The following is an 83,951-nucleotide window of genomic DNA, read 5'->3' as shown; positions in this document are numbered from 1 at the left end:
AAGCCCTCGGCTACCGCGTCACCCTCGACCTCGCCGCCTAACGCACCACCCAACAACACCCATCCCGCGCCGCTTCGCGACGCGGGACGCTACCGCACGTCAAGTCACGGTCGATTTTCGAGTTAGGCCACGTGTGGGCGGTTGACTGCGCCCCAGCTCTCGATACCGCGTTGGGCGATGTTGAGGGCTGCGTTGTGGTCGGCGTGGGCAACGACCCCGCACGACCGACAGGTGAAGGTTTCCTGATCGGGACGGTTGCGTTTGTGACGGTGTCCGCACCGGTTGCAGGTTTGGGAGGTGTACCGCGGGTCGACTTGGACCAGCGGTACACCGGCTCGGCGGGCCTTGTAGGTCAGGAACGCGCCGAGTTGGTGGAACGACCATGAGGAGAGGGTGACCCGTTGGGGCTTTCGGAGCCGGACCCGGTCACGGATCCCCGTCAGGTCTTCGACGGCGATTCCGCGGCCGGTGCGTGCAGCCTCGGTCACGATGGTCTTGGCGATGACATGGTTGATGTTCGCGGCGTGCCGCGCTTCCTTACGCCGCCGTCGAGCCAGCAGCCGTTTCGCCGACTGGGTGCCCTTGGCCTGCAGCCGACGGCGCAGTCGCTGCTGGCGGCGCCGGTAGCCGTTGAGCCGGGTGCCGGCGTACCGGGTGCCGTCGGAGTCGTAGGCGATGTTGACGATGCCCATGTCCACGCCGAGAAACCCGTCCGGGCAGGTCACCTCGGGTTCGGGCACGTCGACGGTGGCGTACAGGAACCACATGCCGTCGCGGTGTACCAGGTCGCACTCGCCGACCGGCCGGGTGGCCACGGCTTTGACCTGGTCGGGTGAGCCGGTGTAGGCGACGGCCTTGACCCTGCCGGCGACCGTCCAGATCGACACGGTCCGGGTGTCGTGTTGCCAGGACAGCATCCGGGCGTCGTACGGCTGCGCGGCGTCCCACCGGAAGCTGATCGGGTTGGCCTCGACCCTACGGCGGCGCGTGCTTCCGGGTTTGCCGTACCGGCCGACCCGCAGGTTCGCCGCGAGGGTCGCGTACGCATCGCACACCTTCTTGATCACGTGCTGGGCGGCCTGCGCCCCGAGCCGATGGTCGGCCTTGACGCCCTGGTAGGTGTACTTGCGCAGGTCATAGTTGCGGTAGCAGCCAATCTGTCGGGCCGTCGCGGCGACCTCACAGGCGGCCGTGTTGCAGGCACGCAGGGTGGACTCCAACGCCGACGCCTGCCGCGGCGTCGGCAGAAGCTTCACCTGCACGACCAGCTTCACGCCGATCACCGTACCGAAGACCCACGACACCCGATGGACCCCCGATCCCACAGACCGGCGCGACGCACTCACCGACCAGATCTCTCCCGATGCGAGGACATCATGCGGGCAGTCTGGGTCGACTTCGACGCACAGTTACGCGAGTTCAACGGCGAGGACGACCACGTCCACCTGCCCGTGCACCACCCACCATCGGTCCCGTTGTCACGTCTGGTCAACAACCTCAAAGGCGTCTCGCCCCCGGCGACTGCGACAAGAACACGACGCACTTCTACACCGCTACCTGCGGGGCGGCCACCTGTGGTCGCCCTCGTACTTCGCCGGATCGTGCGGCGGCGCACCCCCGCCGTCGTCCGCGAGTACATCGAGCACCAGAAACGTCCCGGTTCGTGACGGCGTTCCTCCCGGCCCTAAACGGCCGGGGTTCCCGCCTTATGGACTGCTGACGCCCCACCCACCCGGCTGACCGGCCCGTCCGGTCAGCCGGCGTCGGACCGGCTGCCGGTCAGGTAACGCTGCAGGGTCGGCGCCAGCCAGTCGACCAACTCCTCCTCGGACAGCTGCGCCAGCGGTTGGAGGCGCAGCGCGTACCGGCAGAACGCCAGGCCCAGCGCCTGACTGGCCACCAGCCCGGCCCGGGTGTCCGCCTGTCCGGGCGGGCACACGGAGGCGACCAGCGGACCGATCTGGCTGGCGAAGACCTGTCGCATCCGGTCCCGCGCCGCCTCGTTGCTGACCGCCGCGCGCAGCAGCGCCAGGAACGTGTCGTCGGCCTCCCAGCGGTGCACGAAGTGCCGGGCGAGGGCGCGGCCGTACCCGGTCTCGGACAGGCCGGTCAGGTCGGGCATCCGCAGGTCGAAGTCTGCCGCGGCGGCGAACAGCTTCTCCTTGTTGCCGTAGTAGCGCATCACCATGGCCGGGTCGATCCCGGCGTCGGCGGCGATGGCCCGGATGGTCGCCCGCTCGTACCCGTCCGCGGCGAACCGGGCCCGGGCCGCGTCGAGGATCGCCGCCCGGGTGACGTCGGAACGGCGGGGCGCGGCTGCTGCGGTCATGCCGCCCACTCTATGCCAACAGGCGTTGACATCTTCGTCGCACCGGCCGTACCGTTGTCAACATCTGTAGGCCAACGGTTGTTGACATCGAGGAGGAGCCATGACCGACAACCAGAGCGACGTCGTCGTGGTCGGCGCCGGCCCGACCGGCCTGACCCTGGCCGGAGACCTCGCCGCGGCCGGGCTCGCGGTCACCGTACTGGACCGCCGGGCGACCGAGTCCCCGCTCACCCGCGCCTTCGTGGTGCACGCCCGCACGCTGGAGCAGTTCGACGCGCGCGGGCTCGCCGACGACCTGGTGGCCACCGGTTCCCCGATCGACCGGCTACGGCTGTTCGGTGGCCTGCGGATCGACCTGGGCCGGCTGCCGAGCCGGTTCCCGTACCTGCTGGTCACCCCGCAGTACCAGGTGGAACGCCTGCTGCGGCGCCGGGCCGAGGCGCTGGGCGCGCGCCTGGTCGGCGGCGCCACGGTGACCGGGCTGACGCAGGACGCCGACGGCGTCGAGGTCACCGTCCGCACCGAGGCCGGGACCGGGACCCGCCGGGCGTCGTACGCGGTGGGCGCCGACGGCGTCCACAGCGTCGTCCGGGACGCCCTCGGCCTGCCGTTCCCGGGTCGGGCCGTGGTGATGTCACTGATGCTGGCCGACGTGCGGCTCGCCCGCCCGCCGGAGGCACCGCTGCTCGCCAACGCCGACGGCGACGCGTTCGCCTTCCTCGCCTCCTACGGCGACGGCTGGTACCGGATCTTCGCCTGGAACCGGGACAACCCGCAGCCGGACAGCGCGCCCGTCGACCTCGACGAGGTGCGCGCGGTGACCCGGCGGTCGCTCGGCGACGACTTCGGCATGCACGACCCGCGCTGGCTGTCCCGCTTCCACAGCGACGAACGGCAGGTCCCGACCTACCGGGTGGGCCGGGTGTTCCTGGCCGGGGACGCCGCGCACGTGCACTCGCCGGCCGGTGGCCAGGGCATGAACACCGGCATCCAGGACGCCGTCAACCTCGGTTGGAAGCTGGCCGCCACGGTCCACGGCTGGGCGCCGGCCGGGCTGCTGGACAGCTACCAGAGCGAACGGCACCCGGTAGGCCGGGCGGTGGTACGCGGCAGCGGGGCGATCGTCCGGCTCGCGCTGACCCGCTCCCGGATGCGGATGGCGGTCCGGGACGTCGCCGGTCTGGCGGCCCGGCGTGGACCGATCGCCGACCGGATCGCCGGCATGCTCTCCGGTGTCGGCATCGCCTACCCGGCCGGGCCCGGCAACCACGCCCCGGCCGGTCGGCGGGCCGCCGACCTGCCGCTGGCCGACGGCGGCCGGTTGTACGAGGCGCTGCGCGCCGGGCGGTTCGTCCTGCTCGGCCCGCCCGAGCTGGAGTCCGTCGCCGCCGCCTGGTCGGACCGGGTCACCGTGGCCACGCCGGCCGTGCCGGACCACCCGACGACGCTGGTCCGCCCCGACGGGTACCTCGCCTGGGCCGCCGGCCGGCACGACAGCGCAGACCCGGAGCCGGTCCGGGCGGCGCTGCGGACCTGGTGCGGCGCGCCCGACGACGTCCTCGCGGCATGACGGCGGCGGTCCGGGTGACCGGGACGCCGCCGCACCGACGTCACCGACCGTCGACAGTGGATCGCGGTCGACCGGGCCGCGCACGGTCGATCTAGAGTCGGTGGGATGAGTGTCCGGAGAGCCCGTTGACCCCGGCCGTCGTCGGCGCCGTGCTGCTCGCGGCGGTCCTGCACGCCACCTGGAACGCGCTGGCCAAGGGGGTCGAGGACCGGGTCACGCTGTTCGGCCGCAACGGGGTCCTCAGCGTCGTACTGGCCTTCCCGGTGCTGCTCTGGGTGCCCGCGCCGGCCCGACCGTCCTGGCCCTGGCTGGTCGCCTCGGTGGTGGTGCACCTGTTCTACACGCTCGCGCTGGTCGCGGCGTACCGGGTGGGCGAGTTCAACCAGACGTACCCGATCGCCCGCGGGGTCGGCCCGTTGACCGTCGCCGTGGTCGCGGTCCTCCTGCTGCACGAACGGATGTCCCCCGCCACCACCGCCGGCGTCGCCCTGATCGCCGGGGCGATCGCCCTGCTCGGCCTGACGCCCTGGCGCACGGTGCGGGACAACCGGGCCGCCGTGCTCACCGCCGTCCTGACCGGGCTGGCCATCGCGACCTACACCGTCATCGACGGCATCGGCGTACGGCGCAGCGACAGTCCGGCCGGGTACACGCTGTGGCTCGTCGGCCTGCAGGGGATCGGCCTCGCCGTCGTCGCGTTCGCCGTCCGGCGACGCCGCGGTGCCCCGACCCTCGCCGCCGGACGTACCCGCGGGTCGTCCTGGCCGCCAGCCCTGGCGATCACCGTGCTGTCGGCGCTGGCCTACGGTCTGGTGCTGTGGGCGCAGAATCGGGGCGCGCTGGCCGCCGTCGCGGCCCTGCGGGAGAGCAGTGTGATCGTCGCGGCCGTGATCGGTGCCGTCTTCTTCGGCGAGTCGATGGGCCGGCTGCGGATCGCCTGCGGCGTCGGCGTCGCCGTCGGCGCCGTGCTGCTCAGCCTCCCAGCGTCGTGACGTGGGTGGGATCCGGCCCGGACAGGACGGCCCGCAGCGGGCTCGGCCGGACCGGGCGGCGGCGCCACTCGCGTGGGTAGCCGAGGTTGTCGCGGCGTGCCAGAGTCAGCGTGTGCAGACCACAACCGGGGGCCGGCTCGATCTCCGCCCGCCCCGCAACCGGGTCAGTCGCAAGGCCGTCGCGTACTGGTTCGTGCGCGCTCTGGTCGGTTGGCTGGTGATCACGGCCATCCAGGTGATCTGGCTGATCGGTGAGTCGGACCTGCTCCCGCACCTGATCGGCCTCGCGGTCACCGCCGTGCTGGCGGCCGTCCACCTGGCCGTGATGCCGTGGTGGCGCTACCGGGTACACCTGTGGGAGGCCACCGACGAGGCCATCTACACCCAGTCGGGCTGGTTCAACCAGGAGCGCCGGATCGCGCCGGTCTCCCGGATCCAGACCGTCGACAGCAAGCGCGGCCCGCTGGAGCAGGTGTTCGGCCTGGCGAACGTCACGGTGACCACCGCCTCCGCCGCCGGACCGCTGAAGATCGACGGCCTCGACCGCGGGACGGCCGACCGACTGGTCGACGAGCTGACCGCGAACACCCAGGCGACCACCGGGGATGCCACGTGAGCAGCGACACCACAGCGTCCCAGCCGGTCCGCGCCGCCGGTCCTGCGGACGTACCGGCGACACCGGACGGCGAGCCGGTGCCCGGCGCCGGCATCGACCCGTCCTGGCGCCGGTTGAGCCGGCGGATGCTGCTGGTCCATCCGGTGCAGGAGATTCCCCGCAGCCTGCCGGCGCTGTTCGGCATCTTCGTGGCCGGCAGCACCAGCGGGAACCACTGGTGGGGCCTGACCGGTCTGGTCCTGGTGCTGCTCGCCGGGATGCTGCGCTGGTTCACCACCACGTACCGGATCACCCCGCGGCACGTCCAGGTCCGCCGCGGGCTGCTGCGCCGCCGGGAGCTGTCGGTGCCCCGCGACCGCGTCCGTACGGTCGACGTCACCGCGCACGCCGTGCACCGGCTGGTCGGGCTGACCCGGGTCACCGTTGGCACCGGCCGGTCCGACCGCAAGGACGACGGCGTGAAGCTGGACGGGCTGACCGTGCCGGAGGCGGCCCGGTTGCGGGAGGAACTGCTGCACTACCGGGCGCAACCCGCGCCGACGACCGACCCGGACGAGCCGGCGGAGCCGGGTCCGGACGCACCGGAGACAGAGCTGGCCCGGCTGCGGCCCGGCTGGATCCGGTTCGGGCCGTTCACCCTCTCCGGGTTCGTGACCGTCGGCGTGCTCACCGCGTTCGTGTCCCGCGCGGTCAACGAGGCACACATCGACCTCACCCGGTACGGGCCGCTGCGCGCCCTCGTCGACCAGTTGGTCCGGATGCCGCTGGGACTGGCGGTGGTGCAGGTGGTCGCCGTCTTCGTGGTGGTGATCGCGCTGCTGTCCACGGCCGGTTACGTGTTGGCGTTCTGGGGCTTCCGGTTGACCCGGCACGACGCCGGCACGCTGCACGTGACCCGCGGCCTGGTAACCACCCGGGCGACCTCGATCGACGAGCAACGGCTGCGCGGCGTCGAGCTGAGCGAGCCGCTGTTGCTGCGGGTGGTGTCCGGGGCGCGGTGCATCGCCATCGCCACCGGCCTGCGGGTCGGCCGGGGCGCGGAACGGGGTGGCTCGCTGCTGCTGCCGCCGGCGCCGCGGGCCGAGGCCGAGCGGGTCGCCGCCACGGTGTTGGGCGACCCGGCGCCGGTCGCCGTGCCACTGACCCGGCACCTGCCGCAGGCGCACCGGCGCCGCTACAGCCGCGCCCTGACGGTGGCCGCGCTGCTGGTCGCGGCGGCGGTCACCGGCTGGTGGCTGGCCGACTGGCCGGCCTGGACCTGGCAGGTCACCGCGGTGGTGCTGCCGGTCGCGGCGGCACTGCTGGCGCAGGACCGGGCGCGCAGCCTCGGGCACGCGGCGGTCGGCCGCTGGCTGGTCTCCCGCCAGGGTTCCCTGGTCCGTCGGCGCTACGTGCTGGCCACCGACGGGATCATCGGCTGGAACCTGCGGCGGTCGTTCTTCCAGCGCCGGGTCGGTCTGGCCACGCTGACCGCGACCACCGCTGCCGGCCGGCAGCGGTACGCGGTGCCGGACGTCGACGTGGACACCGCGCTGCGGCTGGCCGACGGCGCCACCCCGGCACTGCTCACACCGTTCCTGGCCGGCCCGACGGACTGACGGCCCGGGTCGTCATCTTCCGGGCCGGCGGATCGATCGGCCCCGGGCGGTCCACTCCGGTCCACTCCGGTCCGGTCCGGTCCACTCCGGTCCGGTCCGGTCCGGTCCGGTCCGGGCCGACTGGCAGCGGTGGTGCCGTTACCATCGTCGGCGTCCGGTTTGCCCGGCGGTGACGGTGTCCACAACGGATGCCGCTCCCGGTGAGAGGAAGCCCATGGGCCTGATCACTCTGCTCGCCATCCTGCTCTGTCTGGTCGCGGTCGTCGGAATAGTGGTCGCCGTGGTGCTGGTGGTGGTGAAGAGTTCGAACAAACCGCCCGCACCGCCGGGGCCGTACCCGCCCGGATACCCGGCCGCGCCGCAGGGCCCGCAGCCGCCACCGGCCGGCGTCGGACCGGGTTATCCGCCCGCGCCCGGTCAGTCCGACTGGGGTGCGGCGGGATATCCCGGCGACCTGGCCGCCCAGCCCCATCCCGGCACGCCGGGCCCCGGCCCGTACCCGGACATACCGGCACCCGGTTCCGCCCCGAGCGCGCCCGGCCCAGCTCCCTACCCGGGTACTCCCGGACCAACCTCCGGACCCGGTTACGGTCAACCACCCAATTTCGGACCCGGCGGCCAGCCGCCCATTTCCGGAGCCGGTTAATCCCGGTCAGCCCTGGGCGAGGTGGAGCGTCGAGCGGTTGCCGAGGCCGAGGGTGGTCGGGTTGGCCCCGATCGCCGACCAGACCTCCAGCCGTACGGTGCCGTTGCGCAGGTCGCCGAGCGGGCCGCTGCTGGCCAGCAGGCCGGCGGCGGTGGTGTAGTGCTCGTAGCCGGGCAGCGGGTCGGTGGCGAAGTACCGGTAGGTCTCCACCCGGTCGAACGTCCCGTCGCCGGTCAGGTCGTACGAGACCCGGGCCTGGACACCGTTGCCCACCGCCGTCGCCGCGTCCAGGAACAGGTCGAACCGGGTCGCGCCACCGGAGTAGGACAGGTTCAGGCCGGTGGCGGTGAAGACCAGCGGGTTGGTCGGCGTACCGTCGTGGTTTCCGTTCGCCGCGACGACCGTCGCCTGCCCGGCGGCGCCCGCGGCGGCGGCGAGGCCGCCACCCGGCAGCAGGTAGCGGTCCGGCGAGGTCGACCCGGTCGGTGAGGGACCCGGCGTCGTCGGCGCCGGGGTGGTCGGGGCCGGGGTGGTCGGGGTGGGGCCCGGACCCGGGGTCGTCGGGCCCGGCGTCGGGTCGGTGCCGCCGCCCGCGTTGCCGCCGCTCCAGGTGTACGCCCCGGTGGTGGCCGTCCTGCCGGCCGGCACGGTCAGTCGGGTGCCGTCGGAGAAGGTCACCGTGATCGGGCTGCCGGAGACGTTGGACGCCACGTACGTGCGCGCCCCGGCCCGGGTGAACACGGTTGCCAGCGGATGGCTGGCGCGGACCGAGGTGTCCACGGCGCCGAGCGCGGCCAGGTTGCGGATCCAGTGGAAGGTGTGCCCGCGGCTCTCCCCCTCCTCCGGGGTGTATCCGCCGTTCGCGCGCAGGTTGGCCAGGGCCGTGTCCGGGTCGCCGAGGGCGAGGAACTCCCAGATGATGTCCTGCCACACGGTCGGCGGCCCGCCGTTGTTGCGGACCAACTCGGCGTAGTTGCGCCGGACGTAGGCCGGGTCGTAGCCGAGGTACAGGTGCCCGCCGGTGACCGGGAGTTGGTTGATGCCCTGGATCATCTCCGGCTCGGCGCTGAACCAGGTGGAGTACGCGCCGCCGTCGCCCCAGACCATGCCGACGGTGGAGTGCTCGAAGCCGGCCGGGAAGTTCTGGTCGGCCGAGTCGAACCAGTACTCCTGGATGGCCGCCGCCTGGGTGGTGTAGAGGAACACCCCGGCGTCGCGGACCGCCGCGTTGCCGGTGGCCTGGCCCCACTGGATCAGGGCGCCCGCGAAGTTCATCCCCTCCGAGGAGGACTCCTGGTTGTTGCCGGCGGCGAACGAGCCGTGCCCGGAGGCCCAGTCGTGCCCGGCGTAGATGTCGAAGTCCCGCAGGTACGGGAACCGGGTGTCGGCGCGGTCGTAGTTGTCCGCGTCCCGGATCAACAGGTCCACCATGCCGCCGTACCGGCCGGTCGAGGCCCACTGGGGGTCGAACTTGGCAAGCGTGGCGGCGGCCGCGATGAAGTAGCCGTAGTGGAAGTGGTGGTCGTTGAGTTCCTGGTCCGAACCGTACGAGGCGGGGTAGCCGATCAGCGTGCCCCAGTTCGCGTCGTAGTAGAACAGGCGGGAGGTCTTGCCGGTGGACGCGGTGAACCAGTCGGTGAGGGTGTTCCGGATGGCGGTCAGCGCGCTGTCCCGGGTGCCGGTGTCGCCGACCTGGTCGGAGATCTCGGCGATCCGGGCCGCCCGGCCCAGGCCCTTGCCGGTCCAGTAGGTGTCGTCGCCGCGCCGGTCCATCGGATTGGCCCGGTCGGCGGCCAGGTAGCCGGTCAGGGTGGCCAGGTCGGCGCCCGCGCCGTCACCCACCGCCGGCAGTTCGGGCAGGACGCCGTGGAAGGTCATCGTGGTGCGGAACCGGTCGACGCCGGTGAGCACCTTCATCCGGCCCCGGGCCGACGGGTAGCTCTGGCTGATCGGGGTCGAGCCGGTCAACGCCTTCCACTGGTGCGGGTAGAGGCTGACCACCGTCTGCGCCACGGCGCCCTCCCGGGGCGTCACGGTGAACGCGTACGTGGTGGTCACCGTGCTGCTCGCCGGGTCGTAGGCGTAGGACAGCCGGGTCCCGGTGACGTGCGCGTGGGCGTACCGGCCGTAGCTCTCGGCCAGCGCGGACCGGTCGGCGGGCGCGGTCGAGCCGGTGGTCGGCAGCAGGGCGACCGAGAAGTAGCCCCGCCCGGCGAGGGTGGAGGTGATCCGGCCGCCGCTCACGGTCCAGCCGGCGCCGGTCGGCGCGTAGCCGACGTAGTCGTGCCCGTTCACCGTGAAGCCGATCATCGAGTTGGCGTTGGCCCACACCTGCGGGGTGCCGGTGACCCGGATCTGCGCGTCCCCGCCGGTGGTCTGGAAGTACGCGAAGGGCAGGCCGTGCCCGATGGTCGCGCGCATGGTCCGGGCGCCGTCGCTCCAGTACGGGGTGACCGTCCAGTCGCTCCAGCCGGCCACCTTGGTCGTCGGCGCGCCCAGCCCGGCCACCCCGACCCGGATGTCCTCGGTGTACGGGTAGTGGTACTCGCCGACCCCGGTCGACGTGCCGGAGATGGCCGGGGTCGAGTTGGCCGAGAAGCCGAGGCCGTCGGTGAACGTGTCGTAGGACAGCGGGTGGGCGTGCAGCGGCTCGCTGAACGCGCAGTCGGTGCGCTTCCACAGCAACGACGACCACCAGTCGTTGGTGGGCACCGCGCCGGCCGGGGCGTCGGCCGTGACGTACTGGCGGGGGTTGGTGGAGATCTGGCCGCAGCCGGACGGCAGCGGGCCGACCGGGGTGGTGGTGTAGCTGCCGGCGCCGACGGTGGCGGCCTCGGCGGGCGGGGCGTGCCCCGCGATCAGGCTCGCGCCGAGCACGAGCAGGGCGGCGCCGCCGGCGGCGGCGACGATCCACCGACGGGGTCGGACGGACGATGTCATCAGGTGCCTCCGAGGTGACGCGGACCGGGCGAGGGAGCCGGGGTCCGCGCACGGGGGTCGGGAAACTGCCGGGGAACGATCGGCGAAGAGAGCGCTCTCTTGCGCCGGACGGTAGACCCACGAGTAGCCGGTCGTCAATGTTTCCGATCGGTTACCCGTCGTTGAACGGCGCCCCGGCACGCTCCCGGCACGCCGGGGGCGCCGGACGGGCGACCGGCTTCGCCGCGGCCGGTCAGCCCGACTACCGGTCAGCCCCGACTGCCGCTCAGCCCGACTGCCGGACGACCAGCTCGGTGTCCAGCACCAGGGCCGGCTCCACGGTCTGGCCGTCGATGATCCGCAGCACCTGGCCGGCCATCCGGCGGCCGATGTCGAGCACCGGCTGGCGCACCGTGGTCAGCGGTGGCTCGGTGAACCGGGCCAGCTCGATGTCGTCGAACCCGATCACGGCGACGTCGTCCGGCACCCGCCGGCCCGCGTCCCGCAGCGTCCGCAGCGCGCCGTGCGCCATCAGGTCGGAGGCGACGAACACGGCATCCAGGTCGGGATCGTCGGCCAGCAGTTGCCGCATCGCCACGACCCCGGAGTCCCGGGTGAAGTCGCCGACGGCCACGATCGACCGGCGGTCGGAGTCGCGCAACGCCGCGCGGTAGGCGGCCAGCCGGTCGATGCCGGCGACCATGTCCTGCGGCCCGGCGATGGTGGCGATCCGCCGCCGGCCGGTGTCCAGCAGGCGCCGGACCGCGGCGCCCACCCCGCCCGCGTGGTCGACGTCCACGTACGGCGAGCGGTTGGCCCGGTCCAGCGACCGGCCGCCGCAGACCACCGGGATCCCCCGGCGTTGCAGGGTCGCGGGCAGCGGTTCGACGCCGTGCATCGAGGCGATCAGCACGCCGTCCACGTGCCCGCCGGTGGCGTACCGCTGGATCCGTTCGTGGCCGGCGGGCGAGTGCGCCATCATCAGCACCAGCTGCCGGTCGGCGGCCTCCAGCTCCTGGCTGACGCCGCGGATGATCCCGGGAAACACCTGGTCGTCGGAGAAGACCCGGTTCGCCTCCTCGCTGAACACCAGGGCGATCGAGCCGGTCCGTTGGGTGACCAGGCTGCGGGCCGCCTGGTTGGGTACGTACCCCAGCTCCTCGACCGCCCGACGGACCCGGCGCTGGATCTCCTCGGCGACCCGGGGCGAGCCGTTGACCACCCGGGACACGGTGGCGCGCGAGACGCCGGCCCGCTGGGCCACCGCCTCCAGGGTCGGCCGGGCGGGCGGCACGATCGTCAACGGATACCTCCGCGGGTCATGGTAACGGGCCGCGTCCCCAAAAATGGGAGAGCGCTCTCTTGACAATACGCCCAGGTTGACGGGAGTCTTCTCTCGACGTGAGAACGCTCTCTCAACCGCGCCGATTCCTACCCGAGAGGGGTACCACCCATGAGAGTCAGTCCGCGCCGCCGCCTGGCGGCGGCCGCCCTCGCCCTGGGCATGCTCACCGGCGTCGCCGCCTGCGGCGGCACCGACAGCGGCGACGGCCAGATCACCCTGACCGTCGACGTGTTCAGCCAGTTCGGCTACGCCGAGCTGTACAAGGAATACATGGCCAGCCACCCCAACATCAAGATCGTGGAGCGGGGCACCGGCACCAACCTCGACGACTACTCCCCCAAGCTGACCCAGTGGCTGGCCGCCGGCAGCGGCGCCGGTGACATCGTCGCGATCGAGGAAGGGCTGCTGGTCGAGTACAAGGCCAACCCGGGCAACTTCGTCAACCTGCTGGACCACGGCGCCGGCGACCTGAAGGCCAACTTCATGGACTGGAAGTGGAACCAGGGCCTCACCCCGGACGGCAAGCGGCTGATCGGACTCGGCACCGACGTGGGCGGCATGGCCATGTGCTACCGCAAGGACCTGTTCGCCAAGGCCAACCTGCCCACCGACCGGGCCGCGGTGTCGAAGCTCTGGCCGACCTGGGACGACTACATCACCACCGGCAGGAAGTTCGCCGCGGCCAACACCGGGGCCAGCTTCCTGGACGCCGCCACCAACACCTTCAACACCATCCTGCTGCAGAACGCCGGTGCCGGCACCGGCTACAGCTACTACGACACCGCCGGCAACCTCGTGGTCGACGCCAACCCCGCGGTACGCCAGGCGTACGACACCACCGTGAAGATCATCGACAACAAGCTGACCGGCAAGTTCGGCTCCTGGTCCGATGAGTGGGTGTCCGCCTTCAAACAGGCCAAGTTCGCCACCATCGCCTGCCCGGCCTGGATGACCGGGGTGATCGAGGGCAACGCCGGCCCGGAGGCCAAGGGCAAGTGGGACATCGCCACGGTGCCCGGCAACGGCGGCAACTGGGGCGGCTCGTTCCTGGCCGTGCCCAAGCAGGGCAAGCACCAGAAGGAGGCCATCGAGCTGGCCAAGTTCCTGACCAGCCCGCAGGGCCAGATCGGCGCGTTCAAGTCCAAGGGTGCCCTGCCGTCCTCGCCGCAGGCGCTCGACGACCCGGCGGTCAAGGACGCGAAGAACGCGTACTTCAGCGACGCCCCGGTCGGTGAGATCTTCGGCTCCGGCGCCCGCAACCTGCGCCCGGTGTACATGGGACCGAAGAACCAGGCGGTCCGTACCGAGGTGGAGAACGCGGTCCGCACGGTGGAACTCGGCCAGCGGTCGCCCGCCGACGGATGGACGGACGCGGTCACCAAGGCCAAGAGCGCGGCGCAGAAGTGAGTGTGCGGGCCGCCACGACCGGGCGCCGCCGGGATGCGCCGTTCTGGTTCGCCCGGTTCGACAACCGGTACGCCCCGTACCTCTACGTCGCACCGTTCTTCGTGCTCTTCGCGATCTTCGGGCTCTACCCGCTCGGCTACACCGCCTGGGTGTCGCTGCACGACTGGGACCTGCTCGCCGAGGACCACCCGTTCGTCGGGCTGGCCAACTACTCGGCGCTGCTCGGCGACGCCGACTTCTGGAACTCCGTCGTCAACACGCTGGGCATCTTCGTGCTGTCCACCGTGCCGCAGCTGCTGCTGGCGCTCTGGCTGGCCAACCTGCTCAACCGCACGCTGCGGGCCCGTACCGGGTTCCGGATGGGGGTGCTGATCCCGAACATCACCTCCACCGCGGCCGTGGCGATCGTCTTCGGCCAGTTGTTCAGCCGGCAGTTCGGGCTGTTCAACTGGCTGCTCGGACTGGTCGGGCTGCCCGGCGTCGACTGGCGGGCCGACCGGCTCGGCGCCTGGGTGGCCGTCTCCACCATGGTCGACTGGCGGTGGACCGGCTACAACGCGTTGATCTTCCTGGCCGCCATGCAGGCCATCCCGCGCGACCTGTACGAGTCGGCCGCGCTGGACGGCGCCCGGCCGGCCCGGCAGTTCTGGTCCATCACCGTGCCGATGCTGCGACCGACAATCGTCTTCTGCACCGTCATCTCCACCATCGGCGGGCTGCAGCTGTTCACCGAACCGCTGCTGTTCAACTCCGGCACCAATCCGATCCGCGGCGGCCCGCTGCGCGAGTCGCAGACCGTGACGATGTACATGTTCGAGAACGCGTTCGCCCCGCACTTCAACTTCGGTTACGGCTCGGCGATCGCCTGGATGCTGTTCCTGCTGATCGTCCTGGTCGCGATCGGGAACGTGGCGCTCATCCGGCGTACCGGCCGGGGCGGGCTGGAAGGAGACTGACCATGGTGCTCGCCCCGACCGTACCCACCGCGCCGCCGGCGCCGAGCCCACCGGCCGGCCGACGCCGACGGCGCCCGCCCGGCGCCGACCTGTGGCGGGCCAGCCCGCTGACGTACGGGACCCTGATCCTGGCCATCGCGATCTCGGTCTTCCCGATCTACTGGATGGTGGTGGTCGCCACCCGGTCCAACGACGCGATGGGTCAGTTGCCACCGCCGCTGCTGCCCGGCGACAACCTGGGTGCGAACCTGTCCCGGCTGCTGGCCAACACCGACGCCAACTTCGTCACCGGGCTGGTCAACTCGGCGATCGTGGCCAGTTGCGTCACCTTCTCCGTGGTGCTGTTCTCCTCGCTGGCCGGTTTCGCCTTCGCCAAGCTGCGCTTCCGCGGCCGCAACAAGCTGCTGGTGCTGATCATCGCGACGATGGCGGTGCCCACCCAGCTCGGGGTGATCCCGCTGTACATGCTGATGAGCCGGCTCGGCTGGACCAACCAGCTGCAGGCGGTGATCGTCCCGGCACTGGTCACCGGGTTCGGCGTGTTCCTGATGCGGCAGTACGCCGGACAGGCGGTCGCCGACGAGTTGATCGAGGCCGCCCGGGTGGACGGCTGCCACTCGCTGCGTATCTACTGGAACGTGGTGCTGCCCGCGCTGCGCCCGGCCGCCGCCGTGCTCGGCCTGCTCACCTTCATGACCACCTGGAACGACTTCATCTGGCCGTACGCGGTCCTGAACGACCCGGAGAACCCGACCGTGCAGCTGTCCCTGCGGGCGCTGTCCCACGGGTACTACCAGGACATGTCACAGATCTTCACCGGCACCGCGATCGCCACGGTCCCGTTGCTGGTGGTCTTCATCGTCTTCGGTCGCCAGATCATCGGCGGCATCATGGAAGGGGCGGTCAAGCAGTGAACCGAACCAGCTTCCCGGAGAACTTCGTCTGGGGATCGGCCACGGCCGCATACCAGATCGAGGGTGCCGTCGACGCGGACGGTCGTACCCCGTCCATCTGGGACACCTTCAGTCGCACCCCGGGCGCGGTCGCCGACGGGCACACCGGGGACGAGGCGTGCGACCACTACCACCGGTGGCGGGAGGACGTCGACCTGATCGCCGGGCTCGGGCTGCGGGCGTACCGGTTCTCGGTCGCCTGGCCCCGGGTCATACCCGGCGGCGACGGCCCGGTCAACGCGGCCGGACTGGACTTCTACGACCGGCTGGTGGACGAACTGTGCCGGCGCGGGATCGCACCGATGGTCACCCTCTACCACTGGGACCTGCCCCAGTCGTTGGAGGATCGGGGCGGCTGGCCGGTCCGGGACACCGCCGAGCACTTCGCCGACTACGCCACCGCCGTGCACGACCGGCTCGGCGACCGGGTCGCCTCGTGGCTGACGCTGAACGAGCCGTGGTGCTCCGCGTACCTCGGTTACGGCAGCGGCCGGCACGCGCCCGGCCGGCGGGACCCCGCCGCGACGTTCGCCGCCGTGCACCACCTGCTGCTCGCCCACGGGCTCGGCACCCAGGCGCTGCGCGCGGCCGGCGCCCGGTCCGTCGGCCTGGCGCTCAACCCCGCCGTGGTACGGCCCGTCGACCCGGACAGCGCCGCCGACGCCGACGCGGTACGCCTGATCGACGGGCTGCACAACCGGGTGTTCCTCGACCCGGTGCTGGGCGACGGCTACCCGGCCGACATGGTGACCCACATGGCCCGGTTCGGCGGCACGCCGTGGCTGGCGGACGGCGACGAGAAGACCATCGCCGCGCCGATCGACCTGCTCGGACTCAACTACTACAGCCCCACCTGGGTCGCGGCCCGTCCCGGCGCCGACGGCGGGGACGGCACCTACCCCGGCAGTGAGGGGATCGAGTTCACCTCCCCCGACCTGCCGCACACCTCGTCGGGCTGGCCGGTCGACCCGTCCGGGCTGACCGAGTTGCTGCGCCGGGTCGCCCGCGACTACCCCGGCGTGCCGCTCTGGATCACCGAGAACGGCGCGGCCTTCGAGGACCGGGTGGTCGGCGACCGGGTGCCGGACCGGGACCGGATCGCCTACCTCGACGGCCACCTGCGCGCCGTCCGGGCCGCCCTGGACAGCGGGGTCGACGTGCGCGGTTACCTGCTCTGGTCGCTGCTGGACAACTTCGAGTGGGCCGAGGGCTACCACAAGCGGTTCGGCATCGTCCGGGTCGACTACCCGACCCAGCGGCGGATCCTCAAGGACAGCGCGCACTGGTACCGCTCGGTGATCCGCGACAACGCCCTGCCCGATCCCGCCTGACAGGGTGCCGGGTTCCCGTTCCGACGCCCGCGGGTGCGGGTCGGGGGCCCGGCCCGCACCGGGGCGGTTCAGTCGGTGCTGCGGCGGAAGATGAGGATCAGCACCCGGAGCACGAGCACGAACGAGACGATGAACAGGCCGTAGCCGAGGACGTCGTACAGCTCGATGCTCCGGGTGACCCGGGGGCCGCCCGGTATGCCGAGCAGCCGCACGGCGATCAGGCCGGCCGCCGTACCGAGCACCGTCAACAGCACCTGGTGGACCAGCCCGGTAACCAGTTGCCGGTCCCGCCGGTCGGCGAGCACCCGGACGTTGACGCCGAGCCGACCGTGTTCGAGGGCGTCCGCGATTCGGTCCACCCGGCGCGGCAGCCGGCGCAGCACCGGCAGCAGCGCCACCACCTCGTCCGTCACCGAGTCACGCAACCGTTGCGGGGTCAACGCCTCGGCGACCCGGCCGACGCCGGCCCGCCGTGCCTCGGCGACCAGGTCGAAGGCCGGATCGATGAGCACGAGGGTGCCCTCCAGCGTGGCGAAGGCCCGGAAGACCGCGGCCACCTGGGGCGGGATGGCCAGCCGGTGGGTGGTGACCAACCGCATCAGGGCACCGAACGCGGCCGCGCCGGTGCCGGCGCCCGGAGCCGCGTACCGGACGATCAACCCGCCCAGGGTCCGCTCCAACTCCCGCTCGTCGATCTCGTCGGGCCGGTCGACCAGTTCCAGCAATGCGTCGGTCGCGGCCGCCGAGTCGGACCGGCCGAGGGCGGCCATCAGCCGGCCCAGCGCGGCCCGGGTGGTGCCGTCCAGCCGGCCCACCGAGCCGAGGTCGAGCAACCCCAGCGTGCCGTCCGCGTCGACCAGCACGTTCCCCGGATGGACATCGACGTGGAACATGCCGGTCTCCAGCACCTGGTCGAGCATCGTGCCGAGCAGGGCGGCGGCGACCTCCCGGCGCCGCTGCCCGGTCATCCCGGCCAGTACGGTGTCCCCGGCACCGAGGGGCGTGCCGGGCAGCCGGTCCATCACCAGCACCCGGGCGGTGCACCACCTCGACCGGGGCGCCGGCACCCGCACCCCCCGGTCCGGCGCGGCGGTGAGCGCGGCGCCGACCGCCCGCAGGTTGTCCCGCTCGACGGTGAAGTCGAGCTCCTCGCGCAGCGCCTCGGCGAAGCCGGCCGCCAGCGTGGTCAGGCCCAGGCTCCGACCCCATTCGGTGCGTACCTCGAGGGTGCGGGCCAGGCGACCGAGAATGTCCAGGTCCCGTTCGACGACCCGGGTGATGCCCGGCCGCTGCACCTTGACGACGACCTCGGTGCCGTCGGTCAGGGTGGCGGCGTGTACCTGGGCGACCGAGGCGGCCGCCAGCGGTAGCCGGTCGACCGAGGCGAAGACCTCCTCGACCGGTCGGCCCAGTTCGGCCCGCAGCACCTCCTCGATCCGCGCCCAGTCGACCGGCGCCGCGTCGTCCTGCAGGTGGGTCAGCTCCTCGACGAACTCCCGGGGCAGCAGGTCCCGCCGGGTGGACAGCTGCTGGCCGAGCTTCACGAAGGTCACCCCGCCGTCGTCGAGCGCCCGGCGCACCGAGCGGGCCAGCTGCCGGCGGGACGGCGAGGAGGCCACCCCGACGTGCCGCCGCCCGCGCAGGAACCGCCCGAGTCCGTGCCGGACGGCGATCCGAACGATCTCGCCGTACCGCCGGGTGCGAGCGAACCGGGACCGCCAGCCGTGCAGCAGCTCGACCGGGCCGGGCAGCGACCCGTCCGGGACGATCGCCTCGGCGATGACCACCACCGCCATGGCGACCAGGCTCGCGCAGCACACCGTCAGGCCCAGCAACAGCGCGATGGTGGCCGGATCGGTGGGCACCGGGTCGGGTGTCAGGGTCTGCATGATCGGGCCGACGACCAGCAGGGCCAGGACAGCGGCGGCCACCGTCCGGACCGGACCCAACCGGACGCCGAGCAGCCGCCGGATGACCGTGCCGAAGAGCAGCACGGTCACCAGCAGCGTCGGCACGATCAGCAGGTTCCCCAGCAGCCTCTGCACGGACGTCCTCCCCGAGTCCGGGGCCCGCCGGGCCGGGCCCGCCGGGTGAGCCTAGAGGAGGCGCCCCGGTCCGGCGGAACGGCGCTGGTCACGCGCCCCGACCGGTCGGTGCGCCCGGTCGGTAGGATCGCGGCCTGATCGGTATCGGCGCGGGGTCGCCGGGCCGGTACGGGCATGCAACCATGGGGCCCGGTCAGACACATGGGACCTTCTGGCGGCCGGGGGCGCGTTGCGGGACGAGAGCACGTCGGGTGCGGTGCCGCTGCGCCCGATGACCACCGGCGAGATCCTCGACGCGGCCACCGCCCTGTTGCGCACCCGGGGCCGGACGCTGCTCGGGCTGGGCTTCCTGCTGGCGCTGCTGGAGCAGGCCGTGCTCTTCCCGCTGCGGCAGCTCGCCGACGTCGCCAACGCGGTCTTCCCGAACCAGCACCACTGGGACTGGTACTGGGTGTTGCTCACCGTGGGCTTCGGCACCGAGATGTGCTGCGTGGCCGTACTGGCCGCGGTGAGCGCCGCCGCGGCGCCGGCCGCGATGCTCGGCCCGGCCGCGCCGGCCCGACCGGTCCGCCCGGTCGCCGTCGGCGTGCTGGCGGTCGTGCTGGCCGTGCTGTACGGCGTGGCCGCCGGCACCGTGCTCGGCTGGCCGGTGGCCTATCTGCTGTTCGGCCTGGCGATGCCGGCCCTGGTGATAGACCGGGTCGGACCGGTCGCCGCCCTGGGCCGCTCGGTGCGACTGTGCACCCGCTCCGGCCTGCGCGCCGGCGGGATCCGCCTGCTCGGCTACCTGGCCTGGCTGTTCATCCGGCTGGCCACCGGGATCGGCGGCTGGGTCGCGCTGCGGCTGTTGATCGACACCGGGGTCGCCTGGCGGGATCACCTCGTCACCGGCCTGGCCTGGCTGATGATCAACGCCATCGCCTACCCGGTGCTCGGTTGCCTGGACACCGTGCTGCACCTGGAGGCCCGGATGCGCAGCGAGGGGTTGGACATCACGCTGCGCCGGGCGGTGCGCCACGGCGTCTCCACCGGCCCGGCCCTGGCGGTGCCGCGGTGAGCCGGTGGTGGAACGAGCTGGTCGCCACCCTGGGCGACCCGGTGCCCGGCGGGGTACCGGCCCTCGGCATCTTACTGTTCCTGTTCACCGCGCTGGTGGCGGTGCTGTGGTATCTGTGGCCGGCCTGGTCGCCGGCCCGCTGGCGGCTGGGCACCCTGCGCGGCTCGGGCCGGTCCCGGCGCGGCCGCCGGTTCCGCTGGCGTGGCCTGGGGGCGCTGCGGTTCCGCTGGCGGTGGCGTCGCCGGCGCCGCCGGGGGCGGGCCGCCGAGGTCGGTGCCGACCTGCCCGACGACCAGGTGCCGGACCTGCCGGCGGCGGTGCTCGCGCTGTCCGCCGACGAGCTGGCCGCGGCCGGGCGCTACGCCGAGGCGGTCCGGGAACGACTGCGGGCCATCATCCGGGAACTCATCGAACGCGGCGTGGTCAGCGCCCGGCCCGGCTGGACGGTGACCGAACTGGCCGGGGCGGCGGGCCGGGCCCACCCCCCGACGGCGGCACCGCTGCGGGCCGCGTCCGACCTCTTCTCGGAGATCTGGTACGGGCTGCGGCCGGCCACCGCCGAGGACGACCTGGCCATGCGAACCCACGGCGACCGGGTCCGGGACGCGCTGACCGGACCCGCACCGGCCCCGACCCCGGTGGCGACCCCGTGACCGCCCGGGTACGCGGATCCCGGCGCTGGCACCGGATCGCCCTGCCGTTCCTCGTCCTGGTGCTGCTCTACCTGGTCACCGGCGTCGCGCACGGTGCGCAGGAGCCGGACCTCGCCGACCCGGGCACCCTCTCCCCCACCGGCACCGGACCGGACGGGTCGAGCCGGCTGGCCGAACTGCTCGCCGGCAACGGCGTGACCGTGCACCGGGTGACCAGTTCGGCCGAGGCGCTGCGGTTGCTCGACTCCGCCGACCTCCGCCCGGACCCCACCGTCTTCGTACCGGCCCCGGACCTGGTCACGCCGGGCTTCTTCGAGGACGTCGCCGACGATCGGACGGGATTCCGGCTGGTGCTCGCGTACCCGGGCAGCCGGGCCGCGCTGTACGCCGGGTTCCTCACCGGCCCACAGCGGTGGGCCGCCCGTACCGCCGAACCCGGCTGCGGCACCGACTTCGCCGTGGCTGCCGGACCGGCGGCGGTGCTGCGGGCCCGCTACCAGGCCCCCGAGCAGACCCGGACCGACTGCTACGGCGGTGGCCTGGTCGGCTGGGGCGACGGCGACTCGGAGATCCTCGCGGTCGGCGCGACCGACCCGTTCCGCAACGGTCGGATCGGTGAGGCCGGCAACGCGTCACTGGCCACCGGGCTGCTCGGCCGGGACCGCGACGTGATCTGGGTCGACGTGCACCGCAGGGAGTCGTCCGAGGCGCTGCCGCCGCCGAAGTTCAAGCTGCCCGGCTACCGGCAGCCGAACCGCGACTCCGGTGGCACCGACCCGCAGTGGCACGCGTTCCCGCCGGTGTTATGGGCCGCCGTCGTGCTGCTGTCCACCGTGGCCGTGCTGGTCGCCCTGGTCCGCGGCCGTCGGCTCGGCCCACCCGTCGCGGAACCGTTGCCGGTGGTGGTGCCGGCGACCGAGACGGTCACCGGACGGGGCCGGCTCTACCAGCGGATCCGTTCCCGGGAGGCGTCACTGGCCACGCTCCGGGCGGCGGCGCTGCGCCGGATGACACCCGTGTTCGATCCGTACCACCTGGCTGGACCGGGCGGTGCCGGCGGGGACGAGGAGCTGATCCGGCACATCGCCGCCCGCACCGGCATCCCGGACGCCGAGGTCCGGACGACACTGCACGGGCCGGAACCGGCGTCCGACGACGAGTTCCAGTCCGCCGTCGACCGGCTGGACGCGCTGGTCGCCGCCGTGCTGCGGGTGGGCCCAGGACCCACCGGAACGACAGGACCGGTCAACCCAGGAGGAGCAGCGTGACAGAGACAGCGGCGCCGGCGGGGCGGAGTGGAGCCGAACCCCGGTGGGACCCGGCTGCGGCCGAGCCGGACGAGACCGCCGCCCGGCAGGCCCTCACCCGGCTGCGCGGCGAGGTCGCCAAGGCCGTGGTGGGGCAGGACGGCACCGTCACCGGGCTGCTCGTCGCGCTGCTGTGCCGGGGGCACGTCCTGCTCGAAGGCGTGCCGGGGGTCGCCAAGACGCTGCTGGTACGCACCCTGGCCGCGGCACTGGAACTGGACACCCGGCGGTTGCAGTTCACCCCGGACCTGATGCCGGGGGACGTCACCGGTTCGCTGATCTTCGACGCGCGGACCGCGTCGTTCGAGTTCCGCGAGGGGCCGGTCTTCACCAACCTGCTGCTCGCCGACGAGATCAACCGGACCCCGCCGAAGACCCAGGCCGCGCTGCTGGAGGTGATGGAGGAACGGCAGGTCTCCGTCGAGGGCAGGCCGCGGCCGCTGCCGGACCCGTTCCTGGTGGTGGCCACCCAGAACCCGATCGAGTACGAGGGCACCTACCCGCTGCCCGAGGCGCAGCTGGACCGGTTCCTGTTCAAGCTGACCGTGCCGCTGCCCAGCCGGGACGAGGAGTTCGGCGTCCTGCGCGCCCACCACAACGGGTTCGACCCGCGGGACCTGGCCGCCGCCGGGGTACGTCCCGCCGCCGGTACGGCCGATCTGGCGGCGGCCCGCCGCGGCGCGCTCAAGGTGCAGGTGGCCGACGTGGTGCTGGCGTACATCGTGGACCTGTGCCGGGCCACCCGGAACACGCCGTCGCTGGAGCTGGGCGCCTCGCCCCGGGGCGCCACCGCCGTCCTGAACGCGGCCAAGGCGAACGCCTGGCTGCTCGGGCGGGGCTTCGTCACGCCGGACGACGTGAAGGCGGTGGCCCGGCCCGCGCTGCGCCACCGGATCCGGGTGCGGCACGAGGCGGAGTTGGAGGGCGCCACCGCCGACGCCGTGCTGGAGGCGTTGCTGGCCACCGTACCGGCGCCCCGGTGACGCCGACGTCATGCTGACCTGGCGGGTACCGGCGCTGACCGGTGTGCTCGGCGCGGCGGCGCTGACGCTCGGCGGCTGGCTGCTGTCGCCGGTTGGCATGTGGTGGGCGCTCGCCGCGGCGGTGGCCGTCGTGGCGGTGCTGACCGGCCTGGACCTGCTGGCCGCCGCGCCGGCCGGCGAGGTGCGGCTGGTCCGCTCCGGGCCGCGGCAGGTGCGGCTCGGGGAGAGCGCCGAGGTCACCCTGACGGTGACCAACGTGTCGCTGCGGATGCTGCGCGCCCTGGTCCGGGACGCCTGGGTGCCGTCCGCGGGTGCCGCGCAACCGTACGCCCACGTGGTGCAGCTCGAACCGGGCGAGTCGGCGGACGTGGTCACCACGCTCACTCCGACCCGGCGTGGCGACCGGCCGGCGGCCCGGGTCACCATCCGCTCGTACGGGCCGCTGGGGCTGGCGTTCCGGCAGACCGGGCGCCGCCGCGCGGCGGCGCTCACCCCGCCGTGGACGCTGACCGCGCTGCCACCGTTCACGTCCCGGCGCTTCCTGCCGGAGAAGCTGTCCCGGCTGCGGGTCATCGACGGGCGGACGGTGGCTCGTGGCCGCGGCCAGGGCACCGAGTTCGACTCGTTGCGCGAGTACGTCATCGGTGACGACGTGCGGTCCATCGACTGGCGTGGCACGGCCCGGCGCGAGCACGTCGTGGTCAAGACCTGGCGGCCGGAACGGGACCGGCGGGTGCTGTGCGTGCTGGACACCGGCCGGACCAGCGCGGGCCGGGTCGGCACGGTGGGTGGGCCGGGGGAACCGGCCCGCCCCGGTGAGCCGCGGCTGGACGCCGCCATCGACGCCGCCCTGCTGCTCGCGGCGCTGGCCGCGCACGCCGACGACCGGGTCGACCTGCTCGCGGTGGACACCCTGGTACGCGCCAACGTCTCCAGCTCAATCCGGCGCAGCCAGCTGCACCGGCTCACCCAGGCGCTGGCCGGGCTCACGCCGGCCCTGGTGGAGACCGACTTCGGGCGGATCGTGGCCGAGGTGCTCCGGGTGGCCCGCAAGCGGTCCCTGGTGGTCCTGTTCACCACACTGGACGCCGGTGCGCTCGGCGAGGGGCTGCTGCCGGTGCTGCCGCAGCTGGTGTCCCGGCACACGGTGCTGGTGGCCGCGGTGCACGATCCGTCGCTGGAGGCGTTGGCCGCCCGCCGGGGCGGCCCGGCCGACCTGCACACCGCGGCCGCCGCCGAGCGGACCCTCGCCGAGCTGCACCGCGTCCGGGCGGCGCTGACCCGCTACAACGTGCAGGTGGTGGACGCCCCGGTGGAGACCTTCGCCGGTGCGGTGGCGGACCGGTACCTGGCGCTGAAGGCCGCCGGCCGGCTGTAGCCGGGACCGGCACGTCCGACGTCAGACCGTGGGGGCGAACGCCTCGCGGTCGAGTTCGTCGACGTCGGCGGTCTCGCCGTTGCGCACGGCACGCGCGCCGAACCCGATCATGTAGGCCAGGAAGGCCAGCCAGACGAACGCCCCGAAGGCCAGCTTCACCGGCGGGGGCAGCGGCGCCGGGGTGACGAAGCCCTCGACGAAGCCGCTCACCAGAAGGACCGGCACCAGACCGATGGCCACCGCCACACCGGACCGGCCGGCCGCCGCGACGGACTGTCCCCGGGTACGCAGCGGACCGGGCGCGATCCACGCCCAGCCGATCCGCAGACCCACCCCGGCGGCGACGAAGATGCAGGTCAACTCCAGCATGCCGTGCACCAGCAGCAGGCCGAGGAAGGTGTCGGTCCGGTGGTGGCCGACCATCAGGCCACCGACGATCCCGAGGTTCAGCGCGTTCTCCCAGAGCAGGTAGAGCACCGGCAGCACGAGCACCCCACCGGCGAGGCAGACGGCACTCACCCAGGCGTTGTTGGTCCACACCGCGAAGGTGAAGTTCTGCGGCGGATGTTCGCTGTAGTACGCCTCGAAGCCGTGGTTGACCAGATCGTCGACGGCGTTCTCGGGCATGAACTCCAGCGCCACCCGCTGGTCGGTGGCGACCAGCCGGATGAGGATCGTGCTCACCGTGACGAACCCGACCGCCACGCCGAGACACCACCAACGGGCCCGGTAGGCGGCCAGCGGGAAGACCACCGTGAGGAACCGGACCATCGACGCCGCCGAGAAGCCGGGTGCCGGGTTCAGCCGGGCCCGGGCCCGCAGCACCAGTTGGGTGAGCACGGAGACGAGATTCGGGTCGGGCGAGCGGCTCTGCACGACGGACAGGTGGGTGGCGGTGCGGCGGTAGAGCGTCACCATCTCGTCCACCTCGGCGGCGGTGAGCTTGCGCCGGGACCGACCGAGCAGGATCCGCAACCGGTGCCACTCCCCGCCGTGTTCGGTGACGAAGGCGTCCAGGTCCACCGCAGCTCCCGTAACGAGGATCCGACGACCGGCTGCCGCCGACGGCCCCGGTCGAGGGCACCGCCGAGCGTACCGGTCAGGGACACTGTGCGGGTGACCACGCACGCGCCCCTCGCACCACTGACCGCCGGCAGCACCAGCCGGTCGGCCGACGCCGACCACGGCACCGGCTCCGCCCGGTTCGTCACCGGCGAGGCGGTGAGCCTCGACCTGCGGGTGGCCCGGACCGGTTCCCGGATGCTGGCCCGCCTGATCGACCTCGTGGTCCAGGTGGCGACGTTCTGGATGCTGATCACCGGCGTGGGCATCCTGGCGGTGCTGGTCGGGCAGACCGGCCTCGTCGAACTCGACTCGGCGTGGTTCGACGGCATCGTCGTCGTGGTCATCGCGACCGTGGTGCTCGGCTACCCGGTGCTGCTGGAATCGGTCAGCGGTGGCCGGACCCTGGGCAAGTACGCGCTGGGCCTGCGGGTGGTCCGCGACGACGGCGGGCCGATCCGGTTCCGCCAGGCGATGACCCGGGGGCTGGTCAGCGCCGCGATCGAGTGGCCGGGCCTGCTCGCCCCGCCACTGACCTGGCTGGCCTGCCTGTGGACCATGACGGTCAGCCCGCAGGGCAAGCGGCTGGGCGACTACGCGGCCGGCACCATCGTGGTGCACGAACGCACGCCGGCGGTGTGGGGCTGGATGCCGCCGACCGCGCCCGGACTCGCCGGCTGGGCCAGCACTCTGGACCTGGCCGGCATGGACGACGACCTGGCGTTGGCGGTGCGGCACTTCCTGTCCCGGCAACGACAACTGCGCGAGCCGGCCCGGGGCCGGCTCGCATACCGGCTCGCCGCCGAGGTGGCGGCGGCGACCCGGCCACCACCGCCGGCGGGTACGCCGCACCTGGCGTACCTGGCCGCCGTGCACGCCGAGCGGCACCGCCGCGCGTTGCGCCGATTGGCCGCCGTCCGGGCCCGGGCCGCCGCGGTCTGGCCGGAACTGGTCGTCGCCCCGCCCCCGCCGGGGCCGTGGTCGTCGCCCCGACCACCGATGCCCGGTCAGGCGTACCCGGGTGCCGGGCAGCCGTGGCCGGCCGTGCGGTCGGCGGTGCCGGGCGCGGCCGACCGGCCGCGGATCCCGTGACCACGCCGGGCAACGCCGGCACCCGACCGGCCACCGGCACCGGACCGGCCACCGAGGGTGGGGCGCGTACCGCCGAGGGTGGGGCGCGTACCGCCGGGTCGGCCGCCGTGCGCGCCGAGGAAGTCGCGCGCCCCGTCGAGCCGGCGGCGCCGCCGCACCGCCTCCGGCGGCGGCTCGCCGCGCTGGTTGGCGCGCTGCTCAGCCTGTGCGCGCTGGCGGGCGTGGTGCGGCTGGTCGTGCCGGCCACCACCGGTACGGCCGGCGAGCCGATCGGCGTACGCCGGCAGCTGGCGTTCCTGCGCGACGCGTTGGCGGACGGTGCCGGCGAACGGGCCCAGCAACTGTTCCCGGAGGGCTACTTCTTCCTGCACGCCCTGTACGGGCTGACCTGGGTCGAGCTGGGTCGGCGTGGCGACGACGCCGACCGGGTCACGGCACTGCGGCAGGCCCGCTGGGCCCTGGCCCGGCTGGACACACCGGCCGGGCGGGCACCGTTCAGCCCCGACCTCACCCCGTCGTACGGGGTCTTCTACACGGGCTGGACGAACTGGCTGCGCGGCGGGATCCTCGGGCTGCAATCCACCGACCGGCGCGATCCCGGCGAGCTGCGCCGGTTCGCCGACGACTCGGCCGCCCTCGGCGCCGCGTTCGACGCCGCCGGCACGCCGTTCCTGTCGGCGTACCCGGGGCAGGCCTGGCCGGTCGACTCCACCGTGGCCGTGGCGTCGCTGCGGTTGCACGACGCGCTGTTGCCGGCCCGGTTCGGCGGCACGGTGACCCGCTGGCTGGCCGGCGTACGACAACGGCTCGACCCGCGGACCGGACTGCTGCCGCACCGGGTCGACCCGGAGACCGGCGCTCCGGCGGAGGTGGCCCGGGCGACCTCGCAGGGCATGCTGCAACGGTTCCTGGTGGAGATCGACCAAGCCTTCGCCCGCGAACAGTACCTCGCCTTCCGGCGCGACTTCGTCGCCTCGCCGCTGGGGCTCGGTCCGGCGGTCCGGGAGTACCCGCGTGGCGTGACCGGCCCGGCGGACGTGGACAGCGGTCCGCTGCCGCTGGGGGTGAGTCTGTCCGCCACCGCCGTGACGATCGGCGCGGCGCAGGTGCAGGGCGACGCGTCGCTGGCCGCCGCCCTGGCCAACTACGGCGAGCTGGCCGGCCTGCCCCTGGACACCCCGTTCGGCAAGCGGTACGCGTTCGGGCTACTGCCGATCGGGGACGCCTTCCTCGCCTGGGCCAAGACCACCCGGCCGTGGCTGGCACCGACGCCCGACCCGCCGCCGGCCGTGGTCACCTGGTGGTGGCGCACGCCGCTGTTGTCGCTGCTGCTCCTGCTGGGCGTCCTGCCGTGGCTGCCGGCCCTGGTTCGGCCGGTGGTCCGCCGCCGCAGACGTGTCAGGACGACGTCCCGGCCGACCGGGACGGTACGTTGAGGGTCCACCCGCCGCTGCCGGGCCGACCGGACCGCCGGCGGTGACCGGAACGCCAGGACGGCGGGCCGACCGGCGCCGAGGAGTCGATCATGCTGTCAGCGAGCCCGGGTCCCGGAGCCGTCCTGGCCGACCCGGCGCACGGCGGTCACCCGCTGCTCACCTACCTCGACGCGGCCACCGGCGAGCGCGCCGAGCTGTCCGCCGCGCAGCTGGGCGGATGGGCCGCCCGCACCGCGCACCTGTTGCTGGACGAGTGCCGGCTGACCGTGGGTGACCGGGTGGCGGTGCTGCTCCCGCCGCACTGGCAGACCGCGGCGGTGCTGTTCGGCGCGTGGTCGGCCGGCCTGTCGGTGGCCTTCCACCCGGCGGCGACCGCCGGGCTGCCGAGGATCGGGCCGGGTGCGAACGGTCCGTTCCAGGTGACGTTCGCGGCGCTGCGCCGGATCGACGACTGGCTGGAGGACGTACCGCCGGCCGAGCACCGGTTCGCGCTGGGTCTGACGCCGGACGCGGCGCCGCTGGCCGAGGTGCCCGACGGTTACCGCGACTACGTCGCGGCGGTGCGCCGGCACGCCGACACCGCCCCGCCGTACGACGCGGTGCGCGGCGGTGACGCGGCCACCGTGGACGGCACCACGTTCGCGCAGTGGCGCAGGCTGGCCGAGGAGATCGCCGCGCGGCACGGCTTCCGGGCCGGCGACCGGGTGCTGGTGGACACCGCGCACGAGCACCCGGTGACCTGGCTGCTGGCGCCGTTGGTGACCGGCGCGTCGATCGTGTTGTGCGCCAACGCCGACGCCGACGCCGATGCCCTCGCCAGGCACGCCCGTCGCGAGGGCGCGACCCGGGTCCTGTCAACTACCCGGCCCTAGAGGGCCAGGCTTGCAGGTCTCCTCCTCGTTGGCTGCGAGGTCGGGCCGCGTGTGGTCGGTTGACTGCGCCCCAGCCTTCGACACCGCGTTGAGCGATGTTGAGGGCCGCGTTGTGATCGGCGTGGGCAACGACCCCGCACGATCGACAGGTGAAGGTTTCCTGGTCGGGGCGGTTGCGTTTGTCGCGGTGTCCGCACCGGTTGCAGGTCTGGGAGGTGTACCGCGGGTCGACTTGGACCAGCGGTACACCGGCCCGGCGGGCTTTGTAGGCCAGGAAGGCGCCGAGCTGGTGGAACGACCACGAGGAGAGCGTGACCCGTTGGGGCTTCCTGAGCCGGACCCTGGCGCGGATTCCCGTCAGGTCTTCGACGGCGATCCCGCGCGAGGTGCGTGCAGCCTCGGTCACGATGGTCTTGGCGATCACGTGGTTCACGTTCGCGGCGTGCCGCGCTTCAGTGCGCCGACGCCGGGCGAGCAGCCGCCGGGCCGACTTGGTGCCCTTGACCTGCAGCCGGCGGCGCAGTCGCTGCTGCCGGCGGCGGTAGCCGTTGAGTCGTCCGCCGGCATATCCCGTGCCGTCGGAGTCGTATGCGATGTTTGCGATGCCCATGTCCACGCCGAGGAACCCGTTCGGGTCGATCAGCTCTGGCTCGTCCACCTCGACGGTGGCGTACAGGAACCACATGCCGTCGCGGTGGACCAGGTCGGATTCGCCGACCGGCAGCGTGGTCACGGCCTTGAGCTGGTCCGCGGAGCCGGTGTAGGCGACGTTCTTGACCCGGCCGTCGACCGTCCAGATCGACACCGTGCGGGCGTCGCGCTGCCACGACAGCATCCGCGCGTCGTACGGCTGCGCGGCCTCCCACCGGAACGTGATCGGGTTGGTCTCGATCGCCTGGCGGCGTTTCGAGCCGGGCTTGCCGTAGTTGCCCGCCCGGACGTTCGCGGCCAGGGCCTTGTAGGCGTCGCAGACCTTTTTGATCACATGCTGCGCGGCCTGGGCGCCGAGCCGGTGATCGGCCTTGATGCCCTGGTAGACGTGTTTACGCAGGTCATAGTTGCGGTAGCAGTCGACCTCCCGGGCCGTGGCGGCGGCCTCGGACGCCGCGGCGTTACAGGCGCGCAGGGTCGCCTCCAACGCCGTCGCCTGCTGCGGCGACGGCAGGAGTTTCACCTGCACGACCAGCTTCACGTGCCCACTGTATCATTTGGTCTGTGTCACCACGATGGACCCCAGACCCCGATGTCCGCCGCGGCCGTTCGGTCGTGCACAACCTCCACGTCCACTTGGTCTTCACCACCAGGTACCGGACAGGAGCACTCACCGACCCGATCCTCACCCGCTGCGAACAGATCATGGCCGACGTGTGCCGAAACTTCGGCGCAGAGCTGCGCGAATTCAACGGCGAAACCGACCACGTCCACCTGCTCGTCCACTACCCGCCGACGGTCACCCTGTCGAAGCTGGTCAACAGCCTCAAGGGCGTCTCAGCCCGCTACCTACGCCAGGAACACAGCCCCCACCTGCGCAAATACCTGTGGAACGGGCACCTGTGGTCCCCGTCGTACTTCGCCGGAACCTGCGGCGGAACACCCCTTACGGTGGTCAAGGAATACATCGAAAACCAGAAACGTCCCGCTCAGTGACGGCTTTCCTCCCGACCCTGAAAGGCCGGCGTTCCAGCCTTACGAGCTGCTGAACGGCCGCGACCCGGGTGCTCGGGCGGGCCGCCGCGGGGTGCTCGGACCGGCGCCGCGACGCCGGTGACCTGCGGAAGGTTTGCCGAGGGCGGCGTTCCGGGCATCCACCGACCGGACATCAGGTCGAAGGGAGCGCCCGACATGCAGGTGACCGACTATCTCAGCGCCATCCTGGTCGGTGTGCTGATCGGGGTGCTCGGGCGGCTGGTGCTGCCCGGTCGGCAGCGCATCGGCGCGTTCCTGACCTTCCTCATCGGGGTGGGCGCGGCGCTGCTCGGGCTGTTCCTCGCCCGCTGGCTCGGCGTGGACGACCGGGCCCCGGTACGGCTGTGGGTGCTGCACTGGGACTGGATCGTGCTCGCCTTCCAGGTCGGGCTCGCGGTGATCGGGATCGGTCTGGCCAATGTGCTGACCCACACCAGGCTCGCCGGCGGGCAGGAGCGTCCCCGCCGGCGTCCGGCCCGGCGCCGGACCACCCGGAGCAGCTCCGCCGACTGACCGCCGGTGCGGCGGTCCGGTACCGGGTGCGGACGGTCCGCCGGGCGGTGCTCAGCCGTCCGTCGGGATCGGATCGTCGTACGCGCCGGGCGGGCCGGCGAAGTCCGCGTCCTTCGGCCGGGGCCAGGCGTTCGGCAGGCAACCGTGCAGGCCCAAGGTCTGCTGCTGCATCACCGGTGCCGGCCCGCCCGCCTTCGGGCACAACTCGTGGCCGTGGCCGAGCCGGTGCCCGACCTCGTGGGTGACCAGATACTGCCGGTAGGTCGTCAGGTCACCACCGAACTGCGGCACGCCGCGCACCCAGCGGGCCACGTTGAGCACCACCTGATCGCCGACCCGGCACGAGGTGTAGAGGTCGGTGGTGTCGCCGCAGAGACGGCTGCGGGTGACCGGGGTGGCCAGTTGGACGGTGAAGTCGGCGGCGACCCGGGGGCCGACCCGCTGCAGCCGCCACCTGCCGCCTCCGGTCCATCCCCGAGGGTCGGCCAGGATGGCCGCGACCTGGCCGGCGAACCGTTCCAGGTCGATGTTGCCGATGCCTCCCTCGACCGCGACCCGGTAGCGCAGCAACTGGCCGGAACGACCGGCGACGGCACCCTGCTCCTTGGCGGTCCGCCAGGTGCCGGTGCCGCGTTGGGCATACGTCACGGTCGGTTCCGCGACGGTCGACGGCCCGGCGGTCGCCTGCCGGGGCGTGCCGACGCGAACCGGCGTGGGGCTGCCGGTCGGGGGTACGGCGGCCGCGTCGCCCTTGCCGGACAGCGCGTCCAGGCTCCAGTCGCCGAGCTTGCCGCCCTTCGCCGCGTACGCGCCACCGGCCGCCAGGCCGAGCCCGGCGAGCACGGCGAGCACGGTGAACACGACCGTTAACGGGCGCCGGCGGCGGGGACGGCGGTGCGACCGGGGCAGTGGCCGGGCCGAGGAGGTGGGACGGTACTGCGCGGCGGACCCGCGGCCGGGCGGCGGCCCGGATCGACGGGCAGAGTCGAGCCGACGGGCCGGTTCGGGCCGACGGGCCGGATCCGGCGGGCGGATCGGCTGGGCCTGGCGGGCCGGCGGCGGACCGGGTCGTTGCTGCCGGGGCGGAGTCGTCCGGGGTGATCGTCGTGGTGGTGCCGACCCGCGTCCCTCGCCGCCACGCACAGTTGATCTTCCTCCCCGCAGTCGATCCCACCCAAGGTTACGGACGGCAGCGGGAAAAGGTTGACTCGCGGTGGGAAAAGTTGCGGCGATCCCCGCGGGGCGGGCCTGCCGTGGCCACTGCCGCCTACCGTGGTCGGATGCGCGTACTGCTGGTCGCGCTGACCCGGTGACCGCAGGTGCGACCATCCGGGTCGATCGGCGTCGCCGCAGCCCGCCGCGGTCCGCCATAGTGCGTAACGCTTCGTAGAGTGGAGTCCTCTGTGTACGCTCCGCGGTCGGGACGCCGATCGGCAGGCGGGTGACCGCCGGCGCCGGGAGGGGACGATGGCTGAGGGAAGGGAGCGGGATGTCGCGCAAGAAGCGTGGAGCAACAGCGCGCCGACCGAATTCGTCCAGGCCGGGCCGCCCCGATGAGAAGATCCAGCCGGTTCGCCCCGAGGAGAAGGATCAGCCTGCGCCCTGGTGGCGAGGGCTCACCAAGTCGGCCGTCGGGTGGATCGCCGGCGTGACGGCCGCCGTGGTGGCCGGCGCGTTCAGCGCGGTGCTGCTCTGGGCCGGGCCCGAGGTGGTCGACGGCCCCGCGGCCAAGGACGCGATCCGCGAAGTCGCGCGGTCGACGGAGGATCTGCGTTACACCGTCGCCCATGAGAATGACGGCTGGGTCATCGCGCTGCCCACGGGGGTTGAACTGACCGCCCGGCAGAAGAGCTTCCTGGGCAAATGGTCACTCGACTACACCGACCCGGACGGGTACAGCCTGGATCGGCTCGCCGCCGAGTTACGGGCTGCCGGAGGCGCCGAGATTCCGAAGCAGACGCTGCGGTTGACCGTCGAGGGTCGGCGCAACCAGCCGATCAGGGTGGACAGCATCAAACCCGTCAACGTCCGGCGCGAGAAGCCGTACGACGGGACCCTGCTTTTCGTCCCGCCGCAGGAGTCCGGCAACACGGTCGAGATGATGTTCGACTTCGACGAGGCCGACCCCCGGGCCCGGGTCGCGGCCCGCCGGGACGACAGTGGGGAGTACAAGCCTGGCGAGTTGTTCTTCCAGAAGAAGACCCTCACGATCAAGGACGCGGTCCAGGACACCCTCGTCGTCCGGTCGGTGGCCAGCCGGTGGGCGGTGTCCTTCGAGATCCGTATCGACTACCACCTCGGCAACGAGGCCAGGCACGTCGTCATAACCGACGAGGGTCATCCGTTCTCCCTCAGCCCGATGAGTTGTGCCGACCGGACCCGGCTGGCTGCCGACGGAACGCCGATCAGTCAGGGGCACGCCAACTATCGGCAGATCTGGGCCATGCGAGGTGATTTCAAGGGCATCGAGGAGGTACCTGACCCGAACCGTTACGAACTCGGCAGCCCGTTCTGTTGACGGTTTTGCCGGGTGACTCGAGCCACCCTTTCCGGACCAACGCTGGTGGCCGGTAAATACCTTGTCGCCTCGCGGGAGCCTGGCTACCGTACCGTCATGATCTTGCCGGTGCTGACGGTGACCTTCGACGCGCAGGACCCGGCGCGTCTGGGGCGGTTCTGGGCCGAGATGCTCGGCCGGGAGGTCGTCGGGAACGACGCCGCTGGTGCGCTGCTGCCCGGCGACGACACCCAACTCGGCCTGCGGTTCGTCCCCGGTCCGGCGGCGAAGGCCGGGACGAGACGGCTGCACCTCCATCTCACCAGCGCCGACGTCGACGAGCAGCGGCAGCACGTGGCGACGGCGCTGCGCCTCGGCGGCGGCCACCTGGACGTCGGGCAACGCCCCGAGGAGGAGCACATCGTCCTGGCCGACCCCGAGGGCAACGCGTTCTGCGTGATCGAGCCGGGCAACGCCTACCTCGCCGGGTGCGGGCCGCTCGGCGAGATCGCCTGCGACGGCACCCGCGAGGTCGGACTCTTCTGGAGCGAGGCGCTGGGCTGGCCGCTGGTGTGGGACCAGGACGAGCAGACCGCGATCCAGTCACCGTACGGCGGAACGAAGGTCGCCTGGGGCGGCCCGCCGGTCACCGCCAAGGGCGGCCGGAATCCGCAGCGCTTCGACCTCGCACCGACCGACGGTGACCAACGGGCGACGGTCGACCGGCTGGTCGCCCTCGGTGCCACCCGGCTCGGTACCGGTACGGACGGCGCCGTCGAGCTGGCCGACCCGGACGGCAACGAGTTCTCCGTCCGCGCGGGCTGACGCCTCCGGATACGCGCGGTCCCGCACGTCACCGTCGGCACGGCGGCGCCCTGAATCGACGAACCGCGCCGGTCCCGGCCCCGACCGGCGGTTAATCGCGTCGTTCCTCGGTTCGGACAGCTCCGCCGCCACGCATCGGCGCCATCGTCGCCGGACCGCGTGGGCCGGGTCCGCCGCCACCGGACCGTCGTTGAGGCGACAGCGTCGGTGCGCCGACACCGCTTGCGACGCGGCCCGGGTTTGATCGCCGGATCTGTGCGAATGTGCTGGCGAGCCGGAACGGGCCGCTGGCCGAGGACCAACACCGTTGGGTGGCCGTGCTCGCCGCCGGGGAGGGCGCGATGCTGGCCGGGTTGGCGGCGGCCAAGGCCGGCGGACTGCGCGGCAGCTGGCGGTACGAGCTGCTCGACGTGCTGGTGCCGCACGGTCGGCGGGTGGCGAGCCTGCTGAACCGGCTGCCGCTCGGCCTGCCCCCGGTGCGGGTGCGACGGACCCGGCAACTGCCCGAATCCGACCGGCAGGCAGGCCGGCCGTCCCGGACCACGATGGCCCGTTCGCTCGTCGACGCGGCGCAGTGGGCCCGTACCGACGACGAGGCGCAGTCCATTCTTGCCGCCGGCTGCCAGCAACGCCGGGTGACCCCGGCCGAGATCGACGCGGTGGTCGAGCGGATGCCGAACGTCAAGCGCCATCGGTTGATCCGCCACACCCTCGCCGACATCGCCGGCGGGGCCGAGGCGCTGTCCGAGATCGACTTCGTCCGGCTCTGTCGCCGGAATCGCCTGCCCGTCCCAGATCTGCAGGAACGTAGGGTGGACGCTGGCGGGCGTACCCGATATCTGGACGCTCGGTGGCGGCGATGGCGGCTGCATGTGGAGATCGACGGCGCCCACCACATGGAGGCGCGGTACTGGGCCGCCGACCTGCGCCGACAGAACGAGATCTGGATCGCCGGTGACCGAATTCTCCGGTTCACCGCTTTTGACGTCCGACATCACCCCGACGACGTCGTCGCCCAGCTCCGCGCCGCGCTTACCGCCGCCGGTTGGCAGGCATGACCGGCGGGGTTGGGGAATCTGAGTGTCGCTGGGACGACACTCAGATTCCCCAGCCCCGGGCGTGACGCCCGGCGAAGCGTCTCCAGCTCGCGAAGCCTGGACCGGCCCTGCGCAGCGGGGCCCGTCCGAGCCGGCAGGTGCCGAGCCGCCAGCCACCCGCCTGGCGTGACGCCCGGCGAAGCGGGGGCAGTCGGGTAACGGATCCGTCGCCGTCGGCGCTGGAGGGTCGACCGCCGCCGACGATGGGGCGCGAGCGGCCGGTCCGGTCCCGTAGCCGAAGGAAAGGGTGATGCCGTCGTGCTCTTCCGTGTTGCCGCCGACCGACCGGGCAGGTCGCCCCTGGTGATCGCGTGTCCGGACTGCGACGGAATGACGTTCACCCTGCGCCCGTGCGGGTGCACCGAGTACGGCGACCGGTTCCTGGTGGAGCAGGTGGACGGCGGGGCAGGCCGGGAGGCGTACCGGGACTGCCGGCTCTGCGGCGGTGCCGGCAGCGTCGCGGCGGGCTGTTCCCACTGCCGGCAGGGTGGCCGGCGTCGCGCGCAGTTGGTCTTCACGATGGTCAATCTGGACACCGGCGCGGTCGCGTCGGCGTCGGTGGCGCCCGGCAGGGTCACGCCGAGCCGGTCCGGCGCCGGCTGGTGGTTGGACCTGGCGCCGCTGTTGGACGACCTGGCCGACACGGTGGGCCTCCCCCACGACACGCATCGGGAGCCGCCCATTCCGCTGCCGGCGCACTGGTGTCCCGACCTGCCGGCGGACCGACGCACCGAGCTGGAGGCCCGCGCGATCGTGGAGCGGGACCGCGGCCCGTGGCGGGTCGTGCTCGGTCGCGTCGAGCGGCCGGCCGCGCCGGATCCGGGCCGGCGGTTGGCCCGGCTGTGCGCGACGGCGGACCTGCTCCTGCTCGATCTGGTGGTGGAGGCCCGCCGCACCGACCTCGGCGAGCTGAACTGGGAGGTCCGCTACGAGTTGCCTGGCGGGGACGTGCCACCGTCGCAACGTGGCCGGGCCGGCGACCTGGCGGTGGCGCTGCGCGCCACCGACGTCGCCGACGCACTGGTCGACCTGCGCACCCGGGGCCGGGCCGCGCCCGCCCACCTGCTGCGGACCGGCCCCCGGCCCACCGCCCGACCCGACCGGACCGGCCCCGCCGGTCCCGACCGGATGGACGCCGGCCGGCTCGAACGTCGGGTCGTCGCCGACTGCGTCGACCGCGCCACCGGCGGCGGGCTGCCGGGTGCGCAGGCCGTCTGGCGGGACGGCCGCTGGTGGCACAGCGGCCTGCGGCCCGGCGGTCGCACCGAGCAGCTCACCGAACGCCGCACCGGCCAGGTGGTCCGTCGGCACACCACCGCCCTGCTGCGGTGTGCCGAACCGCCGGCGCCGTCGGCGTGGGGCGACCCCGTCCGGTACGGGCCGTGCCCCGACTGCGTACCCGGCCAGCGGCTGAGCGTCTGCGACTGTGCCCGCCGGCTCGCCGACCCGGCCGGCACCGAGCGGGGACCCGCCGACCCGACCTGCCCGGACTGCGGCGGCACCGGCGTACAGCCACGACAGCTGGCCTGCCACCGTTGCCGCGACACCCAGAAGATCTACGCGGAGCTGCTGGTCACCGTCACGGATCTGGTCGACCGGTCGGTCCACCTGCACTGGCGGGCCGGCGACGAGACGGGAGCGCCGCAGGTCGCCGCCGGACCGGGCGGCGGACCGGTGGTCCAGCTCTCCGAGCCCTACCGGCTCGCGTCGTGGGCCGCCACCCTCGGCGTACGCCCCGAGCACCTGGTCGACACCGACGACACCATCCCGATCGACCATTTCCTGCTCGACGGCGTCGTCCCCCTGCCCGCCGCCGACGCCGACCCGGTGCGGGAACACATCGCCCAGGCCGGTGACGGCCGCGCCGCCGCCCGGCTGCTGATCGTGGCCACCTCGCCGGACGCGCCACCGATCACCGAGCTGGCCCGGCTCGCCCACGGCCTCGACCTGGCGCTGGTCGTCAGCGCCCGGGACTGTTCGCTGGACGACACCGAGCCGGTCAGCGTGCACGGGCTGCTCTGGAACGTCGACCTCTGCGCCCGGACCGCCCTGCCCGACGACTTCCCGCACCACGGCAGTCCGGAATCCGCCGCCGCCACCTGCTGGGAGTACGTTGACGGGGCGTTCGCCGACGCCGTACCCACGGACCCGGCGGAATCGATCCCCACGCCGCAGCATCCGGGCGCCGCGCCGGGCGAGGACCCGGTGCCGGTGGTCACCCGGTTGGCCCGCCGGTACGCCGGCCGGACCGTCTCGGTACGGCTCGACCGGGCCGGCTGCACCGTCCTGCTGCACCAGAACGACGGCGGTCTGCACGTCCTCGCCGACGCCCCCGACCTGCCCACTGCCGTCGCGACCCTCGGCCTGCCGACGCGGTGACGCCCCGGTCGGGTCGGTCCGGCCCCGGCGACCGGGCGGCGGGACACCGGCCGGTGTGCCGCTCGCCGAACGGGGGTGGCACATCGATCGGTGCCAGGTACCGGCCGGGGCCGACTCCACGGGTGGTGTACTACAGGCCGACGGATCTTCGCCGGGACGGTGTCGCGCCCGCGCCGGCAGCGGATCGGCTACCCGCTCGCGTCGGCCCCCGCCGCGCGCCGACCGCTCCGCACCGCCGTCGAACGGCACCGGATGGAGGAGGCATGAGCGAACGCACCGAGCGGAGCGAGGGCCGTGAGGGCATGCCCGGCCGGCCCGGCATGAGCGAACGCACCGAGCGGAGCGAGGGCCGTGAGGGCATGCCCGGCCGGCCCGGCATGAGCGCAGCGAAGGACCGGGTCGTCGTGGTCACCGGCGGCGCCGCGGGCATCGGCGGCGCCACCGTACGGCGGTTGGCCGCCGAGGCGACCGTGGTGGCGGTCGACCGGGACGGCGACGCGGTAAACCGGTGTGCCGCCGAGGTCGCCGAGGCGGTGGCCTTCCTGCTCGACGCCCGGTCCAGCTTCGTCACCGGCACCGACCTGCGCGTCGACGGCGGCCTGCTGGCCCAACTCGGCGTCACCCTTCCCTGACCCGTACGCCCCCCGAATACCGGACGGGCACCCCACCACCCCTCGATCGGAGCGCTGACATGGCACAGTTCGACCTGCCGCTCGACCAGCTCGAGTCGTACCGCTACCCCGACGCCGAACCGGCCGACCTGGACGCGTTCTGGTCCCGGACGCTGGCCGAGGCGCGCAAGCACCCGCTGGACGTACGGCTGGAACCTGTCGTCACGCCGCTGCGCACCGTCGCCGTACGGGACGTGGAGTTCGCCGGCTTCGCCGGCGACCGGATCCGGGCCTGGCTGGTCACCCCGGCCGACGCCGACCCGGACCGGCCGCTGCCGGTCGTGGTCGAGTTCATCGGGTACGGCGGTGGCCGCGGCCTGGCGCACCAGCACCTGCTGTGGGCCTCGGCCGGCTTCGCGCACCTGGTGGTGGACACCCGCGGTCAGGGCGCCGGGTGGAGCGTCGGCGCCACGCCCGACCCGCACGGCTCGACGAGCAGCACGCCCGGCTTCATGACCCGGGGCGTCGACTCCCCCGACGACCACTACTACCGGCGGGTCTACACCGACGCGGTACGTGCCGTCGAGGCCGCCCGCACCGTGGCCGGCCTCGACCCGGACCGGATCGTGGTGACCGGCGGCAGCCAGGGCGGCGGCATCTCGCTGGCCGTCTCGGCGCTGGTGCCCGACCTGGCCGGGGTGGCCGCCCGGGTGCCGTTCCTGTGCGCGTTCCGGCGTTCGGTGGCGCTCATCGACCGCGACCCGTACGCCGAGGTCCGCCGCTACCTGGCGGTGCACCGGAACAAGCGGGACGTCGTCTTCGGCACGCTGGACTACTTCGACAACGCCCACCTGGCCAGCCGGTCCCGTTGCCCCGCCTGGATCTCGACCGCGCTGATGGACGACGTCTGCCCACCCTCCACGGTGTACGCCGCGTACAACGCCTACGCCGGGCCGAAACGGATCCAGGTGTGGCCGTTCAACGGGCACGAGGGCGGCGGCGCGGACGACGACCTGCTGGTGCTGGACTTCTTCCGCGAACTGCTCGGGACCTGATCGTCGGCACCGGGCCGGTCCGGCCGGGGCACGGGCGCCGGTCCGGCCACGGGTGTCGGCGCGGGTACGGGCGGCATCGACGGACGTGTCCGCTCCGGAGGTCGGGCGGGGCGGTATGGTCACCGCGACGCTCGCTCCGGACCTCCTCGATCCGGCCGCCCGAGACGCGCGGGCCGGCGGTCCGGGCCACCGTTACGACGTCACGGCGAAGGGAGTCCAGGGTTGACCGGCGGAGGAACGACTGACGTGGCCGCGGACCGGCAGACCGGACCGGACGTGCTGGGCACCCTGGCGGGGTCCCGGGTGCTGCCGGTGATCGTGCTCGACGACCCGGCCGCCGCCGACCCGCTGGCCGGCGCGCTGCTGGCCGGCGGCCTGCGCGCGGTCGAGGTGACCTTCCGGACCGCCGCCGCGGCGGAGGCGATCCGGGTCATGGCCGGCCACGACGACCTGCTGGTCGGCGCCGGTACGGTGCTGCGGGCCGACCAGGTCGACGAGGCCCTCGCGGCGGGTGCCCGGTTCGTGGTCAGTCCCGGTTTCGGGCCGGCGGTGGTACGCCGCTGCCAGGAACTCGGTGTCCCGGTCTTCCCGGGGGTGTCCAGCGCGACCGACATCCAGGCCGCCCTGGACGCCGGCATCGAGGTGGTGAAGTTCTTCCCGGCCGAGCAACTCGGCGGGGTGGCGATGATCAAGGCGCTGGCGGCGCCGTTCCGGTCGGTCCGGTTCATCCCGACCGGCGGGGTCAACACCGGCAACCTGGCCGACTATCTCGCCCAGCCGGCGGTGCTGGCGGTCGGCGGTACCTGGATGGTGGCCCCGGACCTGCTGGCCGCCGGCCGGTGGGACGAGGTCACCCGGCTCACCGCCGAGGCCGTGGCCACCGCGTCCTGCACCTCGGGCCGTTGACGGCCGCCGCGTCCCGCACCTCGAACCGCTGAAGGAGGAACCGTGCTGAATCCGCGTCCCGCCGCGCAGTGCCGCTACGACCTGGTCTCGCTCGGCGAGATCATGCTCCGGCTGGACCCCGGCGAGGGTCGGGTGCGCACCGCCCGGCAGTTCCGGGCCTGGGAGGGCGGTGGCGAGTACAACGTGGCCCGCGGCCTGCGCCGCTGTTTCGGGCTGCGGACCGCGGTGGTCACCGCGTTCGCCGACAACGAGGTGGGTCGCCTGCTGGAGGACCTGGTGCTGGCCGGCGGGGTGGACACGTCACTGATCCGCTGGGTGCCGTACGACGGCATCGGCCGGACCGTTCGCAACGGGTTGAACTTCACCGAGCGGGGCTTCGGCGTCCGCGGCGCGGTCGGCACCTCGGACCGGGGGAACACCGCCGCCGGCCAACTGCGCCCCGAGGACGTCGACTGGGAGTACCTGTTCGGCACGCTGGGGGTGCGCTGGCTGCACACCGGCGGGATCTACGCCGCGCTGTCCGAGACCACCCCGGACACCATCGAGGCGGCGATGACCGCCGCCCGCCGGCACGGCACGATCATCTCGTACGACCTGAACTACCGGCCCAGCCTCTGGCAGGCGATCGGCGGGCAGGAGCGGGCGCGGGAGGTGAACCGGCGGCTGGCCCGGCACGTCGACGTCATGATCGGCAACGAGGAGGACTTCACCGCCTCGCTGGGCTTCGAGGTGCCGGACACCGACGAGTCGCTGTCCGAACTGGAGGTGGACAACTTCCGGCGGATGATCGGTGAGGTGACGAAGGCGTACCCGAATTTCGCGGTCGTGGCGACCACCCTGCGGACCGTACGCAGCGCCACCGTCAACGACTGGGGCGCGATCGCCTGGTCGGCGGCGAGCGGCTTCGTCGAGGCCACCCACCGGGCCGGCCTGGAGATCATGGACCGGGTCGGCGGCGGCGACAGCTTCGCCTCCGGCCTGGTCTACGGCCTGCTGGAGACCGGCGACCTGGCCACCGCCGTGGAGTACGGCGCGGCGCACGGCGCGCTGGCGATGACCACCCCCGGCGACACGTCGATGGCCAACCGCACGGAGGTCGAGGCGCTGATGCGCGGCGCCGGCGCCCGGGTGCAGCGCTGACCGGTGCAACGCTGACCGGCGTCCAACGGGCCGGACGGGGAATCCGCCCGGCCCGCCGGTCCGGACCTACAGCGTGTGCGAGAGGCGGTCGGCCAGGACCCGGATGAAGCGGGCCGGCTCGCGCAGCTCGCCGCCCTCGGCGAGCAGCGCCATCCCGTACAGCAGTTCGGCGGTCTCGCCCAGCGCGGGGTCCTCGGGCCGCTCCTCGTACGCGGTCCGCAGCCCGGTGACCAGCGGGTGGGTCGGGTTCAGCTCCAGGATTCGCTTGATCTGCGGCACCTCCTGGCCCATCGCCCGGTACATCTTCTCCAGGGTGGGCGTGACGTCGTGCGCGTCACCGACGATGCAGGCCGGTGAGGTGGTCAGCCGGGACGACAGCCGAACCTCCTTGACGTCCTCGGTGAGCTTGGTGCCGAGGAACGACAGCAGGCCGGCGAAGTCGGCGCGCTGCTGTTCGCGTTCCGCCTCGGTGGCCTTCTTCTCGTCCTCGGTGTCCAGGTCGACCTGCCCCTTGGCGATCGACTGGAACTTCTTGCCGTCGAACTCGGGGACGGACTCCACCCACACCTCGTCGACCGGATCGGTCAGCAGCAGCACCTCGTACCCCTTGGAGCGGAACGCCTCCATGTGCGGTGAATTCTCGATCATCGAGCGGGACTCGCCGGTCATCACATAGATGTGCTCCTGTCCCTCCTTCATCCGCTCCACGTACCCGCGCAGGGTGGTCGGCTTCTCCGCGTCGTGGGTGGAGGCGAACGAGGCGATCTCGAGAATGGTTTCCCGGTTGTCGAAATCGTTGAGCAGGCCCTCCTTGACCGCGCGGCCGAACTCGGTCCAGAAGGTGTGGTAGCGGTCCGGGTCGGCGGTCATCATCTCCTTGACCGTGGACAGCACCTTCTTCACCAGCCGCCGGCGCATCAACTGGATCTGCCGGTCCTGCTGGAGGATCTCCCGGGACACGTTGAGGGACAGGTCCTGGGCGTCCACCACGCCCTTGACGAACCGCAGGTATTCCGGGACGAGGGCCTCGCAGTCGTCCATGATGAACACGCGCTTGACGTACAGCTGGACGCCGCGCCGGGCGTCGCGCATGAACAGGTCCATCGGCGCGTGCGACGGGATGAACAGCAGGGCCTGGTACTCGAAGGTGCCCTCCGCCCGGATGTGGATGGTCTCCAGCGGATCGGTCCAGTCGTGGCTGACGTGCCGGTAGAACTCCTTGTACTCGTCCTCGGCCACCTCGTCGCGCGACCGCGCCCAGAGCGCCTTCATCGAGTTGAGTGTCTCCGGGGCGGCCGGCGTGGCCTCGGCGTCGGTCCCGCCCTCGGCGTCGGTGTCGCCCGCGGCCGGCGCGGCGGGCTGTTCGGCGGCCATCCGGATCGGCCAGGCGATGAAGTCCGAGTACCGCTTGACCAGCTCGCGGATCTTCCACGCGGAGGTGTAGTCGGCGAGCTGGTCCTCCTGGTCGGCCGGCTTGAGGTGCAGGGTGACCGAGGTACCCTGCGGCGCGTCGGCGACCGTCTCGATGGTGTACGTCGCCTCGCCGCCGGACTCCCACCGGGTCGCCTCGTCCTGGCCCGCCCGGCGGGTGAGCAGGACGACCTTGTCGGCCACCATGAAGCTCGAATAGAAACCGACGCCGAACTGCCCGATCAGGTCCCGGGAGGCGGCGGCGTCCTTCGACTCCTTCATCTTGCGCAGGAATTCGGCCGTGCCGGATTTCGCGATCGTGCCGACGAGCTGGATCACCTCGTCGCGGGACATCCCGATGCCGTTGTCCCGGACGGTCAGCGTCCGCTGTTCCCGGTCCACCTCGATGTCGATGTGCAGATCCGAGGTGTCGACCCGCAGGTCCTTGTCGAGGAACGACTCCAGGCGCAGTTTGTCCAGCGCGTCCGAGGCGTTGGAGACGAGTTCCCGCAGGAAGGTGTCCTTGTTCGAATAGATCGAATGGACCATCAACTGCAGCAGTTGGCGCGCCTCGGCCTGGAATTCGAGAGTTTCGATCTGGGTAGTCATGATTCCTTCTCGACGGGCGAATTTCCGGCCGAAATCGTACGACCCGGGCCGCCGCGGCCGCAACGACGGTCGGGCCGGACGGTGCCCCGCCGGCCGACGCACCCCGTCGACCGGCCCGTCCGGCCCGTCCGGCCCTCGTCCGACCGGTCCGACCCGGATCCGGCTCCGGTGGCCTGGTGACGTGCGGTCAACCGCCGACTACGCTGGCCGGGTTGGACTCGGCGTACTCGGGAGGTGCCGGTGAGCGACATGAAGAGTCCGGCGCTCACCGGTCCGGCGGCGCACCGGATCGATCCGACCGTGCCGCATCCGGCCCGCCGGTACGACTACTGGCTCGGCGGCAAGGACAACTTCGCGGCCGACCGGCACTCCGGGGACGCCGTGGCCGCCGCCTACCCCGCCATCCGCACCACCGCGATCGAGAACCGTCGGTTCATGCATCGGGCCACCCGCCAGCTGGCGGCCGGGGCGGGTATCCGACAGTTCCTCGACATCGGCACCGGCATCCCGACCAGGCCCAACCTGCACGAGGTGGCGCAGTCGGTCGCGCCGGACACCCGGGTGGTGTACGTCGACAACGACCCGATAGTGCTGAACCACGCGCGGGCGTTGCTGGCCAGCAACCCGAAGGGCGCCACCGCGTACGTCGACGCGGACCTGCGCCAACCGGACCGGATCCTGACCGACGACGAGTTGCTCGCCACGCTCGACCTGACCCGACCGGTCGGGTTGATGCTGGTGGCCATCCTGCACTTCCTGGTCGACCACGACGAGGCGTACCGGGTGGTCCGGACCCTGGTCGACGCGCTGCCGTCCGGCAGCCACCTGGTGATCTCGCACGCCACCACCGACCTGGTGCCGCCGCGGGTGGCGGCCAGCGCGGCGCCGACCTCGGACGCCAGCCAGATCCGGATGAGCTTCCGCACCCGGGACCAGATCGCCGCCTTCTTCGACGGGCTGGAACTGCTGCCCCCGGGCGTCTCGCCGATCACCGAGTGGCGCCCGGACGCCCGGTCGGCCGGACGCACCCCGGTCGACCAGGCGTCCATGTACGGCGCGGTGGCCCGCAAGCCCTGACCCGCCGTCCCGGCCGGCGCCCTCGGGCGCACGGTGGCCGTGCCCCCGGGCGGCGGGGATGGTTGTTCGACGGTTGCCGCTAATGCCCGTTGGTCGTCTCGACACGGACGATGAGCTCTTTCAGTCGCGCGATCTCGTCGGCGAGCGCGGTGGTGCCGGCGGCGGTGAGGGTGATCCAGGTGCGGCCACGTCGACCCTCGTAGCCCTTCTCGATCTCGATCAGGCCAGCCGTTTCCAGCACGCTGAGGTGCTTGGAGAGGTTGCCGGCCGTGAGTTCGAGGTGGGTGCGCAGGTAGCCGAACTCGACCCGGCGCGCCTCGTGCGCGATGGTCAGGATGCCGAGCCGGGCCCGCTGGTGCACCACCTCGTCCAACCCGGTGACCGGGTGCCCGGCATCCGGGTCCGGGGCGCCGGTCACGGCCGTCACCGCTGCCGCCCGCGGGCCGCTCTGAAGAACCCGGCCGCGCCGAGCAGCAGCACCGCGCCGATGATGACCTGCGGTACCGCGAATCGAGCCTGAACTCCCCAGCCCGCCAGTCCCCAACCCTCGTTCGTCGGCACCACCAGCAGCACCAGGGCCAGGTAGGCGAGGGTGAACAGCAGCAACCCGAGGTTGCGCTCCAGCCGGGCCAGCACCAACAGCGCGATCCCGATCAGGCCCCAGGGCATGAGCAACCGGTCCAGGATCAACCACCAGTACGGCAGCGGCTGGTCCGGCAGCGGGTGGCTCCGGAAATACAGGGGCGCGGCCACCAGTATTGCGGCCAACCCGACGGCCGTCACCGCGCCGGTGATCGCGTACGGCACCACCCGGGCACCGAGCCCGCGCGCCCGGGCAGTCCGCACATAGGAGACGGCGATCGCCGCGTAGGCCAGCAGGAGCGCCACGGGCCAGTAGTACAGCAGGCCCCACCGCGCGAACTCGCAGCTGTTGTCCGGGTGGCAGTGCACGGTCATGCCGAGCCAGTCGAACGGGATCCCGACCAGCGTCGCCACGCCCAGCACCAGCAGGGCCACCCAGGTCATCCGTTGGTCGAGACGCACCTGGTGCGCCAGGGAACGTACGTCGGACAGCAGTCGGCGGGGATCGCCGCCGGCAGATAACGGCTCAGTGGTCATGCCAATAGGTTTCCACAACAAACCTCTCGGCGCTAGTGCGAGACTGGCATTCCCCGTCACGTGTCGAGCAGATCGTCGATGGCGACCGCCGTGTCCGGGTGCCGGGCCAGCAGCGCCGCCGCCGGTCCGGCGGCCGTCGCGACACCGGTCGGACCGCCTCCGCCCGCGCCGGGCACCGCCCAGCCGGGGACGCAGCCGAGCAGCTCGGCGACCGCGTCGCAGGTCGCCGGGTGGCCGGCCAGCAGGTCCACCGCCGGCCCGGACGTCGCGGCCACCGGTGCCGCCGTCGCCGCGGTCGTCGGCGCCGTGGCGGACCACGGCGGAGTCCACCCGTCGAGCGCCGCCAGGCCGGCGGGGAAGGTCCGGCCCGCTTCGCGGATCAGCACCGGCACCAGGTCACCGCCCTGGCCACGCAACGTGGTGATCAGGGTGGGCAGCCACGGCAGCAGCACCGGGTCCGGCAGCCGGGCGAACGCCTTGGACAGCACCTCCACCACGAACGGCGCCAGCCCGGGCACCGGCTCCAACGCCTGCACGAACCCGCTTAGGTACAACGGGAAGGCCGGTACGACCAGCGGGTTGGCCAGCAGCTCGTCGCACCGCTCACGCAACTGCGCCAGGGTCAGCAGGCCGAGCTGCGAGCGGGCCGCCCAGAGCAGGGCCACCTTGGGCGGCGCCTCCGGGTGCGACTGCCGCACGGCCAGTTCGAGCTGGATCCGCTCGCAACCCAGCGACAGGGCCAGGCTCTCCAAGCTGAACAGGAAACCGAGCATCGCGGCCACCTGGCGGGCCGGGGTCTGCTCCTCGGTGAAGGCGGTCGGCAGCAACGTGCAGTACTGCGCGTAGCCGACGGTCACGAAGTCCTCGCACCAGGCCGGCAGCGCCGGCCCGGTGGCCCGGTAGTGGGTCAGCAGCCGGCGGATGCGGCGCAGCACCTCGGGCGCGTCGTCCACCGTCCGCTCGGCGGCCAGCAGCCGCACCGCCCGCTCGCCGAGTTCCTCGACCAGCCGGGGCGAACGCAGGTAGAGCAGGGCGTCCTCGACCGCGGCCAGGGCGGTGGCCGCGGTGGCGTCGGGCGCCCGGACCGCCTGCCGCAGCCGCAGTTCCAGCACCTGCTCGACGGTGACGCCCTGGTAGCCGAGTTCGATGACGTCCCGCTGGTGCCGGCCGATGGCCAGGTCCCAGCTCTCCTGGACCGACCGCTCCCCCAGCCGCCGCTCGCCCATGATCGGCCGGACCGCGCCGGGTGGCAGCAGCCGGCGCAGCGTCCACAGCAGGTCCGAGCAGGGGCGCAGGTGCGGGTCGGCGGTCAGGTCCAGCAGCGCCCGCTGCACCGTACGCTTCTCCAGGTCCAACCCGAGCGGGGCGAGCCGGTCGTACACGTCCCGGGCCAGCGGTGGCAGCGCCGCGTAGCCGACCTGGCCGATCCGGTCGCCGCCGAGCAGGATCTCGCACAACCGGCGCACGTCCCGCCGGCCGGGCACGGTGTCCTTCTCGATGCAGGTCACCGCCGCGTCGGTGAAGTCGTACGGAGTGGGTCGACCACGGTTGCGCAGCCCGGCCAGCAGGATCGACGTCTCGAAGACGGCGATCGCGTCGGCGGTGCTGGCGAGGTAGCCGTTGCCGCGGGCGAGCCGGACGATGTCCACGCACCAGCCGAGCAGCTCCGCCTCGTCGAGGTGGTCCAGCGCCGGTGGGCTGGCCAGGAAGTGCGACAGCCGGTCGGTCACCGGTGCCGGCGCGCCCGCGACCGCCGCCGCCCGCTTGCGGCCGGTCCGTTTGCGGGCACCCTTCGGCCCGGCGAGCTGGAACGGGGTCAGCCCGGACCGGGTGGTCGCCTTGCGCCAGGTCGCCGCGGCGATCGACACCGAACCGGCGGCCAGCCCGAACTGCGCCTCGATGGCCGAGTGGCTGGACGGGATCAGGCCGTACAGCCAGCGGGTCTTCGTCCGGGGGGAGATCTCGTACGTGTGCTCCCCCGCCGAGCCGAACTGCTCGACCCGGCTGGCGGCGTGGAAGGCGCCGCAGACGTACAGGCAGGCCGACCGGTCGACGCCGGAGGTGGCGAGGTGTTCCCGGATCCGGGTCCACATGTAGCGCTCGCGGTCGGCGTCCTCGGTGAGCGGCGCGCCGTCCGCCGGGCGCAGCCGCCGGAACAGGCTGCCGATCAACACCATGACCTGCCGGTACGTGTCGTAGTCGGCGCCGGACAGCGGCTGCTCGACGTACTGGTCCCACCACTCCGACCAGTGCCGCACCTTGCCGTGGTGCAGCAGGTGCTCCTCCAGCTCGGCGAACCGGGGCCGCAGGTCACCGATCTCGACGCCGACCGCGTCACCGTGCAACGCGGCCTCCTCGCCGCCGGTCTCCCCGGCCGCCGGCTCACCCGCGCCGGTACCGGCCGGGGTCCCGGCGTGCGGAGGTCCACCGGCCGGGGTCCCGGCCGGTGGCGTTCCGTCGGGCGGCGGCGCGTCGGCCGGGGTGCCGCCGGGTGCCGGGCGCGGTGCCCACTGGAAGACGTGGTCGGTGGAGCGGTCCACCAGCACCAGCTCGACGCCGGGCGTGTCCAGGGCGTACGCGATGGCCTGGTACTCGGCGGACGCCTCGGTGATCGGCGCGACCACGCTGAGCGGTCCGGACTTCTCCGGAAAGCCGTCCAGGTCGGAGGCGAAGGCCTGCAGGGCCACCGGCAGCCGGCAGTTGCGCAACTCGTCCAGCAGCGGGCGCAGGTCCTCGCACAGCTCCAGGTAGATCACCTTGGGCTGCTTCTCACGCAGCCGGCGGACCATGGCCAGGCCGGAGGCCGGCGAGTGGTGGCAGACCGGAAAGATCTCCACCTCCTCCCGCAGCGCCCGGTCGACGTCGTCGACCAGCCCGGTGAGGATGTCCGGCAACGCCGCCGGCCCGTCGGCGAACGCGACGGCCGCGTCGAGCAACTGCTCCCGCAGCCGCCCGAACGGGCCGGTGCCGGCCGGTCCGAGGCCTGCGCCGGCCGGCGCCTCGTCGGTCTGGTGCGGGACCGGTCCGGCGGTGGCCTCGGCCGGGTCGGCATCCGTGGGGGTCGCCGTCATGACAGGGTGGCGATCGCTTCGCGGCCACCGTCCAGGAAGGCCGGCCACTCGCCACCGTCGGCCTTGCTGCGCGGCTCGACCACCCCGTGCCAGTACTTGTTGAGGATGGCCAGGTCCTCCGGGCTGCGCCGGGCCAACGACCCGACCAGCGAGGCGGCCAGCGTCTGGGCCCGCAGCGTCCGGTCGCCGAAGAACTGGCTGTGCAGCACGGCGTCCTCCAGCACGCCGATCTGCTCGGCGGTGGACAGTGCCGACTCCAGCCTCTCGTCGTCGCTGCCCGCGGCGGCCGAGGCGGCCCGCAGGTCGGCGAAGCTCTGCAGCAGGATGTCCAGCAGCGTGGGCGGCACCTCCAGCTCGATCCGGTGCCGGCGCAGCAACTCGGTGGTACGGAACCGGACGATCTCCGCCTCGCTGCGCTTGTTGGTCACCACCGGGATCCGCACGAAGTTGAACCGCCGCTTCAACGCCGACGACAGGTCGTTCACCCCCCGGTCGCGGCTGTTGGCGGTGGCGATGATCGAGAATCCGGGCTTGGCGAAGACGATGTTGTCGTCGTCCAGCTCCGGGATGGAGATGTACTTCTCGGACAGGATGGAGATCAGCGCGTCCTGCACGTCGCTGGTGGACCGGGTCAGCTCCTCGAACCGGCCGATCACGCCGCTCTCCATGGCCGTCATGATCGGCGACGGGATCATCGACTGGCGGGACTGGCCCTTGGCGATGACCATCGAGACGTTCCAGGAGTACTTGATGTGGTCCTCGGTGGTGCCGGCGGTGCCCTGCACCACCAGCGTCGAGTTGCGGCTGATCGCGGCGGCGAGCAGCTCGGCCAGCCAGCTCTTGCCGGTGCCCGGGTCGCCGATCAGCAGCAGGCCGCGGTCGGAGGCCAGGGTGACGATAGCCCGTTCGACGAAGCTGCGGTCGCCGAACCACTTCTGGTCGATCTGCCGGTCCAGGCCGTCGGCGCGTTCGGAACCGAGCACGAACAACCGGACCATCCGCGGGCTGAGCCGCCAGGAGTACGGCTTCGGGCCGTCGTCCACCGATTCCAGCCAGTCGAGCTCGTCGGCGTACTTGACCTCGGCGGGGGCGCGGAGCGTCTCGTCGGTCATGGTGGATTCTCCTAGGTGAGGAAGTTCTTGAGCTCGAAGACGAGTTTGCGGATGTGGCCGGAGATGACGGGGGTGCCCAGGTCCTTGAACCGCTGGCGGAACCACGGGTTCACGATCTCCCGGTTGGAGCTGTTCACCGAGCCGACGGGGATGAACCGCACCCCCGAGCGGTGCACCGCCTCGATCCCGTCGAACAGCGGCTGGGACCTGTCGAACTCGTAGAAGTCCGAGATCCAGACCATGACGGTGTTGCGCGGGTCGGCGATCTTGGGCCGGGCCAGCGCCATCGCCACCGGCCCGTCGTTGCCGCCGCCGAGGTTGGTCCGCAGCAACACCTCGAACGGGTCGTGCACCCACGGGGTCAGGTCCAGCGCCCGGGTGTCGTACGCGATCAGGTGCACGTCGACCTTGGGCAGCCCGGCGAAGATGGAGGCCAGGATGGTGCAGTTGACCATCGAGTCCACCATCGACCCGGACTGGTCCACCACCACGATCAACCGGGCCGGCGTGGTGCGCCGGGCGGTGTGGCGGTAGTACAGCCGGTCGACGTAGAGCCGCTGGTCCTCGGGGCTGAAGTTGGTGAGGTTCTTCCAGATGGTGCGTTCCAGGTCGAGGTTGCGGAACACCCGCTTCGGCGGCACCGACCGGTCGAGGGTGCCGACGCTGGTCTGTTCCACCTGGGTCCGCAGCACCTCGGCGACCTCGTCGACGAACCGGCGGATCAGCGCCTTGGCGTTGGCCAGCGCCACCCCGGACAGGTTGGACTTGTCCCGCAGCAGTTGCTCGATCAGCGACATGCTCGGGGTCAGTTGACGGGCCAGCGTCGGGTCGGCGAGCACCTCGCGCAGGCGCATCCGGCGGACCAGGTCGCCTTCGATGCCGGCCAGCACCTCACCCATGCCGCCTTCGCTCGGTCGCCCGCGCAGCTGACCCGGCTCGGCGCCGAGCGCCTGTTCGAGCCAGCCGGCGTCGGACTGCCAGCCGGCCAACTGCCCGGCGGTGACGTTGCCCGACCCGGTGGCGAAGACGTTCAGCAGCAGCTTGGCGACCAGCGCGGCGCGGCGCACCTCCGCCGGCCCGGCCCGGTACGACGCCGGGTTGTCCGGTCCGACGGCCGCCGCCGGGCGGTCGCTGTCCTCGGCGGGGTCGGTGCTGGCCATCAGGCCGCGCAGTTCGCCGGCCAGCTCCGGAAAGCGCTGCACGATGGTGTCGACCGAGACCGACGGGTCCAGCAGCGCGGCCGGCAGGCCGAGGTCGTCGACGACGGCCACGCTCGCCGCCTCCAGCGCCGGTTGTTCCTCGTGGTCGAACAGTCGGGCCAGCAGCCGCCAGTAGAGCACCTGGCGCCGGTTCTCGTCGGCGTTGATCTCCGATCCGCTCATCTCCGCAGCAACCGTCCCGCCCGTTCGCGCAGCACCGCCACCGCGTCACCGGCGCGGGCCTCGGCCTTGACCACCTTGGGGTCGGTGGGTCCGGCCGCCCAGTCGCCGGTGTGTACGGCGGTGGTCTGCTTCTTGACGGTGGCCTGTACGCCCAGCGGCTGCAGCAGCCACCGCCCGCCGTCCCAGCGCAACAGGCCCAGGCAGGCCGACGAGGCGCGCAGCAGGGCCGGGGTGAGCGGGCCGCAGCTCGGCAGCCGGTCGAGGTCGACCTCGACCTTCGCGCCGGCCAGGTCGAACTCGACCGCGCCGTCGTCGGTGCGCACGGTGGCCCGGTAACCCTCGACGAGCACCGGTTCGGCGATCCGGACCGGGTGCCGGTCCAGCGGCGGCACGGCCGGGGCGAGCGCGCCGGCGAGCCGCACCCGGGCGGCGGCGAACGGGTCGACCACCTCGTCCGGCCGGGCCCGCTCGTCCCGCCACAGCAGGTCCCCGCCGGGCAGCAGCGGCAGGTCGGTGACCCGCACGGCGCGGCGGTCGGCCAGCGCGCCCAGCAGCACCGGGTAGCGCGCGAACAGCCGCCACACGGCGGGCCCGACGATGGTGTCCACCTTCGCGGCGGTGACCCCGGTGCGGACCAGCCGGGACGGACCGCCGTCGTCGGCTTCGAGCAGCCCGTGCGCCTGGAGCTGGACGGCGGTGCCGTGCTCGTGCACGTCGACGCCGAGGACCAGCAGCCGGCCGGACACCGTGGGACCGGGGCCCGGCGGTGCGCTCCAGCCGCCGCCGTGCGCCAGCAACAGCGCCCGCGCCCACAGGTCGGCCCACCGTCGAACGGGCGGGCGATCCATCGTCGCCACGGGTGCGCAGGCCCGCAGCTCGACCGCGAGGCCGTCGAGCAGGACGGCGAGCCGGCGCAGGCGCGGCTGCGCGTACAGGGTGTCGATGGTCTGGCCGGCGGCGGCGACCAGGTCGTGGTCGACGCCGCGCCAGCCGGCGATGGCCAGCTCGTGCAGCCAGGACCGGGCGCCGCCGAGCACATGGTCGACAGCCGGCCCCGCGTCGGTGTCGGCGGTCGGCGGCTCCCACGGCGCCCGGGAGCGGCCCAGCGCCGCGTCGGCGCCGGCCAGCAGCGCGTCGTGCGCCGCGCCGAGCAGGGCGGTACGCCCACCGGCCAGCGCGGTCAACTGCTCCTGCCCCACCGAACCGGCGGCGACCTTAGCCACCGCCTCCGCCACCGGTACGCCGAGCGGGCTGCCCGCCAGCGCCCCGGCGAGGTCGGTCAACGCGGCCGTCCCGCGCGGGTCGAGGCGACCCAGCCCACCGGTCAGCCCGTCGTCGAACCCGGCCACCAGGTCGAAGGTCTCGTCGAGCCCGGCCGGGCGGCCGGCCAGCAGCTCGGCCAGCTGGGTGCTCAACATCAGCGCACCGCCGGGGTGGACGGGAACCAGTGCAGCTCAGGGATCGGGTCGGCGCTCTCCGGCAGCTCCAGATAGGACAGGTGCCGCAGGAACCGGCTGAACACGGTGGCCGCGGGCGTCCGCTCGGGTCCGCCGCCCAGCTGGGCCAGCAGATCGTCCGGGGTGGCCGAACCGTCCGCGTCGTCGAGACCGAGGTAGCGGGCGACCCGGGCCACGCCGTACTGGCCGACCGCCTCGGCCACCAGCGCCTGCAGGTGCTTGCACAGACCGTTACCGCCACACGGGCGGTTGTTGTTGGTGCTGCACGAGTAGCCGTGGCTGCCGGCGGTGACCGACGAGACGTACACCCGCTGGATGTCCGAGCCGCTGGAGACCACGCCCTGCAACCGGCCGTCGGCCAACTCCACGAACGGGACCTTGGCCAACTTGCGAGGTCGCAGCGGGGGTACCACCCGTACGACGCTGCGCCGCCGCACCGCGGCGCTGTCCTCGTCCTCGACCACTCGACCTCCCCGCCAACCGGCATGCGGACGCCCGGAACCCGGCGGATTTCCCGCCCCGGCCGTCCCTCGACGCCGCTATTTCTACCGCAGGGGTCCGACACCGTAGAGCGCGACGGTCTGGGTGTCCTCCAGCGGATCCGTCGACGGCAGGAGGAAATGGGTCTCGCCTCGCGTCCCGGACCTACACCGTCACCACCCGGCCGGACCGCCTCAGCCCGACGCAACGCCAGGCCCTCGATCCCGGCGGGACGTGACACCGCGACCGGGCCGTCCCGCCGTAGGCTCGGACCGAGTCGCTGTCCCGTCGTCACGCGCGTGCGGTCCGGAGGGTGGAACATGACATTGCTGGCGGCGTTGACCGAGACGCCGGACGAGCGTCCGGACGCGATCAGGGTCGCCGGACGGGCGGTGTCCGGCGACCGGCTGCTGGCCAGCGCGGCGGCCGTCGCCGACGAGGTGCGCGGTCTCGACCGGGTGGCCGTCGAGGCGACCGCCTCGCTGGAGACCGTGGTCGGCGTGGTCGGCGCGCTGCTGGCCGGGGTCACCGTGGTGCCCGTGCCGCCGGACGCCGGGCCGATGGAACGCGACCACATCCTGCGCGACTGCGCGGCGGCGGCGCTGCTCACCCCGGACGGCCGGCCCGCCGACTGGGCCGACCTGCCCGCCGTGCCGACGAGCCTGGACCGGCGTTCGGCGAGCCGGCCACCGGAGCCGGACGCCGGGGACCCGGCGTTGATCCTCTACACCAGCGGCACCACCGGCCTGCCCAAGGGAGCACTGATCAGCCGGCGGGCGATCGCCGCGTGTCTGGACGGGCTCGCCGAGGCGTGGGCGTGGACCCCGGACGACCTGCTCGTGCACGGGTTGCCGCTGCACCACGTACACGGTCTCGTGCTGGGCACGCTCGGACCGTTGCGGGTCGGCGGCCGGATCGACCACGTAGGACGGCCGCGGCCGGCGGCCTACGCCGCCGCCGGCGGCACGCTCTACTTCGGCGTTCCGACCGTGTGGTCCCGGATCGCCGCCGAACCGGCCGCCGCCCGGGCGTTACGCACCGCCCGGCTGCTGGTCTCCGGCAGCGCGGCGCTGCCGGGCGCGGTCTTCGACGGCCTGCGCCGGCTCACGTCGCACCAGGTCGTCGAGCGGTACGGGATGACGGAAACCCTGATCACGGTGAGCGCCCGGGCCGACGGGCCGCGCGCGGCGGGCACCGTCGGCGTGCCGTTGCCCGGCGTCGAGACCCGGCTGGTGGACGAGCACGGCGGGCCGGTGCCCGCCGACGGGGTCGCGATGGGCGAGCTGCTGGTCCGCGGGCCGACCCTGTTCGGCGGCTATCTGAACCGGCCGGACGCGGACGCGGCGAGCCGGTACGACGACGGCTGGTTCCGCACCGGCGACATCGCGACGATCGGGCCGGACGGCCGGCACCGGATCGTGGGCCGCGCCTCCACCGACCTGATCAAGAGCGGCGGGTACCGGATCGGCGCCGGCGAGGTCGAGGAGGCGCTGCTGGCCCACCCGGGCGTCCGGGAGGCCGCGGTGGTCGGCACCCCGCACGACGACCTGGGCCAGCAGGTGACCGCGTACGTGGTGGGCGACGGGGTGACGGCGGCCGAGCTGATCGACTTCGTGGCGCGGATGCTGGCGGCGCACAAGCGGCCCCGACGGGTCCACCTGGTCGACCAGTTACCCCGCAACGCCCTCGGCAAGATTCAGAAGACCCGACTCGGCATCGGCGGGTAGGCCGGAAAGAAGTGACGTCAGGTCGTCATCGCACAGATGTACTGGACGCGGCCCGCGCGATGTCGCGGGCGAGGTGAGAGACACGCAGACCGACCGACCGTAGTCGGCGCAGGTCCGCGAGCGTGTCATGCATGAGCTGGACGTAGAAGTAGTTGACATGCTCCAGGACCGCGAACAGCGCAAAGGCCAGTCCTGGCCAGGAGGTGCGCCCTGGATCCGTCGCCGCGACGTATCCAGTGGCCACGAGGCCAGCGGCCAGGAACAGCGGGTTGACGATGCGGGCCGCGCGAAAGGCAGCCAAAGCCGGAATGTGGCGTCGGCGAACGCTCATCTGATGCCGTTTGGCTACCCAGTACGCGGCGCCCTCGATAAGTAATAGCGCAAACAGGCCGAAGCCGACCAGGTTGGTTGCCGTAGCCGGTAGCCCGACAAGGCCGAACCATACCCCGCCTTGCAGTGGGATGTTCATGAGTTCCAGGGCAGCCAGCGAGCGCAGGCGTCGGCGAACAGTCTGACTGGGTGTGGCGCCGGTGGGGACGGTTTGCACGCTAGCCATTATGGATCATGAGCGGGTGCGCTATACGCCCTGTCATGCCGCGATCCGCGCGCTACTCAGCGTCACGCCGAGCTGACCTGGTTGCCGTCGTGATCGGTCGGGCGGACCGTAGCGAAGTAGAACTGTTGGGAGGGGATGTAACGCTCGCGCCAGCGCCGTTCGAGTTCGGCCCGAGATGACACCCGGCGCTCTCGGATCACGGCACGATCCACGGTCGTCTCGAGCGCGGTCGACACGAAGATGCGCAGGTCCCACCGGTCAATCAGCTCCGGGCGCATGAGGAAGACGCCGTCGAAGACCAGCACGGCGTCGGCGGGGGCAGTCATGACCGGTGGGGACAGCGCGGTGTCCGCTGTGCGGTCGTAGACCGCGTGTTGGAAGCGTCGATCTCCGCCTAAGCCGAGCGGATCGAGCAGAAATTGGTTCAGGGCATCGTAGTCGTGGGTGTCGAAGTAGCAGCCTTCGGCCGAGTACTCGCCGCGCGGGTAGCGCTGTGCCCGGGGAAAGAGGAAATCGTCGATTGTCGCGCGGATGACGTCGCGGCCCTGTGTGCGCAAGACGACGGCCAGCTCGTCGGCGAGGGTGGTTTTTGCCTGCGGCGGGCGGTCCGTCGATGGCAACCCGCGTCGGGTGGGCGACTGTGACGGACCCGACTGCCTCAGCCAAGCGGCCGAGCATCTCGTCGCGGGTGCCTTGGTCCATGTCCTGCCCCGTCCTACCCGCTCGGCCGACACCCGCGGGAACCTCGATGACCGTTTCCTGGACCCGCGTTCCTTCTGGAAGTCTGCGCCGAACCGCGACCAGTTGGCCCTCAGCCATGACCGAGCAATTATCAGCCCTCACGGTCAGTACGGCATCCAGATCGCCCGCCGCGTCATCAGACGAAGATCGTGGATGCAGATCTCGCCGCCAGCACCATGCTCCGTGTGACTCACCGTGATAGCGGACGAGCCATGAACGCGAATACAAGACAGTTGGATTACGCGACCCTGCCAGTCGGGCGTTACCAGCAGTACGTCCCCGTAGGTCTCCGGTGCGATCGACTGTCACTCGCGGTACGCGCCAGGTGGCCATACCACCGAGACTGGAACGCCCTTGTCCCGCGCGTATTCCACAACGTCCGCCGTCCCGCCGTACGCGCGTGCCGGCTCGCCGTTCCACACGGCGATGAGGTGGTCAGCTCGATCCACCATGACGCGGCTGGCGTCCATGTGAGCCTCGGCCGTCGACTCGCGATGGGCGCAGCGATGCACCGCCCGGGCACGGCTGAGCAGTTCGTCATACCGGGGCTTGTCGGCGTCGGGCAGCCCGTCCCGGTACTCCTGCGCGGGCGCGATCACCTCCAGAAGCCCGCCGCGATCGAGGACGGCCGCAGCGAACAACTGATCGGCCCCGTCCGCCAGGCAGGAGAGTCCGACGAGGCCCTCCCCCGACGGGACGAGCCTGCTCAGTTCAGCGTCGATGCCGGCGACGACCAGTGCGGCCACCTCCGGCGGCAGCCCACGATGACCCGTTACCGCTATCGTCGTCAGGACTCCTCCCGGTATCTGGAGTGCAGGCGCTCGTCCAACTCCGCCACCGCACGGGTGGACCGTCGGGACCCGAGGGTGGTGCGGAAGGTGGCCACGGCTCGGATCACCCGTTCCGAGTCGTACGCCCGACCGACGTCGAGGGCCTGCGCAGCGACCCGACACGCCTCGTCGACGTCGCCGGCCTGCGCGAGGACTTCGGCCCGCAGAACGTCCGTAACCGCCCGGGGCTTCGGTGCCTGATTCGGGTCCACCACTCGCAGCGCTCGCCCGGCCACGTCCGCTCGGCCGAGCTTCGCCGCCACCTGCACCCGGACTGCGGCGATCTTCCGCTCGTCGAATCTGAAGATCCACGGCCAGACCGGCTCGTCGTAGGCGGCTCGGCCAAGCCTCGCCTCGGCGTGATCCAGCCTTGCGAGAGCGCTTCGGTCCCTGAGCTGTGCGAGCGCCAGGGACTCGACGGCGTCCATCCAGATCGAGGCGATGGCGGGAGCGGACCGAGGCAGCCGGCGGCGGGCATCCGCGACCAGCCGGACGCTGTCGGTGGCGTCGCCGCAGTTCGCCGCGTGCTGACCCATGCTCGCCTGCATGTACGCGGGCAGGAGCGGATGGCCGGACCGCTCGGCCGCCCGTACGGCGAGCAGGTAGTGACGTCGGGCGTTGGCGCGATCCTCCACGTCGACGTACAGCCACGCGGCCAGGCCCGCCGTCTCACTCAGCACCGCGTACAGCCGTCGGGTGTGCGCGGGCGAGTGTCCGGTGCTCGTGGCGAGTTGTCGGACGAGGGCCAGGTGCGCGCCGACCGGCGCGATGAGGCTGCGGGACGGGAGACGCTGTTCCAGTCGCCGGTAGGTGGCGGACGGAATCGTCAGCAGCCGCTCGTCGTCGTGCGACTCGGTCGGGACGGCACCGTCGACGGTGCCGATCAGGGCGAGCCCCGAGGCGGCGGCGCCGGTCAGGAGTTGGCGGCGGTTCGTGGCGTCCTCCCGGTCGTCGAGCAAGCCCGCGAGCGCGCGGGAAATACCCAGGCCGTCGCAGAGGGCTCGCACTGTTCGGATGCCCGGCTCCCTGCTCCGGCCGTTGACCAGCCGGGAGACGTGCGGCTGGGAGATGCCAACCGCTACCGCGATGTCGGTCTGCGACGCCCCGGTTTCCCGGACGAGGACCTGGAGCACCGTCGACCAGTCACCGGCCTGGAGTGCGCGTCTGATCTCGGGCCGGTCGAGCATCTCCGACGGCGTCTCGATCAATGCGGGTGGTCCTCAACGCGCGGCAGCATCACGACAGGACGCTCAATCTTCGGGCTGGCGGCAACTCGTCGCCGGATAGCACGGTGTCGGGCTCTTACGGTTCCCACTATGCCCCCGCTGTCGGCGGCCGGTATACCCGCAGGTATAGCGATCATCGCCCACACCTCCGGGTGTAGCGATGGCGGACTGTCATCGGCACGCTCCACATTGTCGCCGACGTCAGACCGACGCGGAACACGTGACCGGGGTGTCGACGGCGGCAGCCCGACTTCCCGTATCCACGCCTCGAAGCTGGAGCGAAGACCATGCCGATGAGTTCTGACCGCCGCCCGACCCCGGAGATGACCGATCTTGTGGACGCCGTGCGCCTACTGACCAAGGAGCCGTCACTGGGTCCCGCGCTGATCGTGCGTACCCCCGAGGGCACGTACCTGATCAGCCCGGACGGGTCCGGCGGGAACGCCCGCAACCACTACGTCATCTCGCGCGGACAGCTCGGCCTGCTGATGTGGGAGCACAACGAACTCTCGGACGACCTCGCCGACCCGGAACGGGCGGCCAGGGTCGCCGCCCTCGTGGCCGCGTTCCGCCCACCCGGCTGCCGGGAACCCGGGGACGGCTGAGCGGCCGTCACTCCTGCAGGTGCATCCAGGTGAAGACCAACGGCACGTCGCCGTCGCTGATCAGGTGGTGGTCCTCGCCCGGCTCGATCAGCAGCACGTCCCCGGCGGTGAACCGGTCGGCCGCCGCGCCGTTGATCTCGATGGTGCCGCTGCCCTGGTAGATGCAGAACACCTCGGGCACGGTGTGGGTGTGCGTGCCGGGCTCGTCGTGGGTGCGGAAGCCGGGCTCGTCGTACCGGCGGAAGCCACCCCGGTCGACCAGCCGGCCGGCCGGTATCGCGCCGCCGACCACGTCGGCGAAGGCGAGTTTACGCATCTGAGGACTCCTTCTGTCGCAGGTCGAGGACCGTCCGGTAGGGCGGCACGGCCCAGGGGATGTCCAGTTCGGACGGCAGGGCGCCGGTCTCCACGACCGTACGCAGGGTGGTGTCGACGCCGGCGAGCGCCAGGCCGTCGCCGTCCGGGTGCGGCACCAGGAAGCCGGCCGGGATCGCCGCCGGGGCGGGCGCGGCGGCCAGCACCTCCAGCAGCGCGGTGAGCGGCCGGGTCCGGGCCAGCGGCGCGACCAGCGGCACGCCGGTGGCCCGGTGCGCGATCAGGTTCTCCAGCAGGTCGACCCGGCCGGCGGGCGGCCGGAAGTCGGCGGCGCCGGGCGAACGCAGTCGGTCGGTGGGGTATTCGAGTACCGCGCCGCCGGCGTGGATCTCGCCGCGGACGAACGGCACCGCGCACAGGGTCACCGCCACCAGCACTGTCGTGCCGGCCCGGTCGGTGAGCCGCAGACAGGCGGTGTCCTCGACCTCGATGTCCCGGGTGCGATACCACTCCAGCTCGACGGTGACCGGGCCGGCCGGCCAGCCCAGGCCGGCCTCGGCGACCGCGAGGGACTGCATCACCGCGTGCGCGAACGGGTTGGCCAGCGCGCCGTCGGCGACGAACCGCCCGTCGATCCGGCGCCGCCCGGCCCACGGCGACCGCCGCCAGTAGCTGTCCGGCCGCCACCACGACCCGAACGCCGCGACACCGACGGAGGCCGGAGCGGCGTGGCGTGCCGCCGCCACCAGGTCGGGCAGGGCGGCCGAGCCGAGCGCCTGGAAACCCACCTGCCCGGCCCGCCCGTGTTCATCCAATGCGGCCAGCAGCACGTCGTGCTCAACGAGCGACGACACCGGCGGCTTCTCCAGCAGCAGGTCCGCACCGGCGGCGACCGCGTCGAGGGCGATCTCCAGGTGGGTGTGCGGCGGCGTGCAGACGATCACCACGTCCGGTCGGGTCTCCGCCAGCAGCGCCCGGTGATCGGTGAAGACCGGCACGTCGCCCGGTTCCTCGACCGGTCGTACGTCGCACAGGGCGACCGGTTCGACGACCCCCTGCGCCGCGAGCCGGGTCAGGTTGCGCCGGTGGTGCAGGCCGTGGCCGTTCGCGCCGATCAGCGCCACCCGAGCCGGGCCGTTCACCGGGCCTCCCCCACGCCGAACCGGCGGGAGACGGCGTGCAGCGCGGCCAGCGCGTAGCCGAGCAGGATCGGCACCGCGGCCGGGGTGATCAGCAGGCCGATCAGGACGACCAGGGCGCCGACGCCGGTGGTGGCCGCCCAGCCGGCGGGTCGGGCGGTGCAGTCGGTGGCCGCCGCGCGGGCCGCGGCCCGCCAGCCGCGCCCGTCACTACCGCCGACCCCGACCACGACCAGGCCGAGGTAGCCGACCAGGGCCGCCGCGACCGTCGCGGTGACGACGAGCAGGGGCGGCCCGCCCGGCACCGCGCCGCGGGCCAGCGCGACCAGGTCGGCCACCAGCGCCACCACGCCGGCCAGCACCAGCGGGCCCACCACCGCGCCGGGCAACAGGCCCCGGCGGAACCGCTCGACGGTACGGCGTACCGGTGGCCAGTTTCCGTCGGTGGCCCAGTCGTGCACGGCGGCGCTGGCGGTGCCGAACGCCGCGCCGGCGGTCAGCACCGGCAGCGCGGCGAGGGTGGCCAGGATGCCGAGCAGCGCGAGGTCGGCGGCGTCCCGGGCAAGGTCCCGCCAGTCCCGGCGAACGGTCGGCTGGACTCCAGCGTCGACGGACATCGCGGTCAGCCCTTCAGGCCGCTGGTGTTGATGCCCTCGACGAGCATCCGCTGGAACGCGACGAAGAAGAGGAACACCGGCAGCAGGGACAGCACCGACATGGCGAACATCGGTCCGACGGCGCTCTGGCTGGTCGAGTCGATGAACAGGGTCAGCGCCACCGGCACCGTGTAGTCCGGCAGTTGGGACAGGTAGACCAACTGCCGGAAGAAGTCGTTCCAGGTCCAGATGAACGAGAAGATGGCTGTGGTGACCAGCGCGGGTCGGCTCAGCGGCAGGATGACGTACCGGAAGATGCCGTACGCGCTGGCGCCGTCGATCTTCGCGGCCTCGTCCAGTTCGGCCGGAATGCCGCGCATGAACTGGACCATGAGGAAGACGAAGAACGCCTCGGTGGCCAGGAAGTGCGGCAGCACCAGCGGCAGGTACGGCCAGTCGCCGCCGACCACGCCCAGGGTCCGGAACAGGATGTACTGCGGCACGATGAGTACGTGCCCGGGCAGCAGCAGGGTGCCGATCATGATGGCGAACCAGAACCGGCGCAACCGGAACCGCAGCCGGGCGAAGGCGTACGCGGCCAGCAGGCAGGACAGCGCGTTGCCGACCACCACCAGCAGGCTGACCAGGGCGCTGTTGACGAAGAACCGGCCGAAGCCGACGTCGAAGTTGCGCCACCCGTCGGTGTAGTTCGACGGGGTGAACGCGTCCGGCAGCAGCCCGGTGTTGTTGACGATCTCCTGCGGCGACTTGACCGACGTGCCGAGCATCCAGATCAGCGGGTAGAGCACCACGGCCAGGATGGCCAGCAGGATCACCAGCCGGACGGCCTGCCGGCCGATGCCCCGCCGGTGGCCGGTCGCCACGCTCGCCGCCGTCATCGGTCCGCTCCGTCCGAGTAGTGCACCCAGAACCGGCCGGTGCTGAACAGCACCGCCGTGACCAGGCCGATCGCCAGCAGGAACACCCACGCCATGGCCGAGGCGTAGCCCATCTCCAGGTCGGTGAAGCCCTTGATGTAGAGGTTCAGCGTGTACATCAGGGTCGAGTCGACCGGTCCGCCGGTGCCGTTGCTGAGCACGAACGCGGCGGTGAAGCCCTGGAACCCGTGGATGGTCTCCAGCACCAGGTTGAAGAAGATGACCGGGGAGAGCATCGGCAGGGTGATGTGGAAGAACCGCCGCCACGCGCCGGCGCCGTCCACGGCGGCGGCCTCGTAGAGTTCGGTCGGCACCTGCTTCAGCCCGGCCAGGAAGATCACCATGGGTGCGCCGAACTGCCAGATCGCCAGCACCATCAGGGTCTGCAGGGCCCAGTCGGGGTCGTTCACCCAGGGCTCGCCGGTGATGCCGAAGATCGCGAGCAGCGAGTTCACCGAGCCGTCGCCGCTGAACATGGTGCGCCACACGATGCTCAGCGCCACGCTGCCGCCCAGCAGCGACGGCAGGTAGAACAGCCCACGGAACAATCCGACGCCGCGCCAGGCGCGGTTGAGCAGCAGCGCCACGCCGAGCGCCGCGGCCAGCTTCAACGGTACGGCGACCAGCGCGAACGTCGCGGTGACCCGCACCGAGTGCCAGTACGACGGGTCGGCGGTGAACATCCGGCGGTAGTTCGCCAGCCCGACCCACTCGACCTCGGACAGCGGGGTGAGCACGTCGTAGTTGGTGAAGCTCAGGTAGAGCGAGAGCAGCATCGGGATGGCCGTGATGCCCATCAGGCCGATCAGCCAGGGGGACAGGAAGACGTACCCGGCCGGGCCGTCGCGCCGGCCCGCTCCGGGCCGCCGCCGGGGGGCGGCGGTCCGGGCGGGTGCGGTGGCGCGCGGGACCGGTCCGGACGCCGTGGTCAACGCCACGAACGGTCTCCTCCTTCGGACGTACGGGACACGGCGGTCAGGCGATCGCGGCCGAGCAGGTGGTGATGAACTGCTCGGCGGCCTTGGCCGGCGTGGCGCGGCCGAACTGCACGTTCTCGGCCGCCTTGATCAGTTCCGCCTTGACCTTGCTGTGGCCCTTGAGCGGCACCTGGGGTGCCGGGCCGAACTTGGCGGACAGCTCGTTCTCGACCTGGATGGACAGCTTCATGTTCGGGTCGGAGATGCCGTCGGTGACGGCCTGCCGGACGTCGGTGTTGGACGGCAGGCCCCGGTCGGTGCCGAGCGCCTTGCCCGCCTCGACGTCGTTGGCCAGGAAGTTGATCACGTCGACCGCGACGTCCTTGTGCTTGCTGCCCCGGAACACCGAGTAGTACATCGAGGCGCGGGCCCACTGGGCGCTCGGGTCACCCGGGTACGCCACCACCCCGAGTTCGGACTTGGTGTTCTTGGCCAGTTCCGGTAGCTGGTTGGCCCACACCCAGCTGGTGGCGGCCTTGCCGGTGACCACGAGCTGCTTGGTGATGTCGGTCTGGTTACCGGCGTGGATCTCGTCCGCGGTGGGGGTGGCCTTGCGGTCGCGGGCGCCCTTCCACAGCTCGAACCACTTGGTCACGTCCTCGGCGGTGAAGCCGAGCTTCTTGCCCTCGTAGAGGTCCTTGCCCTGCTGGCGCAGCCACACCCAGAACGCCTTGTAGTCGGCGCTGGGGTCCTGGGTGCCCGGCACCTTGGCCTTCTCGGTGACCTGCTGGGCCCAGGCGATGTGCTGCTCCCAGCTCATCCCGGTGGTCGGCTCGGGTACGCCGGCCTTGCGCAGCAGGGTCTTGTCGTAGACCAGGCCCTGGGTGTTCTCGCCCGAGGCGACGCCGGCGAGCTTGCCGTCGACCACCCCGTACAGCAGCAGGCTCTTGGGGAACTTGTCCACGTTGAGCTTGCCGTTCTCGGTGTACGGCATCATGTCCAGGGTGGTGTTGCGGGTGGCGTACTCGGTCAGGTAGTTGTCGTCGATCTGGAAGATGTCCGGCGGGTTGCCACCGGCGGTGAGGGTGGCGAGCTTGTCGAAGTAGCCCTGGTTGGCCTGCCACGTCTTCTCGAACGTGACGTTCGGGTGCTTCTTCGTGTAGAGGGCCAATGCCTGCTCGGTCAGTTTCGCCCGGGCGTCGCCGCCCCACCAGAAGACCGAGATCTTGACCGGCGCGTTCGGGTCGTCGCTCGCCTTGTCGTTGCCGCAGCCCGCGGCGGCGAACGTCAACGGCACGGCGACCAGGGCGGCCACCAGGCCACCCAGCAGCCGACGGCGGGACGGCACGGTGCGGTACGGCGCCGCCGCCCGCGGTCGCACCGGCTCGGGCATCGGAAGGTGCATGTGCGCTCACTCCTTGAGGGGCTCAGGGGGCGACGACCGCGTTCGCGGTCGGCGTGGTGCGCTGCCGGTCCGGACCGCCGGCTGCGGCCCGGTGGGATTCGACCGCCGGGCCGGGCCCGGTGGAGTCGCGGATGACCAATTCGGTCTGGAGCATGACCTGTGCGGTGGTGCGACGGTCGTCGCCGGGACCGCCCCGGCCCGCGCCGCGGCCGGCCCGGGTGGTGGCGTCCCGTTGCAGCAGCATGTCGACGGCGGTGCGGCCGGCGGCCGCGGCCGGGGTGGCCACCGTCGTCAGTTTGGGCCGGGTCAGCCGGCTCAACGCGATGTCGTCGATGCCGACGACGCTGACGTCCTGCGGCACCCGGATCCCGAGCGCGTCGAGCCCTTCGATCAGGCCGATCGCCATCAGGTCGTTGTAGGCGAGCACGGCGGTGGCGCCGCACCGGTGGACCTGTTCGGCCAGGGCGCTGCCGCCGGACTCGGTGGGCGGGTTGGGGCCGAGCACGGTGAGGTCGGCGCCGCCGGCGCGGGCGGCCGCCACGGCGGAGCGGCGGATCTCGCGGTTGGTCCAGGAGCCGCGCGGTCCGCCGAGCAGGGCGAGGTCCCGGTGGCCCAGGGCGAGCAGGTGGTCGATCGCGGACCGGGCGCCCTGGCCGTTGTCCATCATCACCGCCGGCAGGCCGGCCACCTGCCGGTTGATCAGCACCAGCGGCACCTCGCGGCTGAGTTGCTCGATCAGGCTGTTGCTCATTCGAGGACTGCACAGCAGCACGCCGTCGACCTGCTTGGCCAACGCGTGCACCAGTTCCTCCTCGGCGGCCGGGTCCTCGTTGGTGTCGGCGACGAAGACGTGGTAGTCGCGGTGTCGGGCCTGACTCTCGGCGGCCTTGATCAGCGGCGGGAAGAACGGGTTGGCGATGTCGGCGACGATCAGGCCGACGTTGTGGGTCCGGCCGGTGATCAGCGCGCGGGCCGCCCGGTTGGGTCGGTAGCCGAGCCGCTCGGCGCAGGCCAGCACCCGGCTGCGGGTCTCCGGGTTGACCAGATGCGGTGCGGAGAACGCCCGCGAGACGGTGGAAATGTGCACTCCGGAGGCTCGCGCGACGTCCCGGATGGTGGCTGGCACACGAGGTCCCTTCGGCGGGGGTCCGGCTTGTCGTTCCGGGGTGCAGCAATTAATGCAAACGCTTGCTCCCATGTCAACGCTCATCGATTACGAAGAGATTGCGTTCGGGCTCCCACCAAGCTCCCATACCCGGATGTATGGCCTCAAAGGCCACCGGTTGCGGCCGGGGCATTGACGGCAACGCATCGACCGTGCTTTTTTCGACTGCAAACGTTTGTAGCGACGAGGGGTGGCACGGATGCCAGGTAGCGACGGAGGCCGGAAGCGTTACGCCGTCGTCGGCACCGGCGCCCGCGCCGAGATGTTCGTCCGGGCGCTGGTGGTCGACCATCGGGACAGCGCCGACCTGGTCGCCTTCGCCGACGTCAACCAGGCCCGGATGGACGCCCACAACCGCTGGCTGACCCACCTCGGCCGGCCCCCGGTGCCGACCTACCGGGCCGCGGACTTCGCCGCCATGCTCGACCGGGAACGGGTCGACACGGTGCTGGTGACCACGGTGGACCGCACCCACGACGAGTACATCGTGCCGGCCCTGCGCAGCGGCCGGGACGTGGTCACCGAGAAGCCGATGACCGTCGACGCGCCGCGCTGCCGGCGCATCCTGGACGCGGTCGCGGACACCGGCCGGCAGGTGTCGGTCGCCTTCAACTACCGGTACAACCCGCTGTTCGCCGCGGTCCGCCGGGTGCTCGCCGACGGTGAGATCGGCGAGATCGGCTCGGTGCACTTCGAGTGGCTGCTCGACGTGCGGCACGGCGCCGACTACTTCCGCCGCTGGCACCGGGAGAAGGCCAACTCCGGCGGTCTGCTGGTGCACAAGGCCGGCCACCACTTCGACCTGGTCAACTGGTGGCTGAACAGCGCGCCGACCCAGGTGTACGCGGACGGCCGGTTGTTCTTCTACGGCGAGTCCGGCCGGCGGCACGGCTACGCCCGCGACTACGACCGGGTGCACGCCTCCCCCGCCGCCGACGGCGACCCGTTCGCGCTGCGGCTGGCCGGGCACCCGCGACTGCGGGAGCTGTACCTGGACGCCGAGCACGAGGACGGCTACCACCGCGACCGCAACGTCTTCGCCCCCGGCGTCACCATCGAGGACGACATGGCCGTGCTGGTCCGCTACGCCAGCGGCGCGACGATGACGTACCACCTGACCGCGTACGCCCCGTGGGAGGGCTACCGGGTGATGTTCAACGGCAGCCGCGGCCGGCTGGAGCTGGACGTGGTGGAGAGCGACTTCGTCAGCCCGGCGGCGGCCGGCGCGCTCAAGGGCGCCGCCCTGCACGGCGCCGAGGCCGCCGTCGAGTCCGGGTCGGCCACCCTGACCCTGCGCCCGTTCTGGGCCCCGCCCCGACAGATCCCGGTGCCCGGGCAGAGCCGCACCGGCCACGGCGGGGCGGACGCCCGGATGACCGCGGTGCTGTTCGGCGGTGAGCGGGACCCGCTGGGCCGCGGCGCCACCGCCCGCGACGGCGCCCTCGCCCTGCTCACCGGCCTGGCCGCGAACCGGTCGATGGAGACCGGCCGACCGGTCCGGGTCGCCGACCTGCTCGACGTGTCCTGAGCCCGACCGACCGCGCCGCCCGATCACCGCCGATCGCCGCCGATCGCCGCACCGCCGACGCCGCCCTGCCCCCGCCGCACCCCCGAGGAGAATCCGCCCCGTGCCTGACGTTTCCCGAGCCGACCTGCTCCTGCCCGCCGAGCCCACCCAGCGGGCCATCGCCCGGGAGCTGTACTCGCTGGTGGCCGACCGGCCGCTGATCTCGCCGCACGGGCACGTCGACCCCGGCGTGCTGGCCGACGACGCGCCGTTCCCCGACCCGGCCCGGCTGCTCGTCGTGCCGGACCACTACCTCACCCGGATGCTGTTCAGCCAGGGCGTACCGCCGGCCGAGCTGGGTGTGCCCAGCGTCGACGGCAGCCCGGTGGAGGCCGACGGCCGGCAGATCTGGCGCCGGTTCGCGCGGCACTGGCACCTGTTCCGGGGCACCCCGTCGCGGCTGTGGCTGGAGCTGACCTTCCGGGACGTCTTCGGGGTGCACACCGCGCTGTCCCCGGCCACCGCCGACCGGGTCTACGACGAGATCGCCGACCGGCTCGCCGAGCCCGCGTTCCGGCCCCGGGCGCTGTTCGAGCGGTTCAACATCGAGGTGCTGGCCACCACCGAGTCGCCCCTGGACGACCTGGACCGGCACGCCAAGCTCGCCGCCGACGGGTGGGGCGGCCCGGGCGGCCGGGTGATCACCACCTTCCGGCCGGACAACGTCGTGGACATGGAGTTCGACGGGTGGCGGACCAACGTCGAGCGGCTCGCCGAGGTCGCCGGTGAGGACACCGGGACGTACCCGGGTTTCCTGGCCGCGCTGCGACAACGGCGGGCGGCGTTCGTCGCGGCCGGCGCCACCAGTTCCGACCACGGCCATCCGACCGCCCGGACCCTGGCGCTGACCGACCGGGAGGCCGCCGACCTGTACGAGCGCGGGCTGCGCGGCACCGCCGACGCCGCCGACGCGGAGGCGTTCCGGGCGCACATGCTGCTGCAGTTCGCCCGGATGTCCGTCGAGGACGGCCTGGTGCTGCAACTGCACCCGGGCGCCGTGCGCAACCACAACCGCCGGCTGCACGCCCGGCACGGCCGGGACGTCGGCGGCGACGTCGCCCAGGCCACCGAGTACGTGCACGCGCTGGCCCCGCTGCTGGACGCGTTCGGCAACGACCCGCGGCTGCGACTGGTGCTCTACACCCTGGACGAGTACACGTTCACCCGGGAGTTGGCCCCGCTGGCCGGCGGGTACACGGCGGTCTACCTCGGCGCGCCCTGGTGGTTCCTCGACTCGCCCGAGGTGCTGCGCCGGTTCCGGGAGGCGGTGACCGAGACGGCCGGCTTCTACAACACCGCCGGCTTCGTCGACGACACCCGGGCGTTCTGCTCGATCCCGGTCCGGCACGAGGTGGCCCGCCGGATCGACGCGGGATACCTGGCCCGGCTGGTCGCCGAGGGGCGGCTGCCCCTGGACGATGCCGCCGAGACCGTCGTCGACCTGGCCTACCACCTGCCCAAGCGGGTGTTCCGCCTGGACCGGGCGGGGGGCGACGCGTGAGCACCGCGATCACCGGCGTCGCGGTGCACGACGTGCGGTTCCCCACGGCCCGCGACGGCGACGGTTCCGACGCGATCAACCGGGGCGACTACTCGGCCAGCTACGTCGAGTTGACCACCGACGCCGGGGTGACCGGCGCCGGGTTCACCTTCACCAACGGCCGGGGCAACGAGATCACCTGCGCCGCGATCCGAGCGCTGGCCCACCACGTGGCCGGCCGGACCGTCGAGGAGATCGCCGACCGGCCGGTCGAATTCTGGCGGTCGCTGGTCGCCGACGACCAGCTGCGCTGGCTGGGCCCGGAGAAGGGGGTCATCCACATGGCCACCGGCGCGCTGGTGAACGCCGTGTGGGACCTGCGGGCCAAGCTCGCCGGCAAGCCGATGTGGCGGTTCCTGGCCGAGCTGCCCACCGCCGAGCTGGTGGCCAGCGTCGACTTCCGGCACATCACCGACGCGCTGACCCCGGCCGAGGCCACCGACATCCTGGACCGGGGCCGCGCGGGGCTGGCCGACCGGCTCGCCGTGCTGGACGCCGACGGGTTCCCCTCGTACACCACCTCGGTCGGCTGGCTGGGCTACCCGGACGACAAGGTCCGCGCGTTGACCCGCCAGGCGTACCGGCAGGGGTGGCGGGCGGTGAAGATGAAGGTCGGCGGCCGGCCCGCCGACGACCTGCGCCGGGCCCGGATCATCCGGTCCGAGATCGGCCCGGACGCACTGCTGATGATGGACGCCAACCAGGTCTGGGACGTCGACGAGGCGATCGACAACATGGCCGCGCTGGCCGAGGTCGACCCGTACTGGATCGAGGAACCGACGCACGCCGACGACATCCTCGGGCACGCCCGGATCGCCCGCGCCGTCGCGCCGGTCCGGGTCGCCACCGGTGAGGTCGCCGCCAACCGGGTGATCTTCAAGCAGCTGCTGCAGGCCGAGGCGATCGGCGTGATGCAGATCGACGCCTGCCGGGTCGGCGGGGTCAACGAGGTGCTGGCCGAGTTGCTGCTGGCGGCCAAGTTCGGCGTACCGGTCTGCCCGCACGCCGGCGGTGTCGGCCTGTGCGAGTACGTCCAGCACCTGGCGATCTTCGACTACCTGCGGGTGGGCACCGACCTGGACGGACGGATGGTCGAGTACGTCGACCACCTGCACGAGCACTTCGTCGACCCGGTCCGCACCCGCGGCGGCCGTTACCTGCTGCCCGACCAACCCGGCTACAGCACCACCATGCGACCGGAGTCCGTGGCCCGGTACCGCTTCCCGGACGGGCCGGTGTGGCGGTGAGCGCCGCCGAGGCGCCCCGGCTGGCGCTGGCCACGCTGGACCGGGTGCCGGCCGACAGCCGTCCGCTGCTGCGGCCCGGCGACGTACCGGCCGGGATGGTCCATCTCGGACTGGGCGCGTTCCACCGGGCGCACCAGGCGGTCTACACCGAGGAGGCGGTGGCGGCGGCCGGTGGCGACTGGGGCGTCGTCGGGGTCGCCCCGCGCAGCGCCGACGTGGTCGAGGCGCTCGCCGCGCAGGACGGTCTGTTCAGCGTGACCAGCCTGTCCGAGGCGGGCAGCCGTACCCGGGTGGTCGGCGCGCTGACCGGTGTGCGCCGGGCCGCCGCCGACCCGGCCGCGGTGGTGGCGTTGCTCGCCGACCCGGCGATCCGGGTGGTCACCCTCACCGTGACGGAGAAGGCGTACCAGTTGGATCCGGTCGACGGCCGGTTGCGGGCCGACCCGGACCTCGCGGCGGACCTGGCCGGCGACCGGCCGCCCGGCACGGTGCCCGGCCTGCTGCTGCGCGGACTGCTCGCCCGCGCGGCCGTCGACGCCGGACCACTCGCCCTGGTCAGCTGCGACAACCTGCCGTCGAACGGGCGCCGGCTGCGCGGCCTGGTGGAGCAGTGCCTGGCGGCGGCGCGGGTGCCGGACGCGGTCGCCGACCGGGTCCGGGAGCGGGTGAGCTTCCCCGGCACGATGGTGGACCGGATCGTGCCGGCCAGCACGCCGGCCACCCTGGACGCGGCCCGCCTGGCGCTGGGGGTGGCCGACCTGGCGGCGGTGTCGGCCGAGCCGTACCGGCAGTGGGTGGTCGAGGACGACTTCCCGGCCGGCCGGCCGGCCTGGGAGCGGGCCGGGGCGGTGCTCACCGACGACGCGGGCCCGTGGGAACGGTTGAAGCTGCGCACCCTCAACGGCGTGCACTCGGCCACCGCCTACCTCGGCGCCCTGGCCGGCCGGGAGACCGTCGCCGACGCGCTGCGGATCCCGGGCCTGCCGGCGGTGCTGCGCCGGCTGATCGCGCAGGAGATCGCGGTCAGCTTCGCGCCGCCGCCCGGCATCGACGTGATCGGGTACGGCGACGAGGTGCTGGCCCGGTTCGGCAACCCGGCGATCCGGTACCGCACCACCCAGGTGGCCGGGGACGGGTCGCAGAAGCTGCCGCAGCGGATCCTGCACACGGTCGCCGACCTGCGGACGGCCGGCCGGTCGACCCGGTGGACCGCGCTGGTCGTCGCCGCGTGGATGCGGTTCGTCCGCGGCACCGCCGACGACGGTACGGCGTTGCCGCTGGACGATCCGCTGGCCGACCGGATTCGGGCGGCGCTGGCGGCCGGCCGGGACACCCCGGCCGGGCTGGCCGACGCGCTGTTCGGCCTGGCCGAGGTCTTCCCCGCCGAACTGGCCGGTGACGAGCGGGTCCGGGCCGAGGTGGTCGAGTGGTTGACCGCGCTGGACCGGCACGGCGTCGAGGCGACCCTGGCGGGTGCCGGATGACCCGGATCGGCGCCGCGCTGGTCGCCCTGGCGTTGGTCCTCACGCCCGGCCCGGCGACGGCGGGTGACCGGGCCGGCCGGTCACCGAGCGGGTGGGAACTGGCGCTCGCCCGGCAGCCGCTGCCCGCCCTGGACGGGTGGGCCGCCGACGGGCCCGGCACCACCGGCGGCGCGGCGGCCGGCGCCGCCCGGACCGCCGTGGTCACCAACCGCGCCGAGCTGGTCCGGGCGTTGGGCGGGGACAACGCCACCAACCGCACCGACGGCACCCCGAAGCTGATCTTCGTGGACGGTACGGTCGACGGCTTCTCCGCCGCCGACGGGCACACCCTCACCTGCGACGACCTCGCCGACCCCGGCTACACGCCGGCCGGCTACCTGGCCGCCTACGACCCCGCGCTCTGGGGACGGACCACGCCGAGCGGCCCGCTGGAGGACGCCCGGGTCCGGTCGGTGGCCAACAGGTGCACGACGGGTCGCTGGACGTCACGCACACGGCCAGCCTGGTCACCGCCTCCTACAACCGGTTCGTGGGCCGGGACAAGCTGATGCTGATCGGCTCGTCCAACACGGTCGGACCGGACGTCGGCCGGCTCAAGGTGACCGTGCACCACAACTTCTTCGACGGCGACCTGCAACGGCTGCCCCGGGTCCGGTTCGGCCAGGTGGACGTCTACGACAACTACTACCGGCTCGGCGGGCCGGGTTTCGAGTACGCCCTCGGCGTCGGCGTGCAGTCGGCCCTGTACGCGCAGGACAACTTCTTCGACCTCGACGCCGGCGTCGAACCGGCCGACCTGATCTATGACTGGGGCGGTACGGCGATCACCACCACCGGCAACTGGGTGCGTACCGGCGGCGAACCGGCGCGGCCGGTGGACCTGGTCGGGGCGTACAACGCGGTGCACGACCCGGACCTGGGTACCGACGCGGGCTGGACGCCGACGCTGCGGGCCGGCCCGGTGCTGCCGGCCCCGCTGGTGCCGTTCGCGGTCCTACTGCTCGCCGGGGCCGGCCGGCTGCCGATCTGACCGCGCGGCGGGGCGCGGTCGCCGTGCGGTGCGGTCAGTCGGCGGGTGGTGCGGCGACGCTGTCGCGGCGGACCAGTTCGGCGGCCACCGGCTCCACCCGCGCGGCGGCGCCCCGGCGGGACTGGCGCAGCGCCATGGTCATCGCCCGGGCCCCCATCTCGGCCAGCGGCAACCGGACCGTGGTCAGGGCCGGGGTCACGTCGGAGGCCACCGGCATGTCGTCGAAACCCACCAGGCTCACCCGCTCGGGCACCGACAGGCCGCGGGACCGCAGCAGGCCCAGGGCGCCCACGGCCATCACGTCGTTGAGCGCCACCAGCGCGGTCAGCTCCGGCTCGGCGTCCAGCAGGGCACCCGCCGCGGCGGCACCGCCGGCCCGGTCGAAGTCGGCGTACCGGATCCGGCGGGCGGGCAGCGCGCGCCCGAACTCCCGGGCGGCCCGGCGCAGACCGGCCAGCCGGTCGGTGGTGGTGGTCAGCCCGCGCGGACCGGCGATCACCCCGATCCGCCGGTGCCCGGCCGCGTACAACTCGGCGCCGAGCAGGTGACCGCCGGCCTCGTTGTCCGGCACCACCGCGTCCCCGCCGTACTCGTGCCGGCCGATCACCGCGACCCGGCCGCCGACCGCCTGGTACGCCCGCAGCTTCGCCTCCAGCGCGGCGGTGACGGCCGCGTCCTGGTACCCGGATCCGGCCAGTACGATCGCCGCCACCTGCTGGGCGCGCAGCAGCTCGACGTACTCGACCTCCTTGTCCGGGTCGCGGTAGCTGTTGCAGATGATCACGAGCCGGCCGTGGTCGGTCGCCACCCGCTGCAGGCCCCGGGTGATCTCGGCGAAGTACGGGTCGGACACGTCGTGCACGATCACGCCGATCACGCTGCGCTGCGGCCGGGCCAGCAACTGGGCGTGCGCGTTGGGGACGTACTGCAGCTCGGCGACGGCGGCCAGCACCCGCTCGCGCAGCTCGCCGGCGACCGGTTTGCTGCTGCCGTTGATGATCCGCGACGCGGTGGCCGACGAGACGCCGGCCCGGCGCGCGACATCGGCCAACGTCGCCATCCCGGCCCCTCTCCCCCGAACCCGCCCCATCGATGGTCGCCGAACCGACCGGTTGGACCGGTGGTGCGGTTGCAGAAGAGGATAGTCGGGCCGGTCCCGCGCGGACAGAAGTGCTTGCCCAACCGGGGTGCGGTCCGTAGCGTGCACAGGAAAGCGCTTACCTGGGGAGGTACGGCATGTCCCGGAGCACCATCGGGATCCTGGTCAACGGCGTCACCGGTCGGATGGGCTACCGGCAGCACCTGGTCCGGTCGCTGCTGGCCATCCGCGAGCAAGGCGGCCTGCTGCTGCGCGACGGCACCCGGCTCTGGCCGGAACCGTTCCTGGTCGGCCGCAGCGAGACCAAACTCCGCGAGATCGCCGACCGGCACGGCCTGACCAACTGGAGCACCGACCTCGCCTCGGCCCTGGCCCGGCCCGACGTGCAGATCTACTTCGACGCCCAGGTCACCAGCGAGCGGGAGAAGGCACTGCGCGCCGCGATCGACGCCGGCAAGCACATCTACACCGAGAAACCACTCGCCGGCGACCTCGCCGCCGCGGTCGACCTGGCCCGCCGCGCCGACGCGGCCGGCATCAAGCACGGCGTGGTCCAGGACAAGCTCTTCCTGCCCGGCCTGCGCAAGCTCGACCGGCTGGTCCGCAGCGGCTTCTTCGGCCGAATCCTGTCCATCCGCGGCGAGTTCGGCTACTGGGTCTTCGAGGGCGACTGGCAACCCGCCCAACGCCCCTCGTGGAACTACCGCAGCGCCGACGGCGGCGGCATCACCACCGACATGTTCCCGCACTGGCACTACGTCCTGGAACAGATCTTCGGCCGGGTCCGAACCGTCACCGCCCACGTCACCACCCACATCGACCGCCGCTGGGACGAGACCGGCGCCGAGTACCAGGCCACCGCCGACGACGCCGCCTACGGCATCTTCGAACTCGACGACGGCATCGTCGCGCAGATCAACTCCTCCTGGGCGGTCCGGGTGCACCGCGACGAACTGGTCGAGTTCCAGGTCGACGGCACCCAGGGCAGCGCCGTCGCCGGCCTGCGCGAGTGCCGCATCCAACACCGGGCCGCCACCCCCCGCCCGGTGTGGAACCCGGACCTGCCGAGCACCGACGACTTCCGGGCCGGCTGGCAGACCGTGCCCGACAACGAGGAGTTCGACAACGGCTTCAAGGCCCAGTGGGAACTGTTCCTGCGACACGTGGCCGAGGGCGCGCCGTACAGCTGGGACCTGTGGGCCGGCGCTCGCGGCGTGCAACTCGCCGAGGCGGGCCTGCGCTCGGCCCGCGAGGGTCGCCGGATCACCCTGGAGGAGCTGAGCCGGTGAGCGCACTGATCACGTTGCCGGACGGCCCGTACCGGCTCAGCGGCACCGGCGCCGGGTACGCCGTACCCGGTGCGCCGTTCACCTCCCGGGTCGGCTACGCCGCCGCCCACGTCGTCGCCGACCCCCGCGCCGACCCGACGCCCGGCGCGCCCGCGACCCTGGACTGGGACGCCACCCTGGCGTTCCGGCACCACCTGTGGCGGCACGGCTTCGGGGTCGCCGAGGCGATGGACACCGCGCAGCGCGGCATGGGCCTGGACCACGCCACCTCGATGGAGCTGATCCGCCGCAGCGCCCGGGAGGCGCACACCGTCGGCGGCACCATCGTCGCCGGGGTCGCCACCGACCAGTTGCCCGCCGGACCGGCCACCCTCGACCAGATCCGCCGCGCCTACGCCGAACAGCTCGACCAGGTGCAGGCCACCGGCGCCCGCCCGGTGCTGATGTGCAGCCGCCACCTGGCCGCCACCGCCCGTGGACCCGAGGACTACCACGCCGTCTACGACGAGCTGCTGCGCCGGGCCGACGGACCGGTCGTGCTGCACTGGCTCGGACCCATGTTCGACCCCGCGCTGACCGGCTACTGGGGCTCCACCGACCTGGACGCGGCCACCGGCACGGTGCTCGACCTGATCCACACCCACGCGGCCACGGTGGACGGCATCAAGGTGTCCCTGCTCGACGAGCGGTTCGAGGTCGACCTGCGCCGCCGGCTGCCCGACGGGGTCCGCCTCTACACCGGCGACGACTTCAACTATCCGACGCTGATCCGCGGCGACGCCGAACCTAGGACCGGCCCGGGCCGGTCGTACTCGGACGCCCTGCTGGGCATCTTCGCCGCCATCGCGCCACCCGCCGCCGCCGCGCTGCGCGCCCTCGACGCCGGCGACCTCGACCGGTACGACCAGGTCCTCGCCCCGACCGTGCCGCTGGCCCGGCACATCTTCGCCACCCCCACCTACCACTACAAGACCGGCATCGTCTTCCTCGCCTGGCTCGCCGGCCACCAGGACCACGTCACCATGGTCGGCGGGCTGCACGCCGGCCGCTCCCCCGGCCACCTGATCGAACTGCTCCGGCTGGCCGACGCCGCCGGGCTGCTGCCGGACGCCGACCTCGCCGCGCATCGCGCCCGCGCCTGGCTCACCACCGTGGGGGTGGTTCAGTGAACCGGTTCTCGTTCAACCAGGCCACCGCGAAACACTGGCCGATGCCGGACCTGGTCGCCGGCTGCGTCGCGGCCGGCGTCCGCAACGTCGGACTGTGGCGGGAGGAGACCGCCGCGCACGGCCTGGCCCGCACCACCGACCTGGTGCGCGGCGCCGGGCTCACGGTCACCTCACTGTGCCGCGGTGGCTTCTTCACCACCCCCGACCGGTACGACGACAACCGACGCGCCATCGACGAGGCGGCCACCCTCGGCGCCCCCGTCCTGGTGCTGGTCTCCGGCGGGCTCCCGGACGGCAGCCGGGACCTGGCCGGCGCCCGCCGGCAGGTCGGTGACGCGATCGGCGAACTGGTGCCGCACGCGCTGGCCGCTGGCGTACGGCTGGCTATCGAGCCGCTGCACCCGATGTTCTGCTCCGACCGGTGCGTGGTGTCGACCCTCGGGCAGGCCCTGGACCTCGCCGCGCCGTACCCGGCCGCGGCGGTCGGCGTGGTGGTCGACACCTACCACCTGTGGTGGGACGACCAGGTCTGGGACCAGATCGACCGGGCCGGCCGGGACGACCGCCTCGCCTGTTTCCAGGTCGCCGACTGGATCACCCCGCTGCCGGCCGGGGTACTGCTCGGCCGGGGCCTGCCCGGCGCGGGCTGCGTCGACCTGCGCCGGTTCCGGTCGGCCGTCGACGCGGCCGGCTACACCGGTCCGATCGAGGTGGAGGTGTTCCACGAGCAGCTCTGGACCCGCCCGGGCCGGGACATCCTCGACGCCGCGATCGCCGGCTACCGCGACCACGTCGCGGACGGGTCCGGGCCGTGACGGTCCGGCCGCTGGCGTTCTCCACCCTGGGCTGCCCCGGACTACCGCTGCCCGAGGTGGCCGCCCTGGCCGCCACCAGCGGCTGGCCCGGCCTCGAACTGCGTGCCGCGCCCGACGAACCGACCCACGTCGACCTCACCCCCACCCACCGGCGACAGGCCCGGGAGACCCTGTATGCCGCCGGGGCCAGGCCGCTCGTGGTCGCCTCGTACGTGCGGGTCGCCGACGACGCGGTGGACGACGCCACCTGTGTCGCCGACGCCCTGGCGCACGCGGCGCTGGCCGCCGATCTCGGCTGCCCGTACCTGCGGGTCTTTCCCGGCGCGACCGAGCTGGCCCGGCTGACGGCGCCGCCCGGGGCGGGCGACCCGGCCCGGGTCGACGAGCCGGGCCGGACCGACCTGCCGGAGCTGGCCCGGGAACGGGCGGCGGCCGACGAACGGGCCGTCCGCCGGTTGTGGGCCGTCGCCACCGACCTGCCGGCCGGCGTGACCGTGCTGCTGGAGACGCACGACTCGCACCCGCGCGGCGCCGACGTGGCCCGGATCCTGCGGGCCGTCGACCACCCCCGGGTACGGGCCGGCTGGGATCTGCTGCACCCGTGGCGGCACGGCGAACCGGTCACCGCCACGGCCGCGATCCTGCGGCCGTGGCTGGCCCACGTCCAGCTCAAGGACGTCCGGTCGACGACCGCGCTGGACCCGGTCTTCCTCGGCACCGGGATCGTTCCGCTGGCCGACGCGCTCGGCGCGCTGCGTGCCGTCGGCTACGGCGGCGCGCTGTCGCTGGAATGGGAGGCGAAGTGGTTCCCCGACGCGCCGCCGCTGGCCGAGGCGCTGCGTCGGGGCGCCGACTGGCTGGCCGGCCGGTAGCCCCACCGCACCGGCACCCGCACCGGCCCCGACCGGTCCGGTACGTCGGGTCAGGGCACCGCCGTGCCGGTGGTGACGTGCAGGACCGCGTCCGCCCCGGCGAGGGTGTCCCGGTCCAGCGGGAAGTAGCCCTGCTCCGGCCTGGTGTCGGTACGGGTACGGGCAGCGGCGACGGCGGTGGCCGGCACCAGGTCCCAGGTGGCGACGCGCTCGGCCAGATGCCCCTCGTAGGTGTCCGGGTCGGGTGCGCCGAGCCCGAGCACCCCGCTGTGGCCCAGGCTGCCGGCCACGAAGGCGTACCGCTCACCCACCAGCGACTCCACCACGGCACCGGCGCCGTACCAGTCGAGCGTCATGTCCCCCATCCGCATCGTGCTGGGGCTCCGCCGCAGGTGCAGGTTGTGGGCGAAGACCAGGGTCGGGCCCCGACCCGCCTCGACGTCCCGGATGTCGAGCAGGTGCTGGGCCATCAGCGCGTCCCGGGTGCCGGCCAGCAGCGACCACCGGGCGTCCTGGTCGAGGTGCCGGGCCGCCTGCCGGTGATAGCGCAGCAGGCCGAGACCGGCGACGAGATGGGTCCGGGCCCGCGTCCACTCGGCCCGCGAGGTCGCCCCGATCAGTCCCGGCGCCCGCGACCAGAGCGTGGTGAGCATGTCGTCGGCGATCGAGCGCAGTCGGTCGGCCTCGACCGTGGCACCGACCGACGCGGCCGGGTCCAGGACCGCCTCGGTGCGCTCCCACCGGTCGTCCGCGCCGGTCAGGGCGGCGATGTCCAGATCCGACCCCAGGTAGTCGCGGGCGTGTTCCAGGTACCGCCGGGGGCTCGGCGCACTCATCGTCTCCATCGAGGCGTCGAACCCGTGGAACGTCAGCCGTTCCTCCGGCGGACGGTTCTCGTTGTGTTCCCGCAGCCAGGCGACCAGTTCCCGGTTGCCGGCCAGGTCGCCGAAGCCGTGCGAGAAGCCGTCCCGCAGCGCCGCGTCGAGGCTTCCCACACCCTCCCGGACGAAGTCGTCCACGGCGAGGGCGGCCACCCGGTCGGTCTCCAGGGCGATCGATCGGAAGCCCCGGTCGACCAACTGGGCGAACAGCTCGTTACGGATCAGTGCGAAGGCCGGTTCCCGGTGGGTCGGCTCGCCGAGGGCCAACAGATCGACTGCCGCAGGCACGAAGGGTCGAATGTCTTGACTCATGTGTCCCCATCGTATCTGTGAAAACCTCGTTGAGACTCCGACCGGCTGGTGCGCAGTCCACTCCGCTAAAGTCTCAAAACCGTGAGGTACCTGCGGCCGGCCGACCTGGCACGCGGGCACGGCCTGTCGACCCAGGCGGTCCGCAACTACGAGCGGGACGGCTTCCTCCCGCCCGCCGCGCGGACGGCCAGCGGCTACCGGGTCTACACCGAGCGGCACGCGGCGGCGCTGCGGGCCTTCCTGTCCCTCGTGCCGGCCCACGGACACCGGGCCGCCGGCCAGATCATGCAGGCGCTGCACGCCGGCCGGCTCGACGAGGCCCTGCTGATCATCGACCGGAGCCACGAACAGCTGCTCCGGGACCGGAACACCCTCGACGCCGTACGCGAGGCGGTGGACCACCTGACGGCGGCGCCGGACACCACCACGGCCGGGTCGAGCACCCGCCCGGGGACCGGCGACCGTGCCGCGGACCGGTGGTCCGGCCCGCGCCGGCGGGCCGACCCGGGCGTCCGGACCGTCGGCGAACTGGCCCACCGGCTCGGCGTCACCCCGGCCACCCTGCGCAACTGGGAGGACGCCGGCATCCTGGCTCCGGTCCGGGACCCCGGCACCGGATACCGCGTCTTCGGCGCGGACGACCTGCGCGACGCCGAACTCGCCCACCTGCTCCGGCGCGGCGGCTACCCGCTGGACCGGATCTCCGCGGTGGTCCGGCAGGTCCGGACGGCCGGCGGCACCGACGCCCTGGCCCGGGCGCTGGACGACTGGAAACAGCGGCTGACCGTACGCGGCCGCGCCATGCTCACCGCGGCTGCCCAGCTCAGTGCCTACCTGAGCCTGGTGGACCCGCCCGCGGCCCCCGATCGTTAGTGGCTGCGGTCCCCGCCGGTCGAGGTCCTGTCGCCGGGTGCGGTGTGGCACTGCGCCTCAGGCATCCTAGGAGGCTAGTTCTGAGGCCGAAAGCGGGCGCCGGGCGAGACCGCCTTCCCCGGCGCCCCACGGTGCGGTCACGCCGAGGACAAGAACTTTGACATGCGTCGATCAACGTTTCCCACGGTCGAGCGGCCGACCCGACGGACGGGCCGTCGGCCGGTCGGCTCCACCGTTACCGTGCGAGATCATCCGGCGGGTCGTAGCGTACAGCGGAGACAGCCATCGACCCGGAGAGCAGATGAACACACCAGCTGAGGGCCGCCACCGCGTGGTCGTGGTCGGCGCGGGCTTCGGCGGCCTGTTCGCCACCAAGGCGCTGCGCAACGCGCCGGTCGACGTCACGCTGATCAACGGCACCGCGCACCACCTGTTCCAGCCGCTGCTCTACCAGGTGGCCACCGGGATCCTCTCCGAAGGTGAGATCGCGCCGCCGATCCGGGAGATCCTGCGCCGCCAGGACAACGTCGAGGTCCGGCTCGGCACCGTCACCGACGTCGACGTGACCGCCCGTACGGTCACCGCGACCGCTCCCGGCATCAGCTACACCGTCGGGTACGACAGCCTGATCGTCGCGGCCGGCGCCTCCCAGTCGTACTTCGGTAACGACCAGTTCGCCGAGAACGCGCCCGGGATGAAGAGCATCGACGACGCGTTGGAACTGCGCGGGCGGATCTTCGGCGCGTTCGAGCTGGCGGAGCTGGAGACCGACCCCGAGATGATCGACCGGTGGTTGACCTTCGTGGTGGTCGGCGCCGGGCCCACCGGGGTCGAGATGGCCGGCCAGATCGCCGAACTGGCCCACCGCACCCTGCCCAAGCAGTACCGGCGGATCGACACCCGGCGCGTCCGGGTGATCCTGCTCGACGCGCTCGACGCGGTGCTGCCCAGCTTCGGCGACCACCTGTCCACCCGGGCGCTGCGCCGGTTGCACCAGATGGGCATCGAGGTCGAGTTGGGCAACCGGGTGGTCGGGGTGGACGCCACCGGCATCGAGGTGGACACCCCTCGCGGGCATCAGCGAATCGAGTCGATGACCAAGATCTGGGCCGCCGGGGTGGCCGCTCCCCCGCTGGCCGCCCGGCTGGCCGAGGCCACCGGCGCGCAGACCGACCGGGCCGGCCGGATCCAGGTCAACCCCGACTGCACGCTGCCCGGCCATCCGGAGATCTTCGCGGTCGGCGACATGATGTCGCTGAACCGGCTGCCCGGCGTCGCCCAGGTCGCCATCCAGAGCGGTCGGCACGCGGCCGACCAGATCAAGCGACGGCTACGGGGGAAGGAGACCGGACAGCCCTTCTCGTACCACGACAAGGGCAGCATGGCGACCATCTCGCGGTTCTCGGCGGTCGCCAGCATCGGCAAGGTCCGGTTCAGCGGTCTGATCGGCTGGCTGCTGTGGTTGGCGGTGCACCTGCTCTATCTGGTCGGCTTCAAGAACCGGCTCACCACCGTGCTGCACTGGGCGGTGAGCTTCATCGGCCGAGGCCGGTCCGAGCGGGTCGCCACGTTCCAGCAGGTCTTCGCCCGGCGGGCGCTGCTGCAGGTCGGCCCGGGAGTGGTACGCCTCGGCGAGCGGACCGTCCCGGCTCCGGACACGCCCGAGATCACCGAGCCGCGGTAGGACCGGCGGCCCACCCCGCGGACGACCGGAGCGGCGGTACGGTCACGGCTTGGCCACCAGTAGCTGGGTGGCCCGGGCCGGACGGCCGTTCATGGTCTCCACGGGGACCTCGCGGGTGGCGACGAGGTCGAAACCGGCCACCAGGCCGTCGAGCCAGTCCACGGTGTGGTGTCGGCACACCGCCCCGTCACCGGTCTCGAAGACACCGTAGGTGCCGTACCTCGCAGCGAACCGCTGGTACCGGGAACTGTTGCGTTGGTCCTCCTGCAGGCACAGGTCACTGACGTAGAGAAGTCCGCCGGGCCGGAGAACCCGCCGCAGTTCCGCCACCAGTTCCCGCTGTGCGGCATCGCCGGGAATGCACGTCAACACCGCGAACAGCAGCACCACGTCGACGCTGCCGTCGTCCCGGTCCAACCGAGGAGGACGGTCGAGAACCGTGAACCGCGCACCCGGCTGCTGCTCACGCGCGCGGGCTATGAGGTTGGGAGCGACGTCCACCCCCTCGACGTTCTGGAAACCCCGCTCGACGAGCAGCCCCGCCAGCCGCCCGTAACCGCAGCCGTAGTCGAGGATGCGCGCCCGATGATCGATGCCTGCCAGCCACGACGGTTCGACCGGGTGGCCGAAGGTCTTCAACGTCCCGGTCGAGTTCCAGTACCCCGACTGGTTGCCAAGATCCGTCATGGCGACGAGCATCCCACAGCGGCTGAGGACGCCATGCTCACCGTCAGGCGAACCGTCGCAGCAGGTCGGCGTGCGCGGCGCGCAGCCGGGACAGCGCCGGGTCGGCGCGGGTCACCCCGCGCCGGTCGAGTTCGGCCCAGACCTCGGCCAGGGCGTCGCTGACGGTACGCAACTCGGCGGCGTGCCGACGGGCGCTCTGCCGGTGCGCCTCGTCGAGCCGGCGAGCCCAACCGGCGCTGACCGCCGCCATCCGCTCGGCGTCGGCCCGGGACCGGGCCTCGGCTCCGGCGGCGTCGGCGCGGGCCTGCGCCGCGGTCCGGGCGGCGGCGGCCGGCACGATCGCCGCGACCGGACGCGGGTCACCGTCGCGGGTGATCACGGTGACGGTGTCGGTCAGCTCGGCCAGGCCGACCAGTTGGGTCAGCCGGGTGCGCGCCTCGCGCATCGGCAGCGACCGCCGGGGCGGGGTGTCGTCTCGGGACAGCGCGGGTGCAGCCATAGACACATGTTGCGACCGGGGTACGACATTTTCCCGCGAGCCGCACCTCGCGGGACCACCGCGCACCCCGGTTCCGTCGCGGGCGCGTTCCCGGCGCAACCCGATCCGACTGCGGCTCATCCGCCCCGGGTGGCTGACCGGCTGGCCGCCGCGGCGGACGGAGCTGGTCGGGACCGCCGGGTGCCGGCGTTGACGCGGCGCTGGCGGCGACCCGATATAAAGTTGCCCATGGATCTCCCCTCGTACCTGGGCAGCATGCCGATGCACGCGATCACCGAGTTGCACGGCGAGCCCGGGCTGCGGGAACGCTTCCGACTGGAGATCGACCGGTTCGACGCGGCGGCCCGGCGACGGCTCGCCGCGGCCCGGGACCTGGCCGCCGAACTGCACCGCGACGACCGGCGGGTCCGCGAACCGTACCTCAACCACCTGCTGCGGGTGGCGATCCGGCTGATCCACCACTACCAGGTACGCGACGTCGACGTGGTGGTCGCCGGCCTGCTGCACGACGCGGTGGAGGACCACCCGGCGGAACTGGCCGGCGTGGCCACGGCCGGCGACCTGCGGACCGACAAGCTTCAGGCCGCCGCGCTGGAGGTGCTGGCGGCCCGGTTCGGCGCCCGGGTGGCCCGGCTGGTCGGCGCGGTCACCAACCCCGAGTGGCGACCCGACCGGGACCGGCACGAGCAGTACCGGGAGCACGTGGCGGCCAGCCTCGACCGGGAGCCGTGGGCCCGGGTCATCAAGGTGTCCGACTTCACCGACAACGGGGTCGGCGTCATCCACACCTCCGGGCCGAAGGTCGCCGTCCTGGCCGCGAAGTACCGTCCACTGGTGCCGGTCCTGCGCGAGTTGGTCGCCCGCCCGGACACCCCGCTGTCGGCGCCGGTGAAACAGCACATCTTCGAGCAGTTGAAGCTGGCCGAGGAACGGTTCAGCGCGATCCTCGACCAGCCCGCCCCGGCCCGCTGACGGGCGGGCCGGGCCGGGCGATCAGGCTCTGATCCGCGGCCGACGCCGGCCCGGCCGGGGGCGGGTGGACGGTCGCCCCCGGCCGGGCCGGGTGGGTCGGCGCCCGATCAGGCGCCGCCGGTCGGGTACGTCAGCGCAGCGCGCCCGCGGGCGCCGGCCAGCTGTCCTGGAACACGGTGGCACCATCGGCGGCCGAGGACGTGGCGCTGAGCGCCGAGCCGAAGTTCCGGTCGACCTGGGCGGCCTCGCCGCTGCTCGGGTACGGGTTGGTGCACGAGGTGCCGGCGCTGCCGCCGGACATCAGGATGGCGCAGTTGCCGTTGTAGTTGTCCGGCAGGCCGAGGATGTGCCCGAGTTCGTGCGTCATGATCCGCAGCGGGCTGTACTGCGCCGCCTGCTGCGTGTCGATGACGACGTAGCCGTTGCCGAGGCTGTACCGGACCGCGTACGAGCCGCCACCGGTGGTGTAGCGGATCGACACGTTGGAACCGCACTTGGCCATGTTGATGTTGGCCGTGGCGTTGTTCCAGATCGACGCGGCCTGGTCGGCGGTGCCCGCGTACGGGCCGGCCTGGCTGGTGGTGTAGCAGACGTTGCGGATCGCGAGGCTGCCGCCGGGGGCGGCGACGGCCGGGCCGGCGCCGACGGCGGTGGCGCCGAACGCGGCCAGAGCGAGGATGCCGAGGGCACGACTGAGCAGGCGACGGGACACGGTTCACACTCCAGTGGGGGGTGAGTGGGACACAAAAACTTTATACATTTGAATGTGTCACTGTCTATCGTCGAACCGCGTCGCCT

General features: G+C 72.8%; 73 protein-coding genes and 2 pseudogenes. 43 read left to right on the top strand and 32 right to left on the bottom strand.

Features of this window, described 5'->3' with window-relative positions; all coding sequences use genetic code 11:
* Positions 1-122: 122 nt before the first annotated feature.
* Entirely contained in the window at positions 123-1,274 is a 1,152-nt protein-coding gene (locus tag ACFOX0_RS22685) for an RNA-guided endonuclease InsQ/TnpB family protein (protein WP_377549374.1), read from the bottom strand.
* A gap of 81 nt (positions 1,275-1,355) precedes the next feature.
* Here ACFOX0_RS22685 and tnpA (ACFOX0_RS22680) point away from each other — a divergent pair.
* A pseudogene (tnpA, locus tag ACFOX0_RS22680) lies at positions 1,356-1,667 on the top strand (IS200/IS605 family transposase); the annotation flags it as partial.
* Between the two features lie 86 nt (positions 1,668-1,753).
* On the opposite strand, the gene ACFOX0_RS22675 reads toward tnpA (ACFOX0_RS22680), so the two are convergent.
* Positions 1,754-2,329 (bottom strand): TetR/AcrR family transcriptional regulator, encoded by a 576-nt coding sequence (locus ACFOX0_RS22675; RefSeq protein ID WP_377549372.1) that lies wholly within the window; start codon positions 2,327-2,329, stop codon positions 1,754-1,756.
* A gap of 100 nt (positions 2,330-2,429) precedes the next feature.
* Between ACFOX0_RS22675 and ACFOX0_RS22670 the strand changes: the two genes are divergently transcribed.
* From ACFOX0_RS22670 to ACFOX0_RS22655, 4 genes are all read left to right on the top strand, one after another.
* Positions 2,430-3,899 carry an FAD-dependent monooxygenase gene (locus tag ACFOX0_RS22670; RefSeq protein WP_377549370.1) on the top strand — a complete coding sequence of 490 codons (1,470 nt, stop codon included), beginning with the start codon at positions 2,430-2,432 and terminating at the stop codon, positions 3,897-3,899.
* A 125-nt stretch (positions 3,900-4,024) separates the two neighbouring features.
* The gene (locus ACFOX0_RS22665) at positions 4,025-4,891 is read left to right on the top strand and encodes an EamA family transporter (protein ID WP_377549368.1); all 867 of its coding nucleotides are present in this window, start codon (positions 4,025-4,027) and stop codon (positions 4,889-4,891) included.
* Between the two features lie 112 nt (positions 4,892-5,003).
* A complete protein-coding gene (locus ACFOX0_RS22660; RefSeq protein ID WP_377549366.1) occupies positions 5,004-5,507 on the top strand; it encodes a PH domain-containing protein in 504 nt (167 codons plus the stop codon).
* Positions 5,504-7,105: a PH domain-containing protein gene (locus tag ACFOX0_RS22655; protein ID WP_377549364.1), complete on the top strand. Its 1,602-nt coding sequence runs from the start codon at positions 5,504-5,506 to the stop codon at positions 7,103-7,105. Before ACFOX0_RS22660 ends, ACFOX0_RS22655 begins: the two co-directional genes overlap by 4 nt.
* Positions 7,106-7,757: 652 nt before the next feature.
* Here ACFOX0_RS22655 and ACFOX0_RS22650 read toward each other — a convergent pair.
* Together ACFOX0_RS22650 and ACFOX0_RS22645 are read right to left on the bottom strand one after the other, a co-directional pair.
* Positions 7,758-10,691, bottom strand: coding sequence for a glycosyl hydrolase (locus ACFOX0_RS22650; RefSeq protein WP_377549362.1), 2,934 nt, complete (start codon positions 10,689-10,691; stop codon positions 7,758-7,760).
* Between the two features lie 265 nt (positions 10,692-10,956).
* Positions 10,957-11,967: a LacI family DNA-binding transcriptional regulator gene (locus tag ACFOX0_RS22645; protein ID WP_377549384.1), complete on the bottom strand. Its 1,011-nt coding sequence runs from the start codon at positions 11,965-11,967 to the stop codon at positions 10,957-10,959.
* Positions 11,968-12,123: 156 nt separating this feature from the next.
* On the opposite strand from ACFOX0_RS22645, the gene ACFOX0_RS22640 reads away from it, so the two are divergent.
* From ACFOX0_RS22640 to ACFOX0_RS22625, 4 genes are read left to right on the top strand one after another with little or no spacing between them, the layout of a single operon-like run.
* On the top strand, positions 12,124-13,422 hold the full coding sequence (locus ACFOX0_RS22640) for an ABC transporter substrate-binding protein (RefSeq protein WP_377549360.1): 1,299 nt from the start codon (positions 12,124-12,126) through the stop codon (positions 13,420-13,422).
* A 2-nt stretch (positions 13,423-13,424) separates the two neighbouring features.
* Positions 13,425-14,378, top strand: coding sequence for a carbohydrate ABC transporter permease (locus ACFOX0_RS22635; protein ID WP_377549358.1), 954 nt, complete (start codon positions 13,425-13,427; stop codon positions 14,376-14,378).
* 2 nt (positions 14,379-14,380) lie between these two features.
* Positions 14,381-15,292 carry a carbohydrate ABC transporter permease gene (locus ACFOX0_RS22630; RefSeq protein WP_377549356.1) on the top strand — a complete coding sequence of 304 codons (912 nt, stop codon included), beginning with the start codon at positions 14,381-14,383 and terminating at the stop codon, positions 15,290-15,292.
* A complete protein-coding gene (locus ACFOX0_RS22625; RefSeq protein ID WP_377549354.1) occupies positions 15,289-16,662 on the top strand; it encodes a GH1 family beta-glucosidase in 1,374 nt (457 codons plus the stop codon). Before ACFOX0_RS22630 ends, ACFOX0_RS22625 begins: the two co-directional genes overlap by 4 nt.
* A 68-nt stretch (positions 16,663-16,730) precedes the next feature.
* On the opposite strand, the gene ACFOX0_RS22620 is transcribed toward ACFOX0_RS22625, so the two are convergent.
* Positions 16,731-18,707 carry an ABC1 kinase family protein gene (locus ACFOX0_RS22620; RefSeq protein WP_377549352.1) on the bottom strand — a complete coding sequence of 659 codons (1,977 nt, stop codon included), beginning with the start codon at positions 18,705-18,707 and terminating at the stop codon, positions 16,731-16,733.
* A 229-nt stretch (positions 18,708-18,936) separates the two neighbouring features.
* On the opposite strand from ACFOX0_RS22620, the gene ACFOX0_RS22615 reads away from it, so the two are divergent.
* The 5 genes from ACFOX0_RS22615 to ACFOX0_RS22595 all read left to right on the top strand — a co-directional run bounded on the left by ACFOX0_RS22615 (position 18,937) and on the right by ACFOX0_RS22595 (position 24,085).
* The gene (locus ACFOX0_RS22615; RefSeq protein ID WP_377549350.1) at positions 18,937-19,764 is read left to right on the top strand and encodes a hypothetical protein; all 828 of its coding nucleotides are present in this window, start codon (positions 18,937-18,939) and stop codon (positions 19,762-19,764) included.
* Entirely contained in the window at positions 19,761-20,417 is a 657-nt protein-coding gene (locus tag ACFOX0_RS22610) for a DUF4129 domain-containing protein (protein ID WP_377549348.1), read from the top strand. The genes ACFOX0_RS22615 and ACFOX0_RS22610 overlap by 4 nt, the downstream gene beginning before the upstream one ends.
* The gene (locus ACFOX0_RS22605) at positions 20,414-21,685 is read left to right on the top strand and encodes a DUF4350 domain-containing protein (protein WP_377549346.1); all 1,272 of its coding nucleotides are present in this window, start codon (positions 20,414-20,416) and stop codon (positions 21,683-21,685) included. The genes ACFOX0_RS22610 and ACFOX0_RS22605 overlap by 4 nt, the downstream gene beginning before the upstream one ends.
* Positions 21,686-21,786: 101 nt before the next feature.
* On the top strand, positions 21,787-22,707 hold the full coding sequence (locus ACFOX0_RS22600) for an AAA family ATPase (RefSeq protein ID WP_449288865.1): 921 nt from the start codon (positions 21,787-21,789) through the stop codon (positions 22,705-22,707).
* A gap of 10 nt (positions 22,708-22,717) precedes the next feature.
* Positions 22,718-24,085, top strand: coding sequence for a DUF58 domain-containing protein (locus ACFOX0_RS22595; RefSeq protein ID WP_377549342.1), 1,368 nt, complete (start codon positions 22,718-22,720; stop codon positions 24,083-24,085).
* 21 nt (positions 24,086-24,106) lie between these two features.
* Here the strand turns inward: ACFOX0_RS22595 and ACFOX0_RS22590 are convergent, their stop codons facing one another.
* Positions 24,107-25,108, bottom strand: coding sequence for a stage II sporulation protein M (locus ACFOX0_RS22590; RefSeq protein ID WP_377549340.1), 1,002 nt, complete (start codon positions 25,106-25,108; stop codon positions 24,107-24,109).
* Positions 25,109-25,201: 93 nt separating this feature from the next.
* Here ACFOX0_RS22590 and ACFOX0_RS22585 point away from each other — a divergent pair, with 93 nt between their 5' ends.
* The 3 genes from ACFOX0_RS22585 to ACFOX0_RS22575 all read left to right on the top strand — a co-directional run bounded on the left by ACFOX0_RS22585 (position 25,202) and on the right by ACFOX0_RS22575 (position 28,547).
* Complete coding sequence (locus tag ACFOX0_RS22585) at positions 25,202-26,239, top strand: RDD family protein (RefSeq protein ID WP_377549338.1); 1,038 nt, start codon at positions 25,202-25,204, stop codon at positions 26,237-26,239.
* Positions 26,236-27,675, top strand: a complete 1,440-nt coding sequence (locus tag ACFOX0_RS22580) for a hypothetical protein (protein WP_377549336.1) — start codon at positions 26,236-26,238, stop codon at positions 27,673-27,675. Before ACFOX0_RS22585 ends, ACFOX0_RS22580 begins: the two co-directional genes overlap by 4 nt.
* 89 nt (positions 27,676-27,764) lie before the next feature.
* Entirely contained in the window at positions 27,765-28,547 is a 783-nt protein-coding gene (locus ACFOX0_RS22575; protein WP_377549334.1) for a TIGR03089 family protein, read from the top strand.
* Here ACFOX0_RS22575 and ACFOX0_RS22570 read toward each other — a convergent pair.
* On the bottom strand, positions 28,534-29,739 hold the full coding sequence (locus ACFOX0_RS22570) for an RNA-guided endonuclease InsQ/TnpB family protein (RefSeq protein ID WP_377549332.1): 1,206 nt from the start codon (positions 29,737-29,739) through the stop codon (positions 28,534-28,536). The two genes, ACFOX0_RS22575 and ACFOX0_RS22570, sit on opposite strands and share 14 nt — an antisense overlap.
* A 23-nt stretch (positions 29,740-29,762) precedes the next feature.
* On the opposite strand from ACFOX0_RS22570, the gene tnpA (ACFOX0_RS22565) reads away from it, so the two are divergent.
* Entirely contained in the window at positions 29,763-30,194 is a 432-nt protein-coding gene (gene tnpA, locus ACFOX0_RS22565; protein ID WP_377549330.1) for an IS200/IS605 family transposase, read from the top strand.
* A 195-nt stretch (positions 30,195-30,389) separates the two neighbouring features.
* Complete coding sequence (locus ACFOX0_RS22560; protein ID WP_377549328.1) at positions 30,390-30,746, top strand: GlsB/YeaQ/YmgE family stress response membrane protein; 357 nt, start codon at positions 30,390-30,392, stop codon at positions 30,744-30,746.
* 51 nt (positions 30,747-30,797) lie between these two features.
* Here ACFOX0_RS22560 and ACFOX0_RS22555 read toward each other — a convergent pair whose 3' ends face one another.
* Positions 30,798-31,607, bottom strand: a complete 810-nt coding sequence (locus ACFOX0_RS22555) for a DUF3152 domain-containing protein (protein WP_377549326.1) — start codon at positions 31,605-31,607, stop codon at positions 30,798-30,800.
* Positions 31,608-32,394: 787 nt separating this feature from the next.
* On the opposite strand from ACFOX0_RS22555, the gene ACFOX0_RS22550 reads away from it, so the two are divergent.
* From ACFOX0_RS22550 to ACFOX0_RS22515, 8 genes are all read left to right on the top strand, one after another.
* Positions 32,395-33,264: a hypothetical protein gene (locus ACFOX0_RS22550; protein ID WP_377549324.1), complete on the top strand. Its 870-nt coding sequence runs from the start codon at positions 32,395-32,397 to the stop codon at positions 33,262-33,264.
* 96 nt (positions 33,265-33,360) lie between these two features.
* Positions 33,361-34,068 carry a VOC family protein gene (locus ACFOX0_RS22545; RefSeq protein WP_377549322.1) on the top strand — a complete coding sequence of 236 codons (708 nt, stop codon included), beginning with the start codon at positions 33,361-33,363 and terminating at the stop codon, positions 34,066-34,068.
* A 263-nt stretch (positions 34,069-34,331) separates the two neighbouring features.
* On the top strand, positions 34,332-35,126 hold the full coding sequence (locus ACFOX0_RS22540; protein ID WP_377549320.1) for an endonuclease domain-containing protein: 795 nt from the start codon (positions 34,332-34,334) through the stop codon (positions 35,124-35,126).
* A gap of 297 nt (positions 35,127-35,423) precedes the next feature.
* Positions 35,424-37,544, top strand: coding sequence for a hypothetical protein (locus ACFOX0_RS22535; protein ID WP_377549318.1), 2,121 nt, complete (start codon positions 35,424-35,426; stop codon positions 37,542-37,544).
* 263 nt (positions 37,545-37,807) lie between these two features.
* Positions 37,808-38,176: an SDR family NAD(P)-dependent oxidoreductase gene (locus ACFOX0_RS22530; protein WP_377549316.1), complete on the top strand. Its 369-nt coding sequence runs from the start codon at positions 37,808-37,810 to the stop codon at positions 38,174-38,176.
* A 59-nt stretch (positions 38,177-38,235) separates the two neighbouring features.
* Positions 38,236-39,210, top strand: a complete 975-nt coding sequence (locus ACFOX0_RS22525; RefSeq protein WP_377549314.1) for an acetylxylan esterase — start codon at positions 38,236-38,238, stop codon at positions 39,208-39,210.
* Positions 39,211-39,456: 246 nt separating this feature from the next.
* Entirely contained in the window at positions 39,457-40,116 is a 660-nt protein-coding gene (gene eda, locus ACFOX0_RS22520) for a bifunctional 4-hydroxy-2-oxoglutarate aldolase/2-dehydro-3-deoxy-phosphogluconate aldolase (RefSeq protein WP_377549312.1), read from the top strand.
* A 42-nt stretch (positions 40,117-40,158) separates the two neighbouring features.
* Positions 40,159-41,256, top strand: coding sequence for a sugar kinase (locus ACFOX0_RS22515; protein ID WP_377549310.1), 1,098 nt, complete (start codon positions 40,159-40,161; stop codon positions 41,254-41,256).
* A 66-nt stretch (positions 41,257-41,322) separates the two neighbouring features.
* Here the strand turns inward: ACFOX0_RS22515 and htpG are convergent, their stop codons facing one another.
* Positions 41,323-43,275: a molecular chaperone HtpG gene (gene htpG, locus ACFOX0_RS22510; RefSeq protein WP_377549308.1), complete on the bottom strand. Its 1,953-nt coding sequence runs from the start codon at positions 43,273-43,275 to the stop codon at positions 41,323-41,325.
* A gap of 249 nt (positions 43,276-43,524) precedes the next feature.
* Between htpG and ACFOX0_RS22505 the strand changes: the two genes are divergently transcribed.
* Positions 43,525-44,352 (top strand): SAM-dependent methyltransferase, encoded by an 828-nt coding sequence (locus tag ACFOX0_RS22505; RefSeq protein WP_377549382.1) that lies wholly within the window; start codon positions 43,525-43,527, stop codon positions 44,350-44,352.
* 79 nt (positions 44,353-44,431) lie between these two features.
* On the opposite strand, the gene ACFOX0_RS22500 is transcribed toward ACFOX0_RS22505, so the two are convergent.
* The 7 genes from ACFOX0_RS22500 to ACFOX0_RS22470 are packed head-to-tail and all read right to left on the bottom strand — an operon-like array spanning position 44,432 to position 52,957.
* On the bottom strand, positions 44,432-44,779 hold the full coding sequence (locus ACFOX0_RS22500; protein ID WP_377549306.1) for a transcriptional regulator: 348 nt from the start codon (positions 44,777-44,779) through the stop codon (positions 44,432-44,434).
* Complete coding sequence (locus ACFOX0_RS22495) at positions 44,776-45,471, bottom strand: hypothetical protein (protein ID WP_377549304.1); 696 nt, start codon at positions 45,469-45,471, stop codon at positions 44,776-44,778. Before ACFOX0_RS22495 ends, ACFOX0_RS22500 begins: the two co-directional genes overlap by 4 nt.
* 56 nt (positions 45,472-45,527) lie before the next feature.
* Positions 45,528-48,542, bottom strand: coding sequence for a hypothetical protein (locus tag ACFOX0_RS22490; protein WP_377549302.1), 3,015 nt, complete (start codon positions 48,540-48,542; stop codon positions 45,528-45,530).
* A complete protein-coding gene (locus tag ACFOX0_RS22485) occupies positions 48,539-49,654 on the bottom strand; it encodes an ATP-binding protein (protein ID WP_377549300.1) in 1,116 nt (371 codons plus the stop codon). Before ACFOX0_RS22485 ends, ACFOX0_RS22490 begins: the two co-directional genes overlap by 4 nt.
* An 11-nt stretch (positions 49,655-49,665) precedes the next feature.
* Entirely contained in the window at positions 49,666-51,036 is a 1,371-nt protein-coding gene (locus ACFOX0_RS22480) for a VWA domain-containing protein (RefSeq protein ID WP_377549298.1), read from the bottom strand.
* Positions 51,033-52,454, bottom strand: a complete 1,422-nt coding sequence (locus ACFOX0_RS22475; RefSeq protein WP_377549296.1) for a hypothetical protein — start codon at positions 52,452-52,454, stop codon at positions 51,033-51,035. The genes ACFOX0_RS22480 and ACFOX0_RS22475 overlap by 4 nt, the downstream gene beginning before the upstream one ends.
* The gene (locus tag ACFOX0_RS22470; protein ID WP_377549294.1) at positions 52,454-52,957 is read right to left on the bottom strand and encodes a hypothetical protein; all 504 of its coding nucleotides are present in this window, start codon (positions 52,955-52,957) and stop codon (positions 52,454-52,456) included. The genes ACFOX0_RS22475 and ACFOX0_RS22470 overlap by 1 nt, the downstream gene beginning before the upstream one ends.
* Positions 52,958-53,293: 336 nt before the next feature.
* On the opposite strand from ACFOX0_RS22470, the gene ACFOX0_RS22465 reads away from it, so the two are divergent.
* A complete protein-coding gene (locus ACFOX0_RS22465) occupies positions 53,294-54,700 on the top strand; it encodes an acyl-CoA synthetase (protein ID WP_377549292.1) in 1,407 nt (468 codons plus the stop codon).
* 25 nt (positions 54,701-54,725) lie between these two features.
* Here the strand turns inward: ACFOX0_RS22465 and ACFOX0_RS22460 are convergent, their stop codons facing one another.
* The 4 genes and pseudogenes from ACFOX0_RS22460 to ACFOX0_RS22445 all read right to left on the bottom strand — a co-directional run bounded on the left by ACFOX0_RS22460 (position 54,726) and on the right by ACFOX0_RS22445 (position 58,035).
* Positions 54,726-55,247 carry a hypothetical protein gene (locus ACFOX0_RS22460; protein WP_377549290.1) on the bottom strand — a complete coding sequence of 174 codons (522 nt, stop codon included), beginning with the start codon at positions 55,245-55,247 and terminating at the stop codon, positions 54,726-54,728.
* A gap of 71 nt (positions 55,248-55,318) precedes the next feature.
* Positions 55,319-55,958: pseudogene (locus tag ACFOX0_RS22455) on the bottom strand (cytidylate kinase family protein).
* Positions 55,959-56,302: 344 nt separating this feature from the next.
* Positions 56,303-56,743 (bottom strand): hypothetical protein, encoded by a 441-nt coding sequence (locus tag ACFOX0_RS22450; protein WP_377549288.1) that lies wholly within the window; start codon positions 56,741-56,743, stop codon positions 56,303-56,305.
* Between the two features lie 41 nt (positions 56,744-56,784).
* On the bottom strand, positions 56,785-58,035 hold the full coding sequence (locus ACFOX0_RS22445; protein WP_377549286.1) for a helix-turn-helix domain-containing protein: 1,251 nt from the start codon (positions 58,033-58,035) through the stop codon (positions 56,785-56,787).
* 311 nt (positions 58,036-58,346) lie between these two features.
* Between ACFOX0_RS22445 and ACFOX0_RS22440 the strand changes: the two genes are divergently transcribed.
* The gene (locus tag ACFOX0_RS22440; RefSeq protein ID WP_377549284.1) at positions 58,347-58,658 is read left to right on the top strand and encodes a hypothetical protein; all 312 of its coding nucleotides are present in this window, start codon (positions 58,347-58,349) and stop codon (positions 58,656-58,658) included.
* A gap of 7 nt (positions 58,659-58,665) precedes the next feature.
* Here ACFOX0_RS22440 and ACFOX0_RS22435 read toward each other — a convergent pair whose 3' ends face one another.
* From ACFOX0_RS22435 to ACFOX0_RS22405, 7 genes are read right to left on the bottom strand one after another with little or no spacing between them, the layout of a single operon-like run.
* Complete coding sequence (locus tag ACFOX0_RS22435) at positions 58,666-58,974, bottom strand: cupin domain-containing protein (protein ID WP_377549282.1); 309 nt, start codon at positions 58,972-58,974, stop codon at positions 58,666-58,668.
* Positions 58,967-60,115, bottom strand: coding sequence for a Gfo/Idh/MocA family protein (locus ACFOX0_RS22430; RefSeq protein WP_377549280.1), 1,149 nt, complete (start codon positions 60,113-60,115; stop codon positions 58,967-58,969). The genes ACFOX0_RS22435 and ACFOX0_RS22430 overlap by 8 nt, the downstream gene beginning before the upstream one ends.
* On the bottom strand, positions 60,112-60,729 hold the full coding sequence (locus ACFOX0_RS22425; RefSeq protein WP_377549278.1) for a hypothetical protein: 618 nt from the start codon (positions 60,727-60,729) through the stop codon (positions 60,112-60,114). The genes ACFOX0_RS22430 and ACFOX0_RS22425 overlap by 4 nt, the downstream gene beginning before the upstream one ends.
* Positions 60,730-60,734: 5 nt before the next feature.
* Positions 60,735-61,607 (bottom strand): carbohydrate ABC transporter permease, encoded by an 873-nt coding sequence (locus ACFOX0_RS22420; protein ID WP_377549276.1) that lies wholly within the window; start codon positions 61,605-61,607, stop codon positions 60,735-60,737.
* Positions 61,604-62,584 (bottom strand): carbohydrate ABC transporter permease, encoded by a 981-nt coding sequence (locus tag ACFOX0_RS22415; RefSeq protein WP_377549274.1) that lies wholly within the window; start codon positions 62,582-62,584, stop codon positions 61,604-61,606. The genes ACFOX0_RS22420 and ACFOX0_RS22415 overlap by 4 nt, the downstream gene beginning before the upstream one ends.
* A gap of 37 nt (positions 62,585-62,621) precedes the next feature.
* Positions 62,622-63,968 (bottom strand): ABC transporter substrate-binding protein, encoded by a 1,347-nt coding sequence (locus tag ACFOX0_RS22410; RefSeq protein ID WP_377549272.1) that lies wholly within the window; start codon positions 63,966-63,968, stop codon positions 62,622-62,624.
* A 22-nt stretch (positions 63,969-63,990) separates the two neighbouring features.
* Complete coding sequence (locus tag ACFOX0_RS22405; protein WP_377549270.1) at positions 63,991-65,094, bottom strand: LacI family DNA-binding transcriptional regulator; 1,104 nt, start codon at positions 65,092-65,094, stop codon at positions 63,991-63,993.
* Positions 65,095-65,332: 238 nt separating this feature from the next.
* Between ACFOX0_RS22405 and ACFOX0_RS22400 the strand changes: the two genes are divergently transcribed.
* From ACFOX0_RS22400 to ACFOX0_RS22375, 6 genes are all read left to right on the top strand, one after another.
* Positions 65,333-66,661 (top strand): Gfo/Idh/MocA family protein, encoded by a 1,329-nt coding sequence (locus tag ACFOX0_RS22400; RefSeq protein ID WP_377549268.1) that lies wholly within the window; start codon positions 65,333-65,335, stop codon positions 66,659-66,661.
* Between the two features lie 100 nt (positions 66,662-66,761).
* A complete protein-coding gene (uxaC, locus tag ACFOX0_RS22395) occupies positions 66,762-68,201 on the top strand; it encodes a glucuronate isomerase (protein WP_377549266.1) in 1,440 nt (479 codons plus the stop codon).
* Positions 68,198-69,487 carry an enolase C-terminal domain-like protein gene (locus tag ACFOX0_RS22390; protein WP_377549264.1) on the top strand — a complete coding sequence of 430 codons (1,290 nt, stop codon included), beginning with the start codon at positions 68,198-68,200 and terminating at the stop codon, positions 69,485-69,487. Before uxaC ends, ACFOX0_RS22390 begins: the two co-directional genes overlap by 4 nt.
* Entirely contained in the window at positions 69,478-70,971 is a 1,494-nt protein-coding gene (locus ACFOX0_RS22385) for a mannitol dehydrogenase family protein (protein WP_377549262.1), read from the top strand. The genes ACFOX0_RS22390 and ACFOX0_RS22385 overlap by 10 nt, the downstream gene beginning before the upstream one ends.
* Entirely contained in the window at positions 70,968-71,519 is a 552-nt protein-coding gene (locus ACFOX0_RS22380; RefSeq protein WP_377549260.1) for a hypothetical protein, read from the top strand. Before ACFOX0_RS22385 ends, ACFOX0_RS22380 begins: the two co-directional genes overlap by 4 nt.
* The gene (locus ACFOX0_RS22375) at positions 71,435-72,001 is read left to right on the top strand and encodes a pectate lyase family protein (RefSeq protein ID WP_377549259.1); all 567 of its coding nucleotides are present in this window, start codon (positions 71,435-71,437) and stop codon (positions 71,999-72,001) included. Before ACFOX0_RS22380 ends, ACFOX0_RS22375 begins: the two co-directional genes overlap by 85 nt.
* Before the next feature lie 34 nt (positions 72,002-72,035).
* Here the strand turns inward: ACFOX0_RS22375 and ACFOX0_RS22370 are convergent, their stop codons facing one another.
* Positions 72,036-73,061, bottom strand: a complete 1,026-nt coding sequence (locus ACFOX0_RS22370; RefSeq protein WP_377549257.1) for a LacI family DNA-binding transcriptional regulator — start codon at positions 73,059-73,061, stop codon at positions 72,036-72,038.
* 176 nt (positions 73,062-73,237) lie between these two features.
* On the opposite strand from ACFOX0_RS22370, the gene ACFOX0_RS22365 reads away from it, so the two are divergent.
* Genes ACFOX0_RS22365 through ACFOX0_RS22350 form a run of 4 tightly spaced genes read left to right on the top strand, consistent with a single transcriptional unit; the run spans position 73,238 to position 77,245 of the window.
* Complete coding sequence (locus ACFOX0_RS22365; RefSeq protein WP_377549255.1) at positions 73,238-74,389, top strand: Gfo/Idh/MocA family protein; 1,152 nt, start codon at positions 73,238-73,240, stop codon at positions 74,387-74,389.
* Positions 74,386-75,558, top strand: a complete 1,173-nt coding sequence (locus tag ACFOX0_RS22360) for a dihydrodipicolinate synthase family protein (RefSeq protein WP_377549253.1) — start codon at positions 74,386-74,388, stop codon at positions 75,556-75,558. The genes ACFOX0_RS22365 and ACFOX0_RS22360 overlap by 4 nt, the downstream gene beginning before the upstream one ends.
* Positions 75,555-76,373, top strand: coding sequence for a sugar phosphate isomerase/epimerase family protein (locus tag ACFOX0_RS22355; RefSeq protein WP_377549251.1), 819 nt, complete (start codon positions 75,555-75,557; stop codon positions 76,371-76,373). The genes ACFOX0_RS22360 and ACFOX0_RS22355 overlap by 4 nt, the downstream gene beginning before the upstream one ends.
* The gene (locus ACFOX0_RS22350) at positions 76,370-77,245 is read left to right on the top strand and encodes a sugar phosphate isomerase/epimerase family protein (protein WP_377549249.1); all 876 of its coding nucleotides are present in this window, start codon (positions 76,370-76,372) and stop codon (positions 77,243-77,245) included. The genes ACFOX0_RS22355 and ACFOX0_RS22350 overlap by 4 nt, the downstream gene beginning before the upstream one ends.
* A 50-nt stretch (positions 77,246-77,295) precedes the next feature.
* Here the strand turns inward: ACFOX0_RS22350 and ACFOX0_RS22345 are convergent, their stop codons facing one another.
* The gene (locus ACFOX0_RS22345) at positions 77,296-78,438 is read right to left on the bottom strand and encodes an erythromycin esterase family protein (protein WP_377549247.1); all 1,143 of its coding nucleotides are present in this window, start codon (positions 78,436-78,438) and stop codon (positions 77,296-77,298) included.
* 90 nt (positions 78,439-78,528) lie between these two features.
* Between ACFOX0_RS22345 and ACFOX0_RS22340 the strand changes: the two genes are divergently transcribed.
* On the top strand, positions 78,529-79,311 hold the full coding sequence (locus tag ACFOX0_RS22340) for a TioE family transcriptional regulator (RefSeq protein ID WP_377549380.1): 783 nt from the start codon (positions 78,529-78,531) through the stop codon (positions 79,309-79,311).
* A gap of 301 nt (positions 79,312-79,612) precedes the next feature.
* Complete coding sequence (locus ACFOX0_RS22335) at positions 79,613-80,995, top strand: NAD(P)/FAD-dependent oxidoreductase (protein WP_377549244.1); 1,383 nt, start codon at positions 79,613-79,615, stop codon at positions 80,993-80,995.
* A 42-nt stretch (positions 80,996-81,037) separates the two neighbouring features.
* Here the strand turns inward: ACFOX0_RS22335 and ACFOX0_RS22330 are convergent, their stop codons facing one another.
* Together ACFOX0_RS22330 and ACFOX0_RS22325 are read right to left on the bottom strand one after the other, a co-directional pair.
* Positions 81,038-81,694 (bottom strand): class I SAM-dependent methyltransferase, encoded by a 657-nt coding sequence (locus tag ACFOX0_RS22330; RefSeq protein WP_377549242.1) that lies wholly within the window; start codon positions 81,692-81,694, stop codon positions 81,038-81,040.
* Between the two features lie 31 nt (positions 81,695-81,725).
* Entirely contained in the window at positions 81,726-82,181 is a 456-nt protein-coding gene (locus ACFOX0_RS22325; RefSeq protein ID WP_377549239.1) for a type II toxin-antitoxin system Phd/YefM family antitoxin, read from the bottom strand.
* A 228-nt stretch (positions 82,182-82,409) separates the two neighbouring features.
* Here ACFOX0_RS22325 and ACFOX0_RS22320 point away from each other — a divergent pair, with 228 nt between their 5' ends.
* Positions 82,410-83,153, top strand: coding sequence for an HD domain-containing protein (locus ACFOX0_RS22320; protein ID WP_377549237.1), 744 nt, complete (start codon positions 82,410-82,412; stop codon positions 83,151-83,153).
* Positions 83,154-83,283: 130 nt separating this feature from the next.
* On the opposite strand, the gene ACFOX0_RS22315 is transcribed toward ACFOX0_RS22320, so the two are convergent.
* The gene (locus ACFOX0_RS22315; RefSeq protein WP_377549234.1) at positions 83,284-83,865 is read right to left on the bottom strand and encodes a snapalysin family zinc-dependent metalloprotease; all 582 of its coding nucleotides are present in this window, start codon (positions 83,863-83,865) and stop codon (positions 83,284-83,286) included.
* Between the last annotated feature and the right edge of the window lie 86 nt (positions 83,866-83,951).

Source organism: Micromonospora zhanjiangensis (assembly GCF_042650605.1).
GTDB lineage: Bacteria > Actinomycetota > Actinomycetes > Mycobacteriales > Micromonosporaceae > Micromonospora_J > Micromonospora_J zhanjiangensis.
The sequence above is the reverse complement of the archived record's forward strand: the minus strand, read 5'-3'. Positions and strand labels throughout refer to the sequence as shown.

Excerpts from the sequence above, each read along its gene's own strand:
- ACFOX0_RS22440 (WP_377549284.1), top strand. The coding sequence starts at position 58,347 with ATGAGTTCTGACCGCCGCCCGACCCCGGAGATGACCGATCTTGTGGAC.
- ACFOX0_RS22650 (WP_377549362.1), bottom strand. The coding sequence starts at position 10,691 with ATGACATCGTCCGTCCGACCCCGTCGGTGGATCGTCGCCGCCGCCGGC.
- ACFOX0_RS22675 (WP_377549372.1), bottom strand. The coding sequence starts at position 2,329 with ATGACCGCAGCAGCCGCGCCCCGCCGTTCCGACGTCACCCGGGCGGCG.
- ACFOX0_RS22325 (WP_377549239.1), bottom strand. The coding sequence starts at position 82,181 with ATGGCTGCACCCGCGCTGTCCCGAGACGACACCCCGCCCCGGCGGTCG.
- ACFOX0_RS22380 (WP_377549260.1), top strand. The coding sequence starts at position 70,968 with ATGACCCGGATCGGCGCCGCGCTGGTCGCCCTGGCGTTGGTCCTCACG.
- htpG (WP_377549308.1), bottom strand. The coding sequence starts at position 43,275 with ATGACTACCCAGATCGAAACTCTCGAATTCCAGGCCGAGGCGCGCCAA.
- ACFOX0_RS22480 (WP_377549298.1), bottom strand. The coding sequence starts at position 51,036 with ATGAGCGGATCGGAGATCAACGCCGACGAGAACCGGCGCCAGGTGCTC.
- ACFOX0_RS22425 (WP_377549278.1), bottom strand. The coding sequence starts at position 60,729 with ATGTCCGTCGACGCTGGAGTCCAGCCGACCGTTCGCCGGGACTGGCGG.
- ACFOX0_RS22490 (WP_377549302.1), bottom strand. The coding sequence starts at position 48,542 with ATGACGGCGACCCCCACGGATGCCGACCCGGCCGAGGCCACCGCCGGA.
- ACFOX0_RS22640 (WP_377549360.1), top strand. The coding sequence starts at position 12,124 with ATGAGAGTCAGTCCGCGCCGCCGCCTGGCGGCGGCCGCCCTCGCCCTG.
- ACFOX0_RS22420 (WP_377549276.1), bottom strand. The coding sequence starts at position 61,607 with ATGACGGCGGCGAGCGTGGCGACCGGCCACCGGCGGGGCATCGGCCGG.
- ACFOX0_RS22525 (WP_377549314.1), top strand. The coding sequence starts at position 38,236 with ATGGCACAGTTCGACCTGCCGCTCGACCAGCTCGAGTCGTACCGCTAC.
- ACFOX0_RS22410 (WP_377549272.1), bottom strand. The coding sequence starts at position 63,968 with ATGCACCTTCCGATGCCCGAGCCGGTGCGACCGCGGGCGGCGGCGCCG.
- ACFOX0_RS22495 (WP_377549304.1), bottom strand. The coding sequence starts at position 45,471 with ATGACCACTGAGCCGTTATCTGCCGGCGGCGATCCCCGCCGACTGCTG.
- ACFOX0_RS22575 (WP_377549334.1), top strand. The coding sequence starts at position 27,765 with ATGCTGTCAGCGAGCCCGGGTCCCGGAGCCGTCCTGGCCGACCCGGCG.
- ACFOX0_RS22595 (WP_377549342.1), top strand. The coding sequence starts at position 22,718 with ATGCTGACCTGGCGGGTACCGGCGCTGACCGGTGTGCTCGGCGCGGCG.
- ACFOX0_RS22320 (WP_377549237.1), top strand. The coding sequence starts at position 82,410 with ATGGATCTCCCCTCGTACCTGGGCAGCATGCCGATGCACGCGATCACC.
- ACFOX0_RS22330 (WP_377549242.1), bottom strand. The coding sequence starts at position 81,694 with ATGCTCGTCGCCATGACGGATCTTGGCAACCAGTCGGGGTACTGGAAC.
- ACFOX0_RS22475 (WP_377549296.1), bottom strand. The coding sequence starts at position 52,454 with ATGTTGAGCACCCAGCTGGCCGAGCTGCTGGCCGGCCGCCCGGCCGGG.
- ACFOX0_RS22670 (WP_377549370.1), top strand. The coding sequence starts at position 2,430 with ATGACCGACAACCAGAGCGACGTCGTCGTGGTCGGCGCCGGCCCGACC.
- ACFOX0_RS22435 (WP_377549282.1), bottom strand. The coding sequence starts at position 58,974 with ATGCGTAAACTCGCCTTCGCCGACGTGGTCGGCGGCGCGATACCGGCC.
- ACFOX0_RS22485 (WP_377549300.1), bottom strand. The coding sequence starts at position 49,654 with ATGACCGACGAGACGCTCCGCGCCCCCGCCGAGGTCAAGTACGCCGAC.
- ACFOX0_RS22345 (WP_377549247.1), bottom strand. The coding sequence starts at position 78,438 with ATGAGTCAAGACATTCGACCCTTCGTGCCTGCGGCAGTCGATCTGTTG.
- ACFOX0_RS22505 (WP_377549382.1), top strand. The coding sequence starts at position 43,525 with ATGAAGAGTCCGGCGCTCACCGGTCCGGCGGCGCACCGGATCGATCCG.
- ACFOX0_RS22400 (WP_377549268.1), top strand. The coding sequence starts at position 65,333 with ATGCCAGGTAGCGACGGAGGCCGGAAGCGTTACGCCGTCGTCGGCACC.
- ACFOX0_RS22630 (WP_377549356.1), top strand. The coding sequence starts at position 14,381 with ATGGTGCTCGCCCCGACCGTACCCACCGCGCCGCCGGCGCCGAGCCCA.
- ACFOX0_RS22560 (WP_377549328.1), top strand. The coding sequence starts at position 30,390 with ATGCAGGTGACCGACTATCTCAGCGCCATCCTGGTCGGTGTGCTGATC.
- ACFOX0_RS22465 (WP_377549292.1), top strand. The coding sequence starts at position 53,294 with ATGACATTGCTGGCGGCGTTGACCGAGACGCCGGACGAGCGTCCGGAC.
- ACFOX0_RS22370 (WP_377549257.1), bottom strand. The coding sequence starts at position 73,061 with ATGGCGACGTTGGCCGATGTCGCGCGCCGGGCCGGCGTCTCGTCGGCC.
- ACFOX0_RS22365 (WP_377549255.1), top strand. The coding sequence starts at position 73,238 with ATGTCCCGGAGCACCATCGGGATCCTGGTCAACGGCGTCACCGGTCGG.
- ACFOX0_RS22335 (WP_377549244.1), top strand. The coding sequence starts at position 79,613 with ATGAACACACCAGCTGAGGGCCGCCACCGCGTGGTCGTGGTCGGCGCG.
- ACFOX0_RS22530 (WP_377549316.1), top strand. The coding sequence starts at position 37,808 with ATGAGCGAACGCACCGAGCGGAGCGAGGGCCGTGAGGGCATGCCCGGC.
- ACFOX0_RS22545 (WP_377549322.1), top strand. The coding sequence starts at position 33,361 with ATGATCTTGCCGGTGCTGACGGTGACCTTCGACGCGCAGGACCCGGCG.